The organism is Microbacterium sp. UMB0228 (assembly GCF_002871415.1).
Classification (GTDB): Bacteria; Actinomycetota; Actinomycetes; order Actinomycetales; family Microbacteriaceae; genus Microbacterium.
The window spans coordinates 103,963-212,995 of record NZ_PNFU01000003.1 but is presented as its reverse complement, the minus strand read 5'-3'; the positions used below and the strand labels follow the sequence as shown (position 1 = coordinate 212,995).

General features: G+C 70.1%; 122 protein-coding genes and 1 tRNA gene (1 of these 123 cut by a window edge). 25 read left to right on the top strand and 98 right to left on the bottom strand.

The genetic code is table 11. From position 1 onward, the window contains the following. The 5 genes from CJ226_RS08360 to gabT all read right to left on the bottom strand — a co-directional run. A protein-coding gene (locus CJ226_RS08360) for an NAD-dependent succinate-semialdehyde dehydrogenase (RefSeq protein ID WP_062632793.1) crosses the window boundary here: on the bottom strand, window positions 1–321 show its 5' end (the start). The gene continues 1,146 nt to the left of window position 1, outside the view; the window shows 321 of its 1,467 coding nt (coding positions 1–321); its start codon is at window positions 319–321; its stop codon lies off the left edge, out of view. A gap of 14 nt (window positions 322–335) precedes the next feature. Further along, window positions 336–1,892 carry an APC family permease gene (locus tag CJ226_RS08355; protein WP_062632795.1) on the bottom strand — a complete coding sequence of 519 codons (1,557 nt, stop codon included), beginning with the start codon at window positions 1,890–1,892 and terminating at the stop codon, window positions 336–338. Then, window positions 1,892–2,776: a universal stress protein gene (locus CJ226_RS08350; RefSeq protein WP_071328919.1), complete on the bottom strand. Its 885-nt coding sequence runs from the start codon at window positions 2,774–2,776 to the stop codon at window positions 1,892–1,894. The genes CJ226_RS08355 and CJ226_RS08350 overlap by 1 nt, the downstream gene beginning before the upstream one ends. Next, complete coding sequence (locus CJ226_RS08345) at window positions 2,776–4,158, bottom strand: NAD(P)/FAD-dependent oxidoreductase (protein WP_062632799.1); 1,383 nt, start codon at window positions 4,156–4,158, stop codon at window positions 2,776–2,778. Before CJ226_RS08345 ends, CJ226_RS08350 begins: the two co-directional genes overlap by 1 nt. Window positions 4,159–4,249: 91 nt before the next feature. After that, the gene (gabT, locus tag CJ226_RS08340; RefSeq protein WP_062633027.1) at window positions 4,250–5,611 is read right to left on the bottom strand and encodes a 4-aminobutyrate--2-oxoglutarate transaminase; all 1,362 of its coding nucleotides are present in this window, start codon (window positions 5,609–5,611) and stop codon (window positions 4,250–4,252) included. A 93-nt stretch (window positions 5,612–5,704) separates the two neighbouring features. Between gabT and CJ226_RS08335 the strand changes: the two genes are divergently transcribed. Continuing rightward, window positions 5,705–7,213: a PucR family transcriptional regulator gene (locus CJ226_RS08335; RefSeq protein ID WP_102208883.1), complete on the top strand. Its 1,509-nt coding sequence runs from the start codon at window positions 5,705–5,707 to the stop codon at window positions 7,211–7,213. 129 nt (window positions 7,214–7,342) lie between these two features. On the opposite strand, the gene CJ226_RS08330 is transcribed toward CJ226_RS08335, so the two are convergent. Genes CJ226_RS08330 through CJ226_RS08305 form a run of 6 tightly spaced genes read right to left on the bottom strand, consistent with a single transcriptional unit; the run spans window position 7,343 to window position 12,327 of the window. Then, window positions 7,343–8,197: a MurR/RpiR family transcriptional regulator gene (locus CJ226_RS08330; protein ID WP_062632803.1), complete on the bottom strand. Its 855-nt coding sequence runs from the start codon at window positions 8,195–8,197 to the stop codon at window positions 7,343–7,345. Next, on the bottom strand, window positions 8,184–8,999 hold the full coding sequence (phnE, locus tag CJ226_RS08325) for a phosphonate ABC transporter, permease protein PhnE (RefSeq protein WP_062632805.1): 816 nt from the start codon (window positions 8,997–8,999) through the stop codon (window positions 8,184–8,186). The genes CJ226_RS08330 and phnE (CJ226_RS08325) overlap by 14 nt, the downstream gene beginning before the upstream one ends. Beyond that, window positions 8,996–9,823 carry a phosphonate ABC transporter, permease protein PhnE gene (phnE, locus tag CJ226_RS08320; protein ID WP_102208882.1) on the bottom strand — a complete coding sequence of 276 codons (828 nt, stop codon included), beginning with the start codon at window positions 9,821–9,823 and terminating at the stop codon, window positions 8,996–8,998. Before phnE (CJ226_RS08320) ends, phnE (CJ226_RS08325) begins: the two co-directional genes overlap by 4 nt. Then, window positions 9,820–10,623, bottom strand: coding sequence for a phosphonate ABC transporter ATP-binding protein (gene phnC / locus CJ226_RS08315; protein WP_062633029.1), 804 nt, complete (start codon window positions 10,621–10,623; stop codon window positions 9,820–9,822). The genes phnE (CJ226_RS08320) and phnC overlap by 4 nt, the downstream gene beginning before the upstream one ends. 22 nt (window positions 10,624–10,645) lie before the next feature. Continuing rightward, window positions 10,646–11,635 carry a phosphate/phosphite/phosphonate ABC transporter substrate-binding protein gene (gene phnD, locus CJ226_RS08310; protein WP_257996591.1) on the bottom strand — a complete coding sequence of 330 codons (990 nt, stop codon included), beginning with the start codon at window positions 11,633–11,635 and terminating at the stop codon, window positions 10,646–10,648. Window positions 11,636–11,637: 2 nt separating this feature from the next. Next, window positions 11,638–12,327, bottom strand: coding sequence for an HAD family hydrolase (locus CJ226_RS08305; protein ID WP_180964573.1), 690 nt, complete (start codon window positions 12,325–12,327; stop codon window positions 11,638–11,640). Between the two features lie 118 nt (window positions 12,328–12,445). Between CJ226_RS08305 and CJ226_RS08300 the strand changes: the two genes are divergently transcribed. Beyond that, window positions 12,446–13,096 carry an amino acid deaminase gene (locus CJ226_RS08300; protein WP_257996590.1) on the top strand — a complete coding sequence of 217 codons (651 nt, stop codon included), beginning with the start codon at window positions 12,446–12,448 and terminating at the stop codon, window positions 13,094–13,096. A gap of 133 nt (window positions 13,097–13,229) precedes the next feature. On the opposite strand, the gene CJ226_RS08295 is transcribed toward CJ226_RS08300, so the two are convergent. Further along, a complete protein-coding gene (locus tag CJ226_RS08295) occupies window positions 13,230–14,354 on the bottom strand; it encodes a DUF6226 family protein (RefSeq protein WP_102208879.1) in 1,125 nt (374 codons plus the stop codon). Between the two features lie 22 nt (window positions 14,355–14,376). Beyond that, complete coding sequence (locus CJ226_RS08290; RefSeq protein ID WP_102208878.1) at window positions 14,377–15,822, bottom strand: helix-turn-helix transcriptional regulator; 1,446 nt, start codon at window positions 15,820–15,822, stop codon at window positions 14,377–14,379. Between the two features lie 242 nt (window positions 15,823–16,064). On the opposite strand from CJ226_RS08290, the gene aceA reads away from it, so the two are divergent. The 3 genes from aceA to CJ226_RS08275 all read left to right on the top strand — a co-directional run bounded on the left by aceA (window position 16,065) and on the right by CJ226_RS08275 (window position 19,654). Continuing rightward, window positions 16,065–17,390 carry an isocitrate lyase gene (aceA, locus tag CJ226_RS08285; protein WP_062632818.1) on the top strand — a complete coding sequence of 442 codons (1,326 nt, stop codon included), beginning with the start codon at window positions 16,065–16,067 and terminating at the stop codon, window positions 17,388–17,390. Window positions 17,391–17,498: 108 nt separating this feature from the next. Further along, window positions 17,499–19,133, top strand: a complete 1,635-nt coding sequence (gene aceB / locus CJ226_RS08280; protein ID WP_180964572.1) for a malate synthase A — start codon at window positions 17,499–17,501, stop codon at window positions 19,131–19,133. 89 nt (window positions 19,134–19,222) lie between these two features. Further along, window positions 19,223–19,654, top strand: coding sequence for a hypothetical protein (locus CJ226_RS08275; RefSeq protein WP_102208877.1), 432 nt, complete (start codon window positions 19,223–19,225; stop codon window positions 19,652–19,654). A 16-nt stretch (window positions 19,655–19,670) separates the two neighbouring features. Here the strand turns inward: CJ226_RS08275 and CJ226_RS08270 are convergent, their stop codons facing one another. After that, window positions 19,671–20,189, bottom strand: coding sequence for an Lrp/AsnC family transcriptional regulator (locus CJ226_RS08270; protein WP_029989076.1), 519 nt, complete (start codon window positions 20,187–20,189; stop codon window positions 19,671–19,673). A gap of 106 nt (window positions 20,190–20,295) precedes the next feature. Between CJ226_RS08270 and ald the strand changes: the two genes are divergently transcribed. Then, entirely contained in the window at window positions 20,296–21,390 is a 1,095-nt protein-coding gene (gene ald, locus CJ226_RS08265; RefSeq protein ID WP_102208876.1) for an alanine dehydrogenase, read from the top strand. An 81-nt stretch (window positions 21,391–21,471) separates the two neighbouring features. Continuing rightward, window positions 21,472–22,698 (top strand): pyridoxal phosphate-dependent aminotransferase, encoded by a 1,227-nt coding sequence (locus CJ226_RS08260; protein ID WP_102208875.1) that lies wholly within the window; start codon window positions 21,472–21,474, stop codon window positions 22,696–22,698. A gap of 96 nt (window positions 22,699–22,794) precedes the next feature. On the opposite strand, the gene CJ226_RS08255 is transcribed toward CJ226_RS08260, so the two are convergent. The 17 genes from CJ226_RS08255 to CJ226_RS08175 form a co-directional block, all read right to left on the bottom strand. Next, complete coding sequence (locus CJ226_RS08255) at window positions 22,795–23,196, bottom strand: VOC family protein (protein ID WP_102208874.1); 402 nt, start codon at window positions 23,194–23,196, stop codon at window positions 22,795–22,797. Window positions 23,197–23,289: 93 nt separating this feature from the next. Next, entirely contained in the window at window positions 23,290–24,711 is a 1,422-nt protein-coding gene (locus CJ226_RS08250) for a GntP family transporter (RefSeq protein WP_102208873.1), read from the bottom strand. A gap of 39 nt (window positions 24,712–24,750) precedes the next feature. After that, entirely contained in the window at window positions 24,751–25,641 is an 891-nt protein-coding gene (locus CJ226_RS08245; RefSeq protein WP_062632832.1) for an NAD(P)-dependent oxidoreductase, read from the bottom strand. Further along, window positions 25,638–27,065: a four-carbon acid sugar kinase family protein gene (locus tag CJ226_RS08240; RefSeq protein ID WP_102208872.1), complete on the bottom strand. Its 1,428-nt coding sequence runs from the start codon at window positions 27,063–27,065 to the stop codon at window positions 25,638–25,640. Before CJ226_RS08240 ends, CJ226_RS08245 begins: the two co-directional genes overlap by 4 nt. Before the next feature lie 136 nt (window positions 27,066–27,201). Next, window positions 27,202–27,912: a FadR/GntR family transcriptional regulator gene (locus CJ226_RS08235; RefSeq protein WP_102208871.1), complete on the bottom strand. Its 711-nt coding sequence runs from the start codon at window positions 27,910–27,912 to the stop codon at window positions 27,202–27,204. Next, window positions 27,909–29,039 (bottom strand): UDP-N-acetylmuramate dehydrogenase, encoded by a 1,131-nt coding sequence (locus tag CJ226_RS08230; protein ID WP_102208870.1) that lies wholly within the window; start codon window positions 29,037–29,039, stop codon window positions 27,909–27,911. Before CJ226_RS08230 ends, CJ226_RS08235 begins: the two co-directional genes overlap by 4 nt. Then, window positions 29,036–29,440, bottom strand: a complete 405-nt coding sequence (locus CJ226_RS08225; RefSeq protein ID WP_062632840.1) for a MaoC/PaaZ C-terminal domain-containing protein — start codon at window positions 29,438–29,440, stop codon at window positions 29,036–29,038. Before CJ226_RS08225 ends, CJ226_RS08230 begins: the two co-directional genes overlap by 4 nt. Then, window positions 29,437–29,895, bottom strand: coding sequence for a MaoC family dehydratase N-terminal domain-containing protein (locus CJ226_RS08220; RefSeq protein ID WP_102208869.1), 459 nt, complete (start codon window positions 29,893–29,895; stop codon window positions 29,437–29,439). Before CJ226_RS08220 ends, CJ226_RS08225 begins: the two co-directional genes overlap by 4 nt. Before the next feature lie 58 nt (window positions 29,896–29,953). Then, the gene (locus CJ226_RS08215) at window positions 29,954–31,156 is read right to left on the bottom strand and encodes a glycerate kinase (protein WP_102208868.1); all 1,203 of its coding nucleotides are present in this window, start codon (window positions 31,154–31,156) and stop codon (window positions 29,954–29,956) included. Window positions 31,157–31,257: 101 nt separating this feature from the next. Then, window positions 31,258–32,817 (bottom strand): SLC13 family permease, encoded by a 1,560-nt coding sequence (locus CJ226_RS08210; RefSeq protein WP_102208867.1) that lies wholly within the window; start codon window positions 32,815–32,817, stop codon window positions 31,258–31,260. Continuing rightward, entirely contained in the window at window positions 32,814–33,473 is a 660-nt protein-coding gene (locus tag CJ226_RS08205) for a response regulator transcription factor (RefSeq protein ID WP_062632846.1), read from the bottom strand. The genes CJ226_RS08210 and CJ226_RS08205 overlap by 4 nt, the downstream gene beginning before the upstream one ends. A 1-nt stretch (window position 33,474) precedes the next feature. Then, window positions 33,475–34,944 carry a cell wall metabolism sensor histidine kinase WalK gene (locus CJ226_RS08200; RefSeq protein ID WP_102209126.1) on the bottom strand — a complete coding sequence of 490 codons (1,470 nt, stop codon included), beginning with the start codon at window positions 34,942–34,944 and terminating at the stop codon, window positions 33,475–33,477. Next, a complete protein-coding gene (locus CJ226_RS08195; RefSeq protein ID WP_102208866.1) occupies window positions 34,937–35,245 on the bottom strand; it encodes a hypothetical protein in 309 nt (102 codons plus the stop codon). Before CJ226_RS08195 ends, CJ226_RS08200 begins: the two co-directional genes overlap by 8 nt. Window positions 35,246–35,317: 72 nt before the next feature. Next, window positions 35,318–36,115, bottom strand: a complete 798-nt coding sequence (locus tag CJ226_RS08190) for a sulfite exporter TauE/SafE family protein (RefSeq protein ID WP_102208865.1) — start codon at window positions 36,113–36,115, stop codon at window positions 35,318–35,320. A gap of 46 nt (window positions 36,116–36,161) precedes the next feature. Further along, window positions 36,162–37,709 (bottom strand): tripartite tricarboxylate transporter permease, encoded by a 1,548-nt coding sequence (locus CJ226_RS08185; protein WP_062632853.1) that lies wholly within the window; start codon window positions 37,707–37,709, stop codon window positions 36,162–36,164. Beyond that, window positions 37,709–38,269 (bottom strand): tripartite tricarboxylate transporter TctB family protein, encoded by a 561-nt coding sequence (locus tag CJ226_RS08180; protein ID WP_102208864.1) that lies wholly within the window; start codon window positions 38,267–38,269, stop codon window positions 37,709–37,711. Before CJ226_RS08180 ends, CJ226_RS08185 begins: the two co-directional genes overlap by 1 nt. A gap of 1 nt (window position 38,270) precedes the next feature. Further along, entirely contained in the window at window positions 38,271–39,290 is a 1,020-nt protein-coding gene (locus tag CJ226_RS08175; RefSeq protein WP_102208863.1) for a tripartite tricarboxylate transporter substrate binding protein, read from the bottom strand. 160 nt (window positions 39,291–39,450) lie between these two features. On the opposite strand from CJ226_RS08175, the gene CJ226_RS08170 reads away from it, so the two are divergent. Further along, on the top strand, window positions 39,451–40,671 hold the full coding sequence (locus tag CJ226_RS08170) for a PAS domain-containing protein (protein ID WP_102208862.1): 1,221 nt from the start codon (window positions 39,451–39,453) through the stop codon (window positions 40,669–40,671). Window positions 40,672–40,724: 53 nt separating this feature from the next. On the opposite strand, the gene rplQ is transcribed toward CJ226_RS08170, so the two are convergent. The 42 genes from rplQ to CJ226_RS07965 all read right to left on the bottom strand — a co-directional run bounded on the left by rplQ (window position 40,725) and on the right by CJ226_RS07965 (window position 69,580). Continuing rightward, complete coding sequence (gene rplQ / locus CJ226_RS08165; protein WP_062632861.1) at window positions 40,725–41,297, bottom strand: 50S ribosomal protein L17; 573 nt, start codon at window positions 41,295–41,297, stop codon at window positions 40,725–40,727. A gap of 34 nt (window positions 41,298–41,331) precedes the next feature. Further along, window positions 41,332–42,321 carry a DNA-directed RNA polymerase subunit alpha gene (locus CJ226_RS08160; RefSeq protein ID WP_025102386.1) on the bottom strand — a complete coding sequence of 330 codons (990 nt, stop codon included), beginning with the start codon at window positions 42,319–42,321 and terminating at the stop codon, window positions 41,332–41,334. Window positions 42,322–42,473: 152 nt separating this feature from the next. After that, a complete protein-coding gene (rpsK, locus tag CJ226_RS08155; RefSeq protein ID WP_045249905.1) occupies window positions 42,474–42,872 on the bottom strand; it encodes a 30S ribosomal protein S11 in 399 nt (132 codons plus the stop codon). Between the two features lie 30 nt (window positions 42,873–42,902). After that, window positions 42,903–43,277, bottom strand: a complete 375-nt coding sequence (gene rpsM / locus CJ226_RS08150; RefSeq protein ID WP_062632862.1) for a 30S ribosomal protein S13 — start codon at window positions 43,275–43,277, stop codon at window positions 42,903–42,905. Between the two features lie 178 nt (window positions 43,278–43,455). Further along, window positions 43,456–43,572: a 50S ribosomal protein L36 gene (gene rpmJ / locus CJ226_RS08145; protein WP_005050492.1), complete on the bottom strand. Its 117-nt coding sequence runs from the start codon at window positions 43,570–43,572 to the stop codon at window positions 43,456–43,458. Window positions 43,573–43,669: 97 nt separating this feature from the next. Continuing rightward, window positions 43,670–43,891, bottom strand: a complete 222-nt coding sequence (gene infA / locus CJ226_RS08140; RefSeq protein WP_018171468.1) for a translation initiation factor IF-1 — start codon at window positions 43,889–43,891, stop codon at window positions 43,670–43,672. A 172-nt stretch (window positions 43,892–44,063) separates the two neighbouring features. Then, complete coding sequence (locus CJ226_RS08135; RefSeq protein ID WP_062632864.1) at window positions 44,064–44,735, bottom strand: thioredoxin domain-containing protein; 672 nt, start codon at window positions 44,733–44,735, stop codon at window positions 44,064–44,066. Next, the gene (map, locus tag CJ226_RS08130) at window positions 44,735–45,586 is read right to left on the bottom strand and encodes a type I methionyl aminopeptidase (RefSeq protein WP_085606378.1); all 852 of its coding nucleotides are present in this window, start codon (window positions 45,584–45,586) and stop codon (window positions 44,735–44,737) included. Before map ends, CJ226_RS08135 begins: the two co-directional genes overlap by 1 nt. A 1-nt stretch (window position 45,587) precedes the next feature. Beyond that, on the bottom strand, window positions 45,588–46,232 hold the full coding sequence (locus tag CJ226_RS08125) for an adenylate kinase (protein ID WP_062632869.1): 645 nt from the start codon (window positions 46,230–46,232) through the stop codon (window positions 45,588–45,590). Next, a complete protein-coding gene (secY, locus tag CJ226_RS08120; RefSeq protein ID WP_025102391.1) occupies window positions 46,229–47,551 on the bottom strand; it encodes a preprotein translocase subunit SecY in 1,323 nt (440 codons plus the stop codon). The genes CJ226_RS08125 and secY overlap by 4 nt, the downstream gene beginning before the upstream one ends. A 154-nt stretch (window positions 47,552–47,705) precedes the next feature. Then, window positions 47,706–48,323: a 50S ribosomal protein L15 gene (gene rplO, locus CJ226_RS08115; RefSeq protein WP_082758410.1), complete on the bottom strand. Its 618-nt coding sequence runs from the start codon at window positions 48,321–48,323 to the stop codon at window positions 47,706–47,708. After that, complete coding sequence (gene rpmD / locus CJ226_RS08110; protein WP_017201575.1) at window positions 48,323–48,508, bottom strand: 50S ribosomal protein L30; 186 nt, start codon at window positions 48,506–48,508, stop codon at window positions 48,323–48,325. The genes rplO and rpmD overlap by 1 nt, the downstream gene beginning before the upstream one ends. Then, the gene (gene rpsE, locus CJ226_RS08105; protein WP_200838869.1) at window positions 48,508–49,182 is read right to left on the bottom strand and encodes a 30S ribosomal protein S5; all 675 of its coding nucleotides are present in this window, start codon (window positions 49,180–49,182) and stop codon (window positions 48,508–48,510) included. The genes rpmD and rpsE overlap by 1 nt, the downstream gene beginning before the upstream one ends. Window positions 49,183–49,202: 20 nt before the next feature. Beyond that, entirely contained in the window at window positions 49,203–49,562 is a 360-nt protein-coding gene (gene rplR, locus CJ226_RS08100; protein WP_025102394.1) for a 50S ribosomal protein L18, read from the bottom strand. Between the two features lie 2 nt (window positions 49,563–49,564). Beyond that, window positions 49,565–50,101 carry a 50S ribosomal protein L6 gene (gene rplF, locus CJ226_RS08095; protein ID WP_025102395.1) on the bottom strand — a complete coding sequence of 179 codons (537 nt, stop codon included), beginning with the start codon at window positions 50,099–50,101 and terminating at the stop codon, window positions 49,565–49,567. Window positions 50,102–50,107: 6 nt separating this feature from the next. Beyond that, a complete protein-coding gene (gene rpsH / locus CJ226_RS08090) occupies window positions 50,108–50,506 on the bottom strand; it encodes a 30S ribosomal protein S8 (protein ID WP_025102396.1) in 399 nt (132 codons plus the stop codon). Window positions 50,507–50,638: 132 nt separating this feature from the next. Then, window positions 50,639–51,229 carry a 50S ribosomal protein L5 gene (rplE, locus tag CJ226_RS08085; RefSeq protein ID WP_102208861.1) on the bottom strand — a complete coding sequence of 197 codons (591 nt, stop codon included), beginning with the start codon at window positions 51,227–51,229 and terminating at the stop codon, window positions 50,639–50,641. After that, window positions 51,229–51,588, bottom strand: a complete 360-nt coding sequence (rplX, locus tag CJ226_RS08080) for a 50S ribosomal protein L24 (protein WP_025102398.1) — start codon at window positions 51,586–51,588, stop codon at window positions 51,229–51,231. The genes rplE and rplX overlap by 1 nt, the downstream gene beginning before the upstream one ends. A 2-nt stretch (window positions 51,589–51,590) precedes the next feature. Continuing rightward, a complete protein-coding gene (rplN, locus tag CJ226_RS08075) occupies window positions 51,591–51,959 on the bottom strand; it encodes a 50S ribosomal protein L14 (protein WP_025102399.1) in 369 nt (122 codons plus the stop codon). After that, window positions 51,956–52,273: a 30S ribosomal protein S17 gene (rpsQ, locus tag CJ226_RS08070; protein ID WP_025102400.1), complete on the bottom strand. Its 318-nt coding sequence runs from the start codon at window positions 52,271–52,273 to the stop codon at window positions 51,956–51,958. Before rpsQ ends, rplN begins: the two co-directional genes overlap by 4 nt. Continuing rightward, on the bottom strand, window positions 52,273–52,590 hold the full coding sequence (rpmC, locus tag CJ226_RS08065) for a 50S ribosomal protein L29 (RefSeq protein ID WP_025102401.1): 318 nt from the start codon (window positions 52,588–52,590) through the stop codon (window positions 52,273–52,275). The genes rpsQ and rpmC overlap by 1 nt, the downstream gene beginning before the upstream one ends. Continuing rightward, window positions 52,590–53,009, bottom strand: a complete 420-nt coding sequence (rplP, locus tag CJ226_RS08060; protein ID WP_025102402.1) for a 50S ribosomal protein L16 — start codon at window positions 53,007–53,009, stop codon at window positions 52,590–52,592. The genes rpmC and rplP overlap by 1 nt, the downstream gene beginning before the upstream one ends. Further along, window positions 53,009–53,761 (bottom strand): 30S ribosomal protein S3, encoded by a 753-nt coding sequence (gene rpsC / locus CJ226_RS08055; RefSeq protein WP_025102403.1) that lies wholly within the window; start codon window positions 53,759–53,761, stop codon window positions 53,009–53,011. The genes rplP and rpsC overlap by 1 nt, the downstream gene beginning before the upstream one ends. Continuing rightward, a complete protein-coding gene (gene rplV / locus CJ226_RS08050; protein ID WP_025102404.1) occupies window positions 53,761–54,159 on the bottom strand; it encodes a 50S ribosomal protein L22 in 399 nt (132 codons plus the stop codon). Before rplV ends, rpsC begins: the two co-directional genes overlap by 1 nt. Before the next feature lie 25 nt (window positions 54,160–54,184). Next, window positions 54,185–54,466, bottom strand: a complete 282-nt coding sequence (gene rpsS / locus CJ226_RS08045) for a 30S ribosomal protein S19 (RefSeq protein WP_017201589.1) — start codon at window positions 54,464–54,466, stop codon at window positions 54,185–54,187. 12 nt (window positions 54,467–54,478) lie between these two features. After that, on the bottom strand, window positions 54,479–55,318 hold the full coding sequence (gene rplB / locus CJ226_RS08040; RefSeq protein WP_025102405.1) for a 50S ribosomal protein L2: 840 nt from the start codon (window positions 55,316–55,318) through the stop codon (window positions 54,479–54,481). A gap of 20 nt (window positions 55,319–55,338) precedes the next feature. Beyond that, a complete protein-coding gene (gene rplW / locus CJ226_RS08035; protein WP_025102406.1) occupies window positions 55,339–55,662 on the bottom strand; it encodes a 50S ribosomal protein L23 in 324 nt (107 codons plus the stop codon). Continuing rightward, entirely contained in the window at window positions 55,659–56,321 is a 663-nt protein-coding gene (rplD, locus tag CJ226_RS08030) for a 50S ribosomal protein L4 (RefSeq protein WP_025102407.1), read from the bottom strand. Before rplD ends, rplW begins: the two co-directional genes overlap by 4 nt. 2 nt (window positions 56,322–56,323) lie before the next feature. Beyond that, complete coding sequence (gene rplC, locus CJ226_RS08025; RefSeq protein ID WP_062632874.1) at window positions 56,324–56,983, bottom strand: 50S ribosomal protein L3; 660 nt, start codon at window positions 56,981–56,983, stop codon at window positions 56,324–56,326. A gap of 8 nt (window positions 56,984–56,991) precedes the next feature. Continuing rightward, window positions 56,992–57,300, bottom strand: a complete 309-nt coding sequence (gene rpsJ / locus CJ226_RS08020) for a 30S ribosomal protein S10 (RefSeq protein ID WP_017201594.1) — start codon at window positions 57,298–57,300, stop codon at window positions 56,992–56,994. A gap of 867 nt (window positions 57,301–58,167) precedes the next feature. Beyond that, window positions 58,168–58,380, bottom strand: a complete 213-nt coding sequence (locus CJ226_RS08015) for a hypothetical protein (RefSeq protein ID WP_062632875.1) — start codon at window positions 58,378–58,380, stop codon at window positions 58,168–58,170. A 144-nt stretch (window positions 58,381–58,524) separates the two neighbouring features. Beyond that, the gene (tuf, locus tag CJ226_RS08010; RefSeq protein WP_062632876.1) at window positions 58,525–59,718 is read right to left on the bottom strand and encodes an elongation factor Tu; all 1,194 of its coding nucleotides are present in this window, start codon (window positions 59,716–59,718) and stop codon (window positions 58,525–58,527) included. 176 nt (window positions 59,719–59,894) lie between these two features. Then, the gene (gene fusA, locus CJ226_RS08005; protein WP_102208860.1) at window positions 59,895–62,009 is read right to left on the bottom strand and encodes an elongation factor G; all 2,115 of its coding nucleotides are present in this window, start codon (window positions 62,007–62,009) and stop codon (window positions 59,895–59,897) included. Between the two features lie 97 nt (window positions 62,010–62,106). After that, window positions 62,107–62,577: a 30S ribosomal protein S7 gene (gene rpsG, locus CJ226_RS08000; RefSeq protein ID WP_017201608.1), complete on the bottom strand. Its 471-nt coding sequence runs from the start codon at window positions 62,575–62,577 to the stop codon at window positions 62,107–62,109. Between the two features lie 5 nt (window positions 62,578–62,582). Continuing rightward, on the bottom strand, window positions 62,583–62,951 hold the full coding sequence (rpsL, locus tag CJ226_RS07995; RefSeq protein ID WP_013584051.1) for a 30S ribosomal protein S12: 369 nt from the start codon (window positions 62,949–62,951) through the stop codon (window positions 62,583–62,585). Between the two features lie 227 nt (window positions 62,952–63,178). Further along, the gene (locus CJ226_RS07990; RefSeq protein ID WP_062633037.1) at window positions 63,179–63,826 is read right to left on the bottom strand and encodes a hypothetical protein; all 648 of its coding nucleotides are present in this window, start codon (window positions 63,824–63,826) and stop codon (window positions 63,179–63,181) included. Between the two features lie 49 nt (window positions 63,827–63,875). Continuing rightward, entirely contained in the window at window positions 63,876–64,304 is a 429-nt protein-coding gene (locus tag CJ226_RS07985; protein WP_238695598.1) for a hypothetical protein, read from the bottom strand. A gap of 71 nt (window positions 64,305–64,375) precedes the next feature. Continuing rightward, window positions 64,376–65,437, bottom strand: coding sequence for an ABC transporter (locus CJ226_RS07980; RefSeq protein ID WP_102208859.1), 1,062 nt, complete (start codon window positions 65,435–65,437; stop codon window positions 64,376–64,378). A 109-nt stretch (window positions 65,438–65,546) separates the two neighbouring features. Beyond that, complete coding sequence (locus CJ226_RS18100; protein WP_180964571.1) at window positions 65,547–65,699, bottom strand: hypothetical protein; 153 nt, start codon at window positions 65,697–65,699, stop codon at window positions 65,547–65,549. Window positions 65,700–65,787: 88 nt separating this feature from the next. Continuing rightward, the gene (locus CJ226_RS07975) at window positions 65,788–66,690 is read right to left on the bottom strand and encodes a sugar ABC transporter permease (protein ID WP_102208858.1); all 903 of its coding nucleotides are present in this window, start codon (window positions 66,688–66,690) and stop codon (window positions 65,788–65,790) included. 1 nt (window position 66,691) lies between these two features. Beyond that, window positions 66,692–68,296: a maltose ABC transporter permease MalF gene (gene malF, locus CJ226_RS07970; protein WP_102208857.1), complete on the bottom strand. Its 1,605-nt coding sequence runs from the start codon at window positions 68,294–68,296 to the stop codon at window positions 66,692–66,694. 72 nt (window positions 68,297–68,368) lie between these two features. Further along, window positions 68,369–69,580 carry a maltose ABC transporter substrate-binding protein gene (locus CJ226_RS07965; protein WP_102208856.1) on the bottom strand — a complete coding sequence of 404 codons (1,212 nt, stop codon included), beginning with the start codon at window positions 69,578–69,580 and terminating at the stop codon, window positions 68,369–68,371. 222 nt (window positions 69,581–69,802) lie between these two features. Between CJ226_RS07965 and CJ226_RS07960 the strand changes: the two genes are divergently transcribed. Next, entirely contained in the window at window positions 69,803–70,219 is a 417-nt protein-coding gene (locus CJ226_RS07960; protein WP_062632886.1) for a hypothetical protein, read from the top strand. Window positions 70,220–70,250: 31 nt separating this feature from the next. Here CJ226_RS07960 and CJ226_RS07955 read toward each other — a convergent pair whose 3' ends face one another. Further along, the gene (locus tag CJ226_RS07955; protein ID WP_257996575.1) at window positions 70,251–70,724 is read right to left on the bottom strand and encodes an NUDIX domain-containing protein; all 474 of its coding nucleotides are present in this window, start codon (window positions 70,722–70,724) and stop codon (window positions 70,251–70,253) included. Window positions 70,725–70,808: 84 nt separating this feature from the next. On the opposite strand from CJ226_RS07955, the gene CJ226_RS07950 reads away from it, so the two are divergent. Next, window positions 70,809–71,297, top strand: coding sequence for a YajQ family cyclic di-GMP-binding protein (locus tag CJ226_RS07950; protein WP_025102421.1), 489 nt, complete (start codon window positions 70,809–70,811; stop codon window positions 71,295–71,297). A 114-nt stretch (window positions 71,298–71,411) separates the two neighbouring features. Here the strand turns inward: CJ226_RS07950 and CJ226_RS07945 are convergent, their stop codons facing one another. Next, entirely contained in the window at window positions 71,412–72,326 is a 915-nt protein-coding gene (locus tag CJ226_RS07945) for a type II toxin-antitoxin system HipA family toxin (protein WP_062632890.1), read from the bottom strand. A 260-nt stretch (window positions 72,327–72,586) separates the two neighbouring features. Beyond that, entirely contained in the window at window positions 72,587–72,892 is a 306-nt protein-coding gene (locus tag CJ226_RS07940) for a helix-turn-helix domain-containing protein (protein WP_062632891.1), read from the bottom strand. A gap of 503 nt (window positions 72,893–73,395) precedes the next feature. On the opposite strand from CJ226_RS07940, the gene CJ226_RS07935 reads away from it, so the two are divergent. Next, window positions 73,396–74,028 carry a GntR family transcriptional regulator gene (locus CJ226_RS07935; RefSeq protein ID WP_102208853.1) on the top strand — a complete coding sequence of 211 codons (633 nt, stop codon included), beginning with the start codon at window positions 73,396–73,398 and terminating at the stop codon, window positions 74,026–74,028. On the opposite strand, the gene CJ226_RS07930 is transcribed toward CJ226_RS07935, so the two are convergent. Genes CJ226_RS07930 through CJ226_RS07910 form a run of 5 tightly spaced genes read right to left on the bottom strand, consistent with a single transcriptional unit; the run spans window position 74,019 to window position 78,903 of the window. After that, entirely contained in the window at window positions 74,019–75,029 is a 1,011-nt protein-coding gene (locus CJ226_RS07930) for an alpha/beta hydrolase (protein ID WP_102208852.1), read from the bottom strand. The genes CJ226_RS07935 and CJ226_RS07930 overlap by 10 nt on opposite strands. Window positions 75,030–75,086: 57 nt before the next feature. Further along, on the bottom strand, window positions 75,087–76,460 hold the full coding sequence (locus CJ226_RS07925) for an FAD-dependent oxidoreductase (protein ID WP_062632898.1): 1,374 nt from the start codon (window positions 76,458–76,460) through the stop codon (window positions 75,087–75,089). Between the two features lie 58 nt (window positions 76,461–76,518). Beyond that, on the bottom strand, window positions 76,519–77,580 hold the full coding sequence (locus tag CJ226_RS07920; protein ID WP_102208851.1) for a polyprenyl synthetase family protein: 1,062 nt from the start codon (window positions 77,578–77,580) through the stop codon (window positions 76,519–76,521). A gap of 43 nt (window positions 77,581–77,623) precedes the next feature. Further along, the gene (locus tag CJ226_RS07915; RefSeq protein WP_374754531.1) at window positions 77,624–78,283 is read right to left on the bottom strand and encodes a class I SAM-dependent methyltransferase; all 660 of its coding nucleotides are present in this window, start codon (window positions 78,281–78,283) and stop codon (window positions 77,624–77,626) included. A 56-nt stretch (window positions 78,284–78,339) separates the two neighbouring features. Continuing rightward, on the bottom strand, window positions 78,340–78,903 hold the full coding sequence (locus CJ226_RS07910; protein WP_102208849.1) for a DUF402 domain-containing protein: 564 nt from the start codon (window positions 78,901–78,903) through the stop codon (window positions 78,340–78,342). Window positions 78,904–78,938: 35 nt separating this feature from the next. On the opposite strand from CJ226_RS07910, the gene CJ226_RS07905 reads away from it, so the two are divergent. Continuing rightward, complete coding sequence (locus tag CJ226_RS07905; RefSeq protein ID WP_102208848.1) at window positions 78,939–80,192, top strand: isochorismate synthase MenF; 1,254 nt, start codon at window positions 78,939–78,941, stop codon at window positions 80,190–80,192. Window positions 80,193–80,204: 12 nt separating this feature from the next. On the opposite strand, the gene CJ226_RS07900 is transcribed toward CJ226_RS07905, so the two are convergent. Genes CJ226_RS07900 through CJ226_RS07890 form a run of 3 tightly spaced genes read right to left on the bottom strand, consistent with a single transcriptional unit; the run spans window position 80,205 to window position 83,078 of the window. Beyond that, complete coding sequence (locus tag CJ226_RS07900) at window positions 80,205–81,047, bottom strand: polyphosphate kinase 2 family protein (RefSeq protein ID WP_102208847.1); 843 nt, start codon at window positions 81,045–81,047, stop codon at window positions 80,205–80,207. A 16-nt stretch (window positions 81,048–81,063) separates the two neighbouring features. Further along, window positions 81,064–82,713 carry a 2-succinyl-5-enolpyruvyl-6-hydroxy-3-cyclohexene-1-carboxylic-acid synthase gene (gene menD / locus CJ226_RS07895; protein ID WP_102209125.1) on the bottom strand — a complete coding sequence of 550 codons (1,650 nt, stop codon included), beginning with the start codon at window positions 82,711–82,713 and terminating at the stop codon, window positions 81,064–81,066. Between the two features lie 14 nt (window positions 82,714–82,727). Then, window positions 82,728–83,078, bottom strand: coding sequence for a PLD nuclease N-terminal domain-containing protein (locus CJ226_RS07890; protein ID WP_062632909.1), 351 nt, complete (start codon window positions 83,076–83,078; stop codon window positions 82,728–82,730). A gap of 74 nt (window positions 83,079–83,152) precedes the next feature. Here CJ226_RS07890 and CJ226_RS07885 point away from each other — a divergent pair, with 74 nt between their 5' ends. The 3 genes from CJ226_RS07885 (at window position 83,153) to CJ226_RS07875 (ending at window position 86,414) form a co-directional block, all read left to right on the top strand. Beyond that, window positions 83,153–83,575: a hypothetical protein gene (locus tag CJ226_RS07885; protein ID WP_102208846.1), complete on the top strand. Its 423-nt coding sequence runs from the start codon at window positions 83,153–83,155 to the stop codon at window positions 83,573–83,575. A gap of 63 nt (window positions 83,576–83,638) precedes the next feature. Next, window positions 83,639–84,292: a thioredoxin domain-containing protein gene (locus tag CJ226_RS07880; protein WP_102208845.1), complete on the top strand. Its 654-nt coding sequence runs from the start codon at window positions 83,639–83,641 to the stop codon at window positions 84,290–84,292. Between the two features lie 49 nt (window positions 84,293–84,341). Beyond that, complete coding sequence (locus CJ226_RS07875; protein ID WP_102208844.1) at window positions 84,342–86,414, top strand: bifunctional lysylphosphatidylglycerol flippase/synthetase MprF; 2,073 nt, start codon at window positions 84,342–84,344, stop codon at window positions 86,412–86,414. A 41-nt stretch (window positions 86,415–86,455) separates the two neighbouring features. On the opposite strand, the gene CJ226_RS07870 is transcribed toward CJ226_RS07875, so the two are convergent. After that, the gene (locus CJ226_RS07870; protein ID WP_257996571.1) at window positions 86,456–87,730 is read right to left on the bottom strand and encodes an MFS transporter; all 1,275 of its coding nucleotides are present in this window, start codon (window positions 87,728–87,730) and stop codon (window positions 86,456–86,458) included. A 70-nt stretch (window positions 87,731–87,800) separates the two neighbouring features. On the opposite strand from CJ226_RS07870, the gene CJ226_RS07865 reads away from it, so the two are divergent. Further along, window positions 87,801–88,466 (top strand): TetR/AcrR family transcriptional regulator, encoded by a 666-nt coding sequence (locus CJ226_RS07865; RefSeq protein ID WP_102208843.1) that lies wholly within the window; start codon window positions 87,801–87,803, stop codon window positions 88,464–88,466. Here the strand turns inward: CJ226_RS07865 and arfB are convergent. Together arfB and CJ226_RS18095 are read right to left on the bottom strand one after the other, a co-directional pair. Further along, entirely contained in the window at window positions 88,432–88,872 is a 441-nt protein-coding gene (gene arfB, locus CJ226_RS07860) for an alternative ribosome rescue aminoacyl-tRNA hydrolase ArfB (RefSeq protein WP_102208842.1), read from the bottom strand. The genes CJ226_RS07865 and arfB overlap by 35 nt on opposite strands. Before the next feature lie 41 nt (window positions 88,873–88,913). Beyond that, window positions 88,914–88,989 (bottom strand) — tRNA-Met (locus CJ226_RS18095). 220 nt (window positions 88,990–89,209) lie between these two features. On the opposite strand from CJ226_RS18095, the gene CJ226_RS07855 reads away from it, so the two are divergent. Continuing rightward, a complete protein-coding gene (locus CJ226_RS07855; RefSeq protein WP_102209123.1) occupies window positions 89,210–90,037 on the top strand; it encodes an SDR family oxidoreductase in 828 nt (275 codons plus the stop codon). A gap of 7 nt (window positions 90,038–90,044) precedes the next feature. Here CJ226_RS07855 and CJ226_RS07850 read toward each other — a convergent pair whose 3' ends face one another. The 5 genes from CJ226_RS07850 to CJ226_RS07830 form a co-directional block, all read right to left on the bottom strand. Next, window positions 90,045–91,451 carry a DUF6716 putative glycosyltransferase gene (locus tag CJ226_RS07850; protein ID WP_102208841.1) on the bottom strand — a complete coding sequence of 469 codons (1,407 nt, stop codon included), beginning with the start codon at window positions 91,449–91,451 and terminating at the stop codon, window positions 90,045–90,047. Beyond that, window positions 91,448–92,320 (bottom strand): N-acetylneuraminate synthase family protein, encoded by an 873-nt coding sequence (locus CJ226_RS07845; protein WP_062632928.1) that lies wholly within the window; start codon window positions 92,318–92,320, stop codon window positions 91,448–91,450. The genes CJ226_RS07850 and CJ226_RS07845 overlap by 4 nt, the downstream gene beginning before the upstream one ends. Window positions 92,321–92,412: 92 nt before the next feature. Next, complete coding sequence (locus tag CJ226_RS07840) at window positions 92,413–93,573, bottom strand: acylneuraminate cytidylyltransferase (protein ID WP_102208840.1); 1,161 nt, start codon at window positions 93,571–93,573, stop codon at window positions 92,413–92,415. A gap of 11 nt (window positions 93,574–93,584) precedes the next feature. Next, window positions 93,585–94,943 carry a polysialyltransferase family glycosyltransferase gene (locus CJ226_RS07835; RefSeq protein ID WP_102208839.1) on the bottom strand — a complete coding sequence of 453 codons (1,359 nt, stop codon included), beginning with the start codon at window positions 94,941–94,943 and terminating at the stop codon, window positions 93,585–93,587. Beyond that, entirely contained in the window at window positions 94,940–95,920 is a 981-nt protein-coding gene (locus CJ226_RS07830; RefSeq protein WP_180964569.1) for a glycosyltransferase family 2 protein, read from the bottom strand. The genes CJ226_RS07835 and CJ226_RS07830 overlap by 4 nt, the downstream gene beginning before the upstream one ends. A 369-nt stretch (window positions 95,921–96,289) precedes the next feature. Between CJ226_RS07830 and CJ226_RS07825 the strand changes: the two genes are divergently transcribed. Together CJ226_RS07825 and CJ226_RS07820 are read left to right on the top strand one after the other, a co-directional pair. Further along, complete coding sequence (locus tag CJ226_RS07825) at window positions 96,290–97,216, top strand: hypothetical protein (protein WP_102208838.1); 927 nt, start codon at window positions 96,290–96,292, stop codon at window positions 97,214–97,216. Window positions 97,217–97,225: 9 nt separating this feature from the next. After that, window positions 97,226–97,516 carry a DUF4229 domain-containing protein gene (locus tag CJ226_RS07820; RefSeq protein WP_102208837.1) on the top strand — a complete coding sequence of 97 codons (291 nt, stop codon included), beginning with the start codon at window positions 97,226–97,228 and terminating at the stop codon, window positions 97,514–97,516. Between the two features lie 233 nt (window positions 97,517–97,749). On the opposite strand, the gene CJ226_RS07815 is transcribed toward CJ226_RS07820, so the two are convergent. The 3 genes from CJ226_RS07815 to CJ226_RS07805 all read right to left on the bottom strand — a co-directional run bounded on the left by CJ226_RS07815 (window position 97,750) and on the right by CJ226_RS07805 (window position 99,566). Then, complete coding sequence (locus CJ226_RS07815; RefSeq protein ID WP_102208836.1) at window positions 97,750–98,718, bottom strand: 1,4-dihydroxy-2-naphthoate polyprenyltransferase; 969 nt, start codon at window positions 98,716–98,718, stop codon at window positions 97,750–97,752. Between the two features lie 36 nt (window positions 98,719–98,754). Beyond that, complete coding sequence (locus CJ226_RS07810; RefSeq protein ID WP_102208835.1) at window positions 98,755–99,045, bottom strand: DUF4287 domain-containing protein; 291 nt, start codon at window positions 99,043–99,045, stop codon at window positions 98,755–98,757. A 62-nt stretch (window positions 99,046–99,107) separates the two neighbouring features. Continuing rightward, complete coding sequence (locus CJ226_RS07805) at window positions 99,108–99,566, bottom strand: Lrp/AsnC family transcriptional regulator (RefSeq protein ID WP_102208834.1); 459 nt, start codon at window positions 99,564–99,566, stop codon at window positions 99,108–99,110. Between the two features lie 72 nt (window positions 99,567–99,638). On the opposite strand from CJ226_RS07805, the gene CJ226_RS07800 reads away from it, so the two are divergent. Further along, entirely contained in the window at window positions 99,639–101,090 is a 1,452-nt protein-coding gene (locus CJ226_RS07800) for a DUF6421 family protein (protein WP_062632946.1), read from the top strand. A 102-nt stretch (window positions 101,091–101,192) separates the two neighbouring features. Then, window positions 101,193–101,852: an SDR family oxidoreductase gene (locus tag CJ226_RS07795; protein WP_102208833.1), complete on the top strand. Its 660-nt coding sequence runs from the start codon at window positions 101,193–101,195 to the stop codon at window positions 101,850–101,852. Between the two features lie 36 nt (window positions 101,853–101,888). Here CJ226_RS07795 and CJ226_RS07790 read toward each other — a convergent pair whose 3' ends face one another. Continuing rightward, window positions 101,889–103,322 carry an MFS transporter gene (locus tag CJ226_RS07790; RefSeq protein WP_102208832.1) on the bottom strand — a complete coding sequence of 478 codons (1,434 nt, stop codon included), beginning with the start codon at window positions 103,320–103,322 and terminating at the stop codon, window positions 101,889–101,891. Between the two features lie 60 nt (window positions 103,323–103,382). Here CJ226_RS07790 and CJ226_RS07785 point away from each other — a divergent pair, with 60 nt between their 5' ends. Continuing rightward, entirely contained in the window at window positions 103,383–104,450 is a 1,068-nt protein-coding gene (locus CJ226_RS07785) for a low specificity L-threonine aldolase (RefSeq protein WP_062632951.1), read from the top strand. Window positions 104,451–104,547: 97 nt separating this feature from the next. On the opposite strand, the gene CJ226_RS07780 is transcribed toward CJ226_RS07785, so the two are convergent. Beyond that, window positions 104,548–105,153, bottom strand: a complete 606-nt coding sequence (locus CJ226_RS07780) for a DUF4916 domain-containing protein (protein ID WP_025102462.1) — start codon at window positions 105,151–105,153, stop codon at window positions 104,548–104,550. Window positions 105,154–105,218: 65 nt separating this feature from the next. Between CJ226_RS07780 and CJ226_RS07775 the strand changes: the two genes are divergently transcribed. Then, complete coding sequence (locus tag CJ226_RS07775; RefSeq protein WP_062632953.1) at window positions 105,219–105,899, top strand: alpha/beta hydrolase; 681 nt, start codon at window positions 105,219–105,221, stop codon at window positions 105,897–105,899. Here CJ226_RS07775 and CJ226_RS07770 read toward each other — a convergent pair. Continuing rightward, window positions 105,872–106,141: a hypothetical protein gene (locus CJ226_RS07770; RefSeq protein WP_062632955.1), complete on the bottom strand. Its 270-nt coding sequence runs from the start codon at window positions 106,139–106,141 to the stop codon at window positions 105,872–105,874. The genes CJ226_RS07775 and CJ226_RS07770 overlap by 28 nt on opposite strands. Before the next feature lie 281 nt (window positions 106,142–106,422). On the opposite strand from CJ226_RS07770, the gene CJ226_RS07765 reads away from it, so the two are divergent. Beyond that, window positions 106,423–108,051: an ABC-F family ATP-binding cassette domain-containing protein gene (locus tag CJ226_RS07765; protein ID WP_102208831.1), complete on the top strand. Its 1,629-nt coding sequence runs from the start codon at window positions 106,423–106,425 to the stop codon at window positions 108,049–108,051. A 150-nt stretch (window positions 108,052–108,201) separates the two neighbouring features. After that, a partial coding sequence (locus CJ226_RS07760; protein ID WP_146008241.1) for a DEAD/DEAH box helicase occupies window positions 108,202–109,033 on the top strand: 832 nt, incomplete at its 3' end.

Below are 109,033 nucleotides of genomic sequence, written 5' to 3'. Positions count from 1 at the left end.
GGCGAGGGGCTTGCCCATCTCGAGCGTCATCAGCAGCGCGAGGTCCTCCTTGCGCTCCTGCACGAGGTCGAACGCCCGGCGCAGGATCTCGCCGCGCACGCGCGGCGCGGTCGCGGCCCACTCGTCCTGCGCGGCGACGGCCGCGTCGAGCGCCCGGATGCCGTCCGCGGGGGTGGCGTCGGCGATCGTGCGGATCACCTGGTTGGTCGAGGGGTCCTTGACGTCGAAGGTCGCGCCGGTCTCCCCCTCGATCCACTCCCCGCCGATGAAGAGGCCGGTGGGGATGCTGTCGAGCAGCGCCTGCTCGTTCTGAGTGCTCATGGATTCTCTCTCTTTCAGACGGACGTGGGACGACGGCGGCGGCTGGGCGGAGCGTCCATACCCAGCGTCTCACCGCGGAAGAAGGCGGGGCGGCGGATGGCGTTCCAGATCATCACGGCGACGCCGACGACGATGATGAGGATGCCGAGGATGAAGACGATCCCGATGCCGCCGATCTCCGACCCGGAGCCGTAGGCCGGGTCCATGGAGTCGATCAGCGTGGTGAAGAACAGGATCGCGAGGATGATGCCGCCCACCAGCGGGAACAGGAACGTGAAGAAGACGTTCCGCGCCGAGTCGAACCACTGCTTGCGGAAGTACCAGACGCAGGCGAACGCGGTGATCCCGTAGTAGAAGCAGATCATCATGCCGAGCGTGAGGATCGTGTCCCACAGCGTGTCCTCGCTGACCACGCGCATCACGGCGTAGAACGCGGAGGCCACGATGGCCGACACGATCGTGGCGTAGCCGGGGGTGAAGAACCGCGGGCTCACCTTCGCGAACGACTTCGGGAGCGCACCGTAGTGGCCCATCGCGAGCAGGGTGCGGGCCGGACCGACGAACGTCGACTGCAGCGACGACGCCGAGCTCGTGAGCACCGCGAGGGAGACGAGGAACGCGAGCGGCCCGAGGATCGGTCCGGAGAGGTGGAAGAACACGTTCTCCTGGATGTCGCCGTTGCCGAGGCCGAGCTCCCCCGTGCCGACGCCCGCGAACATGATCATCGCGACGGCGAGGAGCAGGTACAGCGAGACGATCGTGAGCACGGTGACGGTGGCCGCGCGCCCCGGGGTCTTCTCCGGGTCCTTCGTCTCCTCGTTCATGGTGAGGGTGACGTCCCAGCCCCAGAAGATGAAGATCGACAGCGACAGACCGGCGGCGACGGCGCTGAACGACGAGATCGCGAACGGGTTGAACCAATTGAGGTCGAACGGCTGGTAGTCGAAGCCGTTGCCACCCACGGCCTGCACGATCGCGGCGACCGCGAAGAACACGAGCACGAGGATCTGGAATCCGACCAGCCAGTACTGCAGCTTCTGCGTGGTCTGCATGTCGCGGTACGACACCCACGTCGCGCCGAGCATGAACAGCAGGCAGACGCCGATGTTGATCCAGGTCACGCCGGCGAGATCGGCGATCTCCGGATTGCCCGTGATCTGCGACAGCAGCAGGAACAGGAAGTCGACCGCGACGCCGGCGAGGTTGGACAGCACGAGGATCGTGGCGACCACGAGGCCCCAGCCGGCCATCCAGCCCACCCACGGTCCGAACGCCCTGGCGGCCCAGGTGAAGGACGTACCGGAGTCGGGCATGCGGTTGTTGAGCTCGCGGTAGCCGAAGGCCACGAGGAGCATCGGGATGAAGCCGACGAGGATGATCGCCGGGATCTGCGCGCCGACCTCGGATGCGGTGGGGCCGACGGCGGCCGTGAAGGTGTAGGCGGGGGCGATGCACGAGATGCCGATCACGACGGCACCGATCAGGCCGACGGTGCCGGCGCTCAGGCCCTTCGTCGAGATTCCGGTCGTGACGCCGGATGCGGGCTCCGTCGCCCGGTTGGTGCTGCTCATCAGCGGTCTCCTGCTTCATCGCGGGTACGCGGGACGACGATCATGGGGACGGGCAGCTCGTGCAGCATCTTCGCCGCCGTGGAGCCCAGGAAGAGGCGGCGCGGCTGCGCCAGCCGGCTGGAGCCGACGAGCACGACCTCACCGGGGAGCCAGGAGAGCCCGGCGACGGCGTCCTCCACCGTCTCGCCGGGGGCCTCCTCGACGACGGCGCCGAGACCGTCCGGCAGCCGCTCGGCGGCCACGGCCAGCACCTTGTGCGCGTGCTCGCTGCCGGCGAGGCGGATGGCGCCGGTGTCGAGCCCGGGCGGCACGTCGAACGGAACGAGGGACACCAGACGCAGGCTCACCTCGGCGGCGCCGGCGAGGGCCACGGCCTGGTCCAGCACGCCCTCCGCGCCCGGACGGGTGCCGACGGCGACGGTGACGCGCGGGAGCACGTGGTCGTCCTGCTGCGCGAGGCCCGCCGGCGCGAGAGCCACCGGGATCGGCGAGGAGTGCAGCAGCTCCGATGCGACGCTGCCCAGGCGGTGCCGACCGAAGAGGCCCCCGCCGGCGGTGCCGATCACGATGACGCTGGCGTCGAATTCCTCACCGGCGGCGATGAGGCCCTCGGCGAACGACTCCGAGAAGCGCACGTGGCCGCTGCGCACGAGCTCCTGCGGCAGGCGCACGACCGCGTCCTGCAGCCAGCTCCGGGCCTGCTTCCGGATGACGTCCTCGTAGGCGCGCTCCGGCGGCACGGCGGCGCTCCGGGTGCCCTCGGTCGGCAGCACGATCACGAGGTGCAGGGTCGCCCCGATGCTGCGCGCCAGTCGCGCGCCCAGCGCCGCCGCGTCGGCCCCCGCATCCGTCGCCGTGTAGCCGACGACGACCGAGCCGGTCATCAGCCGATGCTCTCGGGAGCGCCGGCCTCGCGGCGGGCGTCGACGATGTTCGCCGCGACGAGGTGGCCCATGCGGATCGCCCCGTCGACGTGCTGGTACCCCGCTCCGGCCATGTCGCTGCAGGCGAAGTGGATCGGTCCGACCGGCGTGCGCAGGTCGGCGCCGTAGCGGTGCAGTCCGCCGAGGTCGAAGCTCGCGGCGTACGCGCCGCGGGTCCACTCCTCGCTGCCCCAGTCGCTCTCGTAGTAGACGACGGGGTTCTTGGCCTCGGGACCGTAGTAGTGCGAGAGCGACTCGAGGATGCGCTCCTTGCGCTCCTCGGCCGACAGCTCGAACACGCCGTCGGCGTTCGCGTCGGACACGAAGCCCACCAGGGTGCCGCGCTCGTCGCCGTGGTTGGTGTTGTCGTACGCCTCGTGCGAGAGCTCGTACGGGCTGAACGCCGTGCCGCTCAGGCCCTGCTCGCGCCAGAACGGGCGGTCGTAGACCGCGTGCACCTTGATGACGAAGCCCATCGACAGGTGCTGGTGCAGCTGGTGCTGACGACGCGGCAGCGGCGGAACGAAGGAGATGCGGTTGTAGAGGATGGGGGCGTGCGCGAGGATCGCGTACCGTGCCCGGACCGTGAGGTCGTCGGTGGTCGCCACGACCCCGTCATCCGACCACTCCAGGCTGCGGACGGGCTGGTTCAGCAGCACGTCCTCCCCCAGGCGCTCGGCGAGGCGGAGCGGCACCTGCTGCAGCCCGCCGACGACGCGCTTGTCGAGGATGAAGTCGGCGTCGACGAGGTTCGAGTAGGAGCCGGCGGACGCCGCCATGAGCAGCGACTGCAGCAGCGAGAACGCGTGCGTCGGCTTGGTCAGCATCGCCGAGCCGGTCGCGAAGGCGAGGTTGCGCACGGCCTCGTCGTCATCGGTCTGCGAGCGCAGCCAGGCGTCCCACGAGATGGAGTCCCACTCGGCCGCGTTCGGGTGCTCCCACGGGCGGTCCGGGTCGATCTCGGCGACGAGGGCGTCGAGGATGCCGGTGATGCGGGCGATCACGGCCTCGGTCTCCGCCGACACCGGGAACATCTCGCCCGTGAAGCGATGGGCCTTCCCGTCCGGGCCGACGTAGACGCTGTCACCCTCGCGGTAGCGGCTGTAGGTCTCGAGCCCCAGCTCCTCGATCGTGTCCTTGAGGGCGTCCTGGTCGGGCGAGACCCACTGGCCGCCGATCTCCAGCATGGCGCCGTCGATCACGTCGGTCCACAGCCGGCCGCCCACGCGGTCGCGGGCCTCCAGCACGGCGACCGACAGTCCGGCCTTCCGCAGGTCGTTGGCCGCCGTGAGCCCTGCGGCTCCGGCGCCCACGATCAGCACGTCGCGGGTGATCTCAGCCATCTGCAACTCCTTCGTCGTCGGGGGATGCGGGGGAAGAAGTACCGGTCGCGTCCCGAAATCCCCCGATCCGGGGACGCGACCGGACAGTGTGTCAGGCGCCGGCGAGCGCCTCGGCCACGACGTCGAGGCCCTCGTTCAGCAGCTCGTCGCCGATGGACAGCGGCGGGAGGAAGCGGATGACGTTGCCGTACGTGCCGCAGGTGAGGACGATGACGCCCTGAGCGATGCACGCCTTGGCCACGGCGGCCGTGAGCGCGGCGTCCGGAGCCTTGGTCTCCGGGTCCACGAACTCGGCCGCGACCATCGCGCCGTGACCGCGGACGTCTCCGATGCGGGCGTCCTCGGCCTGGAGAGCGGTGAGGCGGCCGATGAGGATCTCGCCGATCTCGCGGGCCCGCTCGATGACGCCGTCGTTCTCGAACACGTCGATGGCCGCGAGCGCCGCGGCGCAGGCGATCGGGTTGCCGCCGTAGGTGCCGCCGAGGCCGCCGGAGTGCGAGGCGTCCATGATCTCGGCGCGACCGGTCACGGCCGCGAGGGGCAGCCCGCCCGCGATGCCCTTGGCGGTGGTGATGAGGTCGGGCTCGATGCCGAAGATCTCGCTGGCGAACATGTGCCCCGTGCGGGCGAAGCCGGTCTGCACCTCGTCGGCGATGAAGACGACGCCGTTCGCGCGACACCAGTCGACGATCGCGGGGAGGAAGCCGTCGGCGGGGACGATGAAGCCGCCCTCGCCCTGGATGGGCTCGATGATGACGGCCGCGAGGTTGTCGGCGCCGATCTGCTTCTCGAGCTGGAGGATCACGCGGGCCGCGGCCTCGCCGCCCTCGAGTCCGTCGCGGAACGGGTAGGACATCGGCGCGCGGTAGACCTCGGGGGCGAACGGGCCGAAGCCGCTCTTGTAGGGCATCGACTTCGCGGTCAGCGCCATGGTGAGGTTCGTGCGGCCGTGGTAGCCGTGGTCGAACGCGACGACGGCCTGGCGTCCGGTGTGCTTGCGGGCGATCTTGATCGCGTTCTCGACGGCCTCGGCGCCGGAGTTGAACAGGGCGCTCTTCTTGGCGAAGTCGCCGGGGGTGACGCGGTTGAGCGCCTCGGCGACGCCGACGTACGACTCGTACGGCGAGATCATGAAGCACGTGTGCGTGAACTGCGCGGCCTGCGCGGCGACGGCCGCGGCGACCTTCGGGTGCGCGTTGCCGACCGTGGTCACCGCGATGCCGGAGCCGAGGTCGATGAGCGAGTTGCCGTCGGCGTCGACGACCACCCCTCCCCCGGCCGCGACGGCGGCGACGGGCACGGTGTGTCCGACACCGGCGGCGACCGCGTCCGCCTTGCGGGCGAGGACCTCGGCCGACCGCGGGCCGGGGAGTTCCGTGACGAGGCGACGCTCCTGCGGGAGGTCGGGGCCGCCGAGGGGGACTGCGGGTGCTGCGGTGTCGAGGAGAGCCATGTCGCGAGCGTACGGCGGCAGCGGAGACGCCCGCATTCGCCGGGTCGTACAATCGGAGAATTGATTTCGCCGTCTCGTACAACCGGAGATCGCATGGCCCCTACCGATCCGCCCACGCTGTCCGCCCTGCTGCGGCGCCGTGATCTGGACCTGCGCCTCGTCTCCGCTGCCGCCGACCTGCCGGACGGCGCACTCGACCGGCCGCTGCGCTGGGTGCACAGCTCGGATCTCGCGGACCCGACGCCCTTCCTCGCGGAAGACCTGGTGCTCCTGACCACGGGTACCCAGTTCGACGACGCGGACGCCATCCCGCCCTACGTCGTGCGCCTCGCCGAGCGCGGGGTGCTGGGGCTCGGGTTCGGCACCGACGTGCATCGCTCGGGAACGCCGGAGGAGTTGATCGCGGCGTGCGCCGACCAGGGCATTCCGCTGTTCGAGGTGCCGTACCGCACGCCGTTCATCGCCGTGGCCCGCGCGCACTCCGAAGCGATCGCGGCGCAGGCCTACGCCCGACGCACCTGGGCGCTCGACACCCAGCGCGCCCTGGCCCTCGCGGCGCTCCGACCGCGCGGGCTGGACGCCATCGTCACCGAGCTCGGCCGTCGTCTCGGAGCCTGGGCCGGCATGTTCGACGCGGCGGGCGACCTGCTCGTCGCCCACCCCCGCGATGCCTTCTCGACGACGGTCCGGGAAGAGCTCGGGAGGCGGGTCCAGGAGATCCTCGACCGCGGACTGGAGGCGGGGCAGTCCCTCACGCTCGAGGCGCGCACCTTCATGCTCTTCACGGTGGGGCGGGGCGGGCACCTGCGCGGCGTCCTTGCCGTGGAGGCCGACGCCCTCGACCAGGAGGCCAGAGCCGTCGTCACGTCGGTCATCGCGATGGCCGGACTCGCGCGGGAGCAGAGCGAGCAGCTCACCCGCGGCCGTCGCCGCCTGCACACGCAGCTGCTGCGCTCGCTCCTGGGCGACGACCCCGGCCTCGCGCGCCGGGTGCTCGGGAGCCTCCCGCCCGCCCCCGTGGTGGTCGCCGTGACCGGAGACGCCCCGGCGGAGCCGCTTCTCGACTGGTGGGAGCGCCGGCGCCTCGACCACGGTACTCCCGCGTTCCTCGCCGATTCCGAGGACGGCGTCGTCATCTGCATCTCTGCGACCGACGAGCCGCTTCTCGACGATGTGGCCGCCCGCTTCACCGCCCGCGTCGGCGTCTCCGCTCCGGAGGGGTACGACGCCTTCTCCCGTGCACACGCGCAGGCGCTCGTCGCCCTCCGTCAGCCCGGCACGAGCGGCGCCGTCCGGTACGCCGACACGGTCGGGTCGAGCCTGCTCACCGCTCTGGCCACGGATGAGGCCCGACTCGTCGCGGAGTCGCGTCTCGCCCCGCTCCGGGAACACGACGCCGCCCACGGCACTGCGCTCGAACACGCGCTGCGCACCTGGCTCGACCACGACGCGCGGGCCGAGCAGGCCGCAGCCGCCCTCGGCATCCACCGCCACACCCTCCGCTCCCGGGTCTCCCACGCCGGCGCCCTCCTCGGGGTCGACCTGACGGCCTTCCCCGCCCGGGCCGAGGTGTGGGCACTGCTGCAGACCGCCCGCGACTGACCCGGCCCACCCGTCCCTCCCTCTCCCCTTTCCCCCGCGACGCCTGCACGACCTCGCCACGCCTGCACGACGGATCGACACGAGGAGTCGCGCACACGGACCGAGGTCGTGCAGGCGGACCGGGTCGTCTCAGCCGTCGAGGTTGTCGGACACCACCTCGAGCGCGTAGGCGCGGGCCTGGACCGCGTCATCGCCCCGGGCGGAGGTGACGGCGGCCGCGAACACCTCGGCGAACACGAGGAAGGCGACGCGGGAGGCGTGCTGCAGCTCCTCGCGGAAGCTCACACCTGCGGGGGCGATCACCAGGGAGAGGGACGCCGCGTCGGTCAGCGCGGAGGACGCGAACGAGGTCAGCGCGATCACCGTCGCACCGCCACGGTCGGCGGCGGTCGCGACGCGCAGACTCGCCTCGTTCGCTCCGGAACCGCTGACGATCACGCACACGTCCTGCTCCGTGAGGTGTCGGGCCGCGATCTGCTGGGCGATCGCGTCGGCAATGAACTCCGCCGGTCGTCCCGCCGCCGTGAGCCGCATCGCCAGGTCGCTCGCGATCGGGGACGACAGACCGTTCGCCAGGACCAGCACACGACGCGCGGAAGCAGTCGCGGCGACTGCCGCATCGACGGTCACAGGGTCGAGGAGGCTCGCCAGCACAGGGAGGGACGCCGCGACTCGGTCGATCTCGCCGCGCATCCGTCCGAGGACACCGGGCCCGTGATCGACCGCTGCGTCTGCGCTCCCCCCGCCGAGCTCGGCGGCCAGCGCGACCCGGAGCTGCGGGTAGCCGCGGTAGCCGAAGCCCTGGCACGCGCGGACGACGGTGGCGCGGCCGACGCCGGCCCGGTCGGCGAGTTCCTGCGCGGTCCACTCCACGACGGCGTCGGCGGAGTCCAGGATGAGCTCGGCTACCCGGCGCTCCGCCGGCTGCAGGGTGTTCCGGACCGCGGCGATGCGGACGGTCGGCGGGGCACTAGGCGCGAACACGGGCGCGGGCTCCCTCCATGATCCGACGGCGGATCGCGCCGGATGCTGCGTCGATCAGCATCGTCACCACGACCACCACGATGAGCAGGACACCCACCGTCGACCACTCACGGTACTGGGTGTACGAGGTGAGCATGTCGCCGATCCCGCCGACGCCGATGAGGCCCAGCACGGCCGACGAGCGCACGTTGATCTCGAAGCGGTAGAGCCAGAACGACCAGAACGCCGGTTCCGCCTGCGGCCACACCCCCCATCGCAGCACCTGGAGGGTACCGCCGCCGGCCGCATGCGCCGCCTCGATGGGGCCGCGGGGAACGGCTTCGACGGCTTCGTAACCCCATTTGCCGAGGGTGCCGATGCCGTTGAGCGCGAGGGCCAGGGCTCCCGTGAAGGGCGTGAGCCCCGTGACCGAGAGGATGACGATCGCGATGATGATCTCCGGGACAGCGCGGATGAGCGAGAACAGCCCGCGGAGCAGACTGCGCAGCCAGACCGGCCCGAAACCGCGGGCGGCCAGCAGGCTCAACGGGGTCGCGAGGAGGATGCCGAGCACGGTGCCGACCCAGGCCATCTCGATGCTCCGCCACGTCTGCCACAGGGCCTCCGGGAGCTTCTCCCACTCCGGATCGCCGAACATGAGCACGGTGTAACGCACGATCTCCGCCGGCAGGTCGAGGAGGCGTGCCCAGGAGATGTCGATCGACCAGAAGGCGAGCACGACGACGACGGTCACCAGGCCCCACCCGACGAGGAGCCAGGGACGACGAGGTCGAGCGGGGACGGCGGTGAGCGGGACGGTCATACGAGCCTCCGTCGGATGGCGTCGGAGACGACGTCGATCACGATCACCACGATGAGGATCTCGAGGATGATGAGCGCGAGCTGGTCGTAACGGTAGAACGTGCGGACGGCATCGATGAGCAGCCCCATCCCGCCGGCGCCGACAAGGCCGAGCACGGTCGACGCGCGCACGTTGAGCTCGAAGACGTACAGGGACTGGTTCGCGAAGGCGGGCCAGGCGTCCGGGAGGGCGAGCGTGCGGTTGATCTGGGTCTGCGTCGCCCCCACAGCCCTGCCGGCTTCGAGGGGGCCACGGTCGTTCGTGTCGATCGCCTCGGACACGAGCTTGACGATGATCCCGACGTTGAACAGCACCAGCGCCAGGATCCCCGGGAGGGCACCCACGCCCACCATGGCGACCAGGATGGCGGCGTACAGCAGGTCGGGGACGCTGCGGACGACGTTGAGGACACCTCGCACCGCCAGCCGCGCGGCCGTGTTCGGGTTCGTCGCCCGCGCGGCCCAGAAGCTGAGCGGGAGCGATACGACGGCACCGATCGCCGTGGCGATGACCGCCATCTGCAGGGTCTCGATCAGGGGCGGGACGGTGCGCGGGAAGAACGACCAGTCGGGCACGAGCAGCTTCAGCACCTTGTCGGCGCCGTTCTGCCAGTGGCGCGCGATCGCGTCGAGGTCGACCCCGATACCGATGCCGGGCAGACACATGACGACCGTCACCGCGACCACACCGGCCAGGACAGCGGGTCCCTTCCAGGCGCCGGGCGGACGCGCGGGGGCGTCGAGCGGTGCCGACGCGGTCCCCGTGGCGACGGCGGGGGCGGTCATGCGTGCAGCCGATCGTCCGGAGTGAGCGAGCGGCCGTAGATGCTCTCGAAGTCGGCGTCCGAGGCACCGGCCGCGGGGCCGTCGTAGACGACTTCCCCCGCGCGCATGCCGATCATCCGGGCGCCGTACTCGCGGGCGAGGTCGAGCAGGTGGAGGTTGACGAGCACCGTGATGCCGAGGTCACGGTTGATCCGGCGAAGATCGTTCATCACGCCATGCGCCGTGGGCGGGTCGAGGCTCGCCACCGGCTCGTCCGCCAGAACGACGCGGGGCTCCTGCGCCAAAGCGCGGGCGATCGCGACGCGCTGCTGCTGGCCGCCGGAGAGATCAGAGGCCCGCGCGTGCAGCTTCGGCAGGATCCCGACCCGGTCCAGCGCGTGGTACGCGCGCTGCCGGTCGGCCTCGGGATAGGCGCCGAGGAGCGTGCGCCACAGCGGCGTGTGGGCCAGGCGTCCGACGAGCACGTTCTGCATCACGCTGGCGCGCCCGGCGAGGTTGAACCCCTGGAAGACCATCCCGATGTCGCCCCGGAGCCGTCGCAGCGTGCGCGGCGAGGCACCGCTCACGCGATGCCCGCCGACGTCGAGGGTGCCGGAGGTGACCGGTACCAGGCCGTTGATCGTGCGGATGAGCGTGGACTTCCCCGAGCCGGAGAGTCCGACGACCGCGACCATCTCGCCGGCGGCGATGTCCAGCGAGACACGGTTCAGTCCGACCGTGCCGTTCGGGTACCGCACAGTCACCTCGTCGAGGCGGATGGACCACGGCGTGGACGCCGCGGCCGCAGCCGCGACGTCCACCGGGTGATGTGGAGCGGACAACTTACTGCAGCCCCAGGGCCTCGGCGGCCCGGGCGACGACGTCGAGCGACGCGGGGTCGGCCGGTGCGAGCTTGGTGATCGAGTAGATGCTCTCCAGGATCGCGGAGCCCTCCTCCGTGTTCGAGAACTCCTCGAGCGCGGTCGTGATGCGCTCCTGCAGCTCCGGGGACAGGTCGGCCGAGAGGGCGACGCCGTCGTTCGGGATCTCCTCGGTCATGGCGAAGACGACGACCTTCTCCCCCACGTCCGGGGTGTCCTTCTGCACGATCGTGCGGGCATCCCAGAAGCTGAAGCCCACCTCCGCGTCGCCGTTGTAGACCGCCAGCACGGATGCGTCGTTCGCGGTCACCGGGATCTGCTCGATGTCGGCATCCGTGTCCAGACCTGCCTCCTGCAGCGCGAGAATCGGGTAGATGTAGCCGGCGGGGGACCCAGGGCCGAGCACGGCGACCTTCGCGCCCTCCACCTTGTCGATGCTGTCGAGGCCCGCGGGACCGGTCATGGCATCGGCGCCGTTGCAGAACAGCATCCCGTCGCGGGCGACCGGCTCGTCCTCGCAGTACTTGTCGGGGTTGTTCGTCATGAACTGCGCCGGGTAGGTGATGTTGCCGTTGCGCTCCGTCTGCAGTACGACGGAGGCGTCGTACATGTCGTTCGCCTGCCAGAGCTGCAGCGACGGCAGGAAGCCGATCTGCGCCTGCCCTGCGCCCATCGCCTCGACGGCGGCCTGGTAGTCCTTCGAGACGACGCCGGTCACCTCGATCCCGAGCTCCTCCGTGAGGTAGTCGGTGAGCGGGGCGGCCGTCTCGACGAGGCCGTCCTGGTCCTGGGAGGGGACGAGGGCGAGGACCAGCGAGTCGGGGTCTTCGGCCGGGGCCGTGGTCGGGTCGGACCCGGCGGCGGTGCCGGAGCACCCGGCGAGCGCGACGGTCAGCAGGGCGCCGGCGGCGGCGAGGCCGAGAGCCGGGCGACGGGAGGGGGAGGTTCGCATGATCATCCTTCGATGGGGGTGGGTGAGATGGACGGAACGGAGGAGTCGGTGGCCCGCAGCCAGGCTTCGAGCTGCGGGGCGAGCGTGGCGAAGTCGGCAGCGCGGAAGGTCGGGACCGCGGTCGGGTCGGCGAAACCCCCGATCAGCGCGGTGGCGTGGCCGCGGGCGTGCGCGGGGGCGAGGTCGTTGCGCCACATGTCGCCGATGCTCAGGACGCGGGCATCGGACGGCAGCGTGTCGAGGACCTTCTCCATCCCGGCCGGCTTGCGGGCGTCGGTCACGATGCGGTCGAACAGCCCGGCAAGCCCGAGGTGCTCCAGCGCCTCCGGAAGACGCACGGCGGGGGCGTTGGTCACCAGCACGCGCTCCGCTACGGGGCCGGCGGTCCGGAGGAACTCGACCAGACCGCTTGGCACCGTGACCGGTGCCGCCGCCGTGGCGAGCTGGGCCCGGCTGGCCAGGTAGGCCGCGCTGAGCACGGCACGGTCGGCGCCGAGGCTGTCCGCCGCGCGGCGGACGACGTCGTACCCGTCGACGGCGTCAGGGCCCGCGGCGGCGAGCGCGGTGCGGATGCCGTGGAGGAAGCGCTCCGGCGCCCCGAGCGCGGTGGCCACGTGTCGGGCATAGGCGAGGACGGGCCCGTCGCCGAGGGCGATCGTGCCGTCGAAGTCGAAGAGGAGGATGGTGGTCACGGGATTCCTTCTGTGCGGACGCTTCGTCCACCATGGGCAATCGAGATGGACAGAACGCCCACGGCGTGTGAACGCCGCGTGAACACTCCGTCCACATCGCCCGCCTATGGTGAACGTCGTGTCCCAACTCGCTGCCCTCATGCATGCCGCCGACCACGCCGCGACCAACACCCGTGCCGCCGCGCAAGGGGCGATTCACGCGTTGCCCTGGCTCGACGCCTCGATCCGCGCCGATCGAGAGGCGGGGCGCTTCGCCGCGTGGGGCCGGTCGACCGCGGTCGACGAGAACACCGGCACGGGTGTCATCGCGCCGGCCGTGTTCGACGAGCTCCACCGGCGCGCGGGCCTCCCTGCCACCTGGCCGGTCGGCAACGCCGGGCTCCTGCACTGCTACGGCTACCTGCTCTCGCGGGAGCCCACTCCCTACGGCCTCAAGAGCGACCGCTGGCTGACCCCGACGCTGGCTGTCGCCTGCGGACTCCCCGAGGACGCCTTCCTGCCCTGGATCCCCGGTCCGACACTCCTCGATCGAGCGACCGCCGCGGCCGCCGCCCTGTCCGCGCGCCCCCACGCATCGACGGTCATCGTCGACGGCCGCGAGAGTCGGGTCTCCCTGGGCGCGTCGGAAGGTCCGGCCGCCCTCGCCTACGCGGTCGCACCGTCTCCGGGGCTGCCTCCGCTCCCGGTCACGCTCTTCCCCGTGACCGACGCGGCGGCCGTCCTCACCGAGTTCGCCACGCTGCCGCGACTCCGCTGGAACGCCGTGTAGTCAGGGCGTGCGCTCAATCCGGATGCACGATCCTGGGCCGGATGCACGACAGATCCGTCCGCCCGGTCGTGCACCCGCAACACGGTCGTGCAGGCGGGGCACGGACGGGCGGAGCGGGGGCCGGGGTCGGGGCTCAGGCGGGGGTCGAGCTGAGGGGCCAGGCGGGCCACCAGCCGTCGTCGAGCCCGCGCAGCAGGGCGGCCGCGCGCTCTCGCGCCTCCGTGGGCACCTCGGGGGCGGGGCCCGAGCTGCTCTCCCGCCGCTCGCCGTCCGGTGACCGGACCTCCGTGTACAGCCACGCACGGTGACCGACGGGGTACTTCTCCCGGAAGCCGCCAGCGGCGATCGACAGCACGATCCGCTCCAGCTCGTCCGCCGCGGTCTCGGCGGTCTCATCGCACGCATCGCAGATGCACGACGGCACGATCGCGTGGAACAGGGCGCCGGCCTCGACGCAGACGGAGGGAACGGCCGGCGTGATCGCGATCTGCGCACCGCGCGCCGGTGCGAGCACGATGCGCTCCGTCCCGTCCTCCCCCGGCTCTCGCCGCGTCTCGACCGCGTACTCGCGGGAGAGGTGCTCGACGAGCGCGTCGACCACGAGCGACAGCGGTGCGAAGCGCTCCGGGTGGGACTCCCGGGAGTACGACTCCTCCGGCGCGATGCCGTCGGGCCAGCGGTGTCCGTAGCGGATGACCTCGCCGTTCTCGTCATGGAAGTCCAGGAGCGGGAGAGCAGGCCGGACGTACGCGCGCGCCGGGACGACGACCGCGGGAGCGGAATCCTCCGCGGACAGCGCCCTCATCTCCTCGTCGTCGATGTCGTCCTGTTCCCACGACGCGAGCATCTCCAGGAACGCATCCCGCTGGTCGGGCTGCTGCACCATCCCCTGCACGAGACCCGTGACCGGGATCGAGAGGGTGTTGGTCCCGATCTCCGGCTCGCCCGTCATCCTCCATGTCGCGGCCGGGTGCACGACCGCGATGACGTTCCCCACGAACCGCGCCGCCGCCGTGGCCAGCGTCTCGCTCTCGAGCACCTCAGGATGACCGGCGACGAAGTCCCACGTCGCCCCGAGGTCGACAGCGAGCACGGCGGGGTCGGTCCCCTGGCCCCGCGCGAACTCGGCGAAGGGCTCGAAGCCGTCGACGAAGCGGACCGGCCCCGGAGCGTCCGGCTGCGGGGGCATCCACAGAATCGCGGCGGCACCCGCCTCGGGCATCGGACCGAAGGGACCGGGGAAGACGTCGCTGCTCATCGACCGAGCGTACCGAGCGGGATCACCGGGGCGCGTGAGACTCCAGGAACTCGTACACGTCGGTGGTGTCCACACCGGGGAACGCCCCCGTGGGCAGAGTCGCCAGCAGCGTGCGCGGGGTCTTCACGTTGGGCCAGGAGTTCTCGCGCCACCGCTCCTCCAGCTCGGCGGGGGCTCGACGACAGCACACCTCGACCGAGTGCTTCGAGACGCCGCGGTGCGGGGTGTCCCTGCCCACGAACCACCTCGTGTCGTCGAACCGTACCCCCACGCTCACCGAGTGCAGGCCCTCGCTCGACGCCTCGACGCGGGCGGTGCACCAGTAGGTGCCGTTGCCGGTGTCGGTGTACTGGTAGTACGGGTTGAAGCGGTCATCCTCGTCGAAGACCACCCGGGAGGTCCACCGGCGACAGCACATCTGCCCCTCGATGGCGCCGAGGCGGTCGGTCGGGAAGTTCACGTCGTCGTTCTCGTACGCCTTGGTGATCGTGCCCGACTCGTGCACCTTGAGGAAGTGGACGGGGATGTCGAGGTGCCGCGTGGCGAGGTTCGTGAACCGGTGCGCCGCCGTCTCGTACGACACCGAGTACGCATCCCGGAGGTCTTCGATGGAGACCGCGCGCCGCTGCTTCGCGTCCTTCAGGGCGGGGACGACATCGGCCTCCGGCATCAGCAGGGCGCCGGTGAGGTAGTTCGTCTCCACGCGCTGCCGGAGGAACTCGGCGTAGCTGCGCGGCTCGGCGTGCCCCAGGATGCGACTCGACAGCGCCTGCAGCACCGCGGTGCGCGCATCGCCCTTCGCCGGCACGCTGCTCGACAGGTACAGCCGGCCGTTGGCGAGGTCGGCGACGCTGCGGGTGGTCTGCGGCAGATCGGGCGCGTAGTGGAGGGTGAAGCCGAGGTGCGCCGCGATCTCGGACGCGGTGCGCTGGGTCAGCGGTCCCCCGGGATGGCCGACGGCCGCGAGGATCTCGGCCGCCTTCGCCTCAAGGTCGGCGAAGTGGTTGTCCTGTCGCCGCATCAAGTGTCGGAGCTCCACGTTGGCGCGCCGGGCCTCCTCGGGCGTCGCGGCGCGCTCGTCCTTCAGCCGGTCGATCTCACCCTGCAGGGCGAGCAGCGCCTTCAGCGCCTCCGTCGGCACGCTCTTGGCGATGCGGAACGGCGCGATGCCCAGCGCCTGGAACGTCTGCCCCTTCATCGCGCGCTCCAGGGCGATCTCGATCGCGCTGCGCTCGTCGAGCGGCTCCCCGGAAAGCAGCGCGTCGATGGTCACCCCGAGCGCGCGGGCGATGGCCTGCAGCTGCGTGAGCTTCGGCTCGCGCTTGCCCGTCTCGATCATCGACAGCTGGCTCGGCGCCCGATCGAGCGCGGCGGCGAGCTCCTCGAGCGTCAGGCCCCGAGCTGTGCGCAGCTGGCGGATGCGTCGGCCGACGGTGAGGGCGTCGGTGTCTTCCGTGGCGTCGTCCATGTCGGCTCCTCTCAGCCCGCCGTCCGCGTCGGTGCGGGATCGGGAACGCTCCGCGCGAGGCCGCGCCGGGATCCTTCTTGATCTCGCCAGGCCGGGTGAGCGGGGTGTGAGGGCCGAGTCTGTCACGAAAACAGAAATTCGCGCAAACTTCTCCTCGATTCGGCGAGGGAGAGCATGGGAACTTCACACAGAGTGGAGGCACGCCATCGGCACCGACGCCGATTCCCATCCGAGGAGACACCATGACGAACACCGCAGCGACCCCCACCCCGCGCCCCGCCGGCCTGCGCGCCGGCGACCAGGTCCAGACGGCCGCGGAGCTTCAGGAGATCTGGGACACCGACCCGCGGTGGGACGGCGTCGAGCGCACCTACTCCGCAGAGGACGTCATCCGCATCCGCGGCTCGGTCCGCGAGGACGCCACCCTCGCCCACCGCGGCGCGGAGAACCTCTGGAACCTCCTGCACACGGAGGACTACATCCGGGCTCTCGGCGCCTACACCGGAGGCCAGGCCGTGCAGCAGGTGCGCGCCGGGTTGAAGGCCATCTACCTCTCCGGCTGGCAGGTCGCCGCGGACGGCAACCTCGCCGGACAGACCTACCCCGATCAGTCGCTCTACCCCGCGAACTCGGTCCCGGCGGTCGTGCGCCGCATCAACAACGCTCTGCTCCGGCAGGACCAGCTCGAGCACGCCGAGGGCGAGATCACGCAGGACTGGCTCGCGCCGATCGTCGCCGACGCCGAGGCCGGATTCGGCGGACCGCTGAACGCCTACGAGCTCGCGCAGTCCCTCATCCAGTCCGGTGCCGCCGGCATCCACTGGGAGGACCAGCTCGCCAGCGAGAAGAAGTGCGGCCACCTCGGCGGCAAGGTGCTCGTGCCCACCCAGCAGCACATCCGCACACTGAACGCAGCACGCCTCGCGGCGGACGTCGCCGGCGTGCCGACCGTCATCATCGCCCGCACCGACGCCCTCGCCGCCGATCTGCTCACCAGCGACGTCGACGAGCGCGACCGGGAGTACACCACCGGCGAGCGCACCTCGGAGGGCTTCTACCGGATCCGCCCAGGCATCGAGTCGGTCATCAGTCGTGGCCTCGCGTTCGCCCCCTACGCCGACCTGCTCTGGGTCGAGACCGGGGAGCCGGACATCGCGCTGGCACGGGAGTTCGCCGCGGCGATCCACGCACAGTTCCCCGGTAAGCTCCTGGCCTACAACTGCTCGCCGAGCTTCAACTGGAAGCGCCACCTGTCGGACGCCGAGATCGCGACGTTCCAGCAGGAGCTGGCAGACCTGGGCTACAAGTTCCAGTTCATCACCCTGGCCGGGTTCCACGCCCTGAACCACTCCATGTTCGACCTCGCCCGCGGTTACGCCGAGCGCGCCATGAGCGCCTACGTCGAGCTGCAGGAAGCCGAGTTCGCCGCCGAGGCCGACGGCTACACCGCCACCAAGCACCAGCGCGAGGCGGGCACCGGCTACTTCGACGTCATCTCCACCGCGCTCAACCCCGACAGCGCGACCCTCGCCCTGGCCGGCTCCACCGAGACCGCTCAGTTCCACTGATTCTCCCCCGAGACCCCCGGTTCTCGTCGAGACCCCGCCCCGCACACGCCGGGAGCCGGGGGTCTCGACGACAACCCGGGGGCTCGGCATAAGGCAAAGGACACGATCATGACCACCGCACCGATGCAGACGACCCGACAGGGACCCGCGATCGAGATCGCCGGGCCGATGCGCGACCGCTACGACGAGATCCTCACCCCGGAGGCGCTCGCCTTCCTCACCGAGCTCCACCACCGATTCGCCTCCCGCCGTCATGACCGGCTGGCCGACCGGATGCGCCGTCGCTTCGAGATCGGCAACGGGCACGACCCCCAGTTCCGCGAGGACACCGCGCACATCCGTCAGGACTCCACGTGGCGGGTCGCGGGCGCCGGCCCCGGGCTCGAAGACCGCCGCGTCGAGATCACCGGCCCCACCGACCCGAAGATGACGATCAACGCCCTCAACTCCGGGGCTCGCGTCTGGCTCGCCGACCAGGAGGACGCCACGAGCCCCACCTGGAGGAACGTCATCGAGGGGCAGCTGTCCCTCCGCGACGCGATCCGCGGCGAGCTCTCCTTCACCTCCCCCGAGGGCAGGGAGTACCGCGTCACCGCCGAGCGCACCCCCACGATCGTGATGCGCCCGCGCGGGTGGCATCTGCCGGAGAAGCACCTCGCCTTCATCGACCGCGCCGGCCGCCGCACCTCGGCGTCCGGATCGCTGGTCGACTTCGGCCTCTACTTCCTGCACAACGCGCAGGCGCTGATCGAGGGCGGACGCGGACCGTACTTCTACATCGCGAAGCTCGAGTCCAGCGAAGAGGCGAAGCTGTGGGACGACGTGTTCTCCTTCAGCGAGGAGTACATCGGAATCCCGCACGGCACCATCCGCGCGACCGTGCTGATCGAGACCCTGCCCGCCGCGTTCGAGATGGACGAGATTCTGTACGAGCTGCGCGACCACTGCGCGGGCCTCAACGCCGGGCGCTGGGACTACATCTTCTCCATCATCAAGAACTACCGCGGCCGCGGCGCCCGCTTCGTGCTCCCCGACCGCAGCGAGGTCACGATGACGGTGCCGTTCATGCGGGCCTACACCGAGCTGCTCGTGCAGACGTGCCACAAGCGCGGCGCCTTCGCGATCGGCGGCATGAGCGCGTTCATCCCCAACCGTCGCGACCCCGAGGTGACGGCACGCGCGGTCGAGAAGGTGTCGGCCGACAAGAAGCGCGAGGCCGGCGACGGCTTCGACGGCACCTGGGTCGCCCATCCGGATCTCATCCCGACGGCGCAGGCCGAGTTCGACGCCGTGCTCGGAGACCGCCCGAACCAGATCGACCGCCAGCGCGACGACGTGCACGTGGAGGCACGCGACCTGCTCGACCTGCACATCGGTCGGCCGATCACGGCTCAGGGCGTGCGGGACAACGTCTCGGTCGCCATCCGCTACCTGGAGGCCTGGCTGCGCGGGCTCGGCGCCGTGGCGATCGACAACCTCATGGAGGATGCCGCGACCGCGGAGATCAGCCGCTCGCAGGTGTGGCAGTGGATCCACCAGGACCGCACCACGCAGGACGGCACGCCCATCACGGTCGAGTACGTCGAGGGGCTGATCGGCGAGGTGCTGGACGAGGTCGAGCGACGCGAAGGCGACCGCTTCGACGACGCCGCCGAGATCTTCCGCGAGGTCGCCCTCCGCGAGGAGTTCCCGACGTTCCTCACCCTGGGCGCCTACAGCCGGTTCCTGGTCGACGAGGACTGACGATGCCGGGATGCCGCGGGCCGCGAGGTCCGCGGCATCCTCACGTCGCACCCGGCCCGCACGCTCCCTGCCGGGCGTAGCCTGGAGCCATGAGCGCCGTATGGAGCAGCATCGCCGAGGAGTTCCTGCACCTCTATCCGCGGGGGCGACGGCTGGTCGCGGTCGCCGGGGCCGACGCCGAGCGTTCGCGCGCGGCCGCGGACGGCCTGGCCGCCGCTCTCACCGCCGCCGGCCAGACCGTCGAGCGCGCACACACCGCCGACGGGGAGGAAGCCGCCCTCCGCGCCGACGTCGTGGGGCCGTTCCGCGCCACCGACAGCGACGCCGTGCTCCTCGTGTCCGGACCGGGCGCGATCGTGTCGCCGAGCGTACGCGGGATGTGGAACTACGTCCTCTGGCAGCTCGCGGGAGACGAGCCCCCGCACACCGCGGCGAACGCCCTCGTCGACGTGACCGATCCGGCCCATCCCACCCGGCGTTTCGCCGACTACTGCGCCGTCCCCTCCTCGTTCGAGACCTGAGTCGCCGCGCGCCGACTCAGTGGAACGACGCGGCGACCGAGTTGCGGTGGTAGTCGAACACGATGCTCGTGCGGGTCGATGCCACGCTGCTCTGCGCGGACAGGTGCTCGAGCACGAACTCGCGCATCTCCGACGAGTCGGCGACCGCGATGTGCAGGAGGAAGTCGTCGTCTCCGCCGAGGAAGAACACCTGGATCACCTGCGGCAGCGCGCGCACGCGATCCGCGAACTCCACGATGCTCTCCCGCCGAGCGGCCGGGCGCAGACTCACGCCGATGATCGCCTGGAGTCCGGCGCCGAGCTCGCGTTCGTCGACGCTCGCGTGGAACCCCGTGATGACCCCGCGCTCAATCAGCCCGCGCAGGCGTGCGTGTGCCGTCGACGGGGCGACTCCCAGTCGTCCGGCCAGCTCGGCGTTCGTCATCCTCCCGTCGGCGGTGAGGAGCTGTACGATCCGCGCGTCGGTGGGGTCGAGCGCGGGGGCCCGAACGCTGTTCGGCTCGGATGACGCGGCGGCAGTGGTCATACGAAGCATTATTCAGGATTCGAGCGTTCACCGAAGAGTCTTCATCGAATCTGTCGATGTCTCGACGTTTCTGCGATCCTTGTCTGCACCCTGCGCCCTGAGACCTGGAGGATCGATGAAGATCGGCGTCCCGACCGAAGTCAAGAACAACGAGAACCGCGTCGCCCTCACCCCGGCCGGCGCCGATCGGCTCGTGCGGGAAGGGCACCGCGTGCTCGTGCAGTCGGGAGCCGGCGTCGGGTCGAGCATCGACGACGACGCGTACCGCGCGGCCGGTGCCGAGATCGTCGCGACCGCCGCCGACGCGTGGGGCGAGGCCGACCTGCTCATCAAGGTCAAGGAGCCCGTCGCCGAGGAGTACGGCTTCCTCCGTCCCGACCTCACGCTCTTCACCTACCTCCACCTCGCGGCCGATCGCCCGCTGACCGAGGCGCTCGTCGCGGCCGGCACGACCGCCGTCGCCTACGAGACCGTGCAGCTGCCGGATCGCACACTGCCCCTGCTCGTGCCGATGAGCGAGATCGCCGGCCGCCTCTCCGTCATCATGGGGTCCCACTCCCTGCTGCGTTCGCAGGGCGGCCGCGGCATGCTGCTGGGCGGCATCGCCGGCACCCCGCGGGCCAAGACCGTGGTGATCGGCGGCGGCGTCGCGGGCGAGCACGCCGCCGCGAACGCGCTCGGGCTCGGGTCCAAGGTCACCGTCGTCGACGTGGCGCTCCCCCGCCTGCGCGAGCTCGAGCACCGCTACGGCGGCGCCCTGGAGACGCGCGCGTCGAGCCGGTACGACATCGCCGAGGAGCTGACGACGGCGGATCTCGTCATCGGATCCGTCCTGATCCCCGGCGCCGCGGCCCCCAAGCTCGTGACCGACGACATGGTCGCGGCCATGAAGCCGGGGTCCGTGCTCGTCGACATAGCGATCGATCAGGGCGGTTGCTTCGAGGGCTCCCGTCCGACGACCCACGACGACCCGACCTTCGCCGTGCACGATTCGATCTACTACTGCGTCGCGAACATGCCGGGAGCCGTGCCGACGACCGCGACCCGGGCGCTGACGAACGCCACCCTCCCCTACGTCTCGGCGATCGCGGCCAAGGGCTGGGAGCGGGCGGCCTCCGACGACGCTGCCCTCGCGAAGGGGCTCAACGTGCAGGGGGGACGCATCACCCTGGACGCCGTCGCCCAGGCGCACGGCCTCACGACCGACTGACCTGCCGAACCCGAAAGAACCTCGGATCTTGGCGTCATCCCACACCTCCCCCGCCGTATCGACCCGAGTACGCTCGTAACCGTGACCGAACGCGCTCCTCTCTCCCGCAAGCTGTCCGCCATCGCCGAGTCCGCGACCCTCAAGGTCGACGCCAAGGCCAAGGCCCTCAAGGCCGAGGGCAAGCCCGTCATCTCGTATGCCGCGGGCGAGCCCGACTTCGCCACGCCGCAGTTCATCGTGGATGCGGCGGCCGAGGCACTGGCCGACCCGGCGAGCTACCGGTACACCCCCGCCCCCGGGCTGCCGGCGCTGCGCGAGGCGATCGCCGCCAAGACGCTCCGCGACTCCGGTCTCGAGGTCTCCCCCGGCCAGATCATCGTCACCAACGGCGGCAAGCAGTCGGTGTACCAGGCGTTCCAGGCCGTCGTGAACCCCGGCGACGAGGTGCTGCTGCCGGCCCCGTACTGGACGACCTACCCGGAGGCGATCCGTCTCGCGGACGGCACGCCCGTCGAGGTCTTCGCCGGCGCCGACCAGGAGTACAAGGTGACCGTCGAGCAGCTCGAGGCCGCCCGGACCGACCGCACGACGGTCCTCGTGTTCGTGTCGCCGTCGAACCCCACCGGCTCGGTGTACACCGCCGAGGAGACGAAGGCCATCGGCGAGTGGGCGGTGGAGCACGGCATCTGGATCATCAGCGACGAGATCTACCAGAACCTCACCTACCCTTCGACGGACTCAGGGACCGCGGTGACGGCGACCTCGATCGTGGAGGCCGTGCCGGAGGCCGCGAACCAGACGATCCTCGTCAACGGGGTCGCCAAGACCTACGCGATGACCGGCTGGCGCGTGGGCTGGATGGTGGGTCCGGCCGACGCCATCAAGATCGCCGGCAACCTGCAGTCGCACCTCACCAGCAACGTGAACAACGTCGCGCAGAAGGCGGCGATCGCGGCGCTCAACGGCCCGCAGGACGAGGCCGAGAAGATGCGCGAGGCCTTCGACCGCCGCCGCCAGCTCATCGTGTCGGAGCTGTCGAAGATCGACGGGCTCGTGGTCCCGAACCCGCTCGGCGCGTTCTACGTCTACCCCGACGTGCAGGGCCTGCTCGGTCGCACGTGGGGCGGCGTGACTCCGACCACCTCGCTGGAGCTCGCCGACCTCATCCTCGACCAGGCCGAGGTCGCGGTCGTCCCCGGCGAGGCGTTCGGTCCGTCGGGCTACATCCGCATGTCGTACGCGCTCGGCGACGACCAGCTCCTCGAGGGCGTGCAGCGCCTCCAGCGCCTGTTCTCCTCATCCTCCTGACGCCGAGACCCCGTTTTACCGCCGAGACCCCCTCGTACCTGCGCAGGTACGAGGGGGTCTCGGCGTGAACGCGGGGTCTCGGCATGGGAGGCGGAGTCAGTCGTCGGGGTGGAAGCCGATCAGCCAGCGGATGCCGTAGCGATCGACGAGCGTGCCGTCGACATCTCCCCACGGGCGCTGTTGCAGCGGATCGATCACGCGGCCGCCGGCGGAAAGCTCGTCGTACCAGCGGGTCAGCGTTCCGGGGGCGGCGGTGCCGAGGAGCGAGAGGAACATCCCGCTCATCTGGACCGCGTCGTCATCGGCTCCCGCGTCGGCCCCGGCGAGTTCGACCGGCCCGCTGAGCTGGCCGTGCGCGACCGCGTCGCCCGGACCGTCGTGGCGACCGGCGCTCGCGTAGTCCATCAGCTGGAGCTCGCCGCCGAAGACGTCGCGGTAGTGGCCGAGCGCTTCGGCGGCGTTGCCGGGGAACAGCAGGTACGGGATCAGTCCGCTCATCCCGCGAGCGTAGTCCGCGGCAGCCCCCGCGGCCACCCGCCGGGGACGACGAACGGCCGCCACCCGGAGGCGACGGCCGTTCATGCGGACGGGTCAGGAGACCGGGATCACCGCGTACAGGATCCAGGTCAGCGCGAAGCCGGCCACGCCGAGCACCGTCGTGAGCGGCGTCCACGTGCGCAGACCGTCCTTGACCGAGAGGCCCAGGTACCGCGTGACCACCCAGAATCCGGAGTCGTTCACGTGGCTGAGACCGAGGCCGCCGTAGCCGATGGCGACCGCGAGCAGCGCGGTGTGCACGGTGTCGAGCCCCATCGCGGAGACCGACGGCAGCAGGAGCCCCGCGGTGGTGGCGATCGCGACGGTCGCGGACCCCTGGGCGGCACGCATGATGAGGGAGATGAGGAAGGCCGCGAGCAGCAGGGGCATGCCGCTGGACGCGAGCACCTCGGCGACCGCTCCACCGATCCCGGTCTCGGTCAGGACGCGGCCGAAGGCACCACCGGCACCCGTGACGAGGATGATGACGGCCGCGGCCGGCAGCGCCGACTCCATGACCTCGCCGAGGTGGGAGGCCGACCAGCCGCGGCGCACGCCGAGCAGGTACATCGCGGCGGCGATCGCGACCATGAGGGCGAAGATCGGCTGACCGACCATGCTGAGGAATCCGTTCCAGAACGTGCCTGCCTCGAACAGCGGCGCGACAGCCGTGCCGAGCATGATGAGCACGAGCGGCAGGAGGATGAGGCCGAGGACGGTACCGGCGCCCGGCGCCTTCTCGCCCTCGCCGAGTCCGCCGGTGAGCGTCGACTTCTCCGTGCCGAAGTTGTCGTACATCTCCTTCGTGGCCGCGAGCATCGCGAACTCGCGGGTGTTGATCCACTTCGCCACGAGGTAGGACAGGACCGCGAGCGGCACGGAGATCGCGAGGGCGAAGATCGTGACCCAGCCGATGTCGGCACCGAGGATCGCGGAACCGCCGACGATGCCCGGGTGCGGGGGCACCGCGACGTGCACGGCGAGCATGATGCCCGCGACCGGCAGGCCGAACTTGATCGGGTTGAGACCGGCCACCTTCGAGAAGGCGAACACGATGGGGATGAGGATGATGAAGCCGGCGTCGAAGAACACCGGGATCGCCAGGATGCCGGCGGCGATGACGAGCGCGATGCCGACGCGCTTCGGGCCCAGCCAGCTGGTGAAGCGTCCGGCGAGCGACTCGGCGCCGCCGGACAGCTCGATGATCTTGCCGAGCATCGAGCCGAGGGCGACGAGCACGGCCACCGAGCCGAGGGTGCCGCCGACACCAGCGATGATCGCCTGGATGACGCCGAGCTGCTCGGGGGTGTCACCGTCGGCGGGGATCGTGGTCAGCGGCAGACCTGCCGCGATGCCGACGATGATCGACACGAGGATGAGGGCGTAGAACGCCTGCATCTTGAACCGGATGATGAGCAGGAGCAGCAGGCCGAGGCCTGCCAGGCCGATCAGGATGAGGATCGGAAGAGGAAGCATCTCTGGATCTCTTCTTTCAGTGGGGGCGCGACGTCGCGCTCAGGACAGTCGTTCGGGTGCGACGACGCGGATGACGGCGGAGTCGTCCAGAGCGCCGAGGCCCTGCGCTTCGCCGAGGAGGAACAGCTGCTCGGCCGCGGCGGCGACCGGCGTGGACAGGTGCGCCCGGCGGGCGGCGTCGCCGACGATGCCGAGGTCCTTGACGAAGATGTCGAGGCGGCTGAGCACCTCGGCGCCGTCCTCGTCGTAGGCCTGCAGGGCGCGCGGACCGCGGTTGCCGAGCATGAAGGAGTTCGCAGCACCGGCCGTCAGCGCGTCCAGCGTGCGGGCGCGGTCCAGTCCGAGGGCGTCGGCGAGCGCGAGCGCCTCCGCGGCCGCCGCGATGTGCACGCCGCAGAGGAGCTGGTTGACGGTCTTCAGCGCCTGGCCGTCCCCGGGCTTGTCGCCGACGATGGACAGCGTCGAGGCGAGCTGGTCGAGCACGGGCCGCGCGATCTCCAGAGCGGTCGGGGTGGCGCCGACGACGATGAGGAGGTCGCCCTCCCCGGCACGGACCGGCCCTCCGGACAGCGGAGCGTCCACGAGCTGCGCACCGTGCGTGGCGAGCTGGGCGGCGATCGCATCGATGCCGTCCGTGCCCACCGTGCTGGTGAGGATCACGACCGCGCCGTCGGCGAGGTGCGGGGCGAGCCCGTCCTCGCCGAAGAGCAGCGCCTCGAGCTGCGCGCCGGTGCGGACGGCGACGAGCACCGCGTCGGCACCATCCACGGCGTCCGCCGCCGAGGAGGCCGGCGTGACACCCGCCTCTGCGGCGAGGGCGACGCGTTCGGCAGCGATGTCGAAGCCGCGCACCGCGAAGCGCTCGGCGAGGCGGGTGGCCATCGGCAGCCCCATGGCGCCGAGTCCGATGACAGCGACGGTGGATGTCATGAGTGTCCTTCCGGGTTGTTTCCATCGTCGCCTGCGAGCGTGGCGACGACCGTGACGAGGGAGTCCGCGTCGCCGACGTTGCCGGCGAACACGACGTACGGGATGCCGACCGCGGGGCCGGTCTCCGGCTGCCACAGCGAGACGAGGCCGGGCAGCATCGGACCGAGCACGGTGGCCCGGCGGATCTCGAGGGCCTCGCTCGCGACGTCGCTGGAGGTGATTCCGCCCTTCGCGATGACGAAGCGGGGCGGAGCGATGGCGAGCACCCGACGCACGAGTTCGACCACACCGCTGGAGATGCGGCGGGCGATCGCCAGGCTCTCGTCGCCGTCGGCGCCCGTGATGAGTTCGCGGGTGGTGTGCACGATCACGGTCCCCGTGGCGAGCGCTTCGGCGACGGCGTGCGCCTGCGTCTCGAGATGGGACTCGCGGTCCGGGCCGACGAGGGCGCGCACGTCGAGTTCGACCGTGCGGGTGCGGGGCCGCGCCGCCATGAGGGCTTCGAGCTGGGCGGTGGTGAGCGGCACGTGGCTGCCGACGACCACGAGACCGCCGCGATCGTGCGCGAAGGGGATGTCCTCCGCCCGCACCGGCTCGGCGATCTCCTGTCCGATGTGCGCGCGCACGTAGGGCGGACCGACGCGGAGGAGCACGTCCCGGTCCCGCAGGCGGTGCAGCGCGAGCGCGACGACGCGCATGTCCGATTCCTCGACCACGTCGACCACGACGACCGTGCCGTCGGCCAGCGCCTCGAGGAAGCCGGCCACGGCGTCCACCCCGGCGCGGATGGTGCGGATGTCGAGACCCGCGACCGCAGACGCCGGGATGCGTCCGCCGGTCTTCTCGGCGACCCACTTGCGCAGGTCGGAAGAGGCGTAGCCGAAGGTCGCGTCCGCCGCGAACGGCGTCTCGCCGACCGGGGTGGCCTCGCCGCCGGTCACCCAGTAGTGCACGGAGTCGACCGTGATGCGCCCGGCGTCCGGGAATGCGGGGACGAGCAGGGTCAGCGCGGGGGCGTGGCCCGTGCGGGATCCGATCTCCGCGGAGAGGACATCGGTCTCGAGCGGGAAGTGGCCGCGCAGCGTCGAGTCGCCCCGGGAGACGAACGTCACGCGCCGCCCCTGGGCCTCGGCGGCGGCGAGTGCCACGTCGACGATCTCGCGATTGCGGGCGGCCGCGGCCTCCTCGTCGAGGGACCGGGTGTTCGTGAGCACATAGACGGCGGCGGCGCCGGTCGCGAGCGCCTCGTCCAGGTCGGCGCGCTCCCATCGGGTGAGGACCGGGAGGTTCGCGACCGACTGCGTGCCGGTCGGGTCGTCGTCGAGGACGAGGAGCACGTCGGCGGGGTCGACCTCGGTGCGGACGTCGGCCGCGGTAACGGCGACGGGTGCAGGCAGGGGGGCCAGCAGGTCGTCGATGTGCACACGAACTCCTTCGTTCCGGAAGATGGCCCGTGGTGGGGGCCACGGTCCAGGGGAATCTGCCTCGTTATCCGATATCAGATAACGAAGAGCGTACCCCACGATCACCGTCCCTCCAAACCGACGGAGAGCGTGCTGCTCAGCGCCCGTGGACGTAGTGCAGCAGGTCGTCGCGGGTCTGGCGCATGTGGCTGCGCATGGCCTGGCGGGCAGCCGCACCGGACCCGGTCCGCATCGCGTCCAGCACCGCCGCATGCTCCGCCAGCGCGTGCTCGCGGATGTCCGGGATCGCACTGGTCTCGCTGCGGGTCGCCTGCAGCATCGTCGTCAGCGGACGCATCGAGGCCACGAGGATGCGGTTCTCCGCCGCGCGGATGATCACATCGTGAAAGGCGAGGTCGGCGGCCACGAAGGCGTCCACGTCGGCCCGCTCGTGCGCCGCCTGCATCTCCTCGAGGAGCGCGGCCATCTCGGCGAGGTGCTCCTCGGTGCGGCGCCCCGCCGCGAACTCCGCCGCCCCGGTCTCGAACATCATGCGCATCTCGAGCATCTCCAGCGAGGAGCGCTCTCGCGCACCCGCGCTCTGGGCGTGCCGCACGACCGCGTCGAGGCCCGTCCACTCGTCGGTCGGCGCGATGCGGTGTCGGGTGCCGGGCACCGCGACGATCACGCCCTGCGCCTGCAGGAGGCGGACGCCCTCGCGCATCGTGAGGCGGGAGACCCCGAACTGCTCCGCCAGCTCCCCCTCGGGCGGCAGCGGCTGTCCGGCCTCGAGCCGACCCGCGATGATGGCGTCGAGCAGTCCGTCCACGACGGCCTGCGTCCGCGACACCCGCTCGAACTTCGTCACAGGTCGACGCCCACCAACACGGGTTCCGGCTGCAGCACCAGACCGAACTCGGCATGCACGCGGTGCTGGATGAAGCGGGCGAGCTCGGCGACCTCGGCCGCCGTGGCGCCGCCCCGGTTGGTCAGGGCCAGGGCGTGCTTGGTCGAGACGGACGCCCGCGAGCGGGGCAGCTTGAACCCCTTGCGGATGCCCGCCTGCTCGATCAGCCAGGCGGCGCTCACCTTCACGTCCGGGGCCTCGGTCTTCGTCGGCGGCACGTGTCCGTCGTAGGAGGCGAGGGGGATGACGGTCACGGCGTCGAGGTCGGGGGCGACCGGCCAGCGCGGGCACTCCGGCGGGAGGGACCGGGCCTGCGCGGCCGTGACGATCGCGTTCTGGAAGAAGGAGCCGACCCCGTGCGTGTCCGGGTCGTCGGCGTCGAGCAGCATGCCCTTCGATGCGCGCGTGGCGAGGATGCGCTCTCGGACCCATGTCAGCGGCACCGGGGTGTCGTCGGTCAGACCGAGAGCGCGGCGCAGCTGCTCCCCACGGACCACGCGTTCGCGAGCGACCAGGAGATCGACCGTGAGGGACAGGATCACGGCCCGGCGCTGCGGCTCGCTCCCGTGATGGTGCTTGAGCACCGAGGTGCGGAATCCGAGCCCGAGCTCGGTCGCCGGAACAGTGGAGATCTCGCCGGAGTCCTCGTCGATCAGCTCGACCTCGACCAGGGTCTCCTGGATCTCCTGCCCGTAGGCGCCGATGTTCTGCACGGGCGCGGCTCCGACCGTGCCGGGGATGCCGCTCATGGCTTCGAGCCCGGCGTAGCCCCGCTCGACCGCGTACGACACCAGGTCGTCCCACCCGTGTCCGGCCTGCGCGCGCAGACGGACGCGACCGGCGTGCGGCGATGGGAGCTCGTCGATGCCGCTCGTGCGGATGCGGATGACGGTGCCCTCGAACGGCTCGTCGCCGACGAAGAGGTTCGAGCCCCCGCCGAGCACCAGCCAGGGGTCGCCCTCCGCCCAGGTCTCCCGGAGAACCGCGACGAGCTCCGCCGTCGTCGTCGCCTCGCGCATCCGCGCGGGGGCGGCGCCGGTGCGGAGCGTGGTGAGCTCGGCCAGCCGGATCGGCTCGACGTCGCTCATCGGACGGCGACGCGCAGCTGCGCCTTGACGAGCACGGTGGTGTCGCCCGTCGTGACCTTGAGGTCGATGCGCGCGGACTCCTCGTCCACCGCGCCGACCGTCGCGACGACGTGCACGTCGGCGCCGGTCTCGGGGTCGACCACCACGGGCTTCGTGAAGCGGACGCCGTAATCGAGGATCCGGGTCTGCGGGTCGAGCGCGGCCACGACCACAGAGGAGGCGATGCCCATGGTCAGCATGCCGTGCGCGAGCACGCCGGGAAGGCCCACCGCGGCGGCGACGTCGTCGCGGTAGTGGATCGGGTTGAAGTCTCCGGAGGCACCGGCGTAGCGGACAAGCGACTCCCTCGTCAGGTGCACGGTGCGCTCGGCCAGCACGTCTCCCACGGTGAACGCGCTCATGCGGCCTCCTCCTCCTCGGCGCCCACGAGCAGCACGCTCGTGGCGGTGACGACATGCGCGCCCCCGTCGTCGGTGATCTCGGCCTCGCTCGTGATCATGGCGTTGCCGCCCATCATGCGGATGCCGGTGACGCGCAGCTGCGCCGTGAGCTCGTCTCCCGCGACGATCGGCCGGGTGTAGCGGAACCGCTGCTCGGCGTGGATGGTCCGCGCCAGGACGATGCCGGAATCCGGTTCGGCCAGCAGCTGCTGCAGCGTGAGGTCCTGCAGGACCATCGCGAAGGTCGGCGGCGCGACGACGTCGGCGAAGCCCGCCGCACGGGCGGCCTCGAGGTCGGTGTGCTGCGGGGCGTCGGCGAAGACGGCGCGCGCGAACTCGCGCACCTTCTCCCGTCCGACGAGGTAGGGGGCGGTCGGCGGGAACTCCCGGCCGACGAGTTCTTGGTTCACTGCCACCCGTCGATCCTACCGAGGGCGACCGACGGCCCGCCGCGCGCGGGCCGTCCGAAAACCCTCAGGCGGCTCTGGCCGACATCGCCGAGCCGAGCAGGACGAGACGCATGGTGCGCTCAGCGGCATCGCGGAGCAGCTCTTCCCCGTGCTCCACCGCCTCCTCCAGCGGCATCGGCACGGTGAGGATGGAGGCGATCGCATCGATCCCGATGTCGTGCACCGCCGGCGCTCCCCGTCCGAGCGAACCGGCCAGCCCCAGCACGGGAACGCCCGCGACCCTGGCGCGCATCGCGATCTCAGCGGGCACCTTGCCGCGCGGCGTCTGGAAGTCGATCGCCCCCTCGGCCGTGATCACGAGATCGGCCTCCGCCATCAGCGCATCGAGGTCGTGCGGCATCAGACTCCCGTCGAGGAGCACCTCGAAGCGCGGGGCGAGACGGGCGCCGAACGCGGCGGCGAGCCCGGCTCCGAGCCCGCCCGAGGCCCCGGTCCCGCCTCCGGTGCGCACGTCCATCCCACCCCCGAAGGGACTCTGCTCCTCCAGCAGCGTCGCCCAGGCGTCGAGCGCGTCGGAGAGGCGCTCGACCTCCGCCGGCGACGCCCCCTTCTGCGGACCGAACACCCTGGCCACCCCTCGGGGGCCGCACAGCACGTTGTGGATGTTGCAGGCGAGGACCATCTCGACCTCGGCGAGACGCGGGTGCACGCCCGAGAAGTCGAGGGACGCGGCCTCCGCCAGGTGTCCGCCGCCCGGCGGGACGACGCGGCCCGCCCGGTCGAGGATGCGCACGCCCAGAGCCGTCAGCGCGCCCGCTCCCCCGTCGCTCGTGCCGGAGTCTCCGCACCCGACAACGATGCGCTCAGCGCCGTCATCAAGGGCCGCGGCGATGAGCTGTCCGACCCCGGAGGTCGTGGTGGCCGCCGGATCGCGACGGTCCCGCGGCACGAGTCGGAGCCCGGCCGCGGCCGCCATCTCCACCACCGCGGTTCCGCGCGCCGCCCCTCCGAGGCGGGCCCAGTGCGCCACCACCGGTTCCCCGACGGGTCCGGTCACGGTCGCGGGCACGAGCGCGCCCCCGGTGCTCGCGGCGAGCGCGGCCGCCGTCCCCTCGCCCCCGTCGGGTACGGGGAACTCGTCGACGCGCACGCCGGGGATGACACGGCGCACGCCGGCGGCGATGGCTCGGGCCACGGCGTCGGCGCCGAGGCTCTCCTTGAAGCCGCTCGGAGCGACGAGGATGCGCTGGGGAGCGTGGATGGACATGAGGACCTCCTTCTGCGCCCTCGGGGGCGCGCGACAGCCCGGATGCGGGCACGACGGACACCGGTACGCCGGCGGCGCACGCGGAACAGTGGTGACGGTGGTCAGCGCAGCAGCGGCAGACCCTGGAGCGGCCAGATCCAGAGGGCGAAGACGGCCACGAGGACGAACATGGCGGGCGCGAGCACGACGGACAGCCGGCGCAGGTCGGAGGGATCGAAGCCGCCGGAGACGACCTGGGGATCGGCGAACATCGCGACCGGCTTGGCAGAGCTCGGCAGGGTGTGGCAGAACCCGGCCGCCGCCGTCGATGCGAACGCGGCGGCCATGGGTTCCACGCCGAGTCCCGGTGCGAGGGCGATCACCGCGGGGATGATCGCCGCGGATCGCGCCGATCGGGAGGGGATGAGCAGATGCGCGAGCGTGGACAGGGCGATCACGGCGAGAAGGAAGCCGATGGCGCCCGCCGCTCCGAGCCCACGCAGCGGCTCGAGGGCGGCTGTGCTGAGCCAGGTCGCAGCCCCCGAGTCGGTGAGCGCCGTGGCGAGCGCGAGTGTGGCGGCCAGGAACAGCATCAACGACCAGGGCACGCGCGCGACTGCGGCCGGGAAGGTGGTGCAGCCGATGCCCGGAGCGACGGCGGCGACCGCTCCACACAGCGCGACGAGCGCAGGAGGCAGGCCGTGCAGAGGCTCGCTGCTCCACAGCGCGATCGCCGTACCGATGAGGAGGGCCGCACGCCACTCGGCCGCGGAGAGCGGGCCCGTCACGCGGACACCGGCGGCCTTCTCGATGTCGCCCGTGGTCACCCGCACCCGTGCCGTGCGGTCGGCGCGGTCCACGAAGCGCCAGAGGATGAGCTCCACGGCGAGATGCGACGAGACCACCGCCAGCGGCAGGCCGAGCCACAGCCACGACAGGAAGGAGAAGCCGGGCTCTCCCGCCGCACGCAGGAGCTGATCGGTGATGATGTGCGCTCCGGCGCCGAGCAGCGAGGCGACGGCGGAGAGGAGCACGACCGTCGGCATCAGCAGTGCGAGGGCCCGGACGACGCGCCCTCGTCCGTCGAGAGCCGTCGACAGGGCTCCGAAGACCGGGACCGCGAGCGCCGCCCTTCCGGAGGTCGCGGGCACGGCGAACGCCGAGAGGGTGAGCGCGACGGTCGTGAGGTGGAACAGGCTCCTCGGGCCGCGAGCGAGACGGACGAGCTGCGCGGCCGCGCGGAGCGGGAGGCCCGAGGTCGACACCGCCGCCGCCATCACGAACGCACCGATCAGCAGCCAGATCGTCTCGTCTCCGAGCGACGCGAAGAACTGCTCGACCGGGAGGACGCCCGCGACGATGAGCGCGATGGCCGCGAGGAAAGCGACCAGGGTGTCGTCGAGGCGCGTCGCGCTCCACGCCCAGACCGCAAGGAGGAATACCGACACGGTGACGGCGATCGGCACCGTGATCCCGCGCCCGCTCGCGTCCGGGTTCAGTGCGCCGATGACCATCGCCGCACCTGCCGCCACGACGAGCACGAGGCCGACGAGGGGCAGCGCGCGCCGCGACTTCACCGCATCGGGCCGGCTGATGATCGGGAGGGGGTCGGTACGCCGCGGCGGGACGGTCGCGAACCGAGTGCGCGCTGCGGCGACGGAGAGTGCGGCGGGATCGTTCATCGGAACCGGTACCCCGCTCCCCGCACCGTCTCGATGCGGTCGGTGCCGATCTTGCCGCGCAGCGCACGCACATAGACGTCGACGACGTTCGACGCGGGATCGAAGTCCATGCCCCAGACGTGGCCGATGAGCTGGTCGCGGGAGAGTACCTGACCGGCGTTCTGCAGGAAGACCTCGAGCAGCGCGAACTCGCGTGACGTGAGTTCGCGCACCTCGCCGGCCACGGTCACCGTCCGCGACCGGACGTCCACGCTGACGTCGCCGTGCGTGAGCGCGGCCCCGCCGCTGCGCCCTTCGCCGTCGCCGATCCGCAGCCGCACCCGGGCGAGCAGCTCGGCGAACTGGAACGGCTTGGTCATGTAGTCGTTCGCACCCCCTTCGAGCCCCCGGACGGTGTCGATCACGGAGTCCCGTGCCGTGAGGATGACGACCGGCGTGGAAACCCCCTCGCCGCGGAGGTGGGCGAGGACGTCGAAGCCGTCGATGCCGCCGAGGCCGATGTCGAGGACGACGAGGTCGAACAGGCCGCTGCGGGCCATGAGCAGCGCGGTGTGCCCGTCGGTCGCGTCGGCGGTGTCGTAGCCCGCGGCACGGAGTCCGCGGCGCACGAAGGACGTGATGTGCGGATCGTCCTCCGCGATGAGGATGCGGCGCATGTCAGCTCTTCCCTTCAGTCGCGTCCGTGTCCAGGACGGGTGCGGGCACGTCGATTCCGAACGTGGCCCCCTCGCCGAGCACGCTGTCTACCCACGCTGAGCCGCCGTGCCCGTCGGTGATGGCCCGCACGATCGCGAGGCCGAGCCCGGAGCCGCGGCGCGCACCGGCACTGTCCCCGCGGGTGAACCGGTCGAAGATGCGCTCGGCGTCGGCCGGAGCCACACCGGGACCGGTGTCCTGCACCCAGAGCCGCAGCCGTCGCTCGGGGCCGTGCCCCTCGAAGCGCGAGCCGATCCGGATCGTGTCGCCATCCTCCGTGACCTGCACGGCATTGGCCGCGAGCTGGAGCACGGCCTGTGTGACGCGCTGCGGGTCGAGGGGGACCACGCCCTCCGCGACCTCCATCAGCTGCCAGCGCCGGTCGCCCAGCATCTGCGCCTTCGCCTCGATGTCGAGCGTGAGGGTCGCGATGTCGCACGCGGCCAGGCGCACGAAGTCGGGCTGCTCCGCCCGTGCGAGCACCAGGAGGTCCGTCACGATGCGGCTCATGCGGTCCAGCTCCTCGCTGACGAGGCGCAGGGTCGCCGCGCGCTCCTCCGGGTCTTCGCTGAGGAGCTCCAGGTGCCCGCGGACGATCGTGATCGGCGTACGCAGTTCATGACCGGCGTCGTCGACGAAGCGCTGCTGCGTCGCGTGGACCGCCTCCAGCCGGTCGAGCATCTGGTTGAACGTCGTGGCGACGGCCGCGATGTCGTCGCTCCCCTCGACGGGTACGCGAGCCGTGAGGTCGTGCTCGCCGATGTCCCGCGCCACGCGATACACCTCGCGGACCGGAGCGAGGATCTGACCGGCGACCAGCCACGCGACACCCGAGCTGAGGAGCACCCCGATCAGGGCGACCCAGGCGATCGCCCCGAAGCTGCGATCGACCTGTGCGCGCGGCTCTGCCGTGAACTGCACGATGAGCACCGCGCCGTCCTGTCCCCCGCCGGTGAAGTCCATCCGTCCCCAGCGGACCGGGCCGGTCTCGGGCGTCGCCAAGGCTCCGGAGACCGCGGTGTCGGTGAGCATCCGCTCCACCAGCGCCGCGTGGGTCTCCAGGGTGCGCGAGCCGCCGTCTTCGGCGACCGCGATCGGGGTGCCGTCGAGGGCCGCGACCACGACCTCGTCCTCGTGCACGGACTGGCGGGCGACGTATTCCCGGAGCAACTCCTCGGCGGTCGTGAGGCCGCCGGCAGCGGCATCCTCTGCGAAGCGCGCGAACTCCGCCGCCTCCTGCTCGATCTCGCCATTCGCCGTCTGCTCGACCGCGGCGAGGAAGAGACTGCGGCCGATGAGTCCGATCGCGAGCACGGTGATCATCGTGCTGAGGATGATCCAGAGCGTGATGCGCCACCGGGCGGGGAGCGTACGGCGGCGCAACGTGCGCAGCGGGGCGCCGGGGGCCCGGAGGGATACGGGCTCAGTCATCGTCGCCGCCGTCGTCGTCGTCGTCATCGCCCACCGGTGGAGCCGGCGCTGGAGCCGGTGCTGGTGCCGGCGCGGGAGCGGGCGGGGGCGGCGGAGCAGGGGCGGGGGCGGGGGCGACCGACTCGGTCGGTGTGGGCGTGGGAACGGGCGCCGGGGTCGGCGTCGCGAGCTGGACGGTGAGCGGGGTCTCCGGCAGCCGGGGGGACGCCGGCATCTGGGCGAGAGCGACGCTCCCGATCGCGAACGCCACGGGCACCGCGATCAGCGCGCCGGGGATCAGGATGCGTCGTGCGGTGCTCATGCCTCCATCGTGCCCGGGGCGGATGAGGAGGAGATGAGGTGAGGATGAAGATCTCTTCATCCTCACGGACGGTCAGCCGCGCCGACGCCCGCGGATGGCCTTGAGGGCCATCTGCACCGCGATCACGACGAGATACGCGGCGAAGAGGAGGTTGCCGACGGTCGGGTCGACGATGGTCGCCAGCCAGGCGCCGAGGGCCGTCGTGGTGCACGCCGAGACGCCGATGAGCAACGCCGCGAGGAGATCGACGTTGCGGTTGCGGAGGTTGCCGACCGTGCCGGAGAGGGCGGTCGGGATCATCATGAGCAGCGAGGTGCCCTTCGCGACGAGGTCGCTCGTTCCGAATGCGAGCATGAGCACCGGGACGACGATGACGCCGCCTCCCACGCCGATGAGCCCGGCCAGGACGCCGGTTCCGATTCCCACGACCACCAGGGCGATCCCGGTGAGCCAGGTGAGCTCGAAGACGGCGTCGCGCGAGGGGATCACGAGGAAGAGACTCACGATCACGACGACGAGGAAGCCGACGAAGCCCCAGCGGAGGGCGGTCTGCGAGATCCGCGGGAGCAGGCGGGTGCCGATCTGCGCGCCGACCACGGCCCCGGCGGCGAGGATCAGGGCCGGGATCCAGGCGACGGAGCCCGACGCCGCGTAGGAGATGACCCCGACGGCCGCCGTCGGGACGATCGCCGCCAGCGAGGTCCCGGCTGCGAGCCGCTGGTCGAACGCGAGCAGGAGCACCAGCAGCGGGACGATCACCGTGCCGCCGCCGACGCCGAAGAGCCCGGAGAGGATGCCGGCGAGGAGGCCGATGCCGATGAACGTGGCGTAGGCGCGGGGCCCGCGCTTCAGGACCGTCGCATCGCTCACCGGATCAGCCTACTCCCGGCCTCTCCCCTCCCCGAATCGGGCGGGCTCAGACCTCCGAGTCCGCTTTGACGGGCACCGCGATGGACTCCGTGAGCGCCTGCTCGTACCGGCGCTGCCGGCGACGCAGCCACAGCCCGCCGGCGATGAGGAGCGCGAGGATCACGTAGGCGACCGCGGAGAACGGCTGCGCGATGAGCGTCGTCAGGTCGCCCTGGCTGAGCTGCAGCGCACGACGGAGCTGTTCCTCCCCCATCGGCCCGAGGATCATGCCCACCACCAGCGGCGCCACCGGGAATCCGTACCGCCGCAGGAAATAGCCGAGGATGCCGATGATCAGCAGGATGAGGATGTCGACGACCGCGAAGTTCAGCGCGTACGCGCCGAAGGCGGCGAACAGGAGGATTCCGGCGTACAGGTACGGCCGCGGGATCTGCAGGAGCTTCACCCACATGCCCACCAGCGGCAGGTTCAGCACGAGCAGGATCACGTTGCCGATGTAGAGGCTCGCCACCAGCGCCCAGACGAGGTCCGCCTGTCCGGTGAACAGCTGCGGCCCCGGCTGCAGCCCGTAGGTCTGGAACGCGGTGAGGATGATCGCCGCGGTCGCCGTCGTCGGCAGCCCGAGCGTGAGCAGCGGCACGAGCACACCCGCGGCCGCGGCGTTGTTCGCCGACTCCGGGCCCGCGACGCCTTCGATGGCCCCGCGGCCGAACTCGTCCTTGCGCCGCGAGAGCTTGCGCTCAGTGGCGTAGGACAGGAAGGTCGCCACGTCGGCGCCACCGGCCGGGATGGTGCCGATCGGGAAGCCGATGGCGGTACCGCGGAGCCACGGCTTCCAGGAGCGGCGCCAGTCGTCCTTCGTCATCCAGCTGCGCCACCCGCGCGACACGGGGATCACGTCGATCGCGCCGTGCCGCAGCCGGGCCGCGACGTACAGCGTCTCGCCGACGGCGAAGAGCCCGACCGCCACGAGCACCACGTCGATGCCGTCCGCCAGCGGCAGCAGGCCGAGCGTGTACCGCTGCTGTCCCGAGAGCCAGTCGGTGCCGACCAGGCCGAGGAACAGGCCGACGCCGAGCGACAGCAGGCCGCGCGGCACGGAGGACCCCATCAGCGCACCGACCGTGACGAAGGCCACGACGATGAGGGCGACGTAGTCGGCGGGGCCGAGGTTCACGGCGAACTGCGCGAGCACCGGGGCGAGCAGCGTCAGGCCGACGGTGGCGAGAGTGCCCGCGACGAACGACCCGAGCGCCGCGGTGGCCAGCGCCGCCGCGCCCCGCCCGAGCTTGGCCATCTTGTTGCCCTCGATCGCCGTCACGATCGACGACGACTCCCCCGGGGTGTTCAGCAGGATGCTCGTGGTCGACCCGCCGTACATGCCGCCGTAGTAGATGCCCGCGAACGTGATGAGCGCCGCGGCCGGCTCGAGCGTGTAGGTGAGCGGAAGGAGCAGCGCGACGGTCATCGCCGGCCCGATTCCGGGCAGGACGCCCACGGCCGTGCCGATCAGCACGCCGAAGAAGGCGAACACGAGGTACTGGGGCTGCAGCGCGGTCGCGAACCCCTCGAGGAGCAGACTCCAGCTGTCCATCAGAACATCCTTCCCAGCCAGCCGAGCGCCGGTCCCCACGGGAGCGAGAGCCCGAGCAGACCGCCGAACACGACCTGCACGACCAGCGCGATGATCGCGCCGATGAGGAGCGCCATCCACCACCGGCGGGCGCCGAGCGCCCACGCGACGCCGCCGAACAGCAGCGCCGCTGCCGGGGCCCAGCCGAGCGGCTCGATGAGGAGCAGATGAGCGACCACGAGCGCCACGATCTTCACGAGGGTGAGCCAGTCGGTCGGCAGGCTCTGATCGACGTCCTCCCCCTCCTCCGGCACACCGCGGTGCCCGCTGAGGATGCTCACCACGACGGCGAGCGACGAGCCGAGCAGCAGCACCGAGACGAACAGCGGGAAGACGGTCGGCCCGACCTGGCCACCCGCGGGCACATGGATGGTGAACACGCCGGCGAACGCGAACACGCCGAGCGCCACCATGAGCAGGGCGAAGACGAGCTCTCCCCGCGGCAGGGACGCGACGAGGCGTGCGGACCGACGGGCGTCGGTCCGCACCTCCTCGCCGGGTCCGGAAGACCCGGTCGTCATGTCAGCCGACCAGCCCGATGTTCTGCAGCGTCGTGGTGACCTCGGTGATGTTGCCGTCGAGGAACTCGTCGAACTCGGCGCCCGTGAGGAAGGCATCCGCCCAGCCCCGTGTCTCCAGCTCGTCCTTCCAGGCTTCGGACGCCTCCAACTCGGTGACGATGCGCTCGAGCTCCGAGCGCTCGGCGTCGCTGATGCCGCCCGGCGCGATCACGCCGCGCCAGTTGGTGAGCACGACGTCGTATCCGGAGTCGGTGATCGTGTCGACGTCCGGCAGCTGCGTGACCGGTTCCTCCGACGAGACGGCGAGGGCCTTCATGGTGCCGGCCTCGATGTGCTGCAGGAACTCGCCGACACCGGAGATGCCTGCCGAGACCTTGCCGCCCAGGATCAGCGAGGTCGCCTCGCCGCCGCCCGAGTTGGGCGTGTAGTTGAGCTTCTCGGCGATCTCCGCGCCGTCGAGCCCCGCCTCCTCGAGCAGCAGTCCGGCGAGGATGTGGTCGGCTCCCCCGGCGGAGCCGCCCGTGATCGTGACCTCCTGACCCTTGTCCACGACGTCCTCGACGAGGTCCTCCAGGGTCTCGTACTCGGAGTCCGCGGGGACGACCACGACGAGGGGCTCGTCGGTGAGGCGGGCGATCGGGGTCATGTCTTCGATGCGCACGGCCGAGGCGTTGGTCTCCACCGCACCCACCATCACGAGGCCCATGACCATGAGGGTCGCCGGGTCCTTCTCGTTGGCGAGCTGCGCGAGACCGACCGTACCCCCGGCCCCGCCGACGTTGGTGACCGGCGCCGAGCCGACGATGTCCTCTTGGGTGAGCAGCTGGGAGAGAGCACGACCGGTCTGGTCCCAGCCGCCGCCCGGGTCGGCGGGGACGACGATGTTCACGTCGGTGATGGCGACCGCCTCGTCGCCGCCGTCGGAGCCGGCGGTTCCGCCGTCCGCGGTCGAGCACGAGGTGAGGACCAGGGCGGTCGCGGCGACGGCCGCGGCGAGGGTCCCGATGCGGGCGTGATTCATGGCGCTCCTCCTTGAGCGTTCGGGTGCAATCCGTCCACTGTCGAGGCGCGGATGCGCCCGCTCAAGCTTCAGAAACCATTGGTCGCGTTCCGTAACTATTGGTCGTGAACACCTCCGCCGGCGGCTCGCGGCCCGTCCGCCCACCCGGGAGAATGGACCCGTGGCCTCGAAGATGACGCTCCGTGTGCAGCTGCTCGCGCTGCAGGCGCTGATCGTGTTCCTGGTGACCCTCGCCACCGGCATCGCCGCCGGGGCGTTCCAGGAGAACGCGCTCCGCGAGGCCTACAAGGACCGCATGCAGGCGGTCGCCCAGTCCGTCGCCGCTCTTCCCGTCGTCCTCGACGCGTTCGACGACGAGGACCCGGCCGCCGCCATCCAGCCGGTCGCCGAGGTCATCCGCGAGGCCTCCGATCTCGCCTATGTGGTGGTCGCCAACGACGAGGGCATCCGGTACTCGCATCCGAACACCGACCGCATCGGCGAGCGGGTGTCCACCGACCCGTCGATCCCGCTGGGCGGCGACATCTTCGTGGGCACCCAGACCGGGACGCTCGGGACCTCGTGGCGCGTGAAGGTGCCCATCCGCGACGAGGACGGCACGGTCATCGGCACCGCCTCCGTCGGCATCCTGGAGTCCGAGCTGAACGAGGAGTTCACCAGCAACCTCGTCGGACTCATCTCCGCCATGCTCGCCGCGGCGGTTCTCGGGGTCTTCGGCGCCGCGTGGGTGACGTCGTTCATCCGGCGCCGCATCTACCGGCTCGAGCCGCACCAGATCGCTGCCCTGGTCAAGAACCAGGAGACGACCCTGCACGGGTTGAGCGAGGGCGTCGTCACGGTGGACGGCACAGGGCGGATCACCCTGGTCAACGATGCGGCCGCCCGATTCCTCGGCCGCGACGCCGCCGATCTCGACGGCACTCCCGCGGACGAGGTCCTCGGGGAGGAGCTCAGCACGGTGCTTCGCGAGGGCGAGGCCGCGGGACGCCCCGTCATCGTCGGCTCGCACGTGCTCGTCGCCCGCAGCACCGCCTCCGGGAACGGTTCCGCCGACGTCGGGGCGACGCTCCTGCTGCGCGACCACACCGAGCTGCACGACGTCGTCCGCCGGGTCGAGACGGCCGACGCGATCATCGCCTTCCGGGAGCGGTACGGGCTGCCGAAGGGGCTGAGCGCCGAAACGCTGGAGCGGGTCTCCGCCGCCCTCACCGCCCGACCGGACGCCTCCGCGACCGAGATCGGAGAGGACCTCGCCATCTCCCGCGTCAGTGCGCGCCGCTATCTCGAGCACCTCGCCGCCACGGGCCAGGCGGTGCGGTCTCTGGATTACTCCACCAAGGGGCGCCCCGGGGCACGCTATCGGATCACCGACCCCCGCTGAACGACGAAGCCCGCCACCCCGGAGGGGCGGCGGGCTTCGTGGGAGATCTGTCCTTACTCGGACTTCTTCTCGACAGCGTCCTCGGCGGCGGCCTCAGCGGCCTCGCCCTCGGCCTGCGACTCGGCGCCGGCCTCGGCAGCCGTGTCCTCGGCAGGAGTCTCGTCCGCGGGGGCCTCGACGGTCTCCTCGGCGGGAGCCTCCTCGGCAGCCGGCTTCTCGTCCTTCGGGGCCGCAGCGGCCTTCTTGGTCGACTTCGCCTTCGGGGTGACGGGCTCGAGGACGAGCTCGATCACGGCCATGGGGGCGTTGTCGCCCTTGCGGTTGCCGACCTTGGTGATGCGCGTGTAGCCACCTTCGCGGTCCGCGACGAGCGGAGCGATCTCGTTGAACAGGACGTGCACGACTTCTTTGTCACCGATGACCGACAGCACGCGACGGCGGGCGTGGAGGTCTCCGCGCTTGGCGAAGGTGATGAGGCGCTCGGCGAGCGGACGCAGGCGCTTGGCCTTCGTCTCGGTCGTCTTGATCGACTTGTGGGTGTACAGCGCAGCGGCGAGGTTGGCAAGCAGCAGGCGCTCGTGGGCGGGGCCGCCTCCGAGGCGGGGACCCTTGGTGGGCTTGGGCATAATCGTCTAACTCCTGGTCAGAAAGGGTCGGGTATCAGAAGGACTCGTCTTCGCTGCCGCCGTAGAAGTGGGCGCCGTCGAAACCGGGCACCGAATCCTTGAGCGACAGACCGAGCGAGATGAGCTTGTCGCGCACCTCGTCGACCGACTTCTGGCCGAAATTGCGGATGTTCATGAGCTGCGTCTCCGACAGGGCGACGAGCTCAGAAACGGTGTTGATGCCCTCACGCTTCAGGCAGTTGTACGAGCGGACCGACAGGTCGAGGTCCTCGATCGGCATCGACAGCTCGCTGGAGTTCACAGCCTCCACCGGCGCCGGGCCGATCTCGATGCCCTCGGCCTCGACGTTCAGCTCGCGGGCGAGACCGAACAGCTCGGTGAGCGTCTTGGCAGCCGAGGCGACGGCGTCGCGGGGGCTGATCGCCGACTTGGTCTCGACGTCGAGGATGAGCTTGTCGAAGTCGGTGCGCTCACCGGCACGGGTGGCGTCGACGCGGTAGCTGACCTTCAGCACGGGCGAGTAGATCGAGTCGATCGGGATCTGACCGGCCTCGGCGTACTCGTTGCGGTTCTGCGTCGCGGAGACGTAGCCACGGCCGCGCTCGATGGTGAGCTCGAGCTCGAACTTGGCGGTGTCGTTGAGCGTCGCGATGACGAGCTCGGGGTTGTGCACCTCGACACCGGCCGGAGCCGAGATGTCGGCGGCGGTCACTTCACCGGCACCGGTCTTGCGGAGGTACGCGGTGATGGGCTCGTCGCGCTCGCTGGAGACGACCAGCTGCTTGATGTTGAGGATGATCTCGGTGACATCCTCCTTCACGCCGGGGATCGTGCTGAACTCGTGCAGCACACCGTCGATGCGGACGCTGGTGACAGCGGCGCCGGGGATCGACGACAGCAGGCTGCGACGCAGCGCGTTGCCGATCGTGTAGCCGAAGCCGGGCTCCAGAGGCTCGATGATGAACCGGCTCCGGTTCTCGACGATCTTTTCCTCGGTCAGTGTGGGACGCTGTGCAATAAGCACTCTGTGTTCCTTTCGATCACATGCCCGCTATATGACATGTGGTGGGGTGAGGTCTTGAGTTGTGGAAGTCGATGCCCCACGCGGGGCGCCGAGCCGCTCAGCCCGTCATGGCTCCCTGAGCCTGTCGAAGGGCGAGCGGCTCGGCACACGCATCAGACGCGGCGACGCTTCGGCGGACGGCAGCCGTTGTGCGCCTGCGGGGTGACGTCCTGGATCGAACCCACCTCGAGGCCGGCGGCCTGCAGCGAGCGGATCGCGGTCTCGCGGCCGGAGCCCGGACCCTTCACGAAGACGTCGACCTTCTTCACGCCGTGCTCCTGCGCCTGGCGGGCGGCCGACTCGGCGGCCATGCCTGCGGCGTACGGGGTCGACTTGCGGGAGCCCTTGAAGCCCACGCCACCCGACGACGCCCAGCTGATGACAGCGCCGGACGGGTCGGTGATCGAAACGATGGTGTTGTTGAACGTCGACTTGATGTGGGCCTGGCCCAGCGCGATGTTCTTCTTCTCCTTGCGGCGCGGCTTGCGCGCGGCGGCCTTGGGTGCAGCCATGAAAGTGTTCTCCTAGTCCCTGGCCGCTGCTTAGCGGGCCTTCTTCTTGCCGGCGACGGTGCGCTTCGGGCCCTTGCGGGTACGGGCGTTGGTCTTGGTGCGCTGACCGCGGACCGGAAGGCCACGACGGTGGCGGAGGCCCTCGTAGGAGCCGATCTCGACCTTGCGGCGGATGTCTGCGGCCACCTCGCGGCGCAGGTCACCCTCCACCTTGTAGTTGCCTTCGATGTAGTCGCGGAGGGCGACGAGCTGGTCGTCGCTGAGGTCCTTCACGCGGATGCTCTCGTCGATGTCGGTCGCCTTGAGGATCTCGACCGAGCGGGTACGGCCGACGCCGTAGATGTAGGTAAGGGCGATCACCACGCGCTTGTCGCGCGGGATGTCAACGCCGGCAAGACGTGCCATGCGGTTCTCCTGGGTGTTGTGGAGGTGTGGAGCAGGATCGGTGCCCGGGCCTCCGCCCCGAGGTGTCAGCCCCCACGGCTCCGCCGGTCACCCGGTCGCTGAGCCTGTCGAAGCGTCTGATCCTGCCGTGTCGTATTGAGTTATGAGATTGCGAGAGCGGCGCTCACGCAGCGGGGGCTCAGCCCTGGCGCTGCTTGTGACGCGGGTTGCTCTTGCAGATCACCATCACGCGGCCGTGGCGGCGGATCACCTTGCAGTGATCGCAGATCGGCTTGACGCTGGGGTTGACCTTCATGATGTTTCCTGTTCGCTGTCTTCGTGCTGCCCGATGTCCGACCTCCGAGACCTGGGTCCCTGAGCCCGTCGAAGGGCAGCCGTTACTTCTCGACCGATCAGCGGTAGCGGTAGACGATGCGGCCGCGGGTCAGGTCGTAGGGGCTGAGCTCCACGACCACGCGGTCCTCGGGGATGATGCGGATGTAGTTCTGCCGCATCTTTCCGGAGATCGTCGCCAGAACCTTGTGTCCATTGCTGAGCTCAACGCGGAACATCGCGTTGGGCAGAGCCTCCGACACGACGCCCTCGATCTCGATGACACCGTCTTTCTTAGCCATAGCCTCGCTGACGCTTCTGCAGACCGGTCGATCTGCGGTGGGTGGGTGATGTGCGGTACCGGACCGGATCGGACACGCCGAACGCATGGCACAAGGCACCAAAGATCCATGTTATCCGACGACGCCCCATCCGGCAACTTGGCCGGATGGGGCGTCGAGGGGTCAGCGTGTGTCAGCCGAGCAGGTCGGTGAACCGCTTCATGTCTTCCTGGTTCTGGAGGTCGAGCCGCTCGCCGTCGATCTCGACGGTCGGCGTGCCCTGGATGTCGTTGGCCTTCGCCTGCGCGGCACCGAACTTGCGGTACGTCTCGTCCGTGATGCAGGACACCACATCGTCGCCCGCACCGACCTGGGTGGCGAACTCGGCGAGCTGCTCGTTCGTGAGGCCGGGGCTGTTCTCCGCCGGCTGGTTCTCGAACAGGACCTTCGCGTAGTCGAAGTACAGGTCGGAGTCGGACTCGGCGACGCAGAACGCGGCACCGGCCGAACGGGAGGAGAACTCGGTGCCCTGCGAGAAGCGGTCCAGGATCGCGATGGGGTGCTGCTCGAGGGTGATCTCGCCGCTCTGCGCCTTGGCCTCGAGGGCGGCGCCGAACTGGTCCTCGAAGGACTTGCAGACCGGGCACTGGAAGTCGAGGAAGACCGACACCGTGGTGTCGCCGTCACCCATGGAGATGGAGCCGGCCTCGGCGTCGAAGTTGTCGCTCGCGGTCGGGGTGGCACCGGGAGAGGTCGCCTGGTTGTTGAGGAACACCACGAGTCCGCCGAGGGCCACCAGGACCACGACGACGGCGATGGAGACGCCGATCGCGAACCAGTTGGTGTTGCTCTTCGCCGCTGCCATTACTTTCCGATCTCTCGAGGCTCGACCCCGAACGGGGCGAGTCCGGCTCTTCCACCATCGGGCGCGGTGAGCACCCAGATGCCCCCATCATGCAGGGCGACGCTATGTTCCCAATGTGAGCCGTCCGTGCCGTCGACCGTCGTGACGGTCCAGTCGTCGTCCTCCACGAAGGTCGCCTCGCCGCCGGCGGTCACCATGGGCTCGATGGCGAGCACGAGTCCGGGCTTCACGTCCGCGCCGCGGTCGGGTGTCCGGTAGTTGAAGACGCTGGGCGCCTCGTGCATCTTCCGCCCGATGCCGTGGCCGACGTACTCGCGGAGGATCCCGTAGGGCTCGCCACTCACGGCAGACGGCCCCTGCGCCTCGATGTAGTCCTGGATGGCGGCGCCGATCTCGTCGATCGAGGATGCCGTCGCCATCGCGGCGATGCCCGCCCACATCGACCCCTCGGTCACGCGGGAGAGCTCCTCGCGGCGGGCGACGAGCTCCGGGCGCTCGGGATCGGGGACGACGACCGTGATCGCGCTGTCACCGTTCCAGCCGTCGAACTGGGCGCCGCAGTCCACCGAGACGATGTCGCCCGGCTGGAGCACCCGCTCCCCCGGGATGCCGTGCACGACCTGCTCGTTGACCGAGACGCAGATCGTGTGGTGGTAGCCCTTGACGAGCTGGAAGTTCGACTCCGCTCCCCGCTGCACGATCGCGCGGTTGGCGGCGGCATCGAGCTCGATCGTCTTCACTCCGGGCTTGATGAGGGCGCGGACGGCGTCGAGGGCCTCGGCAGTGATGAGGCCGGGCTCGACCAGGGCTCGGAGCTGAGCCGGGGTCTTGTAGATCGAGCGGCGGAACATCTCAGGCGGCGGAGGCGGCGGAGCGCAGTCCGCGAGCGGCCAGGGCAGCGGCGATGCGCTCCGTGATCTCCTCGAGGGACCCCACGCCGTCGATGCGGTCGACGATCCCGCGGCTGCTGTAGACCTCGATGATCGGCGCCGTCTCCTTCTCGTAGATGTCGAGTCGGTGCGCGATGGCCTCGTCGGTGTCGTCGGAACGGCCCTGCTCGGCGGCGCGGAGGGCGAGGCGGGCGATGCTCTCCTCACGGGGGACGTCGAGGAGGATCACCGCGTCCAGCGCCTCGCCGCGCCCTTCGAGGAACGCGTCCAGGTGCGACACCTGCGCGGTGTTGCGGGGGTAGCCGTCGAGGAGGAAGCCGTTCTGCGCGTCGTCCTGGCTCAGCCGGTCGCGCACGATCTCGCTCGTCAGCTCGTCCGGCACGAGGTCGCCCTTGTCGAGGATCGCGGTGACCTGCTGGCCGAGCGCCGTCCCCTCCTTGATGTTCGCGCGGAAGATGTCGCCGGTCGAGACGACGGGGATGCCGTAGGACTCGGCGATGCGCACACCCTGCGTGCCCTTGCCGGAACCCTGCGGACCGACGATGAGCAAACGGGCAGTGGGTCGGTGCCCTTCGACGGGCTCAGGGACCAGGTGGGGCACTGTCATCGGAGAAGTCCTTCGTAGTGTCGCTGCTGCAGCTGGGCGTCGATCTGCTTGACCGTCTCGAGACCCACGCCGACGATGATGAGGATCGACGCGCCACCGAACGGGAAGTTCTGGTTGGCGCCGACCGTGGCGAGGGCGATCAACGGGATGAGGGCGATCAGGCCCAGGTAGAGGGAACCGGGGAGCGTGATGCGGGTGAGCACGTAGTCCAGGTACTCCGCGGTCGGACGGCCGGCCCGGATCCCGGGGATGAAGCCGCCGTACTTCTTCATGTTGTCCGCGACCTCGACGGGGTTGAACGTGATCGCGACGTAGAAGTAGGTGAACCCGATGATCAGCAGGAAGTATGCCGCCATGTAGATCGGGCTGTTGCCGGTGGTGAAGTTCGCGCTGATCCAGCTGACCCAGGCGGGCGGCGTCGAACCGTCCTGCGGGGTGTTGAACTGGGCGATGAGCGCGGGGATGTACAGCAGCGACGAGGCGAAGATGACCGGGATCACGCCCGCCATGTTGACCTTGATCGGGATGTACGTGTTGGTGCCGCCGTACGTCCGGCGTCCCACCATGCGCTTCGCGTACTGCACGGGGATGCGCCGCTGGGACTGCTCGACGAAGACGACGAGACCCATCACGATGATGCCGACGAGGAGCACGAGGAGGAACACCTCGAAGCCGCGGGTCTGCCAGATGATCGACATCGCACCGGGGAACGTCGCGGCGATGGAGGTGAAGATCAGCAGCGACATGCCGTTGCCGATGCCGCGCTCGGTGACGAGCTCGGCGAACCACATGATCAGACCGGTGCCGGCCGTCATCGCCATGATGATGAGCACCTGCGCCCACCAGACGTCGTTCGTGAGGAGCTGGGTGCACGCGCCGATGTCGGTCGTTCCGAAGAGCTGACCGGTGCGGGCGACGGTGACGAGGGTCGTCGACTGCAGGAGCGCGAGGGCGATCGTGAGGTACCGCGTGTACTGGGTGAGCTTGGCCTGCCCGGCCTGGCCCTCCTTGTGCAGCGCCTCGAAGTGCGGGATGACGACGCGCAGGAGCTGCGTGATGATCGTCGCCGTGATGTACGGCATGACACCGAGCGCGAAGATCGACAGCTGCAGCAGAGCGCCGCCGGAGAAGAGGTTGACGAGTCCGAGCAGACCCTCGGTGCCGGCATTGGCCGCGAGACACTGCTCCACGTTCGGGAAGTTGACGAACGGCGCGGGGACGTTCGAGCCGAGACGGTAGATCGCGATGATCGCGAGAGTGAAACCGATCTTCCGACGCAGGTCGGGCGTGCGGAAGATCCGCGCGATGGCGCTAAACAAGAACGTTCCTCCTGAAAAGGTGGCCGAACCCCCGAGGGGCGGCTGAAACACCAGGGTAACCCACTCCGAGGTCCGGGGAATGCGAGCGGTCGGCTTCTCCCCCCACCGAACCAGAAGAGGGGCCGGAGAATCTCCGACCCCTCTTCCGCAGTGGTTACTTGACGGATCCGCCCGCAGCCACGATCTTCTGCTCGGCGGAACCCGAGACCTTGTCGACCGCGACGGTGAGCTTCACGGCGATGTCGCCGTTGCCGAGAACCTTGACCTTCTCGTTCTTGCGAACCGCACCCTTGGCGACCAGGTCGCTCACGGTGACGTCGCCACCCTGGGGGTAGAGCTCCGCGAGCTTCTCCAGGTTCACGACCTGGTACTCGACGCGGAACGGGTTCTTGAAGCCGCGCAGCTTCGGCGTGCGCATGTGCAGCGGCATCTGGCCACCCTCGAAGCCGACGCGCACGGTGTTGCGGGCCTTGGTGCCCTTCGTGCCGCGACCGGCCGTCTTGCCCTTCGAGCCCTCACCGCGACCGACACGGGTCTTCGCGGTGTTGGCACCCGGGACCGGACGCAGGTGGTGGACCTTCAGCACGCCGGGGCGGGACGCCGGGGCGTCCTTCTTCGGCGCAGCCTTGGCGGAGCCGTCGGCCTTCGCGTCGGCGGCAGCGGTCTTGGCCGGTGCCTTCTTCGCGGCGGGCTTCTTGGCGGCGTCGGCCTTGGGAGCCGCCGCCTTCTTCGTGGCCTTCTCGGCCTCGACGGCCTCGTTCTTCTCAGCCATTAGTCGATCTCCTCAACCTTGACGAGGTGGGCGACGGTCTTGACGTAGCCGCGCGTCTGCGCGTCGTCGGGGCGGACGGTGGTGTCACCGATCCGCTTGAGACCGAGGCTGCGCAGCGTGTCGCGCTGGTTCTGCTTCTCGCTCACCTTGGACTTGATCTGCGTGACCTTGAGTCGCGCGGCCATCAGGCACCTACCTTCTGTGCGGCGATGGCCTCGGCCTCGGCGCGGACGAGCCGGGCCGGGGCGACCTGGTCGAACTCGAGACCACGACGTGCGGCGACGGCGCGGGGCTCCTCGAGCTCCTTCAGGGCGGTGACCGTCGCGTGCACGATGTTGATCGTGTTCGACGAGCCGAGCGACTTGGACAGCACGTCGTGGATGCCGGCGCACTCGAGCACGGCGCGGACCGGGCCACCGGCGATGACACCGGTACCGGCAGCGGCGGGGCGCAGGAGCACCACACCGGCGGCCGACTCACCCTGCACGGGGTGCGGGATGGTGCTGCCGACGCGCGGGACGCGGAAGAAGTTGCGCTTGGCCTCTTCGACACCCTTCGAGATCGCCAGGGGGACCTCACGGGCCTTGCCGTAGCCGACGCCCACCAGACCGTTGCCGTCGCCGACGACCACGAGAGCGGTGAAGCTGAAGCGACGACCACCCTTCACGACCTTCGAGACGCGGTTGATGGTGACGACGCGCTCCAGGAACTGGTTGTCGCCGCGGTCGCGCGAGTTGCGGTCGCGGCCGCCCTGGTTGCGGTCACGTCCGCCGCGGCGGCCGTCCCGCTGGTCGCGAGTGGGCTCAGCCTGCGTGGTGCCGGCGGCCGTCTCGGAAGTGGCAGCAGCCGCTTCGGTCACTTCGTTCTCCTTGTTGTCACTCACAGTGCCAGACCCCCTTCACGGGCGCCGTCGGCGATGGCGGCGACACGACCCGCGTAGCGGTTGCCGCCACGGTCGAACACTGCCTCGGAAACGCCTGCGGCCTTCGCACGCTCGGCGAGGAGCTCGCCGACCTTGCGAGCCTTGGCGGTCTTGTCGCCATCCAGCGAACGCAGGTCGGTCTCGAGCGTCGAGGCCGAGGCGACCGTGTGGCCCTTGCTGTCGTCGACGAGCTGCACGAAGACGTGACGCGCCGAACGGTTGACGACGAGGCGCGGACGCACCTCGGTGCCCACGATCTTCTTGCGAAGACGGGCGTGACGACGCGCGCGGGCGTCGGACTTCGACTTCACAGCCATGGTTACTTACCAGCCTTTCCGGCCTTGCGACGCACGACCTCGCCGGCGTAGCGCACACCCTTGCCCTTGTACGGCTCGGGCTTGCGGATCTTGCGGATGTTCGCAGCCGCCTCACCGACGGCCTGCTTGTCGATCCCGCTGACGGTGAGCTTGTTCGTGCCCTCGACCGTGAGCGTGATGCCGGCGGGCGGGTCGACCAGGACCGGGTGCGAGAAGCCGAGGGCGAACTCGACCGAGTTGCCCTTCTGCTGCACGCGGTAACCGGTGCCGACGACCTCGAGACCCTTGGTGTAGCCCTGGGTCACGCCGATGATGTTGTTGTTGATGAGCGTGCGGGTCAGGCCGTGAAGCGACCGGGACTCGCGCTCGTCGTCGGGGCGGGTGACGAGAACCTGGTTCTCCTCGACCGACACCTCGATGGGGCTGGCCACCGTGAGGGTGAGCTCACCCTTGGGGCCCTTCACCGCGACCTCACGGCCGTCGACCGAAACGGTCACGCCCGCGGGAACGTCGATGGGAAGTCGTCCAATACGCGACATTTCGGATTACCACACGTAGGCGAGAACTTCTCCGCCCACGCCCTTCTGCTCAGCCTGGCGGTCCGTGAGGAGACCGGAGGAGGTGGACAGGATGGCCACGCCGAGGCCGCCGAGGACCGTGGGGATCTCGGTCGACTTCGCGTACACGCGGAGGCCGGGCTTCGACACGCGCTTGATGCCCGCGATCGAGCGCTCGCGGTTCGGGCCGTACTTCAGCGTCAGCGTCAGGTTCTTGCCCACGCGCGCGTCGGAGGTCTCCCAACCGGCGATGTAGCCCTCCTGCTGGAGGATCTCTGCGATGTGCGTCTTGAGCTTGCTCGACGGCAGCGTCACGGTGTCGTGGTGCGCCGAGTTCGCGTTGCGCAGACGGGTCAGCATGTCTGCGACCGGGTCTGTCATTGTCATTGTTGTCTACTTTCGTTCATGAGGTTCCGGCTGCCGTTACACGACAGACGGCCTGCGATGAGCACGCAATCTTCAATTGTACGTGCACATCGACGGGCTCAGTGACACGAGACCACTGAGCCCGTCGAAGGGTCACGCCTGGGCGTCGTCCGCGCGGAACGGGAAGCCGAGGTGACGGAGCAGCGCCCGACCCTCGTCGTCCGTCTTCGCCGAGGTCACGACGGTGATGTCGAAACCACGGACGCGGTCGATCTTGTCCTGATCGATCTCGTGGAACACGCTCTGCTCCTGGAGACCGAAGGTGTAGTTGCCGTTGCCGTCGAACTGCTTGGCCGACAGACCGCGGAAGTCGCGGATGCGGGGCAGCGCGAGCGAGACCAGGCGGTCCACGAACTCCCACGCACGGTCGCCACGGAGGGTGACGTGCGCGCCGATGGGCTGGCCCTCACGCAGCTTGAACTGCGCGATGGACTTGCGGGCCTTGGTGACGATCGGCTTCTGGCCGGTGATCTTGGTGAGGTCGTCGACCGCACCATCGATCACCTTGCTGTCGCGAGCAGCCTCGCCGACACCGGTGTTCACGACGACCTTGACCAGGCCGGGGATCTGCATGACGTTCTCGTAGCCGAACTCGTCCTGCAGAGCCTTCTTGATCTCGGCGTTGTACTTCGCCTTCAGGCGGGGCTGGATCTTGCCAGCCACCGCAGCGTCGGTCGTTGCCATCAGAGGTCCTTACCGCTCTTCTTCGCGAAGCGCACGCGGACGGTGCGCTTCACGCCGTCCTTGGTCTGCTCCTCGACCCGGTGGCCGACCTTGGTCGGCTTCTTGGTCGAGGGGTCGACGAGTGCGACGTTCGAGATGTGGATGGGCGCCTCGACGGTCTCGAGGCCACCCGTCTTCGTACCACGCTGCGTCTGACCGACGCGCGTGTGCTTGGTGACGTAGTTGACGCCTTCGACGACGACACGGTTCTGCTCGACGAGGACGTCGAGGACCTTGCCCTGCTTGCCGCGGTCGCCACCACGCTCGGGCTTGGCGCCCGAGATGACCTGAACCAGGTCGCCCTTCTTGATCTTCGCCATGATCAGATGACCTCCGGTGCCAGCGAGACGATCTTCATGAACTTCTTGTCGCGAAGCTCACGGCCGACCGGCCCGAAGATACGGGTGCCGCGGGGCTCCCCGTCGTTCTTCAGGATGACGGCGGCGTTCTCGTCGAACTTGATGTAGGAGCCGTCGGGACGACGGGTCTCCTTCTTGGTGCGGACGATGACCGCCTTGACGACGTCGCCCTTCTTGACGTTGCCACCGGGGATCGCGTCCTTGACGGTCGCGACGATGGTGTCGCCCAGACCGGCGTACCGGCGGCGCGAGCCACCGAGGACGCGGATCGTGAGCAGCTCCTTGGCGCCGGTGTTGTCGGCGACCTTGAGACGGGACTCCTGCTGAATCACTTGGCCTTCTCCAGAATCTCCACCAGACGCCAGCGCTTGGTGGCGCTCAGCGGGCGGGTCTCGTTGATCAGGACCAGGTCGCCGATGCCGGCGGAGTTCGCCTCATCGTGCGCCTTGACCTTCGACGTCCGGCGGATGACCTTGCCGTAAAGCGGGTGCTTCACGCGGTCCTCGACCTCGACGACGATCGTCTTGTCCATCTTGTCGCTGACGACATAGCCACGACGGGCCTTGCGGTACCCGCGGGCGTCGGCGTCGCGCACGTCGTGAGCGGCGTGCTCAGCCTCGACGGCGGCTTCCTTCTTGGTGGCCATCACTCAGCCTCTTCCTTCGGGGCGTCCTCGGCGGCGTCCGCCTTCTTCGCCTTCGACTTGGTCGCCTTCTTCGCGGGAGCCTCGACCGGAGCGGGCGTCGCACGGATGCCCAGCTCGCGCTCGCGGATCACCGTGTAGAGGCGCGCGATGTCGCGCTTGACGGCGCGGATGCGGCCGTGGCTCTCCAGCTGGCCGGTGGCCGACTGGAAACGGAGGTTGAACAGCTCCTCCTTGGCCTTGCGCAGCTCCTCAACGAGGCGCTGGTCTTCGAACGTGTCGAGCTCTGCCGGAGCGAGCTCCTTGGTGCCGATCGCCATTACGCGTCGCCCTCCTCGCGCTTGATGATGCGTGCCTTGAGCGGCAGCTTGTGGATTGCACGGGTCAGTGCCTCGCGAGCGAGCTGCTCGTCGACACCCGCGACCTCGAAGAGGACGCGGCCCGGCTTGACGTTGGCGACCCACCACTCGGGGGAACCCTTACCGGAACCCATGCGGGTCTCGGCCGGCTTCTTCGTGAGCGGACGGTCCGGGTAGATGTTGATCCACACCTTGCCGCCACGCTTGATGTGACGGGTCATCGCGATACGAGCGGACTCGATCTGACGGTTCGTCACGTACGCGGGGGTGAGGGCCTGGATGCCGAACTCGCCGAAGGAGACCTTCGTGCCGCCGGTGGCCTGACCCGAGCGCCCCGGGTGGTGCTGCTTGCGGTACTTGACCTTACGGGGGATGAGCATTATGCCGACGCTCCTTCTGCAACAGGTGCCTCGTTGCGCGGGGCACGGCGGCGGTCACCACGGTCGTCACGGCGCGACTTCGGCGCGTTGGCCTGCTCGCGCGCGAGCTCCTTGGCGGTGAGGTCGCCCTTGTAGATCCACACCTTCACGCCGATGCGGCCGAAGGTGGTCTTGGCCTCGTAGAAGCCGTAGTCGATGTTCGCGCGCAGCGTGTGCAGCGGCACACGACCCTCGCGGTAGAACTCCGACCGGCTCATCTCGGCGCCGCCGAGACGGCCCGAGACCTGGATGCGGATGCCCTTGGCGCCGGCGCGCTGCGCGCCCTGCAGACCCTTGCGCATCGCGCGACGGAACGCCACGCGAGCCGAGAGCTGCTCGGCGATGCCCTGGGCGACCAGCTGAGCGTCGGCCTCGGGGTTCTTGACCTCGAGGATGTTCAGCTGGATCTGCTTGCCCGTGAGCTTCTCGAGGTCGCCGCGGATGCGCTCGGCCTCTGCACCACGACGGCCGATCACGATGCCCGGGCGGGCGGTGTGGATGTCGACGCGGACGCGGTCACGGGTGCGCTCGATCTCGATGTTCGAGACGCCGGCACGGTCGAGCTGCGTCTGCAGCAGGCGACGGATCTTGATGTCCTCGGCCACGTAGTCGGCGTAACGCTGACCCGGCTTCGTCGAGTCGGAGAACCAGCGCGACACGTGGTCCGTGGTGATGCCGAGGCGGAAGCCGTACGGGTTGACCTTCTGTCCCATTACTTGCTCGCCTTCTTGTTGCTGTCGCCGGCCGCGGCAGGAGCCGCCTCCGGCGTCGAGAGCACGACCGTGATGTGGCTCGTGCGCTTCTTGATCTGGAAAGCGCGACCCTGTGCACGGGGCTGGAAACGCTTGAGCGTCGTGCCCTCGTCCACGTACGCGTTCTTCACGTACAGGTCCTGCTCGTCGAGGTACTCGCCGTCACGATCCGCCTTGACCTGCGCGTTGGCCATGGCCGACGCGACAAGCTTGTAGATCGGCTCACTGGCGGACTGCTGAGCGAACTTCAGGATCGCCAGAGCCTCCTGGGCCTGCTTGCCCTTGATGAGCGCGACGACACGACGAGCCTTCTGAGGGGTCACGCGGATGTGTCGCACGCGTGCGATGGACTCCACCATTTCTCTCTCCTCTATCGCCGCCGCGTCAGCGGCGACGGCCCTTCTTGTCGTCCTTCTCGTGGCCGCGGAAGGTGCGGGTGGGCGCGAACTCGCCCAGCTTGTGACCGACCATGGTCTCGGAGACAAACACGGGGATGTGCTTGCGACCGTCGTGGACCGCGATCGTGTGACCCAGCATGGCCGGGATGATCATGGACCGGCGGGACCAGGTCTTGATGACGTTCTTCGTGCCGGCTTCGTTCTGCACGACCACCTTGCGAAGCAGGTGCTCGTCGACGAAGGGGCCCTTCTTGAGACTGCGAGGCATCTTCTCTTACTCCTACTTGCGCTTCTTGCCGGCGTTGCGACGACGCACGATGTACTTGTCGCTTTCCTTGTTGGCGTGGCGGGTGCGGCCCTCGGCCTGACCCCACGGGGAGACGGGGTGACGTCCACCGGACGTCTTGCCCTCACCACCACCGTGCGGGTGGTCGACCGGGTTCATCGCGACACCGCGGACGGTCGGGCGGACGCCCTTCCAGCGCATGCGGCCGGCCTTGCCCCAGTTGATGTTCGACTGCTCGGCGTTGCCGACCTCGCCGATGGTCGCGCGGCAGCGCGCATCGACGTTGCGGATCTCACCGGAGGGCAGACGCAGCTGGGCGTAGGGGCCGTCCTTGGCGACGAGGCGGACCGACGCACCGGCCGAGCGCGCCATCTTCGCGCCGCCGCCGGGGCGGAGCTCGATGGCGTGGATGACGGTACCCGTGGGGATGTTCTTCAGCGGGAGGTTGTTTCCCGGCTTGATGTCCGCCGCGGGGCCCGACTCAACGATGTCGCCCTGCTTCAGCTTCGCCGGCGCGAGGATGTAGCGCTTCTCGCCGTCGAAGTAGTGCAGCAGCGCGATGCGCGCGGTGCGGTTGGGGTCGTACTCGATGTGCGCGACCTTGGCGTTCACGCCGTCCTTGTCATTGCGACGGAAGTCGATGACGCGGTACTGGCGCTTGTGGCCACCACCGATGTGACGGGTCGTGATGCGGCCCTGGTTGTTGCGACCACCGGTCTTCGAGATCGGGCGCAGCAGCGACTTCTCCGGCGTCGATCGGGTGATCTCGGCGAAGTCAGCCACCGACGAGCCGCGACGGCCCGGGGTCGTGGGCTTGTACTTGCGAATAGCCATGATTGTCCTTATCCCCCGGATCAGCCGATTGCCGTGAAGATGTCGATGGTGCCCGACTTCAGGCTCACGATGGCGCGCTTGGTGTCCTTGCGCTTACCGGTGCCGAAGCGGGTGCGACGGGCCTTGCCGACGCGGTTGATCGTGTTGACGGACGCGACCTTGACGCCGAAGATCTTCTCGATGGCGAGCTTGATCTCGGTCTTCGAAGCGCGCGGGTCGACGAGGAAGGTGTACTTGCCCTCGTCGATCAGGCCGTAGCTCTTCTCGGACACGACCGGCTTCAGGATGATGTCGCGCGGGTCCTTGTTCAGGGCCGTCTGGAGAACAGATGCCTGCTCGCTCATGCGGAGACCTCCTGGTTGGCGCCGGACTTGGAGGCGATGAAGCCCTCGAGCGCGGCCTGGGTGAAGACGATGTCGTCGGAGACGAGCACGTCGTAGGCGTTGAGCTGGTCGAACGTCAGCACGTGGACGTGCCCGAGGTTGCGGATGCTCTTGAGCGCGAGCTCGTCGCCGCGCTCGATGACCACGAGGACGTTCTTCGACGTGGCGACCTGGGCGAGGAAGCCCGCGGCGGCCTTGGTCGACGGCGCGCCGTCGGTGCCGAACGTGTCGATCGCGTGCAGACGGTCACCGCGGAAGCGGTCGCTGAGCGCGCCCAGCAGGGCGGCCGCGATCATCTTCTTGGGGGTGCGCTGCGAGTAGTCGCGCGGCTTCGGGCCGTGCACGATGCCACCGCCGGTCATGTGCGGCGCGCGGATCGAGCCCTGGCGGGCGTTACCCGTGCCCTTCTGCTTGAAGGGCTTGCGGCCGGCACCCGAGACCTCGCCACGACGCTTGGTCGAGTGCGTGCCCTGGCGAGCCGCCGCGAGCTGCGCGACGACGACCTGGTGGATGAGCGGGATGTTCGTCTTGACGTCGAACAGCGCGGCGGGAAGCTCGACGGAGCCTGCCTTCTTGCCGTCTGCCTTGAGGACGTCGAGCGCGAGAGTGGAGTCAGCCATGATCAGGCACCCTTCACTGCGTTGCGGACGTAGACGATGCGGCCGCGAGCACCGGGGACGGCGCCCTTGACGAGCATGAGTCCCTTCTCGATGTCGATGGCGTGCACCGTGAGGTTGAGGACGGTCACGCGCTCGCCACCCATACGGCCGGCCATGCGCATGCCCTTGAAGACGCGGCTCGGGGTCGACGATGCGCCGATGGAGCCGGGCTTGCGGTGGTTGCGGTGCGCACCGTGCGATGCCGAGACGCCCTTGAAGTTGTGGCGCTTCATGACACCGGCGGTGCCCTTGCCCTTGCTCGTGCCGACGACGTCGACGAGCTGGCCGGCCTCGAACGTGCCGTCCACCGTGAGCTCCTGGCCCAGCGTGTAGTCGGCGGCGTCGGCCGTCCGGACCTCGGTCACGTGGCGACGCGGCGTGACGCCGGCAGCCTCGAAGTGAGCCGAGAGGGGCTTGTTCACCTTGCGCGGGTCGATCTGGCCGTACGCGATCTGCACGGCGTTGTAGCCGTCCTTCTCGGGGGTACGGATCTGGGTGACCACGTTCGGCGCGAGCTCGATGACGGTGACGGGAACGAGCTTGCCGTTCTCGTTCCAGACCTGGGTCATGCCGAGCTTGGTGCCGAGCATGCCCTTGGAAACCTTGGAGTTGATGTCAGCCATGTCGAACCTCAGAGCTTGATCTCGATGTTGACGTCGGCCGGCAGGTCGAGACGCATCAGCGAGTCGACGGCCTTGGGCGTCGGGTCGACGATGTCGATCAGGCGCTTGTGGGTGCGCATCTCGAAGTGCTCGCGGCTGTCCTTGTACTTGTGGGGCGACCGGATGACGCACACGACGTTCTTCTCGGTCGGAAGGGGCACGGGTCCGACGACGGTCGCGCCCGCACGGGTCACGGTGTCGACGATCTTGCGTGCGGACGTGTCGATGACCTCGTGGTCATACGACTTCAGGCGAATGCGGATCTTCTGTCCCGCCATTGTCTGCTCTCTCTCTTTAAGCGTCTTACCGTCCGGGACCGGGTGGCCCTGGGGCATTGGACGCACGTCGGCGCTGTTCGCGCCTCGGCACTCGTCTTCTCGGGCCCTCGACCTCGCGGTCGGGGAGCCTGTCGAAGAGGCTGCACCACTGTTCTGCTGTCAGCCGCGCACCCGAAGGTGACGGATGCCCGACCCCCGCCGCGCACGGCAGTGCCCTCGATGATGAAGGTGTCGGGATTGTGTTCTGCTGCCCGCGGCCTAGAACCCTGCAGCCTCCCGGAGGAGGCGCCGTCTATGCACTGCCCTGGCAGTGATCCGGCGCACGCACAGCGGCGACGGAATATCGAACCTGTCTATTCTGCCACGGCGGATTTCACTTCTGCAAACCCGGGCGTGTCGCGCTCACCGGACTCTCAGGGACCTCCCCCTCCGCGCGCCTTCAGTCGCCGGAGGAGCGCGGGGCGAGGCATCCCCATGCCTCGCCCCGCTTGGGGAGGGCGTTCGGTGCGAGGGGGCACACCGAACGCGAGGAGCCCAGCGTGAAGGGACGCCGGACGCCTCGACCGAGGCACGGCGGAAGACCCGCCGCGCAGGCGGGGAGACGCTCAGGCGCACGGATTGCGCGCGTCGCACGATGATCCCCAAAATCGTTTTCCCCAGATTTCCAACGCGGACGAACCGCGTGATTCGGGAGCCGAACCCCTTCGGCGTCCCCGACCGCAAGATCCCCAGGCGGTCGAGATGATCCTACTCGATCCATCCGAGAATCCGCCACATCCGAGGGCGCCCAGCACTGGAATACCCCCGACACAGAAGAGCGGCGGCCCCGATCTCGGGGGCCGCCGCTCGCCGTGGAGACGTCGGCCTCTACTCGTTGCCGATGCTCTTGTCCGCACTCTCGCGGATCTCGTCGATCTTGTCGGCCGCGCCGGGTGCGATCTTCTTCGCGAAGTCCGCGACACCGTCCAGCACCTTGTCGCTGATGTCCTCGGCCTGCTCGCTCTTGACGGCTTCGGCGAGCTTGTCCTTGTTCTGCTCGTACAGGTCCTTGCCCTTGTTGACGGCGTCCTCGATACCCATGTGAATCCCCTTCGGAGGTGAACTGCCGGCGATCGCGCCGGACTCCTCATTCTGCCTGGCAGAACCGGGCAGCGGAACCCTGGACCGGAGAACGACAAAGGGGCCGAGCCCGAAGGCTCGACCCCTTTGCGAGGAAGCAGATGCTTACTTGATGATCTTCGTCACCGTACCGGCGCCGACCGTACGACCACCCTCACGGATGGCGAAGCCGAGGCCCTCCTCCATGGCGATCGGCTGGATCAGCTCGACCGTCATGTCGGTGGTGTCGCCGGGCATGACCATCTCGGTGCCCTCGGGCAGCGTGATGACGCCGGTGACGTCCGTGGTGCGGAAGTAGAACTGCGGACGGTAGTTCGTGTAGAAGGGGTTGTGGCGGCCACCCTCGTCCTTGGACAGGATGTAGGCCGTGCCCTCGAAGTCGGTGTGCGGCGTGACCGAACCCGGCTTCACGATGACCTGGCCGCGCTCCACGTCCTCGCGCTTGGTGCCGCGGAGGAGCAGACCACAGTTCTCGCCGGCCCAGGCCTCGTCGAGCTGCTTGTGGAACATCTCGATACCGGTGACGGTCGTCTTCTGCGTCGGGCGCAGACCCACGATCTCGACCTCGGAGTTGATGGCCAGGGTGCCACGCTCGGCGCGACCCGTGACGACGGTGCCACGACCGGTGATCGTGAAGACGTCCTCGACGGGCATGAGGAACGGCTTGTCACGGTCACGCTCCGGGTCCGGAACGCTGTCGTCGACAGCCTGCATGAGCTCGAGGATCGCGTCGACCCACTTCTCGTCGCCCTCGAGGGCCTTGAGAGCGGAGACACGAACGACGGGAGCGTTGTCGCCGTCGAAGCCCTGGCTCGAGAGCAGCTCGCGGACCTCGAGCTCGACGAGCTCCAGGATCTCCTCGTCGTCGACCGCGTCGGACTTGTTCAGCGCGACGAGCAGGTAGGGGACGCCGACCTGCTTGGCGAGCAGCACGTGCTCGCGCGTCTGCGCCATCGGGCCGTCGGTGGCCGCGACGACGAGGATCGCGCCGTCCATCTGCGCCGCACCCGTGATCATGTTCTTGACGTAGTCGGCGTGGCCGGGGGCGTCAACGTGGGCGTAGTGGCGCTTCGGGGTCTCGTACTCGATGTGCGAGATGTTGATCGTGATACCGCGCTGGCGCTCTTCCGGCGCCGAGTCGATGGAAGCGAAGTCACGCTGCACGTTCGTGTCGGACGGGTACTTGTCAGCAAGCACCTTCGAGATCGCTGCGGAGAGCGTGGTCTTGCCGTGGTCGACGTGACCGATCGTTCCGATGTTGACGTGCGGCTTGGTCCGCTCGAACTTGGCCTTAGCCACTGGGTCCTCCTCAGGACGTCGTTGTAGAGGTGCCGGGCACTGGTTTGCGACCGGTTCTCTACGGGTTAGGTTCTCAGTTTAGTAGAGAGGGAATGTGAAGTTGTAGGTGACCTGGCCCTTCGACAGGCTCAGGGCCCCATTATGGGTTGCTGAGCCTGTCGAAGCGCCGGGAAGTGTTACTCGCCCTTGGCCTTCTGGACGATCTCGTCGGCCACCGCGCGCGGGACCTCGGCGTAGCTGTCGAACTCCATGGAGTAGACGGCACGGCCCGAGGTCTTCGAGCGCAGGTCGCCGATGTAGCCGAACATCTCGGACAGCGGCACCGCGGCACGCACGACCTTGACGCCGGCGGCGTCCTCCATCGACTGGATCTGGCCACGACGCGAGTTCAGGTCGCCGATGACGTCGCCCATGTACTCCTCCGGAGTACGGACCTCGACGGCCATCAGCGGCTCGAGCAGCACGGGGTTGGCACGGCGAGCGGCCTCCTTGAAGCCCATGGAGCCCGCGATCTTGAACGCCATCTCCGAGGAGTCGACGTCGTGCGCCGCACCGTCGACGATGGTCGCCTTGACGCCCACCATCGGGTAGCCCGCGAGGACACCGACGTTCATGGCGTCCTGGAAACCGGCGTCGATCGAGCCGATGTACTCGCGCGGGATGCGGCCACCGGTGACCGCGTTCACGAACTCGTACGTCTTCTCGCCGTCGAGCTCGAGCGGCTCGATGTTGAACTGGATCTTGGCGAACTGGCCCGATCCACCGGTCTGCTTCTTGTGCGTGTAGTCGTGCTTCTCGACGGTCTTGCGGATCGTCTCGCGGTACGCGACCTGCGGCTTGCCGACGTTCGCCTCGACGCGGAACTCGCGCTTCATGCGGTCCACGAGGATGTCGAGGTGCAGCTCGCCCATGCCCTTGATGGTCGTCTGACCGGTCTCGGGGTTGAGCTCCGTGCGGAAGGTCGGGTCCTCCTCAGCGAGCTTCTGGATCGCGAGACCCAGCTTCTCCTGGTCGGCCTTGGTCTTCGGCTCGATGGCGACCTCGATCACCGGCTCCGGGAACGTCATCGACTCGAGGACGACCGGCTGCGCGATGTCGGCGAGGGTGTCACCGGTGGTGGTGTCTTTCAGGCCGATGACGGCGTAGATGTTGCCGGCGGTCAGCTTGTCGACCGGGTTCTCCTTGTTGGCGTGCATCTGGAAGATCTTCCCGATGCGCTCCTTCTTGCCCTTGGTCGAGTTGATGACCTGGGCACCCGACTCGAGCTCGCCCGAGTAGACGCGCACGTACGTCAGACGACCGAAGAACGGGTGCACGGCGACCTTGAAGGCCAGGGCCGCGAACGGGTCCTTCGCGTCGGGGTGACGCTCGATGATCTTCTCCTCGTCCTTCGGGTCGTGCGCCTCGATGGCGGGCACGTCCAGCGGGGACGGGAGGTAGTCGACGACGGCGTCCAGCATCGGCTGCACACCGCGGTTCTTGAAGGCGGAGCCACAGAGGACCGGGTAGATCTCGCTGGCGATGACCATCTTGCGGATGGCGCCCTTGATCTCCGCGACGGTGAGCTCCTCGCCGCCGAAGAACTTCTCGAGAAGCTCCTCGTCGGTCTCGGCGACCGTCTCCAGCAGCTGCTGGCGGTAGTCCTCGGCCTTGTCCTTGAGGTCGGCCGGGATCTCCTGCACCTCGTAGGAGGCACCCATGGTCACGTCACCCTTGGCGTCGCCGGGCCACACCAGGGCGCGCATCTCGATGAGGTCGATGACGCCGACGAAGTCGTTCTCGGCACCGATCGGGAGCTGCAGCACCAGCGGCTTGGCGCCGAGGCGGTTGATGATCGTGTCGACCGTGAAGTAGAAGTCCGCGCCGAGCTTGTCCATCTTGTTGACGAAGCAGATGCGGGGGACGTTGTACTTGTCGGCCTGACGCCACACGGTCTCGGACTGGGGCTCGACGCCCTCCTTGCCGTCGAACACGGCGACCGCGCCGTCGAGGACGCGGAGCGAGCGCTCCACCTCGACCGTGAAGTCCACGTGACCGGGGGTGTCGATGATGTTGATCTGGTTCTTGTTCCAGAAGCAGGTCACGGCGGCAGACGTGATCGTGATGCCGCGCTCCTTCTCCTGCTCCATCCAGTCGGTGGTCGAGGCACCGTCGTGCGTCTCGCCGAGCTTGTGGTTGACGCCCGTGTAGAACAGGATGCGCTCGGTCGTCGTGGTCTTGCCGGCATCGATGTGCGCCATGATGCCGATGTTGCGGACCTTGCTCAGGTCCGTGAGCACGTCTTGTGCCACAGGAGTGTCCTTATCTATTGGAGCAGCAGGTGTACTGCGAAGAGGGGGTGCGACGGGCCCAGGAACGCGGAAAGGATCCCTGAGCCCGTCGAAGGGGTTACCAGCGGTAGTGAGCGAACGCGCGGTTCGACTCGGCCATCTTGTGGGTGTCCTCGCGGCGCTTGACCGCGGCACCGAGGCCGTTCGACGCGTCCAGGATCTCGTTCTGGAGACGCTCGGTCATCGTCTTCTCACGACGACCCTTGGCGTAGCTCACGAGCCAGCGCAGCGCGAGGGTGTTCGCGCGGTGCGGCTTGACCTCGACCGGAACCTGGTAGGTCGAGCCACCGACGCGGCGGCTGCGGACCTCGAGCGTGGGGCGCACGTTGTCGAGCGCCTTCTTCAGGGTGGCGACGGCGTCCTGGCCGTTCTTCGCCTCGACACCGCGGAGGGCGCCGTAGACGATCGACTCGGCCAGGGACTTCTTGCCGTCGACGAGGATCTTGTTCACCAGCGAGGTGACGATCGGAGCGCCGTAGACCGGGTCGTTGACGACGGGGCGCTTGGGGGCGGGACCCTTACGAGGCATCTAACTCAACCCTTCTTCGCGCCGTAGCGGGAACGAGCCTGCTTACGGTTCTTGACGGCCTGGGTGTCCAGAGCGCCACGGACGATCTTGTAACGCACACCGGGGAGGTCCTTCACACGACCGCCGCGGACGAGCACCAGGGAGTGCTCCTGCAGGTTGTGGCCCTCACCGGGGATGTACGCGGTGACCTCGGTCCCGTTGCGGAGCTTCACACGAGCGACCTTGCGCATCGCCGAGTTCGGCTTCTTCGGGGTGGTGGTGTAGACGCGGGTGCAGACCCCGGCCTGCTGCGGGTTCGACTTGAGCGCGGGCGCCTTGGTCTTCGAGACCTTGGGCGAGCGACCCTTGCGAACCAACTGCTGAATGGTTGGCACGTTCTCTCCTCATAGTGCTGCACGGTGACAGCGTGATGGGTTTCACATCATGACCCACCGGCACGCCGGAACCGGCGAGCTTTTGGTGTGGTGGGTATGCCGTGGGGGCGGACCGGCGAGGTGCCGACGCCCAGCGCGCACGTCAGGACGTGCACACACCTGATCAAGTGTAATGCCGCGTAACCTGACGGTCAAATGACGGTCGCCCTCGCGCGAACCGCGCGGAGTCAGGGGATGTCGGGGTCGAACGGCGAGTCCAGCGACTCCGTCAACTCGGCGAGGAGCGCCTCGATCTGCGGCTCGACGTGCCGGGACACCGCCGCCTGGATCGTGATGCGGTGTCGGAGCAGGATCCCGCAGATCTCCCGGCCGACGAGGTTCGCGTACTCGTCCGCGAGGGCGACCTCCTGTCGCAGTGCCGTCTTGGCCTCGTCGGAGAGCGGCGGCAGCGGCGGCAGCTCGGCCGCGGAGTCGTCGGCGAGGCCGGCGATCGTGAAGAGGAAGGGGGCGCCGGGCACCGGCTCCGGGTCCAGCGGCATGCCCTCGAACTCAGGGTCGAGGTCCTCGGTCGGTCGATAGCTGCGGGCCCTGTTGCGCGCGGCCTGCTGGTCGAGCTCGCGCTGCAGTGTCGGGAGGTTCCGCGCGGTGTACTCGCCGACCGCATGGTCGACGATCGTCTTGATGCGCGTCGACAGGCCGTGCTGGACGCCGTGCGGGGTGGTGCCGGCGATTCCCGCGGCGGCGAGGATGGGCGAGCCGAGACAGCGTCGACAGGGCGCGGTCCGGCCGCGGTGCGTCGCCGGCTCCCAGCGCGGCACCCAGCGCAACCAGGCCTCGACGGCCTGGTCGACCTGCGTCTCCAATGAGCGCTCCACCCCACCAGCGTACGGCGCGTCGCCGCTCACGGCGCGGATTTCCGGGGTGTCATTCCCCCTCGTCGCGCTCCCACGGCCATCGCGGCTGCGCCGACTTCGTGCGGCGCAGGGCGATCCCACCCCAGGCGGCCACCGCCGCCGCGGCGAGGAGCACGAGACTCGCGCCGCCGCGGACGAGATCTCCGGCGACGGCCGTGGCCACGACCACGTCGCTCGTCGCGACGAGCACGGCGAACCAGACGGTGGCGAGGTGCACGAGTGCCGTGAGCAGCGCGATCACGGGAGCGGAGCCGAAGGAGGCGTGTCCCCGCCGCACCGTCGCCCACAGGACCAGCGCGAACACCACGACCGCCGCGACCATGCCGGACACCCCCGGGATCTGCCCGAGGCCCGGCGCGTCGATGATGTCCCGGTCGGTCGCGACGCTGAGCGCACCGAGGCCGAAGACGGCGAGGGCGAAGAAGGCGATGGTGGCCATCACCGCCGCGAGGACAGCCGAAACCCCCGCGGACTCGGGCCCGCGGGGGTTCGGCGTGGTGGTGTTCGTGATTACCTCGACAGGGTGGGACCGGCCTCGAGGGTGCGCTCGTACTCGCGCTGCGCCTCCTCGTTCAGCTCGGTCTTGCGGGCGCCGCTACGGGCCACCCAGGCGCCGAACCAGATCGTGAGCTCGCGGGCGAAGACGAAGGCCGCGATGGCCAGCGGGGCCAGCAGCTGCTCCCCCGCGAGTTCGAGACCCTGGGACGGACTCAGCTTCCAGAACGGCGCCTCGAAGAGCTGGCCCAGGATGTGTCCCGCGTAGGCGATGACGCCCACGATGAGGCCGAACACCACCCAGAGGCCCCAGCGGCCGCGGTTGATGATCGCTCCGAGGAACCAGAAGCCGAGGAAGAACACGACCACCGGGGTCCAGAACCCCCAGGTGAGCAGCGGGGCGACGAGAGCCTCGCCGATGTTCTCCCCGTTCACGTCGCCGGCGAGGGCGCCGAGACCGAGGATGGTCGCGAGGTAGAGCAGCGCGAAGGCGACGGTGGCGAGCAGGCCGATGGCCCCGGCGGTGCCGCGGTTGCCGCGCTCACGCGGCGGCTCCGGCGCCTGCACGAAGATCGGCTGCGGCTGCTGCGGCTGCGGCGCGGCGGCGGCACCGTTCGTGAGCGGCTCGGAGGGCACGATCCGAGTGTCGGTGTCGTCGGCGTGGGAGGCGTAGGCGGCGCCCGCCATGGCCGACTCCTCGTGCGCGGGGCTGGTCGGCGTCGCGTAGAGCGAGGTCTCCGGCGTCGCGTCGTGACGGTCGGCGTCACCGCGATCAGCGCCGAAGCGGTCGCTGTCGGTTCGCGAGGGCGTCGGCACCGTTGACGCGAAAGTGCCGGGGTGTTCGCGCTCGGCAGCTTCGAAGGCGGCGAGATCAGGGTCGACCGCCGGCTCCTGCCGCGTCACGGCGGGGTCGGTCGGCGCATCGGAGACGCGCGAGTCATCCGCTCGCGAGTCGTCCACGGCACCGGAGACATCTCCCCGGGCCGCTGCTGCGGCATCGAGACCGGCGTTCGCGCTGCCGACGACGTCGTCGACGTCGCGCGGCTTCTCGGGCTGACGAGCCTCGGGATCACTCATGGGGTGCGCCTCTCATCGGGGATGTGCAGTGCGAGATTACCGCCGCCTGTCCCGGCGCTTCCGGAGGCGTGCCGACGTGTCGCCATACGCGCGTCGCCCCGCCTGCCGTTCACGGAAAGGCCGTACGAAGGGCGTCGCCGGCGACCTGCGCCAGAACCGGGAGCATCGGCAGGGAGAGCCACACCAGAGCCCCGACGATACCCGCGCACACGATGCCGGCGAACCAGCTCATCCCGAGGTTCCGTCCACCCACCCGTGCCATGGTCCCACCGTAGGCCCGAGCCCCCGCGCAGGCCGTGAGCAACGCCGCGACGCGGCGGCCTCGGTCAGCGGACGCCGCGGCCGCTCGATCAGCCCTTGGTCGCCCCCGCGGTGAGACCGCCGACGATGTACTTCTGCAGGAAGAGGAAGAGCACCATGACCGGGATCGCCGCCATGACCGCGCCGGCCGAGAAGGCCGACCAGTCGGCGTAGCGAGGGTTCGCCACGAGCTTGGTCAGACCGACGACGAGGGTCTGCTGATCCACGTCGACGAGCATGACGCTGGCGATCACGTACTCGTTCACCGTGCCGATGAAGGAGAGCAGGCCCACGACCGCGAGGATCGGGGCGACCAGGCGCAGGATGATCGTGAAGAAGATCCGCGCGTGCCCGGCGCCGTCGATGCGGGCGGCCTCGTCGATCTCCTTCGGGATCGTGTTGAAGAACCCGTACATCAGGTAGGTGTTCACGCCGAGCGCGCCGCCGAGATAGACGAGGATCAGGCCGGTGTGCGTGTTGAGGCCGATCGCCGGGAACCAGTCCCCCAGCGTCGACATCAGCAGGAAGATCGCGACGACCGCGAGGAGCTGCGGGAACATCTGCACCACGACGATGGTGACGAGCCCCACGCGACGGCCCGCGAAGCGCATGCGGGAGAAGGCATATGCCGCACACGCTCCGATGAACACGGTGACCGCGCCCGTCACGACCGCGATGAGCAGCGTGTTCAGGAACCACGTCCCGTACGGGTTCTGCGGGTCGCTGAGGATGCGTACGTAGCTGTCGATCCCGATGGCCGAGAAGAGCTGGTTCGATCCGGTGAGCGTGCCCTTCGGGTTGAGCGAGGCCGACACGACGTACAGGAGCGGGAAGAGGGCGAAGGCGCTCACCACGATGGCGACGAGGTGACGCCATCCGGTGTCGGCGAACCAGGCGCCGAACGAACGACGCCGCGGAGCGGTGCGCGGGGCGGTGCTGGGGACGGTGCTCATGTCAGTTCAGCTCCTCGAGGGCCTTGGTCTTGCGGAAGCTGATGATCGAGATCGTCGCGACCACGACGAAGATCAGGATCGTGAAGGCGGAGGCGAGACCGTAGTCGCGGGTCTGCCCGGTGAAGGCCACCTTGTAGACCATCGAGATGAGGATGTCGGTGTGGCCGACGGGGATCGACACGTCGCTGAAGCGGGGGCCGCCCTTGGTCAGCATGTAGATCAGGTTGAAGTTGTTGAAGTTGAACGCGAACGACGAGATCAGCAGCGGCGCCACGGTCACCAGCAGCAGCGGCAGCTTGATGCGGCGGAAGATCTGCCACGCGTTCGCGCCGTCCATCACGGCGGCCTCGTTCACGTCGTCCGGGATGCCCTGCAGCGCGCCCATGCAGACGAGGAACATGTACGGGAAGCCGAGCCAGAGGTTCACCAGCAGCACGGACACCTTCGCCAGCACCGGATCGGTGAGCCACGGGATGGACGCGCCACCGAACAGCACCTGGTTGATGAACCCGAAGCTCTCGTTCATCATCCCTGCCCAGACGAGCGCGGAGAGGAACGCCGGGAAGGCGTACGGGAGGATGAGGATGATCCGGTAGCCGTTGCGGAAGCGCATGCGCTTGTTGTTGAAGACGAGCGCGAGCAGCAGGCCGAGGAAGAAGGTCGTCGCGACGGACACCAGCGCGAAGACGAAAGTCCAGACGGTGACCGAGATGAGCGGACCGCGGATGGACTCGTCGGTCACCGCGCGGACGAAGTTGTCGAAGCCGACCGTGGTCTGCCAGCCGGGCAGCAGCTGCTCGCCGTCCTCCGCAGTGAACGCACCGTCGCCGGTGTCGCTGTAGACCGTGCCGGTCGCGGTGTCCGTGATCGTGTCGGCATCGGCGTCGTAGGTCAGCGTCGAGACGTACAGGTAGCCGTTCTGCCCGTCGGGTGCACGGAGGCTGCCCTCGTTGGGGTCGTCGCTGAAGGGGACGGAGAGCTGCTCCAGCTCCTCCGACAGCGTGAAGACGGTGGCGAGCGGAAGCGTGGTCCACCCGTCGACGGCGACGGCCTTGCCACCCTCGAACTCCGCGTCGACCTCGGCGAGAGGCTGCTCCGCCGTGCCGAGGAGGGCATCCCCGTCCTCGGGATCCGTGACGAGGAGGCCGTAGGTGCCGAACTGCTCGACCACCGTGACGGGGTACGTCGGAGAGTCCTCGACGCGCTCCTGCGCGGAGGCGAGCAGCGACGAGATCGCCTGCTCCTTGCTCCCGTTGTGACCGGTGCCGTAGTTCGTGAAGCCGATGTAGCCCGTGTAGAGGAGCGTGAAGACCTGGAACAGGACCAGGAAGATGATGCCGGGCGTGAGGTACTTCGCCGCGATGCGCTTGCGGGAGAAGTAGATGTAGTTGACGACGACCGTCACCGCGACGACGAGGCCGAGCACCAGCCACTCGCGTTGCACGAGCAGCACGAACACGGCGTAGACGGCGATCGCGTCCACGATCGCCAGCAACAGGATCTTGAGCAGCATCCACCCGATCGGTCGGGAGGCCGCCTCGGCGATCTTCGCCGCCTGGCGCTGCCGAGGCGTGGGGGGCGCGGTGCGCTCTTCGGTGTCTGTCATGTCGTCCTCGTCATGGTCCTGCCGGGGCGGGCTGGGTGGCCCGCCCCGGCAGGGTCGTCATCTTGTCGGCCGTTACTCGATCGCGGCGGTCACGTCGTCGACGAGCTTCTGCCACGTCGCCTGCGGGTCCTCGCCGTTGATGATGGCGGCCTCGGCCACGCCCCAGAACTGCCAGACCGCGCCCATGGCGGGGATCGCCGGCATGGGGACCGCGTCGGCGCCGACGGACTGGAAGCCGGCGATGATCGGGTCGGACGCCGCGGTGTCGGCGGCAGCCGTGAGGGCCGGGAGGACGTTGCCGGCCTTGAACAGCTCCAGCTGCACGTCCTCCGTGCCGAGGTAGTTGACGAGGAAGTCGTTGGCCGCGACCTTGTTCTTCGACTCGGCGCTCACGAAGAAGCCCTTGACGCCGGCGAACGGCGAGGCCGTCTCCCCCGTCGGGCTCGGGATCGGGTCGATCTCGACGTTGATGCCCGCCTCGGTGGCCGCGCCCACGTTCCACGGGCCGGTCAGCCAGAAGGCGGCGGTGCCGTCGAGGAACTGCTGCTTGGCGATCTCACCGTCGATGTCGGTGTTCAGCGTGCCGGCCGCGCCCTGCGCCCCCAGCCAGTCGGCGAAGGCGAAGCCGCCCTCGCTGCCGAGCTGCAGGTCGGTCGGGTCGTAGCTACCGCTGTCATCGGTGCCGAAGACCGGAGCGCCGAACGCGGTCTGGAACGGGTACAGGTGGTACGGGTTGCCCTCGGCGCCCTGCTCCACGACGAACGTGCCCTTCGAGACCATGTCGTCGAAGCTCGTCGCGGGCTCGGGGACGAGGTCCGCGTTGCGCAGGACCGCGATGTTCTCGACCGCGTACGGGAGCATGTAGACGGTGCCCTCATAGGTCGCCGCCTGGAGCGCGACGGGGAGGTAGTCCTCGGAGCTGTCGCCGAGCTCGATCGGCGCGACGACACCGTTGGTCGAGAGCTCGCCGAGCCAGTCGTGAGCGCCCATGACCACGTCGGGGCCCTTGCCGGTCGGGACCTGCTGGATGAAGTCGTCCTTCATGTCGTCGACGGACTTCCCCACCAGCTTGACCGTGACACCGGTCTTCTCCTGGTACGCGTCCGCCGCGCCCTGCAGCGCGTCGACCCGCTCGGCGTCGACCCAGACGGTCAGCGTGCCGCCGCTGTCCGCACCGGAGGAAGAGTCGTCGCCGCCGGAGCCGGTCGAGCAGCCGGCGAGCGTCAGAGCCGAAACGATGGCGATGGCGCCCGCGGCGACCATGCCCCTCTTGTTCACCTTCATTGGTGTGTGCCTCTCTCAGTGCTGAGCGCCTGCAAGACTGCAAGCGCTTACAGTATGCATCGTTTCGAAAGACGATCACAATCCGCAACAGCGTCGATATCAACCCGTGATCGGCCCGGCGCCCGGCGGGAGGCATGAAAACGCTTCCATCTCCGCCGGAGTTCGAACCTTTCGCGACTGCGCGGGGTTCCACGTACGGCTCATCTGCGAGAGCATCGCTGGATGGGGATCCACGTTCGGGCGGCTGCCGCCGTCGTCGTCCTGTCCACGGTCGCGCTCACCGGATGCACCAGCGTGGGAGCCGCATACGCCGTGCTCGATCGGGAAGCCGGGGCGCGGGACGAGGTTCCGGCAGATCTGCCCGGCTACGCGTGGGACGACGTGGACCAGGCGACAGCCCGGTTCGTCGGCGAAGACGAAGGGACATCCCTGTGGCTCGCTCGCGCCCGCGACGACGCTTCCGCATGCCTCCTGGCGTACGCCGACGAGGAGAGCTGGGTGCTCGGGTGCGGCGGTGACGGCGCGCCCTTCTCGGTGGGAGGCATCACGGGCACGTTCACCGTCGTCCCCGACGGTGCGCCCGCTCCGGAGGGGATGACTCGGATCTCCGAGAACGTCTACACGGCGAGCGCCGGCTAGCGGGCCCCCGGGCCAGGTGGTGGCGCACGCGTCAGCGCACGGGCTCCCCGACACCACGATGCGGCGCATCGCGGATGACGCGGTCGATCCAGTCACGCCGCGGCAAGGAGGCGATGGCCTCTCGGGGGAACCAGCCCAGTTCGACGATCTCGTCCATGTCCGGTGCCGGGTCACTGAGCAGTTCGCACTCGTATGCGACCGTGACGTAGCCGACCTGGTCGCCGTTCGGATAGGTCACCGCCATCGGGTCGCCACCGTACGCGCCGATCAATCCTGTGATCCGCAGACGCGCTCCCGTCTCCTCGAGGACTTCGCGGGCGACCGCGTCCGCGGGCTCTTCACCGGGCTCCATGCCGCCCCCGAGCAGACTCCACACGCCGGAGTGCGCGTGCCGGGCCAGCAGGAACCGTTCGCCGTCGCGGATGACGGCGGTGACACCGGGCAGCAGGAGGAAGTCGTGTCCGATCCGCGCACGGATCGCCTCGACGTAGGGCGACATCGGCATCGACGAAGTCTAGGCGCCGGGCGACGCGCTCCCGGGGCGCCGCGCCCACGGGACTTTCCGCACACCCCCGGATACAGTTAAGGCATGGCTGACAGTTCCTTTGACATCGTCTCGAAAGTGGATCGCCAGGAGGCCGAGAACGCTCTGAACCAGGCGCGCAAAGAGGTGGAGCAGCGCTACGACTTCAAGGGGACCGGTGCTTCGATCGCCTGGAGCGGCGAGCAGATCCTCATCACCGCGAACACCGAGGAGCGCGCGAACGCCGTCCTCGACGTGTTCCAGTCCAAGCTCATCAAGCGCGGCATCTCCCTGAAGAGCCTCGACTCGGGCGAGCCCTTCGCCAGCGGCAAGGAGTTCCGCATCCTGTCGAGCCTGAAGGACGGCATCTCCTCCGAGAACGCGAAGAAGATCGGCAAGATCATCCGCGACGAAGGCCCCAAGGGCGTGAAGAGCCAGATCCAGGGCGACGAGCTGCGCGTGCAGTCCAAGAGCCGCGACGACCTCCAGGCCGTGATCGCTCTCCTCAAGGGCAGCGACCTCGACATCGATCTGCAGTTCATCAACTACCGCTGACTCTACTCCGCGGCCCGAGCATTCCTGGTTCAGTCCACCGGGAGCCCGCGCGAGCCGGAATCACACCGACAGAAGCGCCCGTTTCCCGACGGGCGCTTCTTGCGTCACGGGTCGTCAGCCCAGGGCGGCAGCGGCGGAGGCGATTCGTGTGGCCATCATCTCGATCGAGACGGCGTCCGCACCGTGGGCTTCCGCGACACGCGGCATCCGACGCACCACAGGCCGCAGCCGGTCGAGGAACTCGGTGACTTCTGACTGCTTCACGCGGAACAGATCGAGCGCATCCCTTCGGAGAAAGGAATCGAGGACGAGGTCGCGGTTGCCGAAGAGGGAGAGCTGATGCTCGTTCCCGTCGGAGAGCGGCTCAGGGTTCACATCGAATGCCGGAGAGGGCCTCCAATCTGCCCCCCAGCGCAGGAAGCCATGGTTCCGAAGATGGTCGTCAAGGTTCCCGATGAGCGCACCGAAGACTGCTCGTCTCCAGAGCTCGGTCGTATCGGAGCCGGAGACCTGCGCGAAGTCGACCACGTCGAGCCAGTCACCACCCTCGCCGTCGGTGGCTTCCAGTGCGGTCATCGCGGAGATGTACGGGACTCGGATGTCGTCTTCTCTGCGATCGAAGCGCTTGAGGAACAGGACCGTCCGTTCGATTCCGTCCACCGCGATCCGCTTCGTCTGATGCGGAGGGACGTCTATGCCGACTGCTCCCATCGCATCGAGCATCACCCCCTCCCACGCCATCACGTTCCACTCATCACCGACGGGCTTGGGGAACTTCGCGAGCCAGAGGTCAGCACCGATCCTCACGTTGGCTTTGGGACGAGCACCCCCGAGGGAACCGGTGGCACGGAAGAGTCGCCGAACCGCAACGTCGTCGATGTCCTGTTCTCCCCGCTCGACCTGATCGGCGACGTGGATGATGTCGGCGAGATCGGCCTCCACCGGCACGCCGTCCCCCGGCGCGACCGCGACGCCGTCGGCCCAGAACCGCGTTGCTCCTTGGCGCCCCTCGTCGTTGACGCCGAACATCAGAGTCAACTCGTCAAGCCGGCGACCGGCTGCGCGATTCTGCACCTTCCGACCCCAGGTCGGGGGCCGAGTCTCCGAACGGATTGTTGGGAAGGAGTGGTTGGGCGCCAGGAAACAGGCCCAGAGCGGGGGCCAACTCGAACGCCGTCCGCATGCGCAGGTATCCAGAGTCATACTCGAATGAGCCCGAGGCCCGGGTGCGGTAGATCCTGCCCGCAAGGACCTCGTTCCCGTTGACGACGGTCGTGACATCGTAGACATCAACCATCGGAGCGCACCCGTACGCGTTCGGGCAGCTTCTCGTCCGCCAGGAGGCGCCCCCGCTCGGTGTTGAACGGATCACTGGCCGCGACGACCGCATCCATGAGTCCGAGAACGCGCATGACTCGGAGCGTGACCTCGAGAGTCGTGCCTTCGCCGTTCTCAAGCCGGCTCATCGTCTGAGGAGTAGTTCCGGCCCGCTCAGCGACCATCTTGGCGGTCAGTCCCAGCAACTTGCGCTGGGTCGCGAGGTTTTGCCCGATCGTGCGGACAGCCCGCTTCACGGGGATCGGTGTCGTGGCCATGCGATCAGTTTAGATCACTAAATAATGATCCAAAACCCCTTTACATCCAAATAATTAGATGCAACGTTCCAAGCATGCGCTCTGCCTCCGCGCGACTCCCTGATGATCAGCGCATTCTGGCCCGCCGTCACGAGCTTCTTTTCCCCGGTCAACGCATACCGAGATATCGGTGTTCTTCGTCGAGACTGGAAGCGGTCGTGACTCGTCACGACTCCGACGCCATCCCCGCCCGACACCCGATCGCCGCGGTGGGTGCGCTTCGAGGATGCCACGCCGGCTCAGGGGAGGGAGCGGCGCGGGCCCCCGAAGCTCGCGTCGGCCTGGGGTCTGCCGACGTCGCACGCCGACCGGTCCCGGGTTCATGACAGGCCTCCCCGCCCGCTGCGCGCCCTCACGCGGATCGGCCCCCCGAGGAGGCATGACGGCAATCCTGCGGCCGTCGCTCCCCTCATCGCCCGGGAGCGGACGTCGGGCGCAGACCAAGAACCACCGGGGGCTGGGCCATGGCGCAGATCGAGTCGAAGAGCATCGGAGAGAACAAGCAGCTGCTGGCGGATGAGGTGTTCCACCACATCGGGCGGCTGATCACGGAGGGAGAGTTCGCCGAGGGCGACCGGATCCGGGACGTCGACGTGGCGGACGAGCTTCACGTCTCGCGGACGCCGGTGCGCGAAGCACTGCAGCGCTTGGAGCGACTGGGACTGGTGACGATGTACCCGAGCCGGTACACGGAGGTGACGACGGTTACGCCGCAGGTGGTGGCCGAGTCGCTGGAGTTCGCCGGCTACCAGGGCGGCATCACGGCCCGGATGGCGGTGCCGCGGCTGAGCGCGGTCCAGCGCGAGCGGGTGCAGGAGCTCATCACGCGGATGCAGGACTCGCTCACGGACGGCGCGTCCACGGCACGGGCGCGATGGGCGGTCTTCGCGTACCTCGCCGACCACAGCGGGAACCGTCAGCACCGGATGCTCATCGACGATGTCGCCGTCGCGGTGACCCGGAACCTGCGCGCCTGGGTGGTGCGCCCCGGCGATCGTGAGCGGATGCGACAGGTGTATGCCGACTTCGCCGAAGCGGTGCGCACCGGCGACGGCGACGAGGCGGAGCGCCTCGCGCGCGCGATGTACTACGTCTGAGCGGCGCGCCAGCCGACGACCCAGCGGTGCAGGCGACGATACGCGTCCTCGCGGGCTTCATGCCGGGACAGGAAGACGTCGTGCAGGGCGCCGTCGATCCGTTCGACGGTCACGGAGGAACCGAGCCGCAGGGCCGCGCGGGCGATGTCGTCGACGACGAGGACGGAGTCGGCGGACGTCAGCTCCTCCGACCACCGGGTCGGCGGCACGAACCGCTTCGACAGCAGGACGCAGACCGGCGCTGGGATGTCCAGACCCGCGGCGACGGCCTTGTGCCCGGTGAGGATCGCGTTGAGCCACCCGGCGTACACGGCCATCGTCTGCACGGGACGCCACGCGGTGTTGACCTCCATCGGGTCGTCGGGGTCGGCCACCTCCTGCTGCGCCCGCGTGTAGTAGCCGAGATCGACCTGCGGCGCGACGTCGAGCGGCCGGATCCGCGCCTGGAACTCCACCATCGGGGCGATCGCGGCGCGCACGGGGGCGAACTGGAACTCGAGCCAGGGACTGTTCAGGATGAGGGCATCGGCCGCGCCGGGATGCCGGGACGCCCACAGGCTCAGCGTCAGCCCGCCGGTCGAGTGCCCGAGCAGGATCAGGCGTCGCCCGCTCTCCGCGCCGCCCTCGCCGCGCCCCATCGCGTCCAGGGCTGCGGCGATGTCCTCGTCGTACGTGGACAGGTCGGTGATGTAGCCCGGGGTCTGGCCCTCGCGCAGACTGCGCCCGTACTTGCGGAGGTCGAGGGCGAAGAAGCGGGCACCACGAGCGGTCCAGAATCGGGCCAACCGCTTCTGGAAGAAGTAGTCCGACCACCCGTGGATGTAGAGCACGTCCACGCCCTCGAGCAGCGGGCGACGGCGCCGGGCGCGCTCCCACCACGGGACCGGAGCCGGCAGCGCGCGCACGAGGGTGGCCGCCACCGGACCCTGCTCGTCACTGCCGAGGTCGAGGGTGAGCTGGGCGAACTCGTCTCCGAGCACATCCGGGATCCACTCGGCCATGCGTCCTCCCCCTCGTGCCCAGGCTAGCCCACGAGACCTCCGGGGAGCGGGATTACGCTACTCGCCGCGGGAGACGCGCACCATCTCCTCGCGCGGGACGACCTTCACGCGTGCCCGCTCCTGCGGCGCGCCGAGGCTGATCTCGTGCTCGTCGAGGCGGTGCCAGCCGTCCAGGTCGGTCCAGGCGACGCCGCGCTCGGCGAGCAGTGCCGGGATGGCCTCCTCGGATGGGTCTTCCGGGTGCCACCACGAGCCCTGGTCGTTGATGAGGTGACGGACGGTCTCCATGGCGTCGGACTTCGTGTGGCCGATGAGGCCGACCGGGCCGCGCTTGATCCAGCCGGTCGCGTAGACGCCGGGGACGCGGTCGTTGGAGTCCTTCGCAAGCACCTGGCCCTCGTGGTTCGGGATGACGCCGTGCTTCTTGTCGAAGGGGACGCCCGGCAGCGGCGAGCCGAAGTAGCCGATCGCGCGATACAGCGCCTGCACGGGTACCTCGCGCAGCTCACCGGTGCCGACCGCACCGCCCTGGCCGTCCGGCTGGGTGCGCTCGTAGACGAGGGCGGCGACGCGGCCGTTCTCGTCGGTGCGCACCTCGACCGGGCGCGCCCAGAAGTGCAGGTGCAGGCGGCGCGAGGCGGTGCCGCCGGCGTTGTTGACGGAGTCGCGCTTGCGCCAGGACTGCAGGATGCGGTCGATGACCATGACCTGCTTGTTGCTCGCGACCGCGTCCTTCGAGGCCTCGTCGTAGTCGAAGTCCTCGTCGTAGACGACCATGTCGACGTCGCGGAGTTCGCCCAGCTCGCGGAGCTCCAGCGGCGTGAACTTCACCTGGGCAGGTCCCCGGCGGCCGAACACGTGCACGTCCGTGACGGCGCTCGCCTTGAGTCCCTCGTACACGTTCTCGGGGACCTCGGTGACGAGGAGGTCCTCCGCGTGCTTCGCGAGCATGCGGGAGACGTCGAGGGCGACGTTGCCGTTGCCGAGGACCGCCACCGACGCGGCGTCCAGCGGCCACTCGCGCGGCACGTCGGGGTGTCCGTCGAACCAGCTCACGTAGTCGGCGGCGCCGTAGGAGCCCACCGCGTCGATGCCGGGGATGTCCAGCGACGTGTCACGGATCGCCCCGGTGGCGAAGATGACTGCGTTGTAGTGCTTCTTGAGGTCGTCGAGCGTGATGTCCTCGCCGAACCGGACGTTGCCGAAGAGGCGGATGTCGCCACGGTCGAGCACGTCGCGCAGAGCGGTGATGATGCCCTTGATGCGGGGGTGGTCGGGGGCGACGCCGTACCGGACGAGTCCGTAGGGGGCGGGGAGCTGCTCGAACAGGTCGATGGACACGTCGAACTTGCGCTCGGCCTTCAGCAGGATGTCCGCGGCGTAGATGCCCGCGGGGCCGGCGCCGACGATGGCCAGTCTCAGCTTGGTCATGGAGGTCCTTTCGTGTGCCGTCGCGGCAGTCACCCGGGCACGCGGCCCGTGCGCGGTGTCAGCTGGAGCGCTCGGCGAGGGTCTCGGCGAATCGGGTGAGCGCTTCACGCACGGTGCCGCGCGGAAGAGCGGTGAGGGCGTCGATCGCCTCCTGCGTCCACGCGTGCGCGAGCTCGAGGGTCTTCTGGGTGACGGCGTGGTCGCGGAGCTCGTCCAGCGGTCCGTCGAGGATGGCCGGGTCGGCGCCGTCGGCGATGAGGGCCACGCCGTCGTCGATACGGGCGGCGAGATCGGCCGCCGTCGCATCCCCTTCCGCCTTGAGCAGCAGGTACGGCATGGTGGGCACGCCCGCGCGCAGGTCGGTGCCGGGGACCTTGCCGGTCTCCTCGGGCTTGGCCGACAGGTCGATCACGTCGTCGAGGAGCTGGAAGGCGACGCCGATCTTCTCGCCGTAGACGCGCAGTGGCTCCTCGTACTCCGCCGGCGCGTTCGAGAAGATCACGCCGCCCTGGGTGGCCGCCGCGATCAGCGAACCGGTCTTGTCCGCGAGCACCTGGATGTAGAACGCGATCGGGTCGTCGTCCGGCTGCGGACCGAGGGTCTCGTGCATCTGCCCGAGGACCAGGCGCTCGAACGTGTCGGCCTGGAGCCGGATGGCGCGCTCGCCGAGCCGCGACATCAGCTGGCTGGCGCGCGAGAAGAGGATGTCGCCGGTGAGGATGGCGATGTTGTTGCCCCACACCGTCTGCGCGGCCGGGACACCGCGGCGGCGGTCGGCGCCGTCCATGACGTCGTCGTGGTAGAGCGAGCCGAGGTGGGTGATCTCCAGCGCCTTCGCGACGTCGATCACCTCTCGGGTGTTGCCGTCGCCGAGCTGGGCCGCGAGCAGCGTGAGGACGGGGCGGATGCGCTTGCCGCCGGCCTCGTACAGATAGCGGCTGGCGGCGTCGGCGAGGGGGTCGGCGACACGCACGTCGTCCGCGAGCCCGGTCTCGACCAGCTCCAGTCCGTCTTCGATGGTGCGGGCGATGCGACGCGCGGCGGGACCGACGAAGACGCGATCGCTGAAGCCGAGACGGCTCGCGAGTCGCGAACCCGGGGCGCTGGGGCTCGAAGTCACGCTCCCAGCCTACCTGCGTCGGGTGCCGCCGTTCGCGCCGTGCTCACGCGGGCTTGCGCGCCCGGTGCAGGGCCACGATGCCGAAGGTGAGGTTGCGGTAGGCGACGTCCTGCCAGCCGGCCTCCCTGATCCATGCGGACAGCCGCTTCTGGTCGGGCCAGTCGCGGATCGACTCGTTCAGATAGTCGTAGGCGTCGCCGTTCGTTCCGGCGACCCGGGCCACGCGCGGGAGCACCTGCGCGTTGTAGAACCGGTAGGCCCCCCGGAAGACTTTCCCCGGAGGCGTGGAGAACTCGTTGATGACGAGGCGGCCGCCCGGCTTGGTCACCCGGTAGAGCTCGCGCAGCGCCTTCTTCGGGTCGTTCACGTTGCGCAGCGCGTACGACATCGTCACCGCGTCGAACTCGTCGTCCGCGAACGGCAGGGCGGTGGCATCCGCCTGCACGAAGGAGAGGTTGCGCATCGCCCCGTGGCGGCGCTGACCCTCGGCGAGCATGCCGGGCGAGAAGTCCGCCGCGACGACCTGCGCGCCGCTGCGGGCGAGGGAGGCGGAGGAGGATGCCGTTCCCGCTCCGAGGTCGAGGATGCGCTCCCCCGGCTTCGGGGCGACGGCGCGGGTGGTCGCGGCCCGCCACAGCGCGTCGTTGCCGAACGTCATCGCGGTGTTCGTGCGGTCGTACCCGGCGGCGACCTGGTCGAACATGCCGCTGACGCGGGCGGGGTCCTTGCCGAGATCGGCGCGGTTCTTGTCGTTCGCGGTCACGCGTCCAGTCTAGGCGCGAGGTCCAGCGCTTCGAGTCGGTCCAGCCACGGATCGGCCGTGGCGTCGTCGAACGGCGCCGTGCGTTCCCTGACCCTCGTCTCGAGGTCGAGCGCCAGCTCCTCCAGATGCCGCATGACGGGGGCCGGGTAGCCGTAGCGGGCGCTGTGCTCCACCCACTCGTCGCGGTCGTCGACCCAGGTGCCGCGCTCGCCCTCCACGCGGACGACGTCGAGGTCCATGTCGATGCCCGTCGCGAGCAGCGGGTCGTCCGACCACCGCACGTCCCACCCGAGGTCGATGTAGACACGCATCCCCCGGGGGTGCCGGCGATTGACGGTGAGCGCGAAGTCGGCGCTCGGCGGGACGAGGGTGACGTTCGGCGTGGCCGCGTGGAACTCCGCCCCCGGGCGGGCGCTGTGCCAGCCGGCGGGCTGCCCCACCCAGTCGCCCCACCGGTCGGCACCGAGGTACACGCACTCGTGGCGCCAGTGCGGCGACCCGTCCCACTTGCGCCACTGGAAGATCATCTCGGCACCGGCTGCGGGACGCGCATCGCTCATCCGCCCACCCTACGTCCGCGGAATAGGCTGGAGTCGTGCAGCACACCCCCCTGGTCGTGGAGACCCGAGAGATCGATCCGGTCGAAGACCTCCTCTCCTTCGCGGACCCCGCCCGCCCGCTCGCCTGGTTCCGCCGCGGCGACGGGATCGTGGCGGTGGGTGAGCCGGTCGCCGAGCTCCGCCCGTCGGCCGAGGAGGGACGCACCCGCGCCGAGACCCTCGCGGCGCTCTGGCAGGGGCTCGCGGCGGCGGCCGAGGTCTCCGATCCGCTGCGTCTCCCCGGAACCGGACTCGTCGCGTTCGGGGCCTTCACCTTCGACGAGGACTCGCGCGCCGACAGCGTGCTCACTATCCCGTCGCGGATCCTCGGCCGCCACGGCGACCGCTTCTGGGAGACCCGCATCCGCCGGTCCGGCGACGAGCGTGCGCCGGGTGCCGTCGAGCCCGCGGAGTACGGACCGCACTGGGCGGGCACCGTGGGCCCCGGAGCGCAGAGCCCCCAGGGCTACCAGGACGCGGTGCGGAGCGCGCTGGCCCGCATCGCGGACGGCGAGCTCAGCAAGGTGGTCCTCGCGCGCGACCTCCAGGGCACCATCCCCGCGGGCTCCGACCTGCGGCGACTCGTCCGCGCGCTCGCCACCGGATACCCGGACACCTGGGTCTTCGCCGTGGACGGACTCATCGGCGCGAGCCCGGAGACCCTCGTCACGGTGCAGGACCGGACGGTGACCGCGCGCGTGCTCGCCGGGACGATCGGACGCGGGGCCGACGCGGACGCCGACACCGCGGCCTCCGCGCACCTCGCCTCCAGCACCAAGGACCTCGACGAGCACCAGTACGCCGTGCAGAGCGTGCTCGCGTCCCTCCGCCCGTACACCAGGGCCCTGGCGGCGAGCGAGCAGCCCTTCCTGCTCAAGCTTCCCAACCTCTTCCACCTCGCGACCGATGTGGAAGGCGAGCTGGAGAACGGCCGCTCGGCCCTCGACCTCGTGCGCGCACTCCACCCGACCGCGGCTGTCGCCGGCACCCCGACACCGACGGCCATCGCCGCCATCCGGGAGCTCGAACCGTTCGACCGCGGGCGCTACGCCGGACCGGTCGGCTGGGTTGACGCGGACGGCAACGGCGAGTGGGCCATCGCCCTGCGGTGCGCGCAGTTCACGTCGACGGACGACGCGATCGCGGTCACCGCCTACGCCGGGGCCGGGATCGTCGCCGGATCGGATCCCGAGAGCGAGCTCCTCGAGACGCGGGTGAAGTTCCGCCCGCTCGTCGACGCGCTGGCTTGAGCCCCCGCGCGGTCAGCTCGCGGCGAGGCGCTTCTTCTCGGCCTCGACGTCGAAGTCGGCCACCGGCCACTGCGGATCGATGTCCTCGAGAGCGGCCAGCAGCAGCTCCTGCACGGCCAGCCGCGCGTACCACTTGGCGTTCGCCGGCACGACGTACCAGGGCGCGGCCTCGGTGGACGTGCGATCGAAGACGGTCTGGTACGCCTCCATGTACTGCGGCCACAGCATCCGCTCGTCGACGTCGCCGGGGTTGTACTTCCAGTGCTTGTCCGGGCGCTCCAGGCGCTCCATGAGCCGCGCTTTCTGCTCCTCCGGGGAGATGTGCAGCATGACTTTGACGATGCGGACGCCGGAGGCCGCGACGCGCTCCTCGAACGCGTTGATCGCGTCGTAGCGCCGCTCGATCTCGGGGGCGTCGGCGAGCTGCCGCACCCGTCCGATGAGCACGTCCTCGTAGTGCGAGCGGTCGAAGACCCCGATGAACCCGGGCTCCGGCAGCCTCTTCTCGACGCGCCACAGGAAGTCGTGCCGGCGCTCCTCCGCCGTCGGCGCCTTGAACGCGGCGAGCGCGACGCCCTGCGGATCGACGCCGCCCACGACGTGCCGGACGATGCCGCCCTTGCCCGCCGAGTCCATCGCCTGCAGGACGAGCAGCACCGCATCCTGGGCGGTGCCCACCCGGCTCTGGGCGAACAGCCGCTCCTGCAGGTCGTTGAGCTGCTCGAGACCTGCCTCGAGGTCGGCCGTGCCGCGGGACTTGCCGTGGTCGTAGCCGGGCTTGCTGTCGGGATCGACGTCGGCGAGGCGGAAGCCGGGCCGCACCCGCAGGTTCTGCGTCCAGGTGTGCGCGTTCATACGCACATGATGCCAGTCACCGCGGCAGCGGCACCTCGATGATCTGGCGACCGCCGCGCGGCGTCGTCAGCGCCTGGTCGAGAGCGGTGCGCGTCGTGACCCGCTGGTACTCCCAGCCGTAGGCGAGCGCGAGGTGCTCCAGACGGACCCCGTGCGGGGTGTAGAACACGCGATCGAGGTGCGCGGCGGGCGCGGTGCCCGCCACCTCCAGGCCGTCGAAGATCGTGCCGCCGCCGTCGTTGCCGACGATGACCTGGAGACGCGGCTCCGTCTCGTCGCTCGGGAACAGCAGCGCACCGACGTCGTGGAGGAACGCGAGGTCGCCGAGCAGCACCCGGGTCACGCCCGGCGCTCCGGCGGCCTGGCTCGCGACGGCGATGCCCGTGGCGGTGGCGATCGTGCCGTCGATCCCGGCGAGTCCCCGGTTGGCGTGCACGGGGACCTTCTTGCCGCCGAGCACCTCGTCGGCGACCCGGACCAGGCGCGACGATCCGAAGACGAGACGGTCGTGCGGCCAGGTGGCCCGCCACACCGCATCCACGAGGCGCTCGCGGTCGAGCGGGCGCCGCACGGCCTCGAGCTCCGCGCGCACGGCGTCGCGGCGGGCGGCGAAGTCGGTGGAGGAGAGTCCTTCGGTATCGGGGGCGTTCTCGCTGAGATCCACGGCCTCGTCGGCGGCGGCCCGCATCCAGGCGCCGAGCCACTCCCGGTCGGCCTCCCCCGACGTGACCGTGACAGCCGCGACGGCGCGGGTACGGTGGTTGAGGTTCAGCTCCTCGCCGCCCCTGCGGACCGCGATCACCTCCACGTCCGTGCGGGACAGCAGGCGCGCGGCCTCGCGGCTGAGCGTCGGGTGTCCGAGCACGACCACCCGTTCGATGCGTCCGCCGAGGTCGTCGCGGGACAGCAGCCGGCGATACCCGTGCACCACCTGGCGTCCGAAGCGTGCGCCACTGATGATCTCCGCGACGAGCGGCCACCCGCCGGCATGGGCGATCTCCTCCGCCGCGGCACCCGCATCGGCGCCCGCGAGGACCACTGTTCGCGGCCCGCGCTCCAGCGCGAACGCCTCCGGCTCCGGAAGCCGCGGCGCCTCCCCCGGCGTCAGCGTCCGTGCCGGCATCGCGCCCGACAGCGGTTCCCGGGACGGCAGGTTCAGGTGCACGGGGCCGGCGACGCCGGGAAGCCCGGACTCGGGTTCCGCCGCCCCCAGCGCGAGGGCCACCACGCGCGCGGCGAGGCCGTCCCACTCGCCGTCTCCGGGAACGGGCGCGTCGATCTGCGCCCGGACCCAGGGGTGGAACAGACCCTCCTGGATGGTCGCCTGGTTCGCACCGACCCCCCGCAGCTCGGGAGGCCGATCGGCGGTGAGCAGCAGCAGCGGAACCCCGGAGTGGAAGGCCTCCATCGTGGCCGGGAGGAGGTTCGCGACAGCCGTGCCGCTGGTGCACACGAGCGCGACGGGGACCCGGGTCTCCCGTGCGATGCCCAGGGCGGTGAATCCGGCGACCCGCTCGTCGATCCGCACATGCACGCGCAGCGCGCCCTCGTCGGCGAAGGCCGCCGCGGCGAGCGCGAGAGCCTGTGACCGCGAGCCGGGAGACAGCACGACATCACGCACGCCGTGAGTCACGAGGTCGGCGAATAGGGAGGCCGCGGCCTCCATCGCGGGCGACGACGTCACGGGCGCGGATCCGCGGCGGGCGGCTCGTCGGTCTCCTCGTCGAGCCGCGCGAGCTCCTCCTCGAGACGACGGATGCGGGCGTCCTGCTCCGCCTTGCTGATGCTGCGGAGGAACGCGGGGTCGTCGTCGGGAGCGATGGTGCGCGGCACGCCCTGGTCGTTCGCCCGGCGACGGCCGATGACGAACCAGAGGATCCCGCCGATGACGGGGATGAGGACGACGATGGCGACCCAGGCGGCCTTGGGCACGCCCCGGTGCCGCGTCGCCGGCTGCACGGCACAGTCGACGATGCTGTACACCCAGAACACGGCGGCGAGGAAGCCGCCGACGATCAGTAGTCTCGCCACCCCTCCAGTGTAGGCATGTCGGGGTCGGACGGGCCCGGGGCGGGCAAAGGCTCCGTTGTTAGACTGCGCGGGACATGCCGCCCCTCGCCCCCGTCCCGACGCCGCGAGCGCACGCCGAGCGGATCCTGCAGAGCCGGATCGTCATCGCCGTCGGCCTCGCGCTCCTGCTCGTCGTCGGTGCGTGGTCGGCCGCGCACGGGACGGCGGATGCGCACGCGACCCTGTGCCTCGCACCGGGCGTCTCTCAGGCCGCCGACACCTCGGCCGCAGGACCAGTCGCCGAGCCCGCTCCGGCGGATCCGGCCGCCGACGCGGTGGCGTGCGCGATGGCCGCCCTCTGCTGCGTCGCCCTCGTCCTCCTCTTCCGTCATCTGCGCACGCGCAGCGGGATCCGTCTCCGCGGCCTCCTCCCCCGGGCGACCGCTCCCCTCCGCGCCGGCCCCCGCCCGTTCCTGCCCGCGGTCTCGCTCATCCAGCTCTCCATCTCCCGCACCTGATCCGACGCCGGCTCCGGCCGCCTCCGCGGCACCCTCGTCGTATCACCCGTGTTTGGAGACCCCATGAAGACCCCCGTCAAGGCGACCCTCATCGCCGTCGCCGTCGCCGTCGTGCTGCTCGTCGTCGGCATCGTCTATGCCCTCAGCCAGCAGCCCGCGCAGCCCGACCCGGAGGCCGGCGAGAAGCTGCCCACCGTCCGCACCGACTCCCACGTGCTCGATGAGGGCGGCCCCGACGCCGTCACGGTCGTCGAGTTCCTCGACTTCGAGTGCGAGGCGTGCGGCGCGTTCTACCCGATCGTGGAGGAGCTGCGCGCCACCTACGACGGCGACATCCGGTACGTCACCCGGTACTTCCCCCTGCCCGGGCACGTGAACTCGACCCAGGCCGCGCTGGCCGCCGAGGCCGCCGCGCAGCAGGGCCGCTACGAGGACATGTTCCACCGCCTGTTCGAGACCCAGGCACAGTGGGGCGAGCAGTCGGCGGAGACGCCGGAGGTGTTCCGCGCGTTCGCCGAAGACCTCGGCCTCGACCTGGCCGCGTACGACGCCGCGGTCGCGGATCCGGCGACCCTCGCCCGTGTGCAGCAGGACAAGCGCGACGGCGAGCGGCTGGGCGTGAGCAGCACCCCGACCTTCTTCGTCGACGGCGAGAAGGTCGAGCTCGTCGAGTGGAACGACCTGGAGGAGGCGATCGCCGCGGCCGTCGCCGAATGATCCGGTCGGTGGGGTCGCCGTACGGCGGCCCCACCTCTACGCTGAGCGCATGACCTCGGAGCGCCCCTCGTCGGCCCGCCTCCTGTTCGGGGCCCTGCGGACCACGCCGGCGACGCTGACGATGATCGGTCTCGTGCTGCTCACGGGCGTGGTCTGGCAGGGGCTGTGGCGGCCGTTCGAGGACTCGGCCCTGTTCCCCGCCGTCGCCTACGGGCTGCCGAGCCTGGCTGAGGGCAAGTGGTGGACGCCGGTCACGGGGACGTTCTTCGTCAACCAGCCCTGGGTGTACCTCTTCACCATCGCCGGGTTCTGGGGTATGGGCTACCTGGAGCACCGCCGCGGCACCCGGGTCGCCCTCGCCTACTTCACGGTCGGACAGCTCTTCGCGATCTTCGCGACGGCTCTGTTCCTGCTGTTGGTGTCGCAGCTGCCGTGGGCGTGGGCGCAGACCCAGGCGCAGGCCCTCGACGTCGGGGCGTCCGGCGGCACCATGGCGTGCATCGCCGCCGCCGTCGGGCTGTTCCGTCCGCCGTGGCGGGTGCGCGCGTGGCTGGTGCTCCTCGGATTCGTGTTCGTCGCGATGATGTTCTGGGGAAAGCTCGCCGACCTGGAGCATCTGTTCGCGGTGCTGCTCATCCTCTTCGTCGACCGGAGCCTGCGCGTGCGGCGCACGACGGTCCGGGAGCAGCGGCTGATCGCCGTGATGGCCGTGCTCACGCTCGTGGCCATCGAGATCATCACGGTCCTCGTGCCGACCGATGGTCCGTTCGGCCCCACGGACCCGGCGTCGGGCGGATTCATCGACACGGCGATCGACGTCGCGGTGATCCTGGTCATCGCGAACGGCCTGCGGCGCGGTCGCCGCTGGGCGTGGGTCGTCGCCGTCATCCTCGGACCTCTGAACGTGCTGGCCGCCACCCTCGTGCTGGTCCTCATCATCCTCACGAGCGAAGCACAGCTCGAGATGGTGATCGACGCGGAGACCGAGCTCACGCTCGCCACGGGCGTGCTCTGGGCTCTCGTGCTCGCGTATCTCATCGCGGTGCGGCGGGCGTTCCGCGCACGCCGCACGACGGTTCTGGGCCGGCAGCCCGCCCCGACCGCAGACGAACTCCGGCGCGAACTGCGGGCGCACGGCGGGGGCACCCTGTCCTGGATGACGACCTGGGAGGGCAACGGCTACGCCCGCGTGGACGGCGGGATCGTGGCCTATCAGCGCCGCAACGGCGTCGCCCTGGCCCTCGCCGACCCGATCGGGCCGGCGGAGTCCCGTGCGGCGGCGGTGCGCGACTTCATCCGCACGGCCGAGGACGCCGGACTCGTGCCGTGCTTCTTCAGCGCGGACGAGGCGACGAGGGAGGCGGTCCCGGGGACCTGGCGCAGCCTGGTGGTGGCGGACGACACGATCGTCGACCTCCCGGGTCTCACCTTCACCGGCAAGCGCTGGCAACCGGTGCGCACCTCCCTCAACCGGGCGGGGCGGGAGCAGATGACCTTCCGGCTCACCCACCTGACCGCGGAGACCTGGGGTCTGCGGCAGCAGCTCCGCGCGATCTCCGAGGCGTGGGTCGGCGACAAAGACCTTCCGGAGATGCGGTTCACGCTCGGGACCCTGGAGGAGGCGGAGGACCCCGAGGTCCGCCTCGCGCTCGCGATCGCCCCGAACGGCGACGTCGACGGCTTCCTCTCCTGGCTGCCCGTGTACGGGGAGGGCGGGGTAGTGCGCGGCTGGACCCTCGACCTCATGCGACGCCGCGAGGGCGGTTTCGGACCGGTGATGGAGTATCTGATCGGCGCCTCCGCCCAGCACTTCTCGGAGGAGGGCGCCGAGATCATGTCGCTCTCCGGCGCTCCGCTCGCACACGACTACCCGCCGGATGCGGGCGTGATCGCCGCGTTGAGCGAGCGTCTCGCCGACGCGCTCGAGCCCGTCTACGGCTTCCGCTCGCTGCACCGTTTCAAGGAGAAGTTCCACCCCCGCTACGAGACCCTCTACCTCCTCTTCCGCGACGAGAGCGACCTCACCCGTATCGGCGGAGCTCTCACCCGCGCCTTCCTCCCCGATGCCACGCTGCGGCAGTTCGCCGGGGCGGGGGTGGAGCTCGTCCGCGGGGAGCGCTGACCCCCGCGGACCCTCGACGCCGCCGCACCGGGTCCTTCTGTTCAGACCCGCACTTCGGCCACCTCGACGGCCTCCTGCGCCTGCAGCTCACGCTTCGCGGTGTTCGCGATGTGCGCCCGCGCGACGACGAGTGCGGCGACAACCATGATCCCGACGCCCAGCCAGTACGGCGCGGCATGGCTGACCGCGGTATAGAGGGCGGCCGCGATCAACGGGGCGATCGTGCCCATCGCGGCGTTGAGGGACTGCGTGGCCCCTCCGAGCCAGCCCTGCTCGTCGTCGCCGACGGCGTTGGACATCGCGCCGTCCATCGCGGCCTGCGCCGCGCCCTGACCGGCGGCGAGCAGGAGCGCGCCGACGATGAAGAGCCACGGCTGGGCGAGCAGCGAGGCCACGATCGCGAGACCGGCGAGACCGATCGCCTGCGCGGTGATGGCGCTCACGATCACGCCGCGCTCTCCCATCCGCGGCAGCAGGATGCCGAGCAGCACGCCCTGGATGAGGATGTCGATGATGCCCACGCCTGCCGTGAGCAGGCCGATCTGCGTCGGCCCCCACTGGATGGCGTCGAGGGCCAGCACGCTGAAATTGTTCACGAAGAATCCGAACGGCAGCGCGAGCAGTGCGAACGCGATCATCAGCCCGCGGAGCTCGGGCCGACCGAACGCGGTACGGAACACCCCGAACGGCTGGACGTCGCGGAGAGCGATCCGGGCGATGCGGTTCTCCGGCCGCAGGCTCTCCGGCAGCAGGAAGATGCTGAGAACCGCGATCGTGAGCCCGACCGCCGCGGTGAGGAACACGGGCAGGCGCAGGTCGATCGCGGCGAGCAGACCGCCGATGGCGGGGCCGATCATGGTGCCGATGCCGGTCAGCGCGCCGAGGAGGCCGAAGCGCTGCGCGCGCTTCTCGGGCGGCGTGATGTCGGCCAGGTAGGCGAACAGCGCGGGGAGGTCTCCGGCCGTCAGCCCCTGGATGACACGGGCGAGCACGAGCACCCAGATCGCCCCGCCCACGCCGAACAGCGCCATCGAGAAGGCCGCGCCGAACGCCGCGACGATGATGACGGGTCGTCGTCCGAACCTGTCGGAGAGCCGCCCCAGGAGCGGTGCGGCGAGGAAGGCGCACAGGCCGTTGACCGCTTCCAGCACGCCGACCCAGAGAGCGAGGTCGTGTTCGTGCGCGACGTACTGCAGCACGACGAACGGCAGGACAGGGAGGACGACGGTCATGCCGATGACCGTGAGCATCGTCAGGACGACGAGCATGACCCAGGCGCGGCCGGCGCCACGAACGGGGAGATGAGGTGAAGTCATACCGAAAGTGTATCGATACCAGTTTTGGTGTCAATACAGTTTCGGTTCCGATGCGCGATAAGGTGGCCGCATGACGACGCCCCCGCCCCCGGGCCGCCGCGAGCGCAAGAAGGCCGCGACCCGCAAGAACATCTCCGACGTGGCCACCCGGATGTTTTTGGAGCGCGGATTCGACAACGTGAGCATCCGCGAGGTCGCCGACGCCGCCGACGTCTCCCCCACCACTGTGTTCGCCCACTTCCCGCAGAAGGAGGCTCTCGTCTTCGACGAGGACGACGAGCAGCGCGATCGCCTCGTCTCGGCGGTGCGCGACCGGCCGACCGGCGTGACGATCAATCGGGCCATCCACGACTTCTACGCGGCCGAGGTCGGCGCCAACCTCGACGAGCACGGCGACGACGTGGCCCGCGTCTTCCTGCGCTTTCTCAACGAGACTCCGGCGCTCCGCGACTACGCGTCGAAGATGTGGCTGCGCCATGAGGATGCGCTCGCCGCGGCCATCGCCGACGAGCTCGGCATCCCGACCCCCACTCCCGAGGTCCGGGTGTACGCGCGGTTCGTCCTGCAGATGCAGATCCTCGTTACCGAGAGCGACGACCAGCAGGAGGTGCTCGACGCCGGCTCGGCCCTGCTCGAACACGGCTGGGCGCCGATCGAGGAGCGGCTCACCGGCTCTCGCAGCGGCGAGCGGCCGACGGACGTCAGTCCTCGCGGGGGCGCCGCCGCAGGCTCTTGACGTCGGTGCGGCGGTGCTTCGCCGTCAGCCGCCGCTCCTTCGATCCCCGACTCGGCTTCGTCGCTCGCCGGGTCGGCGCCGGCGGACGCATCGCCTCAGCGACGAGCGCGGCGAGCCGTTCCCTGGCCGCTTCCCGATTGCGCAGCTGCGCGCGGTGCTCGGACGCGGCGATCGTCAGCACGCCGTCGACCAGCCGTCCGCGGAGCCGCTCCAGGATCCGGTCGCGCTGCGTCGACGACAGGGCCGCGGAGTTCGCCGCATCCCACACCAGCTGGACCCGGGAGTCGGTGGTGTTCACGCCCTGGCCGCCGGGCCCCGACGATCGGGAGAACCGCCAGGACAGCTCGGCCTCCGGGATCGTCAGACCCGCGGAGACCCGGAGTCCGGGGCGAGGGGCGGAAGGCATGCCTCCATCATCCGGGATGAGCGGCCGGGCATGGGACCGAGTGGACGCGACGGCGGGAGTCGAACCCGCAACGCCTCCGGATATGAGCCGGGGCCCGGGACCGCCCGGATCGCCGCGATGGGGATGACGTTACCCGGCCGTGATCATCCCCACCAGGACCGTTGCCTGGGATAACACTATGAGTCGCCGGATGACGGGGATGGCTAGCGTCGCCGTCGCTCGCCGTCAACCGGTTCGACCGCGCCGCGCCGCCCCCGTACCGTCGCTCGCACCGATGACGCCCGAGCAGGAGGCCGACATGTCCGAATCTCAGCACAACGACAAGACCCCGACACCGATGGCGGAGGCCGGAGAGCCGCAGGCGCGACTGGAGGCCGAGGCCCGCCGCGCGATCGTGACCGGTGCCGACTCCGGGATCGGTCGCGCGACCGCCGTCGCCCTGGCCGCGGCGGGTATCGACGTGGGCATCACCTGGCACCGCGACGAGGCCGGCGCCCAGGAGACCGCGGACGAGGTGCGCAGCCACGGCGCCCGTGCGGTGCTAACGCAGCTCGACGTCTCCGACATCCCCGCGTGCGGCGACGCGGTCGACGGGCTGATCGCGGAACTCGGCGGCGTCGACGTGTTCGTCAACAACGCGGGCGCCGGGCTCCAGACCCCGTTCCTCGACGTGACGCTCGAGGAGTGGAACCGCGTGCTCGACACCGACCTCACCGGCGCGTTCGTCTGCCTGCAGCGGGCGGCCCGGTCGATGGTCGCCGCGGGGCGCGGCGGACGCCTCATCGCCGTCACCAGCGTGCACGAGCACCAGCCGATGGTGGGGGCGAGCGCGTACGACACCGCCAAGCATGGCCTCGGCGGACTCATGAAGAACCTCGCGCTGGAACTCGGCCGGTATGGGATCAGCGCCGTGAGCGTCGCTCCGGGTGAGATCGCGACCCCGATGACCGGACAGACCGACACCGACGCGCACGCCGAGGACCGCCCCGGCATCCCGCTCGGCCGCCCCGGCGACGCCCGCGAGGTCGCCGCCCTGATCGCGTTCCTCGCCTCGCCGGAGGCCGCCTACATCTCGGGGGCCTCGGTCGTGATCGACGGCGGCATGCTGCAGATGGGGCCCCAGGCGGGCGCGGCGATCGAGAGCCACGACTGGCGCACGGTCTGAGCGCGGGTCAGCGCCGGATCGAGTCCTGGAAGGGGTTCGGTTCGAGCGTGTAGTCCGTCGTCGGGTCGGCCCAGGTGTCCTGGCCGGTCCGACGACGGCTTGCACGCAGTGCCGAGAGCGCATGCGTCACGGGCACGCCCGCGGCGAGCGCGAGGCCGCCGGTGAGAGAGCGGTCCGCGCGGCCGAGCACGCTCGCGCGATGCCAGGCCTCGTGAAACACCCCGCCCCGGGCTGCGGGCACCCGTCGATGCGGCAGAGCGCCGGCCCGACGCAGCGCCACGAGCTCCTGCACCCGATCCCACCAGTCCGACTCCGCCTCCGGGTGGAAGTAGTTGTCGCGGAGCCAGGACGGGTGCGGGTGGCGGAATCGACCGGCGACGACCTCGCCCGCGCCGCCCAGCAGACCGCTGCCGACGAAGACCGTGTTGAGGAGGCTCTTGTGCACCCCGAACCGGTCGAGCGCGATCACGGGAACCCCGTGGGCCAGCGCCTCGACCGCCGCCGTCGAGCTCACCGTGACCAGACCGGCGGCGGACTCGAGAGCGGTCGCCATCGGCGCGTGCGAGAACACGAGATTCGCCGGGCGGCCCCCCGCGAAGAGACGGGTGTACGGATCGCGGTCGAGGTGGGTCTCGGCCTCCCCCGGCCGGGACCGCAACTTCACGACCACCCGGCGCGACGGATCGGCCTCCGCGGCGCGCACGAGTAGGGCGGCGATCGCTGCGCGCTCCTCCGGCCGTCGGGGCACGAGGGCCTGCGCGGCGAAGACGACGTCCGTCGCCCCGGGTCGACGGACCGCCCCGGGTGTTCCGCCGACAGGACGTTCCGCCAGAGCGATGCCGCCCGCACCCCCGGAGAGCCCTCCGGCCGCCGCGGATTCCCGGAGTCGGCTGCCGCCCCACCGCTCCCGCCCCCGCGCGAAGGGCAGGGTCGCCAGAGCGAGCGGCGTCCGCACCCCGATGCGCGCGCCGAGCTCGGCGAAGGCACGGCGCTCGCGGTGCGAGTGCACGATCAGCAGGTCGGAGTGCCGGCGGTAGTCGAGCGCCCCGCGCTGGGCCGGGATCGCCATACCGGGGAGCCCCGAGACGGTCACGGGGCGATGCGGCAGCGCATCGACGACTCGGCCGAGGAGGCGGACGAACGGTCCCCGGCCGGCGAGCAGCACGACGTCCGGACGCTGCGCCTCCAGCCATTCGCGCACACGGTCGAAGTCCAGCCGCGTGACCGCGTCGGCGCTGAGCCCGGTCCCCGCCAGCGCGGCGCGCTCCTGGGCCGCACTCACCGTCAGCTGCGTGCGCACCAGCAGGAGCTGCGCCCGCAGGTCGGGCACGGAACCCAGCAGCGACGCCGCCCACTTCACGAAGGAGTCGGCGTCCGCGATGCCCACGACGCGCATCCCGGCGCCGGCGGTCATGCCGGCACGCGGCGGAGCTTCGCCATCGGCGCACGCTCGCTGTCGAACACGCGCTTGACGCCGTCGCCCACTGCACTCTCGATGACCCGGATGTCGCGGACCAGGTGCTCCAGGCCGCCGGGCTCCAGCGACGCGGCGTGGTCGGAACCCCACATCGTCCGGTCCAGCGTGATGTGGCGCTCCACGGCGACGGCTCCCATCGCGACCGCGGCGAGCGAGATCTGCAGGCCTCGCTCGTGTCCCGAGTAGCCGACCGGGATCCCCGGATAGCGGTCCCGCAGGGTCGCGATCACCCGCAGGTTCGCCTCCTCAGGCTCGAGCGGGTAGGTCGAGGTCGCGTGCATGAGGACGACCCGGTCGGTGCCGAGAGTGTCCAGCGCGCGGTCGATCTGCGCCATGGTGGACATGCCCGTCGAGAGGATGACCGGCTTCCCGGTCTCCCGCAGTGCGAGGAGCAGCTCCGTGTCGGTCAGACTCGCCGAAGCCACCTTGTGCGCCACGACGTTGAGGTCTTCGAGGAAGGCGACACTCGGCACGTCCCACGGCGAGGCGAACCAGTCCAGGCCCTGCATCGTCGCGTGGTCGCCGATCTCGACGTACTCGTCCCGGCCGAACTCCACCCGACGCCGGTAGTCGAGATAGCTCATGGTGCCCCACGGCGTCTCCCGCGGCACGTCGCGCATGTGCTCCGGCGTGGAGATCTCGGGCGTGCGCTTCTGGAACTTCACCGCGTCCGCGCCGGCCCGGGCCGCGACGTCGATCAGGCGTTTGGCGATGTCGACGTCGCCGTTGTGGTTGAGGCCGATCTCCGCGATGACGTAGGCGGGACGGCCGCCGCCGATCACGTGCGATCCGATGCTGACAGTCATGATTCCTCCGGTCGTCGAGCGGTTTTCACCCCGTCCTTCCTGAGTACGGGCCACGGGTGAACGTCCGTGGACCGGACGGTTACCGGGGGCGGTCAGCTCGACAACACCCGCTCCACGAGCTCCCGCACCGCTCCGTCGCCGCCTCGCCGCCCCAGCACGACCCGTGCCTCCGCCCGCACCTGAGGGTGCGCGTTCGCCACGGCGACCGGCCACCCCACGATCCGCATCGCGGGAAGATCGTTGACGTCGTTGCCGAGGTAGGCGATGTCGGCGAGGCCCACATCCTGCTCCTGCGCCCACTGCCGCAGCGCGGCCTCCTTGTCGGCGACCCCGTGCAGGACGGGGACGCGAAGCTTGTCGGCTCGGGCTCGCACCACGGGGTTCACCTCGGTGGAGAGGATCAGCATCGGCACCCCCGCCCGCCGCAGGAGCGCGACACCCATCCCGTCCTCCCGGCTGACCCGCACCCGTTCTCCGCCGTCGGCGTCGAGGATCGCCGTGTCGTCGGTATGCACGCCGTCGAAGTCGGTGACCACGGCGCGGGCGGGGATCCGCACCGGGCTCTCATGAAGAACAGCAAGGGCCCGGGCGGCCTGAAGCTGCGCGGCATCGTCGATCTCGATCGCCGTCTCCTCGGGCACGGGGGCGATCCCGATCCGCCCGAAGAAGCGGTGGCGGTGGGTGCGGAACCCGTCGGCCCGGAAGACGTAGAAGGCTCCGGTCTCCAGGTAGTGCGACTCGCGGTCCTGGCGGCGAGGGCGGTGGCCGGCCTCGTGGTTGATCGCCTCGGCGGTGCCATCGGCCCCCCGGCGCCAGAGGAAGCCGTAGGTCTCGACGGCGGAGAAGACGCTGTCGGCCTCTCCCTGCCGCACATCGGCGACGGCATCGGCCAGCGCTGCGCTCGGGAGGAACGGCGAGGTGGCCTGCAGGAAGGCGACGACCTCGAAGCGCTCGCCGTCGCGCTCCAGCTCATCGAGCGCATGGAGGAGCGCCGCCTCCGAGGCCGCGGTGTCTCCGGAGAGCTCGGCCGGGCGCCGCACCACCCCTGCGCCCGCCTCCTCGGCCACCGCGGCGATCTCGTCGTCGTCGGTCGAGACGACCACGAGATCGAAGCACGCCGCCGCCCGCGCGGCGTGCACGGCTCTGGCCACGAGCGGAATCCCTCCCACACGCTCGAGGTTCTTCCTCGGGATCTGCTTCGACCCGCCCCGCGCGGGGATGATCGCCACCGCCGGCCGCACGCGTTCGTCCATGTCGTGTCTCCTCATCGTCCCCGGATCTCCCGCCAGGCACGGCCCACGCGGCGTCGGGCCCCGACAGCGGTCAGCCGCCATTCCTCGATCCGCCCCACGCCTCCGCGTGGACGCAGCAGGCCGCGCGCGCGGCGCGGTGCCGAGCCCCCGGGAAGGGCGAGCGCAGCCAACCGATCGGGGGCGAAGTAGCGGCGACGTTCGTCCTCGTCGAGGCCGTCGAGCAACTGCTCCGCCCTGGCGCGAAGGTGCCCCGCGATCTCCGGCTGCATCGTGTAGCCCACCGCATCCACGAGGAGCTGCAGCCGATCCGAGTCGGCGTAGGGCGAGCGCGTCCGGGTGAGCGCATCGACGATCGTCAGCGGGATGCGGTTGCTGTTCTCCACCGGGGTCAGGGTGCGGAGCATCTCCGTCGCGCCCGCGGCGCCGATCGTCCGTCCGAACAGAGTACGGACCGTGGGTAGAGCCGTCGAGAAGGTCGCCACGACGGCGCGTGCGTCGAGGCGCTCCGCCAGGAGTTCGGCAGGCAGGCGGCCGCGTTCCTCCACGAACGCCAGCCCGCGGCTCTCCGCATGCGCGCGCACGGCGTGGGCGAGCTGCGGCGGTGCCGCGGGGTGGGGCTTGAAGACGATGCGCTCCGGGCGCTCTTCCGCCGCCCGGTCGACCAGGCGGCGCTGGAGCGCAACCTCCTCGGCCGCAGTCATCAGGCCGAGGGCCGCGACGTACTGTCCGAGCACGAGCACGGTCGCCGATCCTGGGGTGGTCGACCCTTCGGGTTCCCCCGTCTCCTGCAACGCTGCCGCGAAGGGCTCTGGAGGCACCGGGACTGCTACCGCGTGCGGAGACGCCACCAGCGGACGGACGCCGGGGACGACGTCGGCGTACACGACCCGTCCGATCCGCGCCGTGACGGCGTGCGGCAGTCGTACCCGCATCGGCGCGTAGGTCATGAGGCCGTCGCCGACGATGGTCACCTGTGCCTCCGGGAACAGCGAGAGGAGTGTCCGAGCGGGTGCGACCTGGGGGCTCTGCACGAACAGCTCGATCTCCCGCGGGTCGAGCCGCCACGCTCGCGCGAGAAGCCGCCCCAGCACCGGGAGGTCGGTATCCGCGGGTTCCCACGAGCTCGGATGCAGGGGTCCCAACACGTCGGCCAACGGCTCCACGCGATGGAATCGGCCGCGGAGGGACCGCAGCGCGGGATCCGTGTCGATGCCGACGACCGTCTCCGGGACCCGCGACGAGGTGAACGGCACGAGCACCCGCTCGGCAGCGCCGTCGGTGCCCGCGCCCGCGTCGAGCAGGCCCGCATCGATCGCGGCGGCCGCGGTCGCCAGTCCATAGGCGCTGTGCAGGGCGAAGAGGCGGGTCATGTCGCGTGACCTCCGCTGCGCAGGCTGCGCGCGAGCACCCGACGACGCGGACCGTCGAGCCGGCCGAGCACCGCGGTGACCTCCGCTTCCGGGAGGTCGTGCAGCAGCGCGCGGATCCGCCTCCGCATCTCGCGACGCACGGGCGGCGCCATGCGCCGCGAGCGCACCAGGTGATGCGCGCTGAGGGCGAGCGCGGTCCAGACCGCCTTCGGAAGGAAGCGGTCGGCGTCGCGGTCCGCTCGGACGAGCTCGATCACTTCCGCCAGCGCCGGGGCGAAGTCGAGCTGTCGGCGGTCGTGCACCTGGGTGAGCGACGTCTCGACGCCTCGGCGGTAGAGCAGCGCCGGGGCGTCCACCACGGCGAAGGAGTCCGCTTCCAGATGCAGGCGCCAGATCCACGGGCGGTCCTCGGCTGTGAAGAGGCCGGAGGGGAACGCGGCGAGTCCGCGGTCGAGCACCCGGCGGTGCAGGAGTCCCGCCCAGGCGAACGGGTAGTCCACCATGCTGGGCTCATCCACCGGAAGGATCGCCTCACGGGGTGGCACGACCCGCTCGCGCCACGGATGCGGAGCACGGACAAGCGCGCGGCGCATCCCGGTGACGGTGACATGATCCGTCCGGAGGAAGTCGCACCGGAGCTCTCGCAGGCGCGCGGCGAGGACCGTGAGGCGCTGCGGCTGCATCCAGTCGTCTCCGTCGACGAAGCAGAACGCTTCGCCCTCGACGTGCGCGAGCCCCTGATTGCGTGCCGACGCCAACCCTCGCGGCTCGACGTTCCGCAGCACCTGGGCGTGCGGAAACCGCTCTGCGTAGTGCGCCATGAGCGCGCCGGTCTCGTCGCGGGAGCCGTCGTCGATCGCCACGAGCTTCAGAGCGGCCGGATCGTCGAACTGTCGGGTGAGCGTCTCGAGGGTGGTGCCGATGTACGGGCCGGCGTCCTTCGCAGGCAGGATGACGGTGACGAGGGGCGTGCGCACGGAGCTCCCGGAGTGGGCGATGGGCTCGTCATCGTGACAGGCGACGGTGTCCTCGGGGCGACCGTGCGGTGAACGCCCGGTGACGGCGCGAGGCGGACGCTGAGGTGTGGCCCGCACCCGAACGAGCCACACCCCCAGTGCGTTGCACTGCCGGATGCGAGCATCCGGTGAACCGCCACCGTGAGGCGACGGCCACCTCGCGGCGGTACTGGCCCCCACCAGCGGACCGCGAGGCGTCGTCGAGCGCGACTCCATGAAGATCAGCACTCAACACGTAACACGATACAACCGTCTATTCGATCGTGCGAATCGACCTAGGTCAATCCGTGAAAATTCGCACCCACTCTCCGGATCGGCGACGATGGAGGGATGCGGTGGCCGTGGAACACGATGTGGCGCCCGGTGCGCCGGCGCCGTCGGCAGGGCGGCATCGAGCTGCGCTGGCTCACCGCCCGCTCGTGGACGCAGCGCTGGTACCCCCAGGGCATCGACGTCGGCGAGCGCCGCGGACGGCGCGCCCTCGCGGTGAGCTGGTTCCGCCAGGATCGCACCGGTCGCCACCTCGCCTCGCGGGTCGTCCTCGTGGATCGAGCGCGCGCCCGCCGCCTCGACATCGTGCTGGCCCTCACCGATGACGACGGCGTCCTGCAGCCCGCGCCCATCCATGCGGGCGGTCTCGCCTGGTTCGGCGACCGCCTGTTCGCGGCGGCGACGGGGCAGGGCATCTGGGAGTTCGACCTCGGGGCGCTCCGCCGGGTACACGGCGAGGAGGCACAGCGGGCGCGCGGCGGGCACGGACGCCGGGACCGCCGGACGGCGGTGGTCGCGGTGCGGACCCGTCGCCACCCGGTCGCCCTGCGGTGCTCCTTCCTCGGTCGGGTGTTCGACGCGGACGGGACGCCGCTCCCCCGCGTGCTCATCGGGGAGTACCGGGGTCAGAAGACCGGGGCGATCGGCGAGTTCACGATCCCGGAAGGCCCCGACGGCGCCTTCGCCGAAGTCGAGCGCTTCACGCCCGGCATCCCCCACATGCAGGGAGCCGTGCGGTGGGGCGACCGCTACTTCGTGTCGCAGTCCGACCACCTGCGCCCCGGGGTGCTGTGGTCCGGCCGGCAGGCAGCCCTCACGCGGCATCCGGTCCCCCTGCCCGTCGGCTGCGAAGACCTCGCGCTCGATCCGGACGACGAACTGCTGTGGACCCTGGGGGAACACCCGTGGCGGCGCGTCGTGCGGGGCATCCCCTTCGCGAGCCTCGGACTCCGGCGTCACAGCGGGAGCACGGAGCGGCGAACGTAGACTGAACGGGTGAAGAAGCCCGCCCCCCTCCTCGTCTACACCGTGCTGCGCCTGCTGGCGTTCCTCGTCCCGCTGGCCATCCTGTGGTTCTTCTTCCCGATCTTCCGCGAGTTCTGGTGGCTGGCGGCGATCTTCGCGGCCCTCATCGGCGCGAGCATCTCGATGCTGTTCCTCCGCACCCCGCTCTCCGACGCGTCCGCCCGCCTGTATGAGCGTCGGCAGGGCAAGGTCTCCGGCCGGCAGGCCGACGCCGCGGCCGAAGACGAGCTCGTCGACGGCGCCCCCGACGATCGCCCCTGACGCTGTCCCGCGCGCACGACTTCGGGGATCCGGGAGCGGTCCGATTGTTGGACCGGGTCTCAAAACTCTCGGCCAAACCATAGGTTCGACCGGCATCTCGGTCCCTGCGCCCGGGTCGCCGGGCACGACTTCGGAGCGACCGCACGGCGCGCCGAGGATAGGTCCCAGACGACGGCGTGTCGGTCGCGAGCTCCGAAGCTGTGCCCGGCGAGGCGCGAGAGACGGCGAGCAGGTCAGCCGACGAAGGCCCAGAACAGGGCGCCGGCGTAGAGCAGCGAGGTCAGCGACGTCAGGGCGAGGGCGATGACCAGTTCCCGCGGCTGCCGGTAGGTCCACACGATCACGATCGCGGGGAGGCCGGCGAGGAGGGCGAGCAGCGCGAGCCAGGCGATCGGGAACAGCAACGCGAGGAACACGGCGATGCCGAACGGCACGAGCACGAAGAGCGTGAAGAGGACCTGCGTGGCGCGGCGGCCGATGAGGACCGTCAGCGTGCGCTTGCCGACCTCGCGGTCCTGATCGATGTCGCGGAGGTTGTTGGCCAGGAGCACGGCGCAGGCGAACAGTCCGGCGGCGATCGCTCCCAGCCAGGCTTGCTGCGGGAGCATGAAGACCTGCACCCAGGTGGTGCCGAGAGTGGCGACGAGTCCGAAGAACACGAAGACGAAGACCTCGCCGAGGCCGTAGTACCCGTAGGGCCTCTTGCCCCCCGTGTAGAACCAGGCGGCGACGATGCAGGCCGCGCCCACGGCGAGCATCCACCACTGCCCGGTCCGCACGACGATCGCGATACCGACCGCCGCGGCGAGCGCGAAGAACACGAGTCCGATGACGAGCACCGTGCGCGGCTTCACCCGCCCGGAGGCCGTGAGCCGCGCCGGGCCGACCCGGTGGGCGTCGGTGCCGCGGATGCCGTCGCTGTAGTCGTTGGTGAAGTTCACGCCGATCTGCAGCAGCACCGCCACAGCGAGACACGCGAGCGCGATCACCCAGTGGAACTCCGGCCCGGTGCTGCGCGCGGCTCCCGTGCCGATGACGACGGGGGCGATCGCGAGGGGCAGCGTGCGCAGACGAGCCGCGCCGATCCAGTCGCCGATCGTCACGGGACCCGCCTCGACGACCGGCCGCTTGGCCGGGTTGCCGCTGGTGCGCGGCGGGGTGCGCCGACCGGACTTCTTCTTGCGCTGGGAGGATGCTGCCACCCACGGAATCCTAGTCGTCGCGGCAAGACGGCGAACTCAGCGGTGCGGGTTGCTGTCCTTGCCGTCGAGCCAGAGCTCGGCGGTCTTATCGGCGTGCGCCCCGGCCGTGCCGACGTGCTTGTCGCTGATCTTCGGCCCCTTGAGGATGACGTGGACCATCGCCTGCGCGTGGCCATGGCCGAGGCCATACTCCTGCTTGAGCCAGTTCAGGACGACGGTGGACTTCGTGGTCTCGTCGAACCCCTGCTCGTGAGCGAGTTCGATGAACTGCCGCGGCGTGAGGCCGGTCTGGGTCTCGACCCTGTCGAGGTACGCCTGGAAGGACATGGTGCTCTCCGCTCTCCGTCCTCGTCGAGGAACGTCGAGACGATGATCCCACGCAGCCCGCCTTAGTCGGTGGTCGCGACCGGGATGATGGGCCGGTGCTCGTAGTACGTCTGCAGGACCACGGTCGTGCGGGTACTGACGTTCGCCGCGAGCCGGACGTCGCGGACGAGCTGCTCCAGGTCGCGCGGCGTCGGCACGCGGACGAACAACATGTAGCTCGCGTCACCGGCGATGGAGTGGCAGGCCTCGATCGCGTCGAGGTGCTCCAGGAGCTCGGGGGCGTTGTCGGGCTGGGCCGGATCGAGCGGCGTGATCTCGATGAAGGCGGACAACGGCGTACCCGCCTGCTCGGGGTCGAGGATCGCGCGGTAGCCGGTGATGACACCGCGAGTCTCAAGGCGCCGCAGCCGGGACTGCACCGCCGATACCGACAGCCCGACGGCGTCGGAGAGCTGCGACAGCGTCGCCCGGCCGTCGCGGGAGATGGTCGCCAGGATCGCACGGTCGACAGAATCATCCATGGCTGTAAGATTATCGTCAGGATTCCGTTATCACCGGAATCTTTCCGTTTTTCACTGCGATCGGAGGTTCCGATGTCCCTCGTTTCCGCCAACAGTTCCGCTGTTCAGGCCGTCGTCGGCGAACCCGAGGTCGTCGAGGATGCGTCGATCGCGGAGGACTCCGCCGCCTGGGCGCAGCTCAAGCAGGCCGCGATCGCCCTCCGTGAGCTGCAGATCAAGGACGGCTCGATCCCTGGCGCTTCGACGAGCGCAGCGACCCAGGACCAGGCCACCGCACTCGTCGGGCAGATCACCGCCGCGATCCGGGCCCTCGCCCCCGCCTTCCCGCACGACGCGGACTACCTCGCCGCCTCCGTCGCCGACTTCGAGCGCTGGGCCTCCGAGGGCTTCGGCGTGCCGGACTTCCTCGACTCGCTCGTGGCGTTCCAGCCGCAGCAGCACCGCGTCGACGGCATCCGCCACCTCGTGGTCTTCCCGATGTACACGCAGAACGGCTCCAGCGACCGCCTGGTCGAGGCGCTCATCGTCGAGACCATCTGGCCGGAGTTCATCGCCGCACTCGAGGCGGGCGACTACGGCAACAAGCTCTTCGTCTCGCTGCGCCTCGTGGACTTCACCCCTGGGTACGACACGAATTCCGCGGTGCTCTTCCCGGAGACCGTCGCCATGCGCGAGATCCCGACCTTCACCTGGGGCGCGATCTTCCAGGACCGTGAGGCCGCCCGCTACCGCCGCGTGGTCCGTGCGGCCTCGGAGATCACCAACCTCGACCTCCCCGAGCGTGCGGCGGCGATGCTGGAGGATCAGGAGGTCGCCGAGAAGACCTTCGTGATGTGGGACATCATCCACGACCGCACCCACATGCGCGGAGACCTGCCCTTCGACCCGTTCATGATCAAGCAGCGGATGCCGTTCTTCCTCTACTCGCTGGAGGAGATGCGTTGCGACATGACGGCGTTCCGCGAGTCGGTGAAGATCGAGCGGGCGCTGGACGCCCGGGTCGCCGCGGGCGAGGAGCTCACGGAGACCGAGCGGGAGATGCACGAGTACGCGCACCTCGTGCAGTACGCCGTGATCTTCGACCGCATCTTCCGCTTCGCCATCACCGGCACCCGTGTGCGCAACTACGACGCGGTCGGCGGTCAGCTCCTGTTCGCGTGGCTGCACCAGCGCGGCGTGCTGCACTGGACCGACACGGCGCTCGCCTTCGACTGGGAGAACGTGCCGGACGCCGTGGTGGCCCTCGGTGACGCGATCGACGACCTGTACTGGCACTCGATCGACCGCCCGAAGGTCGCGCACTGGCTCGCCGCGTACGACCTGGTCCGCGGCACGCTGACCCCGCACCCCGCATCGCAGTGGGCGCGCGGACTGTCGGACGAGATCCTCGCCGGGGCTCCGAAGGGCTACACCGACGCGGTCCTGGACGACGAGTTCCCGCTGTCGATGTTCTTCGAGACGCTCGACAAGAAGATGAAGCCGGTCATCGAGTCGACGGTCGGCATCCGCGGTACGGACGACTGATCCGCATCGCTTCATTGTGACGCTGGGGCGCACCCCCTCTGCGGCCGGAGACCCGGATCCCGGGTCCGGCCGCAGAGGCATCTCCGACCGAGAGGACACCGCATGACGACGCCGACGAGCCAGGGAGCACGGGGCCGCGTGGTCGTGCTGGCGGGGGCAACGAGCGCGGCGGGACTCGCGGCGACGCGAGCACTGCGCGATGCCGGTGCCCGGGTGATCGCCACCAGCCGCACGGACGAGCGACTGCGTCCGCTGGCCGAGGCGGGCGCCGAGACAGAGCTCGCCGATGCGACCTCCCTCGCCGAGATGACGACGCTCGCCGATCGGCTCGAGACGGTCGATGCGGTCGTGCCCCTCGTGGGCGGCTGGCGGGGCGGCGGCGGACTCGCCGGGCAGACCGACGACGACTTCGCGGCGCTGCTGCCGGCGCTGGAGGCGGTGCGGGCGACGAGCCGCGCCTTCGACGGCCCCCTCCGCGCCTCCACCGCCGGACGATTCGCGATCGTGTCGTCGACCGCCGTCGCACGCCCCCTCGCCGGCGGAGCGAACTATGCAGCGGTCAAGGCGGCGAGCGAAGCGTGGACCCGCGCCGTCGCTCAGGGGTACGCCAAGGCGGCGCGCGAGGCCGACGAACCGCTGCGGGCCGCTGCTGTCGTGTTCCGCGCCAAGGCCCTCGACCCCGATGCTCTCGCGGCGCGTCTCGTCGGGCTCTGGGACACCGACGCCGCGGACCTCAACGACCGGGTGCTCGACCTGGGCTGAAACCCGCTCCTCGAACCGCCACCGGGGCTCGGATCGTCACCGGGACTCGGGCGGTATGCCGGGGACGATCGGCGGGGCGTCGCGGAACGTGTCCGGTTCGCCGGTCGCTTCGTGTGCACCGTCGGCAGCCTGTTCCGGAGCCTCGTCGGGAGCTGAATCCGGGGCGGTCGCGTACAGCTCGGTGAGCGTGCGATACGACCGGGTGAAGAAGGCCAGGGTCGCGGCGACCACCATGATCAGACCCGCGAAGAGGCAGATGAGCGCGATCCCGCGCGCCTCACCTTCCCCGAGGAGCCACCCCCACTGGCGCTGTCCCTGCGCGCTGTCCATGTACGGGATCACGAGGAACTCGGCGATCGGGGCGATGAGGAACGCGGTGATCGGGGCCGCCGCCGCCTCCATCGCGGCCGCGGTACCGAACACCCGTCCCTGGCGCGCGAACGGGACGACCTTCTGGATAACGGTCTGCTCCGCGGCCTCGACGGGCGGCACGAGCGCCATGTACACCCACATGCCGAGGACGTACAGCGGCCACCATTCGCGCAGCATGAAGATCGCCCCGAGGAGTCCCATCGCGATCACGATGAGCAGCATCGTGCGCACGGGCTTCCTGCCGAGGCCGAACTTGGCCACCAGTCCCCCGCCGATCAGGAATCCGGTCGACGCGAAGGCCAGGGCGAACCCCCACATCTGCGCGTCGAAAAGCGTGAGCCCGTACGGATCCATGAGCGCCATGTAGACGCCGCCGATGAGGTTGTTGAAGGTCGAGAAGACGATGAGCGCGAACAGCCCGGGAGCCTGGCGGATGGCCTGGACGCTGCCGCGGAAGTCGACGGCGCTCTTCGCCTCCGGATCGACCTCGGGCTCGGACTCCGGGATCCGGATGAACAGCAGGTGGGCGAAGGTGAGGGCCATCGCCACGATCGCGATCCCCAGGGTCCAGCCCATACCGAGGAAGCCGATGGAGAGGCCGGAGAAGACGCTCGTGACGAGGAAGGCGAGCCCCTGCACCGTGCCGACGAGACCGTTGGCGTTGGCGCGCTTCTCCTCCGGCACCAGCAGCGTCACCGTGGTGGACAGCGCGATGTTGCGGAGCTGCTCGATCACCCCGCCGAACAGGATGACGCCGGAGAACAGCCAGAACCACGGTCCGCCGAGGTCGAGCAGGGACGCCTCGGGCTGCCACAGGTAGAGGACGCCCGCGACGAGGAACGCCGCTGCCGAGATCACGCTCGACAGGAGCATGACGTGGTGCTTGCGATGACGGTCGACGATGGTGCCGAACACCATCGCGAAGAACGCGACGAACAGCATGTAGGCACCGCCGATGATGCCCGTGGCCAGCACCGACCGGGTCTCGATGTAGACCCAGAAGGTGAGGGCGAACCACAGGAAGCTCGTCGTGACGTTGGCGATCAACGTATTGACGAGGACGTTCGCGAAAGCGGTCTTCGCCGCGCTGCGTTCCATGGGTTCGAGGGTAGAGCGGGCCTCGGACATCCGGTAGGGGAAGGCGATTAGGCTTGTCCGGTGAGCATCCCGCACGACCCCGCCATCCGGGGCTTCGCCAGTGACAACTACTCCGGCATCCACCCCGAGGTCCTGGCGGCCCTCGCGGCCGCGAACGGGGGCCATCAGGTGGCCTACGGCGAGGACGCCTACACGGCCCGCCTGCAGGAGGTGTTCCAGGCGCACTTCGGCGAAACCGCCGCCGCGTACCCGGTGTTCAACGGCACCGGGGCGAACGTCACCGGTCTGCAGTCGATGCTGCCGCGCTGGGGTGCCGTGATCGCGGCCTCGACCGCGCACATCAACGTCGACGAGGGCGGAGCGCCGGAGAAGATCGGCGGCTTCAAGCTCCTCACCGTCCCCACCGACGACGGCAAGCTCACCCCCGAGCTCATCGACCGCGAGGCCTGGGGCTGGGGCGACGAGCACCGGGCACAGCCGCTCGTGGTCTCGATCACGCAGTCCACCGAGCTCGGCACGCTGTACACCGCGGAGGAGATCCGCACGATCGCGGATCACGTCCACGCGCGCGGCATGAAGCTGCACGTCGACGGCGCGCGCCTGTCGAACGCGGCCGCCGCCCTCGATCTGCCGCTGCGGGCGTTCACGACCGACGCCGGGGTGGACGTGCTGACCTTCGGCGGCACGAAGAACGGCGCCATGCTCGGCGAGGCCATCGTCGTGCTGAACCCGGACGCCGCCGTGGGCCTCAACTACGCACGCAAGTTCAACATGCAGCTCTCGTCGAAGATGCGCTTCGTCTCGGCACAGCTCATCGCCCTGCTCGACGGCGACCTGTGGCTGCGCAACGCCCGGCACGCCAACGCCATGGCGGCCCGGCTCCGCGCGCGGATCGAGGACGGTCTCGCCGACGGATCGATCGTCGGGGTGGAGTTCACGCAGCCGACGCAGGCGAACGGCGTGTTCGCGACCCTGCCCGAGGGCGTCGCCGATCAGCTCCGTGACGTTTTCCGCTTCTACGACTGGGACGCCGCCCGCCGCGAGGTGCGCTGGATGTGCGGCTTCGACACCGAGGAGTCCGACGTCGACGCCTTCGTCGACGCCCTCGCCCGACTCACCCGCCCCTAGTCCCGAGACCCCGGGTTCGCGTCGAGACCCCGGGCTCCGCGCGGGCGTACGCCGGGGTCTGGGCGGCAAGCCGGGGTCTCGGCGGCAAGGAACCAGGTCAGCGGAGGAGGCCGAGGCTGGCGAGCGCGTGCCGGATGAGGGTGCCGCGGCCGCCCTCCATCTCGGCGGCGACGGCGTCGGAGGCGGCCGCCTCGGGCGAGAACCACGTCACCTCGAGGGCGTCCTGGCGCGGCTCGCACGTCCCGGTCACAGGCACCACGAAGGCGAGGGAGACCGCGTGCTGACGATCGTCGTGATACGCGCTCACCCCCGGGATCGGGAAGTACTCGGCCACCGTGAACGGCAGCGGCTGCGGCGGCAGGAGCGGGAAGGCCATCGGCCCGAGGTCGTTCTCGACGTGGCGGAACAGCGCGTCGCGGATCGTCTCGCCGAAGCGCACGCGGCCCGACACGATCGTGCGTGTGATCTCGCCGAGCGGGGTGGACCGCAGCAGCACGCCGATCTCGGTGACCTGACCGGAGCCGTCGGTGCGCACGGGGATCGCCTCGACGTAGAGCATCGGAAGGTGGCGCCGCGCCTCTTCCAGCTCGACGTCGCTCAGCCAGCCGGGGTTCGCATCCGGCACCGGCGGGTTCGCATCGCGGAACGAACCGAGGCCCTCGTCTTCGGGCTCCGGCTCCGGATCGGGTGTGCGCACCGCCATGCCTCCTTTCTACCAGCCGTCCTCGTCGATGGCAGCACCGGCGCGAGCCCTGGCAGGATGACGGTGTGACCGAGAACCTGACGATCGACGATGCGGCGACGCGTTGGTCGCACACCGACCGCGCCGGGCTCCCGCTGCTCGTGCTGCTGCACGGGTACGGCGCCGATGAGCACGACCTCTTCGGCCTCGTCCCGTATCTCCCCGCCGGCGTCGCCGTGGCCTCGGTCGCCGCACCGCTGACCCCGCCGTGGCCGACCCCCGGTCGCTCCTGGTACCCGATCGAGGGGCTCGACGGACGCAGCTCCACCGCCGTCACCCTCGCGGCGGAGGCGTTCCTGCGCTGGCTCGACGACGCCGCGGCGGACGCGCCGTCGGTGGCGCTGCTCGGGTTCTCTCAGGGCGCCGCGGTGTCACTCCAGGCCCTGCGGCTGGCCCCCGAACGCTTCGGCGCGGTCGTCGCGCTGAGCGGCTACGCCGCCCCGGACGCCCTCCCCGGCGATGCGCACCTCGCGGAAGTCAGCCCCCCGGTGTTCTGGGGCCGCGGTTCCCACGACGACGTCATCCCCGCGCCGCTGATCGCCCACACGGCGCAATGGCTCCCCGCGCACACGTCCCTGTCCGGTCGCGTCTACAGCGGACTGACCCACAGCATCTCCGAGGAGGAGCTCGGCGACGTGCACCGGTTCCTCACGACCTGGGTCGAGGGGATCGGCGCGGATCAGGCGGAGGGGTCCCGGCCGTCCTGAACGCCGTCAGCGGAGTCCGGGTCATCGACATCGCCCTCCGCCGCGTCTCCCCTGCCGCCCGCGGAACCCCGGAAGGCCACGGACAGGGCGACGCCGATCGCGAGACCGATCCCGATGCCGAGGATCCAGTTGCCCAGCGCCATCCCCATCGAGACGCCGATGGCCACGCCCACCGCGAGACCGATGCCGAGCCCTGTCCGTGCGCGCATCTCGTCGGGACTGGGGTTCCGATCGTCTGCCATGCCTCCACGGTACGAGGCGTCGCGCGGCCCCGCATCCTCCGCGCGACGGACCGGCGACACGCCCGGGAGTTGCGCGGCGCGACACGCCCGGGTATCGTCGTGGCGTCCTGTCCGCCGTGTCTGGAAGTCCTTTGATCTGAATCGTCGCCTCCGCGCCCCTCTTCTCGCGCGCTGACCCGACGATCGCCGACTCCCCGGCAGACGCCCTCCTCCGCTTCCGTGACTCCACGGTCCGAAGGGCTCGGTGTCAGTGCACCCTCGCACTCGACAGGAGACACCCCATGTCACAGCCCTCTTCCTCGCACGCCGCCGTCGTCCTCGACCGCCTCTCCCTCACCTGGCCCGACGGCACGGTCGCCCTCGACGGCGTATCCGGAGCCTTCGGCGCGGGGCGCACGGGACTGGTCGGCCGCAACGGCGCCGGCAAGTCCACGCTGCTCCGGCTGATCGCCGGGGAGCTCGCCCCCACCTCCGGGACGCTCAGCACCTCGGGCGAGGTCGCCTTCCTCCCCCAGCAGCTCACGCTCGACGTGGACCGCCGGGTGTCCGACCTCCTCGGGGTGACGGCCGCCCTCGATGCCGTGCGGGCCATCACCGCCGGTGACGTCGACCCCGCGCACTTCGACGCGGTCGGCGACGACTGGGACATCGAGGCGCGGGCGGAGGCCTCCCTCGCGGAGGCCGGGCTCGCCCCCGCCTTCCTCGACCGCACGGTCGGTGAGCTGTCCGGAGGGGAGGCCGTGCTCGTCGCGATCGCCGGCATCCGGCTGCGGCGGGCTCCCATCACCCTCCTCGACGAGCCGACCAACAACCTCGACCGCGACGCCAGGGCGGCCCTCGCCGCGATGGTGCAGTCGTGGAAGGGCACGCTCATCGTCGTGAGCCACGACCTCGCTCTGCTCGAGCTCATGGACGACACCGCCGAGCTGTATGGACGGAACCTCTCCGTGTTCGGCGGCCCCTACTCCGAGTGGCGCGCCTGGCTGGACGCGGAGCAGGACGCGGCGAAGCAGGCCGAGGTCGCCGCCGCCCAGGTGCTCCGCAAGGAGAAGCGGCAGCGGATCGAGGCCGAGGTCAAGCTCGCCCACCGGGCCCGGACCGCCAAGAAGGCCGAGGTCGAGAAGCGCGTCCCGAAGATCGTCGCGCACGGTCGGAAGATGGCCGCCGAGGTGTCCGCGGGGAGGCTGCGCACCGAGGTCGGCGCGAAGGAGGACGCGGCCCGCGCGGCACACGATGCCGCGGGGCGACGGGTCCGCTCCGACGCCTCGATGAAGATCGAGCTGCCGGACCCCGACGTGTCGCGGAGCCGGCGGCTCGCCGAGCTCGGCGGACCGGAGCGGTCGTGGGTGATCCAGGGTCCCGAGCGCGTGGCCCTCATCGGCCGCAACGGCGCCGGCAAGACGACGCTGCTGGAGCGGTTGGTCTCCGGTGCCGCGCCCGACTCCGGAGACGAGGCGCGGGAGCGGCCGGAGCTCCGGGCGGAGGCGCTCACCGACCGGATCGGCTACCTGCCGCAGCGGGTGGACGGTCTGGACGAGGGCCTGTCCGTGTTCGAGAACGTGGCCGCCGCGGCGCCCCAGGTCCCGGAGAAGGAGCTCCGCAACCGGCTCGCCCGGTTCCTCATCCGGGGCGGGACGACCGACCGCCGGGTGTCGGCGCTCTCCGGCGGGGAGAGGTTCCGGGTCGCCCTGGCCCGGCTGCTCCTCACGGATCCGGCTCCCCACCTCGTCGTCCTCGACGAGCCGACGAACAACCTCGACCTCGACACGGTCGACCAGCTCGTCGAGGCGCTGCGGGCGTACCGCGGGGCGGTGCTCGTCGTGAGTCACGACGACGCCTTCCTCGCCCGGCTCGACCTCGACCTCACCCTGGAGATCGATGCCGACGGCGGGTTGCGGGAGGTCGGGTGACATCTTCCGTCGTTCCGTCTGCACGACCTGGGTCCGCCCGCACGACCGGAACCGTGGTTCCGTCGTGCGGGCGGACCCGGGTCGTGCGAGTGGGGCAGCCGGGTGTCAAGGTCCGGGCCGGATGTCGGTGGGGTCGGGAATGATGGAGGCATGAGCGACGTGCTCGACCGCTTCACCCCGGCCACACAGGACTGGTTCCGGGGTGCCTTCACCGCACCCACGCCGGCACAGGCGGGCGCGTGGGAGGCGATCTCCGCCGGCAAGCACGCCCTCGTCGTCGCCCCGACGGGTTCCGGCAAGACCCTGTCGGCGTTCCTCTGGGCCATCGACAGCGTGTTCCGCGAGCGTGCCGACCTCCCGGAGGAGCCGAAGAAGGACGGGTCCCGCACGCGGATCCTGTACATCTCCCCGCTCAAGGCCCTCGGCGTCGACGTAGAGCGCAACCTGCGCTCGCCCCTCATCGGCATCGGGCAGTCCGCGCGGCGACTCGGTCTCACCGCCCCCGGCATCACGGTGGGCGTCCGCTCCGGTGACACCACGTCGAGCGATCGCCGCAAGCTCGTGTCCGATCCGCCCGACATCCTCATCACGACGCCCGAGTCGCTGTACCTCATGCTCACGAGCCGGGCCGGCGACACCCTGCGCGACGTGCACACGGTCATCATCGACGAGGTGCACGCGGTCGCCGCCACCAAGCGCGGCGCGCACCTCGCGGTGAGCCTGGAGCGCCTCGATGCCCTCCGCCGGTCCCACGGGGCGGAGACCGCGGCGCAGCGCATCGGCCTCTCGGCGACCGTCCGCCCGATCGACGAGGTGGCGCGGTTCCTCGGCGGCGCCGACCCGGTCGAGATCGTCGCTCCCCCGGCATCGAAGACCTTCGAGCTCGGCGTCGTCGTGCCGATGGACGACATGACCAACCCGCCACCGCCGCCCGGGGCGCCGCCGGAGGCCCCGGGGATCGATGCGGAGTACACCGAGGTCA

Excerpts from the sequence above, each read along its gene's own strand:
- rplO (WP_082758410.1), bottom strand. The coding sequence starts at position 48,323 with ATGGCTGAGAAGAACGAGGCCGTCGAGGCCGAGAAGGCCACGAAGAAG.
- CJ226_RS07935 (WP_102208853.1), top strand. The coding sequence starts at position 73,396 with ATGGCGCAGATCGAGTCGAAGAGCATCGGAGAGAACAAGCAGCTGCTG.
- CJ226_RS08015 (WP_062632875.1), bottom strand. The coding sequence starts at position 58,380 with ATGGGTATCGAGGACGCCGTCAACAAGGGCAAGGACCTGTACGAGCAG.
- CJ226_RS07875 (WP_102208844.1), top strand. The coding sequence starts at position 84,342 with ATGACCTCGGAGCGCCCCTCGTCGGCCCGCCTCCTGTTCGGGGCCCTG.
- CJ226_RS08270 (WP_029989076.1), bottom strand. The coding sequence starts at position 20,189 with ATGCTTCGTATGACCACTGCCGCCGCGTCATCCGAGCCGAACAGCGTT.
- rpsQ (WP_025102400.1), bottom strand. The coding sequence starts at position 52,273 with ATGGCCACCAAGAAGGAAGCCGCCGTCGAGGCTGAGCACGCCGCTCAC.
- CJ226_RS08350 (WP_071328919.1), bottom strand. The coding sequence starts at position 2,776 with ATGACCGGCTCGGTCGTCGTCGGCTACACGGCGACGGATGCGGGGGCC.
- rplC (WP_062632874.1), bottom strand. The coding sequence starts at position 56,983 with ATGGCTGACATCAACTCCAAGGTTTCCAAGGGCATGCTCGGCACCAAG.
- CJ226_RS07810 (WP_102208835.1), bottom strand. The coding sequence starts at position 99,045 with ATGTCCTTCCAGGCGTACCTCGACAGGGTCGAGACCCAGACCGGCCTC.
- CJ226_RS07800 (WP_062632946.1), top strand. The coding sequence starts at position 99,639 with ATGTCCCTCGTTTCCGCCAACAGTTCCGCTGTTCAGGCCGTCGTCGGC.
- rpsC (WP_025102403.1), bottom strand. The coding sequence starts at position 53,761 with ATGGGACAGAAGGTCAACCCGTACGGCTTCCGCCTCGGCATCACCACG.
- CJ226_RS08275 (WP_102208877.1), top strand. The coding sequence starts at position 19,223 with ATGAGCGCCGTATGGAGCAGCATCGCCGAGGAGTTCCTGCACCTCTAT.
- aceA (WP_062632818.1), top strand. The coding sequence starts at position 16,065 with ATGACGAACACCGCAGCGACCCCCACCCCGCGCCCCGCCGGCCTGCGC.
- CJ226_RS07985 (WP_238695598.1), bottom strand. The coding sequence starts at position 64,304 with ATGGCCACCATCGCCTTCTTCGCCCTCGCCGTCTTCGGCCTCGGTGCG.
- CJ226_RS08250 (WP_102208873.1), bottom strand. The coding sequence starts at position 24,711 with ATGCTTCCTCTTCCGATCCTCATCCTGATCGGCCTGGCAGGCCTCGGC.
- CJ226_RS07825 (WP_102208838.1), top strand. The coding sequence starts at position 96,290 with ATGCGGTGGCCGTGGAACACGATGTGGCGCCCGGTGCGCCGGCGCCGT.
- CJ226_RS07925 (WP_062632898.1), bottom strand. The coding sequence starts at position 76,460 with ATGACCAAGCTGAGACTGGCCATCGTCGGCGCCGGCCCCGCGGGCATC.
- CJ226_RS07780 (WP_025102462.1), bottom strand. The coding sequence starts at position 105,153 with ATGGCGGTGCGCACACCCGATCCGGAGCCGGAGCCCGAAGACGAGGGC.
- CJ226_RS07915 (WP_374754531.1), bottom strand. The coding sequence starts at position 78,283 with ATGTTCGACCAGGTCGCCGCCGGGTACGACCGCACGAACACCGCGATG.
- rpmJ (WP_005050492.1), bottom strand. The coding sequence starts at position 43,572 with ATGAAGGTCAACCCCAGCGTCAAGCCGATCTGCGATCACTGCAAGGTG.
- CJ226_RS08245 (WP_062632832.1), bottom strand. The coding sequence starts at position 25,641 with ATGACATCCACCGTCGCTGTCATCGGACTCGGCGCCATGGGGCTGCCG.
- CJ226_RS07840 (WP_102208840.1), bottom strand. The coding sequence starts at position 93,573 with ATGGACGAACGCGTGCGGCCGGCGGTGGCGATCATCCCCGCGCGGGGC.
- CJ226_RS07965 (WP_102208856.1), bottom strand. The coding sequence starts at position 69,580 with ATGAAGGTGAACAAGAGGGGCATGGTCGCCGCGGGCGCCATCGCCATC.
- CJ226_RS08195 (WP_102208866.1), bottom strand. The coding sequence starts at position 35,245 with ATGAGCACCGCACGACGCATCCTGATCCCCGGCGCGCTGATCGCGGTG.
- CJ226_RS08175 (WP_102208863.1), bottom strand. The coding sequence starts at position 39,290 with ATGAATCACGCCCGCATCGGGACCCTCGCCGCGGCCGTCGCCGCGACC.
- CJ226_RS07940 (WP_062632891.1), bottom strand. The coding sequence starts at position 72,892 with ATGGCCACGACACCGATCCCCGTGAAGCGGGCTGTCCGCACGATCGGG.
- rplV (WP_025102404.1), bottom strand. The coding sequence starts at position 54,159 with ATGGTGGAGTCCATCGCACGCGTGCGACACATCCGCGTGACCCCTCAG.
- rpsJ (WP_017201594.1), bottom strand. The coding sequence starts at position 57,300 with ATGGCGGGACAGAAGATCCGCATTCGCCTGAAGTCGTATGACCACGAG.
- CJ226_RS07945 (WP_062632890.1), bottom strand. The coding sequence starts at position 72,326 with ATGTTCGGCGTCAACGACGAGGGGCGCCAAGGAGCAACGCGGTTCTGG.
- rpsH (WP_025102396.1), bottom strand. The coding sequence starts at position 50,506 with ATGACAATGACAGACCCGGTCGCAGACATGCTGACCCGTCTGCGCAAC.
- phnD (WP_257996591.1), bottom strand. The coding sequence starts at position 11,635 with ATGCGAACCTCCCCCTCCCGTCGCCCGGCTCTCGGCCTCGCCGCCGCC.
- rpmC (WP_025102401.1), bottom strand. The coding sequence starts at position 52,590 with ATGGCGATCGGCACCAAGGAGCTCGCTCCGGCAGAGCTCGACACGTTC.
- rpsK (WP_045249905.1), bottom strand. The coding sequence starts at position 42,872 with ATGGCTGCACCCAAGGCCGCCGCGCGCAAGCCGCGCCGCAAGGAGAAG.
- rplE (WP_102208861.1), bottom strand. The coding sequence starts at position 51,229 with ATGGCAACGACCGACGCTGCGGTGGCTGGCAAGATCCAGCCCCGCCTG.
- malF (WP_102208857.1), bottom strand. The coding sequence starts at position 68,296 with ATGACAGACACCGAAGAGCGCACCGCGCCCCCCACGCCTCGGCAGCGC.
- CJ226_RS07955 (WP_257996575.1), bottom strand. The coding sequence starts at position 70,724 with ATGCCGATGTCGCCCTACGTCGAGGCGATCCGTGCGCGGATCGGACAC.
- CJ226_RS08205 (WP_062632846.1), bottom strand. The coding sequence starts at position 33,473 with ATGCGCCGCATCCTCATCGCGGAGGACGATCCGCACATCACGTCCTTC.
- arfB (WP_102208842.1), bottom strand. The coding sequence starts at position 88,872 with ATGCCTTCCGCCCCTCGCCCCGGACTCCGGGTCTCCGCGGGTCTGACG.
- rplR (WP_025102394.1), bottom strand. The coding sequence starts at position 49,562 with ATGGCTGTGAAGTCGAAGTCCGACGCCCGCGCGCGTCGTCACGCCCGT.
- CJ226_RS08230 (WP_102208870.1), bottom strand. The coding sequence starts at position 29,039 with ATGAGCGACGTCGAGCCGATCCGGCTGGCCGAGCTCACCACGCTCCGC.
- CJ226_RS08185 (WP_062632853.1), bottom strand. The coding sequence starts at position 37,709 with ATGGACAGCTGGAGTCTGCTCCTCGAGGGGTTCGCGACCGCGCTGCAG.
- CJ226_RS07835 (WP_102208839.1), bottom strand. The coding sequence starts at position 94,943 with ATGACCCGCCTCTTCGCCCTGCACAGCGCCTATGGACTGGCGACCGCG.
- CJ226_RS07975 (WP_102208858.1), bottom strand. The coding sequence starts at position 66,690 with ATGAGCACCGTCCCCAGCACCGCCCCGCGCACCGCTCCGCGGCGTCGT.
- rplW (WP_025102406.1), bottom strand. The coding sequence starts at position 55,662 with ATGAGCGAGCAGGCATCTGTTCTCCAGACGGCCCTGAACAAGGACCCG.
- CJ226_RS08125 (WP_062632869.1), bottom strand. The coding sequence starts at position 46,232 with ATGACAGTGCCCCACCTGGTCCCTGAGCCCGTCGAAGGGCACCGACCC.
- infA (WP_018171468.1), bottom strand. The coding sequence starts at position 43,891 with ATGGCTAAGAAAGACGGTGTCATCGAGATCGAGGGCGTCGTGTCGGAG.
- rplX (WP_025102398.1), bottom strand. The coding sequence starts at position 51,588 with ATGGCGAAGATCAAGAAGGGCGACCTGGTTCAGGTCATCTCGGGCGCC.
- CJ226_RS07795 (WP_102208833.1), top strand. The coding sequence starts at position 101,193 with ATGACGACGCCGACGAGCCAGGGAGCACGGGGCCGCGTGGTCGTGCTG.
- CJ226_RS08135 (WP_062632864.1), bottom strand. The coding sequence starts at position 44,735 with ATGGCAGCGGCGAAGAGCAACACCAACTGGTTCGCGATCGGCGTCTCC.
- CJ226_RS08345 (WP_062632799.1), bottom strand. The coding sequence starts at position 4,158 with ATGGCTGAGATCACCCGCGACGTGCTGATCGTGGGCGCCGGAGCCGCA.
- CJ226_RS08255 (WP_102208874.1), bottom strand. The coding sequence starts at position 23,196 with ATGAGCGGACTGATCCCGTACCTGCTGTTCCCCGGCAACGCCGCCGAA.
- rpmD (WP_017201575.1), bottom strand. The coding sequence starts at position 48,508 with ATGGCCGCGCGACTCAAGGTCACGCAGATCAAGTCCAAGGTGAGCGAG.
- map (WP_085606378.1), bottom strand. The coding sequence starts at position 45,586 with ATGTTCCGCCGCTCGATCTACAAGACCCCGGCTCAGCTCCGAGCCCTG.
- CJ226_RS07980 (WP_102208859.1), bottom strand. The coding sequence starts at position 65,437 with ATGAGTGATCCCGAGGCTCGTCAGCCCGAGAAGCCGCGCGACGTCGAC.
- CJ226_RS07765 (WP_102208831.1), top strand. The coding sequence starts at position 106,423 with ATGTCACAGCCCTCTTCCTCGCACGCCGCCGTCGTCCTCGACCGCCTC.
- CJ226_RS08225 (WP_062632840.1), bottom strand. The coding sequence starts at position 29,440 with ATGAGCGCGTTCACCGTGGGAGACGTGCTGGCCGAGCGCACCGTGCAC.
- phnE (WP_102208882.1), bottom strand. The coding sequence starts at position 9,823 with ATGACCGCCCCCGCCGTCGCCACGGGGACCGCGTCGGCACCGCTCGAC.
- CJ226_RS08180 (WP_102208864.1), bottom strand. The coding sequence starts at position 38,269 with ATGACGACCGGGTCTTCCGGACCCGGCGAGGAGGTGCGGACCGACGCC.
- CJ226_RS08355 (WP_062632795.1), bottom strand. The coding sequence starts at position 1,892 with ATGAGCAGCACCAACCGGGCGACGGAGCCCGCATCCGGCGTCACGACC.
- CJ226_RS07790 (WP_102208832.1), bottom strand. The coding sequence starts at position 103,322 with ATGGAACGCAGCGCGGCGAAGACCGCTTTCGCGAACGTCCTCGTCAAT.
- rplQ (WP_062632861.1), bottom strand. The coding sequence starts at position 41,297 with ATGCCCAAGCCCACCAAGGGTCCCCGCCTCGGAGGCGGCCCCGCCCAC.
- rpsM (WP_062632862.1), bottom strand. The coding sequence starts at position 43,277 with ATGGCACGTCTTGCCGGCGTTGACATCCCGCGCGACAAGCGCGTGGTG.
- CJ226_RS08215 (WP_102208868.1), bottom strand. The coding sequence starts at position 31,156 with ATGTCCATCCACGCTCCCCAGCGCATCCTCGTCGCTCCGAGCGGCTTC.
- rplP (WP_025102402.1), bottom strand. The coding sequence starts at position 53,009 with ATGCTCATCCCCCGTAAGGTCAAGTACCGCAAGCAGCACCACCCGGGG.
- gabT (WP_062633027.1), bottom strand. The coding sequence starts at position 5,611 with ATGGCTCTCCTCGACACCGCAGCACCCGCAGTCCCCCTCGGCGGCCCC.
- CJ226_RS07900 (WP_102208847.1), bottom strand. The coding sequence starts at position 81,047 with ATGAACGCGCACACCTGGACGCAGAACCTGCGGGTGCGGCCCGGCTTC.
- CJ226_RS07910 (WP_102208849.1), bottom strand. The coding sequence starts at position 78,903 with ATGAGCGATGCGCGTCCCGCAGCCGGTGCCGAGATGATCTTCCAGTGG.
- CJ226_RS07870 (WP_257996571.1), bottom strand. The coding sequence starts at position 87,730 with ATGACTTCACCTCATCTCCCCGTTCGTGGCGCCGGCCGCGCCTGGGTC.
- CJ226_RS08210 (WP_102208867.1), bottom strand. The coding sequence starts at position 32,817 with ATGAACGATCCCGCCGCACTCTCCGTCGCCGCAGCGCGCACTCGGTTC.
- CJ226_RS07960 (WP_062632886.1), top strand. The coding sequence starts at position 69,803 with ATGGGGATCCACGTTCGGGCGGCTGCCGCCGTCGTCGTCCTGTCCACG.
- aceB (WP_180964572.1), top strand. The coding sequence starts at position 17,499 with ATGACCACCGCACCGATGCAGACGACCCGACAGGGACCCGCGATCGAG.
- CJ226_RS07855 (WP_102209123.1), top strand. The coding sequence starts at position 89,210 with ATGGCGGAGGCCGGAGAGCCGCAGGCGCGACTGGAGGCCGAGGCCCGC.
- ald (WP_102208876.1), top strand. The coding sequence starts at position 20,296 with ATGAAGATCGGCGTCCCGACCGAAGTCAAGAACAACGAGAACCGCGTC.
- CJ226_RS08295 (WP_102208879.1), bottom strand. The coding sequence starts at position 14,354 with ATGAGCAGCGACGTCTTCCCCGGTCCCTTCGGTCCGATGCCCGAGGCG.
- CJ226_RS07865 (WP_102208843.1), top strand. The coding sequence starts at position 87,801 with ATGACGACGCCCCCGCCCCCGGGCCGCCGCGAGCGCAAGAAGGCCGCG.
- CJ226_RS07850 (WP_102208841.1), bottom strand. The coding sequence starts at position 91,451 with ATGACCGCCGGCGCCGGGATGCGCGTCGTGGGCATCGCGGACGCCGAC.
- CJ226_RS08200 (WP_102209126.1), bottom strand. The coding sequence starts at position 34,944 with ATGACTGAGCCCGTATCCCTCCGGGCCCCCGGCGCCCCGCTGCGCACG.
- rpsS (WP_017201589.1), bottom strand. The coding sequence starts at position 54,466 with ATGCCTCGCAGTCTCAAGAAGGGCCCCTTCGTCGACGAGCACCTGCTT.
- rplF (WP_025102395.1), bottom strand. The coding sequence starts at position 50,101 with ATGTCGCGTATTGGACGACTTCCCATCGACGTTCCCGCGGGCGTGACC.
- CJ226_RS07930 (WP_102208852.1), bottom strand. The coding sequence starts at position 75,029 with ATGGCCGAGTGGATCCCGGATGTGCTCGGAGACGAGTTCGCCCAGCTC.
- rplD (WP_025102407.1), bottom strand. The coding sequence starts at position 56,321 with ATGGCTGACTCCACTCTCGCGCTCGACGTCCTCAAGGCAGACGGCAAG.
- CJ226_RS18100 (WP_180964571.1), bottom strand. The coding sequence starts at position 65,699 with ATGGCACGGGTGGGTGGACGGAACCTCGGGATGAGCTGGTTCGCCGGC.
- CJ226_RS07950 (WP_025102421.1), top strand. The coding sequence starts at position 70,809 with ATGGCTGACAGTTCCTTTGACATCGTCTCGAAAGTGGATCGCCAGGAG.
- CJ226_RS08290 (WP_102208878.1), bottom strand. The coding sequence starts at position 15,822 with ATGGACGACGCCACGGAAGACACCGACGCCCTCACCGTCGGCCGACGC.
- CJ226_RS08335 (WP_102208883.1), top strand. The coding sequence starts at position 5,705 with ATGGCCCCTACCGATCCGCCCACGCTGTCCGCCCTGCTGCGGCGCCGT.
- CJ226_RS07885 (WP_102208846.1), top strand. The coding sequence starts at position 83,153 with ATGCCGCCCCTCGCCCCCGTCCCGACGCCGCGAGCGCACGCCGAGCGG.
- rpsG (WP_017201608.1), bottom strand. The coding sequence starts at position 62,577 with ATGCCTCGTAAGGGTCCCGCCCCCAAGCGCCCCGTCGTCAACGACCCG.
- CJ226_RS07770 (WP_062632955.1), bottom strand. The coding sequence starts at position 106,141 with ATGGCAGACGATCGGAACCCCAGTCCCGACGAGATGCGCGCACGGACA.
- phnE (WP_062632805.1), bottom strand. The coding sequence starts at position 8,999 with ATGACCGTCCCGCTCACCGCCGTCCCCGCTCGACCTCGTCGTCCCTGG.
- CJ226_RS07845 (WP_062632928.1), bottom strand. The coding sequence starts at position 92,320 with ATGACTGTCAGCATCGGATCGCACGTGATCGGCGGCGGCCGTCCCGCC.
- menD (WP_102209125.1), bottom strand. The coding sequence starts at position 82,713 with ATGGAGGCCGCGGCCTCCCTATTCGCCGACCTCGTGACTCACGGCGTG.
- CJ226_RS07880 (WP_102208845.1), top strand. The coding sequence starts at position 83,639 with ATGAAGACCCCCGTCAAGGCGACCCTCATCGCCGTCGCCGTCGCCGTC.
- rplB (WP_025102405.1), bottom strand. The coding sequence starts at position 55,318 with ATGGCTATTCGCAAGTACAAGCCCACGACCCCGGGCCGTCGCGGCTCG.
- CJ226_RS07805 (WP_102208834.1), bottom strand. The coding sequence starts at position 99,566 with ATGGATGATTCTGTCGACCGTGCGATCCTGGCGACCATCTCCCGCGAC.